Origin of the sequence: Pseudomonas sp. PH1b (assembly GCF_000633395.1) — a bacterium.
Taxonomy (GTDB): domain Bacteria; phylum Pseudomonadota; class Gammaproteobacteria; order Pseudomonadales; family Pseudomonadaceae; genus Aquipseudomonas.
Genome location: NZ_AYMU01000001.1, coordinates 56,391 through 171,733, shown reverse-complemented (window position 1 = coordinate 171,733; position 115,343 = coordinate 56,391). Strand labels below are relative to the sequence as shown.

82 protein-coding genes (2 of these 82 cut by a window edge) are annotated in these 115,343 nt (G+C 65.3%); 42 read left to right on the top strand and 40 right to left on the bottom strand.

Annotated features, from left to right (window positions below; genetic code table 11):
* From U873_RS0100670 to codA, 12 genes are all read left to right on the top strand, one after another.
* Window positions 1–717 carry the 3' portion of a MurR/RpiR family transcriptional regulator gene (locus U873_RS0100670; RefSeq protein WP_025126401.1) on the top strand. Its footprint begins 144 nt before the window's first position, so 717 of the gene's 861 nt are visible here — the last part of the coding sequence; the start codon falls outside the window, past its left edge; it ends in the stop codon at window positions 715–717.
* 32 nt (window positions 718–749) lie between these two features.
* Window positions 750–1,307: a D-alanyl-D-alanine dipeptidase gene (gene ddpX, locus U873_RS0100665; protein ID WP_025126400.1), complete on the top strand. Its 558-nt coding sequence runs from the start codon at window positions 750–752 to the stop codon at window positions 1,305–1,307.
* A 151-nt stretch (window positions 1,308–1,458) separates the two neighbouring features.
* Entirely contained in the window at window positions 1,459–3,033 is a 1,575-nt protein-coding gene (locus U873_RS0100660) for an ABC transporter substrate-binding protein (RefSeq protein ID WP_025126399.1), read from the top strand.
* A 118-nt stretch (window positions 3,034–3,151) separates the two neighbouring features.
* Window positions 3,152–4,168 (top strand): ABC transporter permease, encoded by a 1,017-nt coding sequence (locus U873_RS0100655; protein ID WP_025126398.1) that lies wholly within the window; start codon window positions 3,152–3,154, stop codon window positions 4,166–4,168.
* Window position 4,169: 1 nt separating this feature from the next.
* On the top strand, window positions 4,170–5,069 hold the full coding sequence (ddpC, locus tag U873_RS0100650; protein WP_025126397.1) for a D,D-dipeptide ABC transporter permease: 900 nt from the start codon (window positions 4,170–4,172) through the stop codon (window positions 5,067–5,069).
* Complete coding sequence (locus U873_RS0100645) at window positions 5,066–6,061, top strand: ABC transporter ATP-binding protein (protein ID WP_025126396.1); 996 nt, start codon at window positions 5,066–5,068, stop codon at window positions 6,059–6,061. The genes ddpC and U873_RS0100645 overlap by 4 nt, the downstream gene beginning before the upstream one ends.
* On the top strand, window positions 6,058–7,029 hold the full coding sequence (locus U873_RS0100640; RefSeq protein ID WP_025126395.1) for an oligopeptide/dipeptide ABC transporter ATP-binding protein: 972 nt from the start codon (window positions 6,058–6,060) through the stop codon (window positions 7,027–7,029). The genes U873_RS0100645 and U873_RS0100640 overlap by 4 nt, the downstream gene beginning before the upstream one ends.
* 101 nt (window positions 7,030–7,130) lie before the next feature.
* Window positions 7,131–7,754, top strand: coding sequence for an NUDIX hydrolase (locus U873_RS0100635; RefSeq protein WP_025126394.1), 624 nt, complete (start codon window positions 7,131–7,133; stop codon window positions 7,752–7,754).
* An 85-nt stretch (window positions 7,755–7,839) separates the two neighbouring features.
* Window positions 7,840–8,214, top strand: a complete 375-nt coding sequence (locus U873_RS0100630) for a hypothetical protein (RefSeq protein WP_025126393.1) — start codon at window positions 7,840–7,842, stop codon at window positions 8,212–8,214.
* A complete protein-coding gene (locus U873_RS0100625; RefSeq protein WP_025126392.1) occupies window positions 8,211–8,408 on the top strand; it encodes a helix-turn-helix transcriptional regulator in 198 nt (65 codons plus the stop codon). The genes U873_RS0100630 and U873_RS0100625 overlap by 4 nt, the downstream gene beginning before the upstream one ends.
* Window positions 8,409–8,590: 182 nt before the next feature.
* Complete coding sequence (gene codB / locus U873_RS0100620; RefSeq protein ID WP_025126391.1) at window positions 8,591–9,862, top strand: cytosine permease; 1,272 nt, start codon at window positions 8,591–8,593, stop codon at window positions 9,860–9,862.
* A gap of 171 nt (window positions 9,863–10,033) precedes the next feature.
* Entirely contained in the window at window positions 10,034–11,290 is a 1,257-nt protein-coding gene (codA, locus tag U873_RS0100615) for a cytosine deaminase (protein ID WP_025126390.1), read from the top strand.
* A gap of 78 nt (window positions 11,291–11,368) precedes the next feature.
* Here codA and U873_RS0100610 read toward each other — a convergent pair whose 3' ends face one another.
* The 4 genes from U873_RS0100610 to U873_RS0100595 all read right to left on the bottom strand — a co-directional run bounded on the left by U873_RS0100610 (window position 11,369) and on the right by U873_RS0100595 (window position 14,663).
* The gene (locus U873_RS0100610; RefSeq protein ID WP_029978019.1) at window positions 11,369–12,028 is read right to left on the bottom strand and encodes a hypothetical protein; all 660 of its coding nucleotides are present in this window, start codon (window positions 12,026–12,028) and stop codon (window positions 11,369–11,371) included.
* 110 nt (window positions 12,029–12,138) lie between these two features.
* Window positions 12,139–13,128, bottom strand: coding sequence for a DeoR family transcriptional regulator (locus U873_RS0100605; RefSeq protein WP_025126388.1), 990 nt, complete (start codon window positions 13,126–13,128; stop codon window positions 12,139–12,141).
* 75 nt (window positions 13,129–13,203) lie between these two features.
* Window positions 13,204–13,632, bottom strand: coding sequence for a RidA family protein (locus tag U873_RS0100600; protein ID WP_025126387.1), 429 nt, complete (start codon window positions 13,630–13,632; stop codon window positions 13,204–13,206).
* Window positions 13,633–13,664: 32 nt separating this feature from the next.
* Complete coding sequence (locus U873_RS0100595) at window positions 13,665–14,663, bottom strand: cyclase family protein (protein WP_025126386.1); 999 nt, start codon at window positions 14,661–14,663, stop codon at window positions 13,665–13,667.
* Between the two features lie 98 nt (window positions 14,664–14,761).
* Between U873_RS0100595 and U873_RS0100590 the strand changes: the two genes are divergently transcribed.
* A complete protein-coding gene (locus U873_RS0100590) occupies window positions 14,762–15,652 on the top strand; it encodes a LysR family transcriptional regulator (protein ID WP_025126385.1) in 891 nt (296 codons plus the stop codon).
* 3 nt (window positions 15,653–15,655) lie between these two features.
* On the opposite strand, the gene U873_RS0100585 is transcribed toward U873_RS0100590, so the two are convergent.
* Window positions 15,656–16,126, bottom strand: a complete 471-nt coding sequence (locus tag U873_RS0100585) for an Lrp/AsnC family transcriptional regulator (protein WP_025126384.1) — start codon at window positions 16,124–16,126, stop codon at window positions 15,656–15,658.
* Window positions 16,127–16,367: 241 nt separating this feature from the next.
* Between U873_RS0100585 and U873_RS0100580 the strand changes: the two genes are divergently transcribed.
* Window positions 16,368–17,519, top strand: coding sequence for an MFS transporter (locus U873_RS0100580; protein WP_025126383.1), 1,152 nt, complete (start codon window positions 16,368–16,370; stop codon window positions 17,517–17,519).
* Between the two features lie 550 nt (window positions 17,520–18,069).
* On the opposite strand, the gene U873_RS0100575 is transcribed toward U873_RS0100580, so the two are convergent.
* From U873_RS0100575 to U873_RS36860, 4 genes are all read right to left on the bottom strand, one after another.
* Complete coding sequence (locus U873_RS0100575) at window positions 18,070–20,514, bottom strand: TonB-dependent receptor (protein WP_025126382.1); 2,445 nt, start codon at window positions 20,512–20,514, stop codon at window positions 18,070–18,072.
* 97 nt (window positions 20,515–20,611) lie between these two features.
* Window positions 20,612–21,592: a FecR family protein gene (locus tag U873_RS0100570; RefSeq protein WP_029978015.1), complete on the bottom strand. Its 981-nt coding sequence runs from the start codon at window positions 21,590–21,592 to the stop codon at window positions 20,612–20,614.
* Between the two features lie 43 nt (window positions 21,593–21,635).
* On the bottom strand, window positions 21,636–22,136 hold the full coding sequence (locus U873_RS0100560; RefSeq protein ID WP_025126381.1) for an RNA polymerase sigma factor: 501 nt from the start codon (window positions 22,134–22,136) through the stop codon (window positions 21,636–21,638).
* Window positions 22,137–22,229: 93 nt separating this feature from the next.
* Window positions 22,230–22,382 (bottom strand): hypothetical protein, encoded by a 153-nt coding sequence (locus U873_RS36860; protein WP_172682011.1) that lies wholly within the window; start codon window positions 22,380–22,382, stop codon window positions 22,230–22,232.
* Window positions 22,383–22,506: 124 nt separating this feature from the next.
* Between U873_RS36860 and U873_RS0100550 the strand changes: the two genes are divergently transcribed.
* The 3 genes from U873_RS0100550 to U873_RS0100540 all read left to right on the top strand — a co-directional run bounded on the left by U873_RS0100550 (window position 22,507) and on the right by U873_RS0100540 (window position 24,087).
* Window positions 22,507–23,082, top strand: a complete 576-nt coding sequence (locus tag U873_RS0100550) for a helix-turn-helix domain-containing protein (RefSeq protein WP_025126380.1) — start codon at window positions 22,507–22,509, stop codon at window positions 23,080–23,082.
* A 69-nt stretch (window positions 23,083–23,151) separates the two neighbouring features.
* Window positions 23,152–23,598 (top strand): hypothetical protein, encoded by a 447-nt coding sequence (locus tag U873_RS0100545; RefSeq protein WP_025126379.1) that lies wholly within the window; start codon window positions 23,152–23,154, stop codon window positions 23,596–23,598.
* 42 nt (window positions 23,599–23,640) lie between these two features.
* Window positions 23,641–24,087, top strand: coding sequence for a GNAT family acetyltransferase (locus U873_RS0100540; RefSeq protein ID WP_025126378.1), 447 nt, complete (start codon window positions 23,641–23,643; stop codon window positions 24,085–24,087).
* A gap of 17 nt (window positions 24,088–24,104) precedes the next feature.
* On the opposite strand, the gene U873_RS0100535 is transcribed toward U873_RS0100540, so the two are convergent.
* The 3 genes from U873_RS0100535 to U873_RS36515 form a co-directional block, all read right to left on the bottom strand.
* The gene (locus U873_RS0100535) at window positions 24,105–24,521 is read right to left on the bottom strand and encodes a hypothetical protein (protein WP_025126377.1); all 417 of its coding nucleotides are present in this window, start codon (window positions 24,519–24,521) and stop codon (window positions 24,105–24,107) included.
* Between the two features lie 205 nt (window positions 24,522–24,726).
* Window positions 24,727–25,542 (bottom strand): helix-turn-helix domain-containing protein, encoded by an 816-nt coding sequence (locus U873_RS0100530; protein ID WP_025126376.1) that lies wholly within the window; start codon window positions 25,540–25,542, stop codon window positions 24,727–24,729.
* 335 nt (window positions 25,543–25,877) lie between these two features.
* On the bottom strand, window positions 25,878–26,084 hold the full coding sequence (locus tag U873_RS36515) for a hypothetical protein (RefSeq protein ID WP_157838042.1): 207 nt from the start codon (window positions 26,082–26,084) through the stop codon (window positions 25,878–25,880).
* Here U873_RS36515 and U873_RS0100520 point away from each other — a divergent pair.
* The 5 genes from U873_RS0100520 (at window position 26,083) to U873_RS0100500 (ending at window position 28,264) form a co-directional block, all read left to right on the top strand.
* Window positions 26,083–26,400 (top strand): YXWGXW repeat-containing protein, encoded by a 318-nt coding sequence (locus U873_RS0100520; RefSeq protein ID WP_025126375.1) that lies wholly within the window; start codon window positions 26,083–26,085, stop codon window positions 26,398–26,400. The two genes, U873_RS36515 and U873_RS0100520, sit on opposite strands and share 2 nt — an antisense overlap.
* Before the next feature lie 56 nt (window positions 26,401–26,456).
* Entirely contained in the window at window positions 26,457–27,044 is a 588-nt protein-coding gene (locus U873_RS0100515) for an RNA polymerase sigma factor (RefSeq protein ID WP_025126374.1), read from the top strand.
* On the top strand, window positions 27,041–27,481 hold the full coding sequence (locus U873_RS0100510) for a hypothetical protein (RefSeq protein WP_025126373.1): 441 nt from the start codon (window positions 27,041–27,043) through the stop codon (window positions 27,479–27,481). Before U873_RS0100515 ends, U873_RS0100510 begins: the two co-directional genes overlap by 4 nt.
* Window positions 27,478–27,957, top strand: coding sequence for a periplasmic heavy metal sensor (locus tag U873_RS0100505; RefSeq protein ID WP_025126372.1), 480 nt, complete (start codon window positions 27,478–27,480; stop codon window positions 27,955–27,957). The genes U873_RS0100510 and U873_RS0100505 overlap by 4 nt, the downstream gene beginning before the upstream one ends.
* 94 nt (window positions 27,958–28,051) lie before the next feature.
* Entirely contained in the window at window positions 28,052–28,264 is a 213-nt protein-coding gene (locus U873_RS0100500) for a YXWGXW repeat-containing protein (RefSeq protein WP_025126371.1), read from the top strand.
* Window positions 28,265–28,464: 200 nt separating this feature from the next.
* Here U873_RS0100500 and U873_RS0100495 read toward each other — a convergent pair whose 3' ends face one another.
* Entirely contained in the window at window positions 28,465–29,340 is an 876-nt protein-coding gene (locus U873_RS0100495) for a LysR substrate-binding domain-containing protein (RefSeq protein WP_025126370.1), read from the bottom strand.
* Between the two features lie 226 nt (window positions 29,341–29,566).
* On the opposite strand from U873_RS0100495, the gene ampC reads away from it, so the two are divergent.
* Entirely contained in the window at window positions 29,567–30,739 is a 1,173-nt protein-coding gene (ampC, locus tag U873_RS0100490) for a class C beta-lactamase (RefSeq protein ID WP_025126369.1), read from the top strand.
* A 534-nt stretch (window positions 30,740–31,273) separates the two neighbouring features.
* Complete coding sequence (gene pcsA, locus U873_RS0100485) at window positions 31,274–31,999, top strand: phosphatidylcholine synthase (protein WP_025126368.1); 726 nt, start codon at window positions 31,274–31,276, stop codon at window positions 31,997–31,999.
* 64 nt (window positions 32,000–32,063) lie between these two features.
* Here the strand turns inward: pcsA and U873_RS0100480 are convergent, their stop codons facing one another.
* Entirely contained in the window at window positions 32,064–34,496 is a 2,433-nt protein-coding gene (locus tag U873_RS0100480) for a PAS domain-containing sensor histidine kinase (RefSeq protein WP_025126367.1), read from the bottom strand.
* Between the two features lie 211 nt (window positions 34,497–34,707).
* Between U873_RS0100480 and U873_RS0100475 the strand changes: the two genes are divergently transcribed.
* Window positions 34,708–35,328, top strand: coding sequence for a LysE family translocator (locus U873_RS0100475; protein ID WP_025126366.1), 621 nt, complete (start codon window positions 34,708–34,710; stop codon window positions 35,326–35,328).
* Window positions 35,329–35,342: 14 nt separating this feature from the next.
* Here U873_RS0100475 and U873_RS0100470 read toward each other — a convergent pair whose 3' ends face one another.
* Window positions 35,343–36,125 carry a sulfite exporter TauE/SafE family protein gene (locus U873_RS0100470; RefSeq protein WP_025126365.1) on the bottom strand — a complete coding sequence of 261 codons (783 nt, stop codon included), beginning with the start codon at window positions 36,123–36,125 and terminating at the stop codon, window positions 35,343–35,345.
* Window positions 36,126–36,467: 342 nt separating this feature from the next.
* On the opposite strand from U873_RS0100470, the gene U873_RS0100465 reads away from it, so the two are divergent.
* Complete coding sequence (locus U873_RS0100465) at window positions 36,468–39,122, top strand: hypothetical protein (protein WP_025126364.1); 2,655 nt, start codon at window positions 36,468–36,470, stop codon at window positions 39,120–39,122.
* A 34-nt stretch (window positions 39,123–39,156) separates the two neighbouring features.
* On the opposite strand, the gene U873_RS0100460 is transcribed toward U873_RS0100465, so the two are convergent.
* The 5 genes from U873_RS0100460 to U873_RS0100440 all read right to left on the bottom strand — a co-directional run bounded on the left by U873_RS0100460 (window position 39,157) and on the right by U873_RS0100440 (window position 44,786).
* Window positions 39,157–39,687 (bottom strand): DUF3087 family protein, encoded by a 531-nt coding sequence (locus U873_RS0100460; protein WP_025126363.1) that lies wholly within the window; start codon window positions 39,685–39,687, stop codon window positions 39,157–39,159.
* Window positions 39,688–39,867: 180 nt separating this feature from the next.
* Window positions 39,868–41,352 carry a PepSY domain-containing protein gene (locus tag U873_RS0100455; protein WP_025126362.1) on the bottom strand — a complete coding sequence of 495 codons (1,485 nt, stop codon included), beginning with the start codon at window positions 41,350–41,352 and terminating at the stop codon, window positions 39,868–39,870.
* 52 nt (window positions 41,353–41,404) lie between these two features.
* On the bottom strand, window positions 41,405–43,573 hold the full coding sequence (locus U873_RS0100450) for a TonB-dependent siderophore receptor (protein ID WP_025126361.1): 2,169 nt from the start codon (window positions 43,571–43,573) through the stop codon (window positions 41,405–41,407).
* A 118-nt stretch (window positions 43,574–43,691) separates the two neighbouring features.
* The gene (locus tag U873_RS0100445; protein ID WP_025126360.1) at window positions 43,692–44,075 is read right to left on the bottom strand and encodes a DUF2946 family protein; all 384 of its coding nucleotides are present in this window, start codon (window positions 44,073–44,075) and stop codon (window positions 43,692–43,694) included.
* Window positions 44,076–44,402: 327 nt separating this feature from the next.
* Window positions 44,403–44,786, bottom strand: coding sequence for a hypothetical protein (locus U873_RS0100440; protein ID WP_025126359.1), 384 nt, complete (start codon window positions 44,784–44,786; stop codon window positions 44,403–44,405).
* Window positions 44,787–45,233: 447 nt separating this feature from the next.
* Between U873_RS0100440 and U873_RS37055 the strand changes: the two genes are divergently transcribed.
* Window positions 45,234–45,455, top strand: a complete 222-nt coding sequence (locus tag U873_RS37055; RefSeq protein ID WP_025126358.1) for a hypothetical protein — start codon at window positions 45,234–45,236, stop codon at window positions 45,453–45,455.
* A gap of 6 nt (window positions 45,456–45,461) precedes the next feature.
* Here U873_RS37055 and U873_RS0100430 read toward each other — a convergent pair whose 3' ends face one another.
* Window positions 45,462–45,701, bottom strand: a complete 240-nt coding sequence (locus U873_RS0100430) for a hypothetical protein (protein WP_025126357.1) — start codon at window positions 45,699–45,701, stop codon at window positions 45,462–45,464.
* A 184-nt stretch (window positions 45,702–45,885) separates the two neighbouring features.
* Between U873_RS0100430 and U873_RS0100425 the strand changes: the two genes are divergently transcribed.
* The gene (locus tag U873_RS0100425; RefSeq protein WP_025126356.1) at window positions 45,886–46,122 is read left to right on the top strand and encodes a hypothetical protein; all 237 of its coding nucleotides are present in this window, start codon (window positions 45,886–45,888) and stop codon (window positions 46,120–46,122) included.
* Between the two features lie 56 nt (window positions 46,123–46,178).
* On the opposite strand, the gene U873_RS0100420 is transcribed toward U873_RS0100425, so the two are convergent.
* The 3 genes from U873_RS0100420 to U873_RS0100410 all read right to left on the bottom strand — a co-directional run bounded on the left by U873_RS0100420 (window position 46,179) and on the right by U873_RS0100410 (window position 49,548).
* Window positions 46,179–47,090, bottom strand: a complete 912-nt coding sequence (locus U873_RS0100420) for a universal stress protein (RefSeq protein ID WP_025126355.1) — start codon at window positions 47,088–47,090, stop codon at window positions 46,179–46,181.
* Between the two features lie 89 nt (window positions 47,091–47,179).
* Complete coding sequence (locus U873_RS0100415; protein ID WP_025126354.1) at window positions 47,180–48,253, bottom strand: NAD(P)-dependent alcohol dehydrogenase; 1,074 nt, start codon at window positions 48,251–48,253, stop codon at window positions 47,180–47,182.
* Window positions 48,254–48,414: 161 nt separating this feature from the next.
* Window positions 48,415–49,548: an MFS transporter gene (locus tag U873_RS0100410; protein ID WP_025126353.1), complete on the bottom strand. Its 1,134-nt coding sequence runs from the start codon at window positions 49,546–49,548 to the stop codon at window positions 48,415–48,417.
* Between the two features lie 98 nt (window positions 49,549–49,646).
* Between U873_RS0100410 and U873_RS0100405 the strand changes: the two genes are divergently transcribed.
* Window positions 49,647–50,411 carry a helix-turn-helix transcriptional regulator gene (locus U873_RS0100405; RefSeq protein ID WP_025126352.1) on the top strand — a complete coding sequence of 255 codons (765 nt, stop codon included), beginning with the start codon at window positions 49,647–49,649 and terminating at the stop codon, window positions 50,409–50,411.
* A 229-nt stretch (window positions 50,412–50,640) separates the two neighbouring features.
* Here U873_RS0100405 and U873_RS0100400 read toward each other — a convergent pair whose 3' ends face one another.
* The 4 genes from U873_RS0100400 to U873_RS0100385 form a co-directional block, all read right to left on the bottom strand.
* The gene (locus U873_RS0100400; RefSeq protein ID WP_025126351.1) at window positions 50,641–51,081 is read right to left on the bottom strand and encodes a carboxymuconolactone decarboxylase family protein; all 441 of its coding nucleotides are present in this window, start codon (window positions 51,079–51,081) and stop codon (window positions 50,641–50,643) included.
* Between the two features lie 252 nt (window positions 51,082–51,333).
* Window positions 51,334–52,776, bottom strand: coding sequence for a mechanosensitive ion channel family protein (locus tag U873_RS0100395; RefSeq protein WP_025126350.1), 1,443 nt, complete (start codon window positions 52,774–52,776; stop codon window positions 51,334–51,336).
* 430 nt (window positions 52,777–53,206) lie between these two features.
* Window positions 53,207–53,833, bottom strand: coding sequence for an isochorismate family cysteine hydrolase YcaC (gene ycaC, locus U873_RS0100390; RefSeq protein ID WP_025126349.1), 627 nt, complete (start codon window positions 53,831–53,833; stop codon window positions 53,207–53,209).
* A 147-nt stretch (window positions 53,834–53,980) separates the two neighbouring features.
* Window positions 53,981–54,856 carry a pirin family protein gene (locus U873_RS0100385; RefSeq protein ID WP_025126348.1) on the bottom strand — a complete coding sequence of 292 codons (876 nt, stop codon included), beginning with the start codon at window positions 54,854–54,856 and terminating at the stop codon, window positions 53,981–53,983.
* A gap of 97 nt (window positions 54,857–54,953) precedes the next feature.
* Between U873_RS0100385 and U873_RS0100380 the strand changes: the two genes are divergently transcribed.
* Both U873_RS0100380 and dkgB read left to right on the top strand, forming a co-directional pair.
* Window positions 54,954–55,862, top strand: coding sequence for a LysR substrate-binding domain-containing protein (locus U873_RS0100380; protein WP_025126347.1), 909 nt, complete (start codon window positions 54,954–54,956; stop codon window positions 55,860–55,862).
* Window positions 55,863–56,099: 237 nt separating this feature from the next.
* Window positions 56,100–56,903 (top strand): 2,5-didehydrogluconate reductase DkgB, encoded by an 804-nt coding sequence (dkgB, locus tag U873_RS0100375; RefSeq protein WP_025126346.1) that lies wholly within the window; start codon window positions 56,100–56,102, stop codon window positions 56,901–56,903.
* Between the two features lie 72 nt (window positions 56,904–56,975).
* Here the strand turns inward: dkgB and U873_RS0100370 are convergent, their stop codons facing one another.
* The 5 genes from U873_RS0100370 to U873_RS0100345 form a co-directional block, all read right to left on the bottom strand.
* Entirely contained in the window at window positions 56,976–57,410 is a 435-nt protein-coding gene (locus tag U873_RS0100370) for a response regulator (RefSeq protein WP_025126345.1), read from the bottom strand.
* 313 nt (window positions 57,411–57,723) lie between these two features.
* Entirely contained in the window at window positions 57,724–58,440 is a 717-nt protein-coding gene (locus tag U873_RS0100365; protein ID WP_025126344.1) for an MgtC/SapB family protein, read from the bottom strand.
* A 548-nt stretch (window positions 58,441–58,988) separates the two neighbouring features.
* Window positions 58,989–61,754: a magnesium-translocating P-type ATPase gene (gene mgtA, locus U873_RS0100355; protein WP_025126342.1), complete on the bottom strand. Its 2,766-nt coding sequence runs from the start codon at window positions 61,752–61,754 to the stop codon at window positions 58,989–58,991.
* A gap of 687 nt (window positions 61,755–62,441) precedes the next feature.
* Entirely contained in the window at window positions 62,442–63,779 is a 1,338-nt protein-coding gene (locus tag U873_RS0100350) for a lysine N(6)-hydroxylase/L-ornithine N(5)-oxygenase family protein (protein WP_025126341.1), read from the bottom strand.
* A gap of 148 nt (window positions 63,780–63,927) precedes the next feature.
* On the bottom strand, window positions 63,928–64,410 hold the full coding sequence (locus U873_RS0100345) for a sigma-70 family RNA polymerase sigma factor (RefSeq protein ID WP_025126340.1): 483 nt from the start codon (window positions 64,408–64,410) through the stop codon (window positions 63,928–63,930).
* A 327-nt stretch (window positions 64,411–64,737) separates the two neighbouring features.
* Between U873_RS0100345 and U873_RS0100340 the strand changes: the two genes are divergently transcribed.
* From U873_RS0100340 to U873_RS0100320, 5 genes are all read left to right on the top strand, one after another.
* Window positions 64,738–65,910 carry an efflux RND transporter periplasmic adaptor subunit gene (locus U873_RS0100340; RefSeq protein ID WP_025126339.1) on the top strand — a complete coding sequence of 391 codons (1,173 nt, stop codon included), beginning with the start codon at window positions 64,738–64,740 and terminating at the stop codon, window positions 65,908–65,910.
* A complete protein-coding gene (locus U873_RS0100335) occupies window positions 65,911–67,884 on the top strand; it encodes a MacB family efflux pump subunit (protein WP_025126338.1) in 1,974 nt (657 codons plus the stop codon).
* Between the two features lie 7 nt (window positions 67,885–67,891).
* Window positions 67,892–69,283 carry an efflux transporter outer membrane subunit gene (locus tag U873_RS0100330; RefSeq protein ID WP_025126337.1) on the top strand — a complete coding sequence of 464 codons (1,392 nt, stop codon included), beginning with the start codon at window positions 67,892–67,894 and terminating at the stop codon, window positions 69,281–69,283.
* Between the two features lie 100 nt (window positions 69,284–69,383).
* Entirely contained in the window at window positions 69,384–69,683 is a 300-nt protein-coding gene (locus U873_RS0100325; RefSeq protein ID WP_025126336.1) for a DUF3349 domain-containing protein, read from the top strand.
* An 18-nt stretch (window positions 69,684–69,701) separates the two neighbouring features.
* Entirely contained in the window at window positions 69,702–70,139 is a 438-nt protein-coding gene (locus tag U873_RS0100320; RefSeq protein WP_025126335.1) for an SMI1/KNR4 family protein, read from the top strand.
* Between the two features lie 10 nt (window positions 70,140–70,149).
* Here U873_RS0100320 and U873_RS0100315 read toward each other — a convergent pair whose 3' ends face one another.
* Window positions 70,150–71,778 (bottom strand): twin-arginine translocation signal domain-containing protein, encoded by a 1,629-nt coding sequence (locus U873_RS0100315; protein ID WP_025126334.1) that lies wholly within the window; start codon window positions 71,776–71,778, stop codon window positions 70,150–70,152.
* Between the two features lie 207 nt (window positions 71,779–71,985).
* Here U873_RS0100315 and pvdM point away from each other — a divergent pair, with 207 nt between their 5' ends.
* The 3 genes from pvdM to U873_RS0100300 are packed head-to-tail and all read left to right on the top strand — an operon-like array spanning window position 71,986 to window position 75,620.
* On the top strand, window positions 71,986–73,359 hold the full coding sequence (gene pvdM / locus U873_RS0100310; protein WP_025126333.1) for a pyoverdine-tailoring dipeptidase-like protein PvdM: 1,374 nt from the start codon (window positions 71,986–71,988) through the stop codon (window positions 73,357–73,359).
* Window positions 73,360–73,380: 21 nt separating this feature from the next.
* Complete coding sequence (locus U873_RS0100305) at window positions 73,381–74,679, top strand: aminotransferase class V-fold PLP-dependent enzyme (protein WP_025126332.1); 1,299 nt, start codon at window positions 73,381–73,383, stop codon at window positions 74,677–74,679.
* 47 nt (window positions 74,680–74,726) lie between these two features.
* Window positions 74,727–75,620 carry a formylglycine-generating enzyme family protein gene (locus tag U873_RS0100300; RefSeq protein ID WP_025126331.1) on the top strand — a complete coding sequence of 298 codons (894 nt, stop codon included), beginning with the start codon at window positions 74,727–74,729 and terminating at the stop codon, window positions 75,618–75,620.
* 54 nt (window positions 75,621–75,674) lie between these two features.
* On the opposite strand, the gene U873_RS0100295 is transcribed toward U873_RS0100300, so the two are convergent.
* Window positions 75,675–76,538, bottom strand: coding sequence for a formyltransferase family protein (locus U873_RS0100295; RefSeq protein ID WP_025126330.1), 864 nt, complete (start codon window positions 76,536–76,538; stop codon window positions 75,675–75,677).
* A 209-nt stretch (window positions 76,539–76,747) separates the two neighbouring features.
* Here U873_RS0100295 and U873_RS0100290 point away from each other — a divergent pair, with 209 nt between their 5' ends.
* Window positions 76,748–78,400, top strand: a complete 1,653-nt coding sequence (locus U873_RS0100290) for a cyclic peptide export ABC transporter (protein ID WP_025126329.1) — start codon at window positions 76,748–76,750, stop codon at window positions 78,398–78,400.
* Between the two features lie 95 nt (window positions 78,401–78,495).
* Complete coding sequence (locus U873_RS0100285) at window positions 78,496–80,970, top strand: TonB-dependent siderophore receptor (protein WP_025126328.1); 2,475 nt, start codon at window positions 78,496–78,498, stop codon at window positions 80,968–80,970.
* 725 nt (window positions 80,971–81,695) lie between these two features.
* Here U873_RS0100285 and U873_RS0100280 read toward each other — a convergent pair.
* The 3 genes from U873_RS0100280 to U873_RS0100270 are packed head-to-tail and all read right to left on the bottom strand — an operon-like array spanning window position 81,696 to window position 112,675.
* Complete coding sequence (locus U873_RS0100280; RefSeq protein ID WP_025126327.1) at window positions 81,696–94,934, bottom strand: non-ribosomal peptide synthase/polyketide synthase; 13,239 nt, start codon at window positions 94,932–94,934, stop codon at window positions 81,696–81,698.
* A 12-nt stretch (window positions 94,935–94,946) separates the two neighbouring features.
* Complete coding sequence (locus U873_RS0100275; protein ID WP_025126326.1) at window positions 94,947–101,528, bottom strand: non-ribosomal peptide synthetase; 6,582 nt, start codon at window positions 101,526–101,528, stop codon at window positions 94,947–94,949.
* The gene (locus tag U873_RS0100270; protein ID WP_025126325.1) at window positions 101,528–112,675 is read right to left on the bottom strand and encodes a non-ribosomal peptide synthetase; all 11,148 of its coding nucleotides are present in this window, start codon (window positions 112,673–112,675) and stop codon (window positions 101,528–101,530) included. Before U873_RS0100270 ends, U873_RS0100275 begins: the two co-directional genes overlap by 1 nt.
* A 199-nt stretch (window positions 112,676–112,874) precedes the next feature.
* On the opposite strand from U873_RS0100270, the gene U873_RS0100265 reads away from it, so the two are divergent.
* Entirely contained in the window at window positions 112,875–113,843 is a 969-nt protein-coding gene (locus U873_RS0100265) for a siderophore-interacting protein (RefSeq protein WP_025126324.1), read from the top strand.
* A gap of 79 nt (window positions 113,844–113,922) precedes the next feature.
* On the opposite strand, the gene U873_RS0100260 is transcribed toward U873_RS0100265, so the two are convergent.
* Together U873_RS0100260 and U873_RS0100255 are read right to left on the bottom strand one after the other, a co-directional pair.
* The gene (locus tag U873_RS0100260; protein WP_025126323.1) at window positions 113,923–114,663 is read right to left on the bottom strand and encodes a thioesterase II family protein; all 741 of its coding nucleotides are present in this window, start codon (window positions 114,661–114,663) and stop codon (window positions 113,923–113,925) included.
* A gap of 54 nt (window positions 114,664–114,717) precedes the next feature.
* On the bottom strand, window positions 114,718–115,343 hold the 3' portion of the coding sequence (locus U873_RS0100255; RefSeq protein ID WP_025126322.1) for an MFS transporter. Its footprint extends 580 nt past the window's final position; the window shows 626 of its 1,206 coding nt (coding positions 581–1,206); its start codon lies beyond the right edge, outside the window; the stop codon is at window positions 114,718–114,720.

Here is a 115,343-nt window from a genome sequence, read left to right as displayed (position 1 = left end):
GCCGGCACCACAGGGATTTCCGTGGGGCGCTTCCTGCGCTCCTTGGGCTATCGCAACCTGGACGACGTCAAGCAAGGCCTGCGCGGCGATGCCCCGGCGTCCTGGCTGATCACCGACCGGCTCGGCGCGTTTCGCAGCGAGGCCCATCAGGACGACGCCCTGGAGCGCTCGATGCATCGCGAGATCGAGGCCATCCAGCACGTCTATGGCCTGGCCCGCAGCCAGGCGTTCGCCGATATCGTGCGGCAGATCGTCGAGGCCGACGCGGTGTTCATCATCGGCATCCAGTCGACCCGGGGCATCCTCAACGCCTTCCACAGCCACCTGGAATACATCCGCCCCAAGGTCTACTACGTCGACGGCCTGTCGGGCATCTACGCGGAAACCCTGAACTCCGGCTTCGCCAAGCCCTACGCGATCATTTCCGACTTTCGTGCCTACTCCGCCATCACCCAGACCTTCTGCGAAGTGGCCAACGCCAATGCCCTGCCCCTGGCCCTGGTCACCGACCTGCAATGCCCCTGGGCCCGGGACTACCCGCTGGACCTGCTGCAGCTGAAAACCGACGTCGGCCAGTTCTGGGACTCCCTGGCGCCCCTGACCTGCCTGTTCAACCTGATGGTGTCCGCCGTGGCCGAGGGCTATGGCGAGCGCCTGGACCAGCGCCTGGCGAAGAACCGCAAGCTGCAGGAAGCCTTCGGCCAGTTCGAATCCTGACCTTCAAGCGTTACCCAAGATGGAGTGAGTGAGTGAACAACAGCCCCCTTGTCGAAATCGACGCCCAGCGCCACCAACTGGAAATCGACCTGGTGTACGCCAGCGCCGACAACCTGGCCGGCCAGGTGATCTACCGCAACGCCCGCTGCCTGCTGCACAAGGACGCCGCCGCCTGCCTGTACAAGGCCAGCCAGCTGGCGCGCATGGCCGGCCTGGGCCTGCGCATCTACGACGCCTATCGCCCGGCCTACGCCCAGCAACTGCTGTGGCAGGCCCTGCCCAACCCGGACTACGTGCGCGACCCGCGCCTGGGCTCGCACCACACCCGGGGCGTGGCCGTGGACCTGACCCTGGTGGATGAAACCGGCCAGCCCCTGGACATGGGCACCGCCTTCGATGCCATGGAGCCCAAGTCGCACCAGTTCTACAGCGACCTGCCGCCCCAGGTGCAGCGCAATCGCCTGCTGCTGCTGGGGATCATGCTCAGCGCCGGCTTCGAGGCCATCCCCACCGAGTGGTGGCACTACGAGCTGCCCAACGCCGAGGACTTCCCGCTGATCCAGGAGCACGAGCAGCCCTTCGAACACTGATGTCCCGTTCCCCAGCCGGCCACAACAACAGGCAGCCCACTGCCCCAAGCCGGTCGTTACCCGCCACACCGCTTCAGCTCCAACTGCCCGGTTATAGCTTTTATAAAAAACCTGACGAACTTCCCATCATCGAATGATCAAGGAAACCGGCATGACCCCTAGCACCCGTAATCACCCTGATGTGCGCCTGTCCACCCGTGTCGCCCTGTCGCTGCTGTGCGCCGCCCTGAGCCTGGGCGCCTGGCAGGCGGCCAGCGCCGCCGCGCCCAAGGACACCCTGATGATCGGCAAGGCCGCCGATCCGCAAACCCTCGATCCGGCCGTGACCATCGACAACAACGACTGGGCCGTGACCTACCCGGCCTACCAGAAGCTGGTGACCTACAAGGTCGAGAACGGCAAGGGCAGCACCGAAGTCCAGGGCGACCTGGCCGAGAGCTGGAGCACCTCGGCCGACAACCTGACCTGGGATTTCAAGCTCAAGCCCGGCAACCAGTTCGATGACGGCAAGCCGGTGGACGCCGCCGCGGTGAAGTTCTCCTTCGAGCGCCTGATGCAGCTCAAGCAGGGTCCGTCCGGGGCCTTCCCGGATGACATGAGCGTGGCCGTGGTCGACCCGCTGACCGTGCGCTTCACCCTGAAGAAGCCCTACGCGCCCTTCCTCTACACCCTGGCCCACAACGGCGGCGGCATCATCAACCCGGACGTGGCCAGCAAGGGCGACGTCAACGCCTACCTGTCGACCCACACCGCCGGCTCCGGGGCCTTTCGCCTGAGCAACTGGCAGAAGGGCCAGTCCCTGACCCTGGAGCCCAACAGCTACTACGCCGGCCCCAAGCCGAGCCTGAACAAGGTGGTGATCAAGATCATCAGCGAGGCTTCAGTGCGCCGCCTGCAGCTGGAACGGGGTGACCTGGACATCATCGAAGACATGCCCGAAGACCAGCTCGGCACCCTGGCCGGCAAATCCGGAATCGTCGTCCAGACCTTCCCCTCGCTGCGGGTCAACTACCTGTACCTGAACAACCAGCGTGCGCCCCTGGACAACGTCGAGGCGCGCCAGGCCCTGGTCCAGGCCATCGACTACAAAGGCATTGTCGACGGCATCCTCAAGGGCCAGGCCAAGCTGATGAACGGGCCGATCCCTGACGGCATGTGGGCCCACGACCCGAGCCTGCCGCTGATGCAGCAGAACCTCGACGGCGCCAAGGCCGCCCTGGCCAAGGCGCCGCAGAAAATCAGCAACCTGACCTATCTCTACTCGGACAAGGACGCCAACTGGGAGTCCATCGGCCTGACCCTGCAGGCTGGCCTGGCGCCCCTGGGCATCAACCTGAAGATGGAGAAGCTGGCCAACGCCACCATGCGCGAACGCCTGGGCAAGGGTGACTTCGACGTGGCCATCGGCTCCTGGAGCCCGGACTTCGCCGACCCCTACATGTTCATGAACTTCTGGTTCGACTCCAGCCTCCAGGGCCTGCCGGGCAACCGCTCGTTCTACAGCAACCCCGAGGTCGACAGCCTGATCCGCGAAGCGGCGGCCACCCACGACACCGCCAAGCGCATCGAGCTGTACCAGAAGGCGCAGAAGATCGTCCTCAAGGACAACGTCTACGCCTACCTGTACCAGAAGAACTACAGCCTGCCGATGCGTGATTCGGTGAAGGGCTACGTGTTCCATCCGATGCTGGAACAGGTGTTCAACATCGCCGAAATCAGCAAGTAGGACCGGCCTTCAAACCCCCGGCGCCAGCCCCTGAAACGGAGTGGCGCCGGGTTGCCGTGTCCCCGGTGGGGCGCCGCTGTTGCCCCCGCCGTTCGTCAAGCGTTAACGAGGTTGCCTCATGGCCTTCCTGAATATGTTGCGTAAACGCCTGCTCGGCCTGTTGTTGGTCGTGGTCGGGGTTTCGCTGATTACCTTCACCATCTCGCACCTGATTCCCGGTGACCCGGCGCGGCTGATCGCCGGCGACCGGGCCAGCGACGCCATCGTCGAGAACATCCGCCATCAACTGGGCCTCGACCTGCCGCTGTACCAGCAATACGGGCGCTACATGCTCGACCTGCTGCACGGCGACCTGGGCACCTCGATCCGCACCAGCCGCCCGGTGCTGGAGGACCTGCAAGCATTCTTCCCGGCGACCCTGGAACTGGCCCTGGCCGCGCTGTTGCTGTCGGTGCTGGTGGGGGTGCCACTGGGGGTGTTGTCGGCGGTCTATCACAACCGTTTTATCGATCAGATCGCCCGCACCCTGGCGGTCACCGGGATTTCCACCCCGGCGTTCTGGCTGGGGTTGGGGCTGATCGTGCTGTTCTACGGCCACCTCGGCTGGCTGCCCGGCAGCGGGCGCCTGGACGAAGGCCTGGAGCCGCCGCCCACCATCACGGGCTTCTACCTGATCGACTCACTGCTGGCCGGGGATATCCCGCTGTTTCTCAATGCCCTGCAGCACCTGATCCTGCCGGCGCTGACCCTGGGCTTCGTCAACCTTGGCGTAGTGGCGCGGCAGATCCGCTCGGCCATGCTCGACCAGCTCGGCGAGGACTACATCCGCACCGCCCGGGCCTACGGCCTGTCACGCTGGTCGGTGATCCTGCGCCACGCCCTGCCCAACGCGCTGATCCCCTCGGTGACGGTGCTCGGCCTGACCCTGGGTGACCTGCTGTACGGCGCGGTGCTGACCGAAACCGTGTTCGCCTGGCCGGGCATGGGCGCCTATGTGGTGAAGTCGATCCAGGCCCTGGATTTCCCGGCGGTGATGGGCTTCGCAATTCTGGTGTCGTTCATTTATGTGCTGCTGAACATGGCGATCGACCTGCTGTACCGGGTGATCGATCCGCGCATTGGCGAGGTAAGTTGAGATGTCCGCTCCCTTGAACATTCCCCTGCCGCAACCCATGGCCCAGGCCGGCGGCTGGCGCCCACGCCTGGCCTACCTGGGCTACCGCGTGCGGCAAAGCCCGCTGACCATCGCCGGGCTGTGCATGACCCTGCTGGTGCTGTTGTGCATGGCCTTCGCCCCCTGGCTGTCGAGCCATGATCCCAATGCCCTGAACCTCGCCGAACGCCTGGCCGCCCCCAGCGCCAGCCACTGGTTCGGCACCGACGAAGTCGGCCGCGACCTGTTCAGCCGGGTGCTCCACGGCAGCCGCCAGTCGGTGGGCGTGGGCCTGTTCGTGGCCTTTGCCTCGTGCCTGGCCGGCGGCCTGTTGGGCTGCCTGTCGGGGATCATCGGCGGGCGCTTCGACAGCCTGGTCATGCGCCTGATGGACATCATGCTCTCGGTGCCGTCCCTGGTGCTGATCATGGCCCTGGCCGCGGCCCTGGGCCCGAGCCTGTTCAACGCCATGCTGGCGATCACCCTGGTGCGCATTCCGTTCTATGTGCGCCTGGCCCGGGGCCAGGCCCTGAGCATCCGCCAGATGGGCTACGTCAAAGCCGCCCAGACCTACGGCGCCGGGCGCTGGCACATCGTCAGCTGGCACGTGGGGCGCAACGCCATGCCGCCGCTGCTGGTGCAACTGAGCCTGGACATCGGCAGCGCCATCCTCATGGCCTCGGCCCTGGGCTTCATCGGCCTGGGGGCGCAGCAACCCACCGCCGAATGGGGCGCGATGGTCGCCACCGGGCGCAACTTCATCCTCGACAACTGGTGGTACTCGACCTTTCCCGGGCTGGCGATCCTGTTCACCGCCACCGGTTTCAACCTGCTGGGTGACGGCATCCGTGACCTGCTCGACCCACGGCAACAGGGGAAATGACCATGAGCTCATCCGCCGTTCTCAACATCGATAACCTGAGCCTGGAATTCCCCGCCTACCGCAGCAACGTGCAGGCCCTCAACGGCGTGTCACTGCACGTCAACCCGGGGGAGATCGTCGGCGTGGTCGGCGAATCCGGCTCGGGCAAGTCGGTGACCGCCATGCTCAGCCTGCGCCTGCTGCCCGAGCGCAGCTACCGCATCACCTCCGGCAGCCTGTCGCTGTTGGGCCGCGACATGCTCGCCACCGCGGAAAAACAGCTGCTGCAGATCCGTGGCCGCGACGCGGCGATGATCTTCCAGGAGCCGATGACCGCCCTCAACCCGACCCGGCGCATCGGCCGGCAGATGCTCGACGTGATCATCCATCACCAGCACCTGAGCCAGGAGCAGGCCCGGGCCAAGGCCATCGACCTGCTGCGGGGCATGCACATCGCCGACCCCGAGCAGGTGCTGCAGGCCTACCCCTTCGAGCTGTCCGGGGGCATGCGCCAGCGGGTGATGATCGCCCTGGCGTTTTCCTGCGACCCGCAGTTGCTGATCGCCGACGAACCAACCACCGCCCTGGACGTCACCGTGCAGCGCCAGGTGCTGCTGTTGCTGCGTGAGAAAGCCCGGCAACGGGGCACCGCGATCCTCCTGATCACCCACGACATGGCGGTGGTCTCGCAGTTCTGCGACCGGGTCTACGTGATGTACACCGGCGCAGTGGTGGAGCAAGGCAGCACCGCCCAGGTCATGCTCGACCCGCAGCATCCCTACACCCGCGGCCTGCTCAGCGGCCTGCCGGAACAAGTCACTCCCGGCGCGCCGCTGCTGACCATTCCCGGGCAGGTGCCGAACCTTGCCCACCTGCCCGGCGGCTGTACCTTCCGCGAGCGCTGCAGCCAGGCCATGGCGGTGTGTGCCCAACGGCCGCCGCTGCATTCGATCAACGCCAGCCAGCAGCACAAGAGTGCCTGCTGGCTGGCTGCCCCGGAGTCCGCCCAATGAATGCTTCGCAACCCCGGGCCGGCAGCGAGCCGCTGCTGCGCCTCAACGATGTACAGGTGCGCTTTCCCCTGAGCAACGACTGGCTGGGCCGGCCCCGGGCCTTCGCCCACGCCCTGAACGGCATCGACCTGGAACTGCGCCCCGGGGAAACCCTGGGCATCGTCGGCGAATCCGGCTGCGGCAAGAGCACCCTGGCGCAACTGCTGATGGGCCTGGTCAAGCCCAGCAGCGGCGACCTGCGCTGGGCCTACGCCAACGACCGCGAGCGCCACAGCCACGTGCAGATCGTGTTCCAGGACCCGCAATCGTCCCTCGACCCGCGCCTGCCGATCTGGAAGATCATCACCGAGCCGCTGTTCGCCCTGGGCAATACCCCGGCCGCGCAGATGCGCGAGATCGCCGCCAAGGTGGCGCAGCAGGTGGGCATCCGCGGCGAGTACCTGGAGCGCTACCCGCACCAGTTCTCCGGCGGCCAGCGCCAACGCATCGCCATTGCCCGGGCCCTGGCGTCGAACCCGGACATCATCGTCCTCGATGAACCGACCTCGGCCCTGGACATCTCGGTGCAGGCGCAGATCCTCAACCTGCTGGCGGACCTGCAGCGCAGCCGCGGCCTGACCTTCGTGCTGATCTCCCACAACGTCTCGGTGGTGCGGCACATGGCCGACCGAGTGGCAGTGATGTACCTGGGGCAGATCGTCGAGCTGGGCAGCGCCGAGCAGGTACTGGAGCGGCCGCGCCACCCCTACACCCAGCTGTTGCTGGATGCGGTGCCGCGCCTCGGTGCGCCCCTGGCGGACAGCCAGCTCTCGGCGCCCACCGAACTGCCGGGCAACCGCAAGCTGCCCAGCGGCTGTTTCTTCTTCGACCGCTGCAACCGCCGTGGCTCGGGCTGCGAGCTGCCGCAACAGCTGCTGGGGGATGCCACCCGGCAAGTGCGCTGCCACCGGCAAAGCGCCGGCGGCTGATATTCCGGCACCACGCCGTCGACCACGGCGTGGTGCTTGCTTGCGGGGCGCCAAGGGCTTAAAACAAGCGCCTTGTCTCTGACCTCCCAGGAACCTCTCTCATGGAAAGCCGCTGGCTGACCCACGCCAAACGCCTGCAAGCCATCGCCTCCACCGGCCTGCATTTTTGCCGCGACGTGCATGATCGCGAGCGCTACCAGGAAGTCGCCGATATCGCCCACGACATGCTCGCGCAACTGGGTAACGTGCCCCTGGAACGCATCAACGAACTGGTCTCGGACTTCGCCCAGCGCTACTCGACGCCGATGGTGGAAGTGCGCGGCGCACTGATCGAGAACGGCAAGATCCTGCTGGTACGCGAGCAGCACGACGGCCTCTGGGCCCTGCCTGGGGGCTACGCCGATGTCGGCCTGTCGGCGGCGCAGAACATCATCAAGGAAATCCACGAAGAAGCCGGGCTGCAGGTTTCGGTGCGCCAGCTGTACGGCCTGCGGCACAAGGCCAAGGGGCCCTACAAGCCCGATCACCGGGATTTCTACAAGCTCTACTTCCTCTGCGAACGGCAAGACGCCGAGGCCCCGATGGCCGGCAGCGAAACCAGCGACACGGGGTTCTTCGCCCCAGACCAGTTGCCGCCGCTGTCCCAGGGCCGCACCGTGGAACGGGATATCCAGGAAGCTTTCGAGTTCCACCAGGGCCGGCGCAGCCTGACCCTGTTCGACTGAGCAAGGTCGCCCCAATGTAAAGCACCCTTGACATGATAAACACGCCCACCTAATGTAAAGGACACTTTACTTCAGGAGATCGCCCATGGGCAGTAAACGCTATTACATCGAGTTCAGCCTGGCCTTGCTGGCCTACATCATCGCGGTGCTGCTGAGCAGCCAATGGCTGGCGGACCTGAGCCCCGGCCCGGGCAAGATCGCCCTGGCCCTGGTGCCGGTGATCCCCATGGTGGCCATGGCCCTGGCGGTGGTGCGGCAGTTGCGGCGCATGGACGAACTGGCCCGGCGCATCCAGCTCGAAGCCCTGGGCCTGTCCTTTGTCTGCACCGCGCTGATCACCTTCAGCTACGGCTTCCTGGAAACCGCCGGCCTGCCCCGGCTGTCGATGTTCTACGTGTGGCCGCTGATGGGCCTGGTCTGGGCCCTGGCCACGGTAGCCGGCACGCGGCGCTACCGGTGAACAATCAACTGCGCGAACTGCGCACCCTGAAGGGCTGGTCCCAGGCTGAACTGGCCACCCGGCTTGAGGTGTCCCGGCAGACGGTGAACGCCATCGAGACCGGGCGCTACGACCCCAGCCTGCCCCTGGCATTCAAGATTGCCCGGGCCTTCGAACTGCCCATCGAAAGCATCTTCTGCCCCGACCAGGACTGACCCGCGGCCGCCTGGCAGTGAGCCAATCTGGCTCGGCCATGCACCGCTTTTGCCCCGCCAGCGCCTGCTGCCAGGGCAGGCCCACGGGCATCGGCTATAACTGCTGGGGCGCCCGAGCCTGCCGTCGAGGATTGGCACGGTGCCTGCAACAGCGAGGCACCACTGCGACCAGGGACAGGCCCATGACCCAGCACGAACCCGGCAACGACTACCCCTTGAGCGAAGTTCCACAGCACGCCCGCAAGGGCCTGGCCTCCATGGCCATGGTGCTGCTGGGCTTCACCTTTTTCACCGCCACCATGTTCGCCGGCGGCAAGCTGGGGGTGGCTTTCGACTTCACCACCCTGCTGGCGGTGATCCTCGTCGGCAACCTGCTGCTGGGGATCTATGCCGCCAGCCTGGGCTACATCGCCTTCAAGAGCGGGCTGAACACGGTGCTGATGGGGCGCTTGTGCTTCGGTGAACGGGGCAGCAAGCTCAGCGACCTGATCCTCGGCTTCACCCAGATCGGCTGGTACGCCTGGGGCACCGCCACCGCTGCGGTGGTGCTGGGCAAGTATTTCCAGCTGGATCAGGGCGCGGTGCTGGGGCTGATGCTGCTGTTCGGCATGGCCTTCTGCGCTACGGCCTACATCGGCTATCGCGGCCTGGAAATCCTGTCGTGGATCGCGGTGCCGGCCATGGGCCTGCTGCTGATGCTGTCGATGTGGGTGGCCAGCCGGCAGATCGGCGGCCTGGACGGCCTGCTGCGGGTCACACCGAGTGCCAGCCTGGACCTCTCCAGCGCCATCACCCTGGTGTTCGGCACCTTCGTCAGCGGCGCCACCCAGGCCACCAACTGGACGCGTTTTTCCCGTTCGGCGCGGGTGGCGGTGAGCGCCAGCCTGATCGGCTTCTTCATCGGCAACGGCCTGATGGTGCTGATCGGGGCCTACGGCGCCATCGTCTACCAGCAGCCGGACGTGGTCGAAGTGCTGCTGCTCCAGGGCTTCGCCACGGCGGCCATGGCCATGCTGCTGTTGAACATCTGGAGCACCCAGGACAACACCATCTACAACTTCGCCGTGGCCGGCTGCAACCTGCTGCGCACCCAGCGGCGCAAGACCGTGACCCTGGTCGGCGCGCTGATCGGCACCCTGCTGGCGATGCTCGGCATGTACGACCTGCTGGTGCCCTACCTGATCCTGCTGGGCACGGTGATTCCGCCGATTGGCGGGGTGATCATGGCCGACTTCTTCTACCGCTGGCGCGGCCGCTACCCGCGCCTGGCCGAGAGCCAGCTGCCGGCCTGGAACTGGCCGGGCCTGATCGCCTACGGCCTGGGCACCCTGGCGGCCTTCTGCTCGCCCTGGGTCGCGCCCCTGGTGGGCATCGCCGTCGCCGGCCTGGGCTACATCCTGCTCAGCGCCTGGCTCGGCGCCCGTGCCAGCGCCACCGTCGACGCCCAGGCCTGAACCCGCACCTTGCCCTCCCGGCGCCTTCCGGGTCTATCATGGCCCGGCCCCCGAACACCCGCCTGCTTCGACCGCTGCCGGTTGCAGCACAGTCCAATGACCGTGGGACAAGGGCCGCCGCCCAGAGCCCACGGCTGAACCACTGATTGCCCGACCCGAGGAACCCTTCCGATGCTGATCACCAACGCCCGCCTGCGCCACCGTGAAGGCCTGCACCAACTGCACCTGGAACACGGCCGCATCGCCCGCATCATCCAGCAGGGCCCGGATGCCCCCACCGCCGCGCCGGCCTTCGGTCCCGAGCACCTGGATGCCGGCGGCAACCTGGTGGTACCGCCCTTCGTCGAACCGCACATTCACCTGGACGCCACCCTCACCGCCGGCGAGCCGCGCTGGAACATGAGCGGCACCCTGTTCGAAGGCATCGAGTGCTGGGGTGAACGCAAAGCCACCATCACCGCCGAAGACACCCGCACCCGCGCCCACAAGACCATCCGTGCCCTGGCCGCCCACGGCATCCAGCATGTGCGCACCCACGTCGATGTCACCGATCCGCACCTCACCGCCCTCAAGGCCATGCTCGAAGTGCGCGAACAGAGCGGGCACCTGATCGACCTGCAGATCGTCGCCTTCCCCCAAGAGGGCATCGAGTCGTTCCGCAACGGCCGCGAACTGATGGAAGAAGCCATCCGCCTGGGGGCCGATGTGGTGGGCGGCATTCCGCACTTCGAATACACCCGCGACCAGGGCGTGAGCTCGGTGAAATTCCTCATGGACCTGGCCGAGCGCACGGGTTGCCTGGTGGACGTGCACTGCGACGAAACCGACGACCCGCACTCGCGCTTTCTCGAAGTGCTGGCCGAAGAAGCCCGCAGCCGCGGCATGGGCTCGCGGGTCAGCGCCAGCCACACCACGGCCATGGGCTCTTATGACAACGCCTACTGCGCCAAGCTGTTCCGCCTGCTGGGGCACTCGGGCATCAGTTTTGTCTCCTGCCCCACCGAAAGCATCCACCTGCAGGGGCGCTTCGACAGCTTCCCGAAACGCCGCGGCGTGACCCGGGTCAAGGAACTGCTGGATGCCGGAATGAACGTCTGCTTCGGCCAGGATTCGATTGTCGATCCCTGGTACCCCCTGGGTAACGGCAACATCCTGCGAGTGCTCGAAGCCGGCCTGCACATCTGCCACATGCTCGGCTACAGCAACTTGCAGAGCGCCCTCGACCTGGTCACCGACAACAGCGCCAAGGCCCTGGCCCTGGGCGAGCGCTACGGCCTGGAAGAAGGTCGCCCGGCGAACCTGCTGATTCTCTCGGCCGACAGCGACTACGAAATGCTCCGCAGCCAGGGCTTGCCGCTGTACTCGATCCGCCACGGCCAGGTGCTGATGCAGCGGCAGATGACCCAGGTGCACCTGATCGGCGACTGACCCGTGGCCGCGCTCCCAGGCCCTGGGCAGAGTCGCAACGGCTCCGGGCCTGGCGAGCCGCTTTGGCGGCAACGGCCTCTACTTGACCTTGAACGGCTTGGCCGCCATCAATCCCAGCGGCAACAACGGCAGGGCGAGGATCATCAGTACACCGTCTGCGGTGACGGTAACCGGCGTCAGCAACACCTGGGTGACCTTGCTCTTCTCCCGGTAGGCCGAGAAGTGCAGGGTATAGGTACTGTTCAGCGGGTTGGCCTGGTAGGCCGTGATATCACGCTTGGAAGTGAAGCGGCTGCCGCGGATGGCGTAGCGATGCAGCAAGGCATTCTGCGACGGGGAAGCGACGAAACCCAGTGCCTTGGCCTCATCGATCTGGCCAGGCTCAAGCTGATCCAGCTGGGGAATCCTGAGGATGAATTCGCCCACCAGGTTTTGCCAGTAAGTGACGCTGATTGGCAGGAACTCGGCCTGCATCTTGCCATGCAAGCCTGAGCGAATGGCCTTCAGCAACTCGGGATCGACCTGCATGAAGTAGTGGTACTGCTTGCCGATAATGACAAAGCTCTGCTCGTCTGCCGTGATATAGAACTGGCCGACGGTTTCCGTATAGACCTCATCGCTGCCGCGCTCCTCATACAGCTGGCTGGTCAGGCAACCGCCAAGACTGCCGGCGACCACGGCGCCCAGGGCCACAACCGTGCCTTTGAGCAACCCTCGGCGAGGTATTCCTTTTTGCATATCAAGTCCTTTGCGTAACCTGTGGGCTGTATCGGCTGATGAGCCATTGCTGGCGACACGCTATAGAAAGGCCAGCCGTTTTGCACTCCGCCCGCGCAACCCCACCGCCCTTATTCAGCCAGCGCCCGCGCCGTGCCGAACAGGCTCACCCGGGTCAACACGCCATCAGTCTCTTGCAACATCAAGGGCGCGGTGCCGCCTGGCATCAGCACTTCGACCCGCCCGGCCTTGACCCAGCCCAGCCGCCAGGCCGCGCAAGCCACAGCGCTGGCGCTGGTGCCCGAGGACGCGGTCGGCCCCTCTCCTCGTTCGAACACCCGGGCAACGATGCGCTGCGCCGACTGCCGCGCCGCCCATTGCAGGTTGACCCCCGCCGGGCATGGCTCGCCGTGGCCCAGGGGCAGGGCAAAGGCGATGGCGGTCAACCCCTCGGCCAGGGGCGCCTGGAGCATCTGCGGGTTGTCCGGCAAGGCATCGGCGTCCTCCACCAGGGTCACGCAGTGAGGATTGCCGATGCGCACGAACTGGCTGTGCTCCCACAGCGGATTCAGCGCCTGCAAGGGCGCCACCCGGCTTAGCTCGCAGCCGTCGAGGGTCACCGCCTCGACCCCCATGGCCGCCACCGCCTCGGGGCCGAACGAGGGCTGGCCCAGGTCCAGCCAGAAGCCCGACTGCCCCGCCACTTGTGCCGGCTCCACCACCGTGGCCACTGGGGACGCGCCCTGGTCATGGTGCACCTGCAGGCGTGTCGATCCTTCAGGCGCCAGCAGCCCTTGCTCGGTCAGGGCCTGGGAAAAGATCGTCAGGCCATTGCCACTGCGCTCGGCCAGGGTGCCGTCGGTGTTGACGATCAGCAGATCGAAAGGCGCCGCGTCCTGGAACGGCCCCACCAGCAAACCATCGCTGCGGTGGGCCTTGGCCCCGGGCGGACGGGTGCCCGGGGCCCAGTCGCACAAGGCGGCGATGGCCTGTTCGGTCCACAGGCGCCGGTCCCGGGCCGCCTGGGCCGCGGTGGTGGGCAAGGCGACCCCCAGGCGGCGCAACGCCGCGGGAGCCACCACGCCATACAGATTGCCTCGTGCATCGTAGAACGCCGCCATCACACCGCCTCCAGAAAAAACCGAGCCGCTGACATTACGGAGAATGCAGCGGCTCGGCCAGAGGGCAATGCCGGTTCAGGGGGCCAGAGCGGCAATCGCCTCGATTTCGAACAGCATGCCGTCCAGGGCCAGCCGCGGCACCGGGATCAGGGTGCAGGCTGGGGTCGGTGCCGGCCCCCACAGTGCCTTCAACTGGTTGCCAAAGATCGCCAGGCGCTCATGGCTGTGGTCGACGATCAGCACCGTGAGCTTGGCCACCTGGCCGACCCCGGCACCGGCGCTGGCCAGGGCGACCTGCAGGTTGGCCAGGGCCTGGCGCACCTGGCTGGCAAAATCCGCCGACAACTGGCCGTCGGCGGTCTCGCCGCCCTGCCCGGCGACAAACACCAACCGTGCACCGGCGGCCACCTGGGCCACATGGGAGTAGCCATTGGTGCTGGGGTCATACAGCCCGGCCGGGTTGGACAGCGCCAGGACGGGGGTGGAAGAAGGTTGGGTGGACATGCTGAGCTCCTGAAGAAAACCCCTCCGCCAGGTCAGCGGATGGGCAAGGCCATGGGGCGGATCGGCGCCGCATCCGCGCCCCGCAGTTTGAGTGAAGCACCGATAAAAGCGAACTGGTAGACCTGGTCCCGGGCCAGCCCTTCCAGGTTCACCAGTTCCAGGATCGGCGCGCCCTGCATCGCCAGCAGGTAGGTGTGCAGCGGCAGGTAGTTGCCCTCCACCTCGGAGGGGAAGGTTTCAAAACTCAGGTTGTCGGCCCCCACCACCATGGCGCCGCCCTCCTCCACCAGGAACTTCGCTGCGTCCAGGCTCAGGCCCGGCGGGTTGGCCATGTAGCGCTGGGCATTGTCGTAGTCGCGCATGCGCCCGGTACGGATCAGCACCACATCGCCCTTCTCCAGGGCCACTTTCTGCCGGGCCAGGGCCTGCTGCAGGTCGGCGCGGGTGACTCGGTAGCTGTCCGCCAGTTGCTCCAGGCCCTTGGCCGCGGCGACGTCGATCAGCACCCCGCGGGCAATGATCGGCGGCAGTTTTTCCGCCCCCGTGACGTTCCAGCCGCGGTCTCCCAGGTGCTGGTCGGCGCGGTAGCCGTTCCAGATCTTGCCGTTGAGGCCGAAGTGGTTGAGGGCGTCGATATGGGTGCCCATGTGGGCGTACATCGACACCGCCGAACCGCTGTAGCTGACGTGCTGGTTCATCGGTTCGCCGACCTGCATCGGGTCGGCGATCACGTTGCCGTGGGGGGTGTGGGTCATCCACATCTGGTACGGCGGATCGCCTGCGGCCTGCCAGCTGGGCATGCCGACGAAATAGTCCACCGCCAGGTCGTAGGCCTGCTCGCCACTGACCCGGGCCATGATCGCCGCCCGCGACTGGGGGGTGATCAGGTTCAGGCGGCCGATCTCGTCCCTGGGCCCCCAGGGGCTGATACCCACCTCGGGCCGGGCCGCCGTGGCGGCGTGGCACAAGCCACTGAGCAGGGACAGGGCCAGCACCCCGGAAGCCATCTTCAACATTGCGCGATGAGCCATGACAACACTCCTGTGAAATGAAGTGGCCATGGTATTGAGTGGCAGATCAGAGATAATCAGCGATTTCGTGGACACATATTCAACCCAGGAGAAACAATATGGACGTGCTGATGGCCATGCGCACCTTTCGCCGGGTAGCGGAACGCGCCAGCTTCAGTCAGGCCGCCGCCGACCTCGGGCAATCCACGGCGGCGGTGAGCAAACAGGTACGCCAGCTGGAAGAACGCCTGGGCAGCCTGTTGATCCTGCGTACCACCCGGCGCATGAGCCTGTCGGAAGCCGGGCAGCGCTACTTCAGCGAATGCTGCCACCTGCTGGACGAACTGGACGCCCTGGAGCGTGCCACCCAGGCCGGCCTGCACGAACCCGGCGGGCGCCTGCGGGTGAATGCGCCGCTGTCTTTCGGGCTCAAAGTGCTGTCGCCGATCCTGGTGGCCTTCATGCAGCGCTACCCGCAGTTGCAGGTGGACCTGACCCTCAACGACCAGGTGCTGGACGTGGTGGGCGAAGGCTTCGACGTGTCACTGCGGATTCGCCGGCAACTGCAGGATTCGTCGCTGATCGCCCGCCAGCTGGGCCAGGTGGAACAGGTCATCTGCGCCGCGCCGGCCTACCTGCAGGCCGCGGGCACGCCGACCAGCATCGCCGACCTGCATCAGCATCGCTGCCTGGCCTACCGGCTGGCGGAACACCCGGGGCGCTGGCAGTTGCAAGGCCCGGAAGGCCAGACCCGGCTGGAGTTGCCGGTGCATTTCTCCGCGGACAACAGCCTGCTGCTGGCCGACATGCTGGTGGCCGGCCTGGGCATCGGCGCCCTGCCCGGCTTCCTCGCCCAGCCGTTGCTGGACAGCGGCCAACTGCTGCGGGTGCTGCCGGACCAGCACCTGCCCGGGCGCCAGATCTATGCGCTGTACCCCAGCCAGCGCCACCTGTCACAGAAGGTCCGAGTGTTCGTGGACTTCCTGGTGGAGGCGCTGCAGGCGCCCTGAGCCTCAGCCGGTCGTGGGCACTTCCAGGCCGACCTTGACCCGGTTCATCGCCACCAGGGTCTTGAAGCGCTTGACGTTGGGGTTGTCGAAGAACAGCTCGCGGGTCAGCTGGGTGTACTGGGCCATGCTGCGCACGCAGAAGATCAGCACGAAATCGCACTCGCCGGCCACGTAGTAGCACTGCTGGACCTGGGGGCAGGCCTGGAAACAGCGCTTGAGGGCATCGATCTGGTCGATGCGCTCACTCTCCACTTCCACCTCGACGATGATGCTCAGCTCGTGGCCCAGGGCATCCGGCGCGACGATGGCGCTGTAGCGCTCGATCACCCCCTCGTCGCAGAGGCGCTTGAGCCGCCGGTTGACCGCCGCGGTAGACAGGTTGACCCGCAACCCCAGCTCGCTTTGCGCGGTGCTGGCGTCACGTTGCAGCTCGGCGAGCAACTTCAGGTCATAGGCGTCGAGACTGGCGTTCATGGGCAGGAAAACTCCGGGGAGGGGCGGCACGCGCTGCAACGTTTTTGCGCAAAGCCGGCGAGTATGCGAAACAAACCGCTGGCCTGCGCAAATTTATTTCAGCCATGACCCACTGTGCAAACGCCGCGCTGCTGATTACTGCAACCTTCCATGGCTAGATTTGTCACAATCGCGACCCGGCCGCCATTACGCCATGGGGGCATCAGGTGGCCGGCAGCGAGTTCGATCGCCAAGGATTTTTATGACTGCCAGCAATACCCACTTCCAGGCCGCCCCCGGCCGCCTCGAACAGATGTCCACGCGCATCGCCTTTTTCATCGCCGGTTTCGGCATCGCCGCCTGGGCCCCGCTGGTGCCCTACGCCAAGGCCCGGGCCGGGCTCGACGAGGGCACCCTGGGCCTGTTGCTGCTGTGCCTGGGGGTGGGCTCGATCCTCGCGATGCCGATTGCCGGGGCCCTGGCCGGGCGCTTCGGCTGCCGTCGGGTGATGGCCGGCGGCACTCTGCTGATCTGCCTGGCCCTGCCCTTGCTGGCCACCCTGACCTCGATTCCGCTGCTGATGGTGGCGCTGTTCATGTTCGGCGCCGGCCTGGGCGGCGTGGATTCCACGGTCAACCTACAGGCGGTGATCGTCGAGCGGGCCAGCGGCAAGACCATGATGTCGGGCTTTCACGGGCTGTTCAGCCTGGGCGGGATCGTCGGTGCCGCGGGGGTCAGCGCCTTGCTCGGCCTGGGCCTGTCGCCCCTGGGCGCGACCCTGGTGGTGATCGTGCTGATGCTGCTGGCACTGCTCAAAGCCGCGCCGCACATGCTGCCCTACGGCAGCCAGAGCTCGGGCCCGGCCTTTGCTGTGCCCCATGGCGTGGTGCTGTTCATCGGCTGCCTGTGTTTCGTGGTGTTCCTCGCCGAAGGCGCGGTGCTGGACTGGAGCGCGGTATTTCTCACCGACGAGCGCAGCCTGGATGCGGCCTACGCCGGCCTGGGTTACGCCGCCTTCGCCCTGACCATGACCCTGGGCCGCCTGACCGGCGACGCCATCGTCCATCGCCTGGGCGCGCGCCGGGTGATCATCATCGGCGGCGCCACGGCCGCCACCGGCCTGTTGCTGGCGACTTTGGCCCCGGCCTGGGAAGCAGCGCTGGTGGGCTATGCCCTGGTGGGCGCGGGTTGCTCGAACATCGTGCCGGTGCTCTACACCGCCGTGGGCAAACAGAAGGTCATGCCGGAAAGCATCGCCGTGCCGGCCATCACCACCCTGGGTTATGCCGGCATCCTGGCCGGGCCGGCGGTGATCGGCTTCATTGCCCATGGCAGCAGCCTGAGCGCGGCCTTCGGCCTGATTGCCGTCCTGCTGCTGGCGGTGGCCGCCAGTGGCAAGGTGCTCAAGGTCTGAGCCACTGAAGCAGCCATGGGCCGAACTCTGCGTTGCTTCAGAGATTCGCCGGCAAGCCGGCTCCTACAGGCGCCATCGTCATGTAGGAGCTGGCTTGCCAGCGAAGGGGCCAGCCGCTGTGGACCATCATCCCAAACCGGCGCCGCTCTCGGGATTCGCCGGCAAGCCGGCTCCTACAGGCGCCATCGTCATGTAGGAGCTGGCTTGCCAGCGAAGGGGCCGGCCGCTGTGGCCCTTCATCCCGAACCGGCGCCGCTCCCGAGATTCGCCGGCAAGCCGGCTCCTACAGGCGCCACTGTCATGTAGGAGCTGGCTTGCCAGCGAAGGGGCCGGCCGCGGTGGACCATCATCCCGAACCCGCGTTGCTCTCGGGATTCGCCGGCAAGCCGGCTCCTACAGGCGCCACTGTCACGTAGGAGCTGGCTTGCCAGCGCAGGGGCCAGCCGCTGTGGACCATCATCCCGAACCCGCGCCGCTCTCGGGATTCGCCGGCAAGCCGGCTCCTACAGGCGCCACTGTCATGTAGGAGCTGGCTTGCCAGCGAAGGGGCTCAGAAGCCGACGCTGGCCTGGACGAAGAAGGTCCGGGGTGCGCCGACGTAGATCCCCGAGTTGTTGTCGCTGGAGCGGGTGAAGTACGGGCGGTCGAAGACGTTCTTCACCCCGGCACCCAGCTTCAGGTTCGACAGCTGCGGCCCGAAGTCATAACCACCACGGATGTTCCACAGCACATAGCCCGGCATGTCGCCGTACTGGCCGTCGGCGCTGCCCTCAGTGATGTAGTTGCCGTTGAAGCTGCCGTTGCTGTTCACCCCGGTGCCCGGCGAGTGCTGCCTGGACTGGGCGAAGGCGTCGAGGTTGTAGGTCCAGCGGTCGATGTCGTAACGCAAGCCGACCGTAGCCACCTGGCGCGAGTAGAACGGCAGGTCGCGGCCCTTGAAGCCGGGGATCTCGCCTTCGTAGCTGGCCCGGGTGTAGGTGAAGCCGGCGTTGGCGGTCAGGCCGTCGAGGCGTGGGTCCAGGGCCGCCAGGTCATAGTGCACCGAGGCCTCCAGGCCCTGGTGCTTGGTGGCCCCGAGGTTGGTCCAGCCCACGTCGTTGCTGATGTATTGCAGCTCGTCGTCGAAGTCGATGTAGAACAGCGTCACTTCACCGCCCCACACATCGTCGTTGTAGCGGGTGCCGAGCTCGTAGGTCTTGGCCTTTTCCGGGCTCAGGCCGTTGGCCGTCTGGTCGCCCTTGCCGCCCTGGCCCAGCTGGAAGTACTGCAGGCTGCCAAAGGAGGTCTCGTAGTTGGCGAACAGCTTCCAGGCGTCGGACAGGTGGTACATCACGCTCAGGGCCGGCAGCGCTTCGTTGCTGTCGATGCTGCGGCGCTTCTCCTGGACTCGCACACCATTGGTGCCCGCCACCGGCCGGTCGTGCCAGTTGGTGCTGATGTCCTCGAAGCGGATGCCCGGGGTGATGGTCCAGTTGCCGACATCGATCTTGTCATCGATGTAATAGGCGTTGGCCTCGGTGCCACCGGTACGGTCCTGGTAGACGTGGCCGTCGGAGTCGGCAGTCAGCACGGGCTGGTTGTTCACCAGGGCCACGCGGCTGGCCTGTTCATGCATGCCTTCCTTGAGGTAGCGATAACCCACGCTGACTTCCTGAGTGGTGGGCCCCAGGTCGAACACCCGGGACACCCGCGGCTCGATGCCGAAGGTGTAGTAGGTACGCGGGTAGGACACCAGGGTCTTCTGGTCGCGGGCGGCGATGTTGCTGCCGCGGAAGCTGTCGGAGTAGTAGGTCAGGACTTCGAATTGGGTGCGGTCGTCAACCTGGCGCAGGTACTTGAAGGACACATCCTTGCGCCGGCCGCTGAAGTTGTCCCAGTCGCGGTCGGAGTCGTAGGGCTTGGCGTCGTACTGCTTCTGGGTCAGGCCGCCGGGCATGTCGGCGGTGGCGTCGTAGTAATGCAGGTTGAACCAGAACTCGTCCTGCTCGGTGGGCGCCCAGTGGGTCTTGAGGATCACGTCGTCGATGTCGTTGCCGTTGTTGCGCTCGCGGTAGCCGTTGCCGTTGACCCCGGAATACAGCAGCGCCACCCCCAAGCCGTTGTCTGCGGTGCCGCCGAGAAACGCCGTGTCGATATGCTTCCAGCCGCCGCGCTGAGAGGTTTCCAGGGTGGTGCCGATTTCCCCGGTGGCCTGTTGCGGAATCGCCCGGGTCACGAAGTTGATCACCCCGCCGACGTTCTGCGGCCCGTAGCGCACGGAACCGGCACCGCGCACCACGTCGATGCTGTCCAGGTTGCCGGAGGAAATCGGCGCCATGGACAGCTGCGGCTGGCCATAGGGGGCGAACGCCGCCGGCACGCCGTCGATCAGCACCGTGGAGCGCGGCGACAGGCGCGAGGTCAGGCCGCGCACGCCGACGTTCAGGGAAATATCGCTGCCACCGGTGCCGTTGGCATCCTGGACCTGTACCCCAGGCACTCGCCGCAGCACGTCGCCGACGTTCATCGCGCCCTGCTCCACCATGGCCTCGCGGCGGATCACCGTGCGCGCCCCGGGGTGGTTCTGGACCTTTTGCGCATCGGCGTCACCGAGCCAGTCGCCCACCACGCTGATGCTGCTGGTGCCCAGTTCCAGGGCGCCGCTGCTGGCCGCCGGGGCCGGGCTCAGGGTCACCGAGCCGCCGTCGATCCGGTATTGCAGGCCGCTGCCCTGGAGCAACTGGCCCAGGGCCTGTTCCGGGGACAGGTTGCCGTCCACCGCCGGGGCCTGCTTGCCGGCCACCAGCTCGGGGCTGAAGAACACCTGCAGCGAAGTCTGCAGGCCCAACTGGCTCAGGGCCTGGCCCAGCGGCTGGGCCTGGATGTGAATGGCGCCGGCGGCTTGCCCGGCCTGGGCCTGGGGCAAGGCCGCACTGACCGCCAGGGCCAGGGCCAGGGGCAGCCAGCGGCGCGCGGGCAACGGGGATACGGTGGGAGAAACGGCTATTTTTTTCACGTCGGCGGCAGTCCTGTCGATCACACAAAGGTGCGTCTGTTAATGCAAACCAGTTGCAGTTGAACATGAAGACGATGAACTGAAAAAAAACCTGAATCTAACGGGAAAAAATTTCCTGGCTACCGTCGGCATGGGTCCGCACCTCCACCGGCAAGATGCTCGGCAGGGCCTTGAGCAGGGCCTGGGTGTCGTCGGACTTGAACACGCTGGTCAGGCGCAGTTCACCCACTGCAGCGCTGGCCAACCGCAGGGGCTGTTCGCGGTAGCGTGAGACTTCAGCCACCACGTCGGCCAGGCGGGCGTCGTTGAACACCTGCTTGCCGCTGCGCCAGGCCGTGAGTGCCTCGGGGTCCACCGCGTAGGCCGCAGCCACCTTGCCGTGCTCATCCACATGGGTGCCCTGGCCCGGGGTCAGGGTGATGAAATCATCTGCCGCGGCGTCCCGCCCCTGGACCTTGACCCGGCCCTGCTCCACCGCCACTCGGGTCTGCTGGGCATCGCGGCGCACATCGAAACGGGTGCCGGTGACCGTGACCTTGCCCACGCCCGCCGCCACCACGAAGGGCCGATCGGTGTCGTGCTCGACGCTGAACAGGGCTTCACCCTCAACCAGTTCGATCAGCCGCTGGTTCCTGGCATAACGCACCTGCAGGTGGCTGCGGCTGTTCAGGTCGATCTGCGAGCCATCGGGCAAGGCCACATGGCGGCGCTCACCCAGGGCGGTGGCGAACTCTGCGCTGTAGGAAACCGGCTGGTTGAGGCCACTGAACAGACCCAATCCCACCGCCAGCGCCGCGACCCCGGCGGCCAGGGCCACACGCAGCAGCGGACGGCGCCGGGCCTTGGCCGGGGCGTCACACAAGGCTTGCAAGCGTGCCCTGGGCACCAGGTCGGTGGCCGCCCACAGGGCTTCGAGCAGCTGGAATTCATACCGGTGCTGCGGATCCTCGGCCAGCCACTGCTGGAACTGCAGTTGCTGTTCCGAGCTCAGCTCGGGCTCCTGCAACCGCGTGAACCAGGCCGCGGCCTCGTCGCGAATCCTCGCCTGCGCGCTGGCGCAATCGCGGCTGTCCATCATGCAAATTCCTGTTTGGCAGAGGGTGAGAAATCGCCACGACCGATCATGGGGCCGACCCGTCCAGACGGTCGCGCAGATGCCGCAGGGTGCGGATCATATACTTTTCCACCATGTTTTTTGACAGCCCCAGGCGCTCGGCAATCTCGGCCTGGGTCAGGCCTTCGATCTTCTGCCAGACGAACACCTTGCGGCAGTTCACCGGCAATTCACCAAGCGCCCGCTCGATGGAGTCGGCCAGCTGGATCGCGTGCATGACATGCTCCGGGTCGCCGCTGGGCGACACGCTGAGGTGATCCCCTTGCTCTTCCAGGGCCCCGCGCCGATCTTCGCGACGGAAGGCATCCACGGCAATGTTGCGCGCAGTCTGATGCAGGTACGCCCGCGGCTGCAGCACCGTGCCGGCATCGGACTTCAGCACCCGGACAAAAGTGTCGTGGGCCAGGTCCTCGGCCTGCTGACGATTGCGCAGGCGCCGGGTCCAGGTGCCGATCAACTCTTCGTAGTGCTCGAAAAAGCCTGGTCTGCGGGGCGGCTTGGCTGTCATCGCGGTGCGCTGGGGAAGTGGGGCGTGAATAGTAATGCTTCGCATTAATGCCGGCAATGGATTCCCCGCTCACCACCCGCCCGGCGGTCGGCCCTAGCGGCTGTACCAGCGGGGCGACTCGACAAACAGGTGAGTCTGCCCCGCCACCAACCAGTCCCCCAGGCACTGTTGCAGGTGGGCCAGGCAATGCACGGCCAGGTAGATTTCGTGGTACGGAATGACCACCAGGCGCAGGCTCAGGCCCATGGGTCCGCCTTGTACAATCGGTTCATCTCGGCGCCCTTGTTTTATTTATACCGAACAATTGACCGATATAATGAACGTCGAAATTTATCTGCGTCAAGAGAATCAAGGATGATTTAATAGATATATGAACGATAAAACGAACGACCCAACCTCCCTGTCACCCATCGGCCTGCTGGCCATGGCCATCAAGCGCGAGCGCCTGAACGCTGGTTTCTCCGTTTCGGAACTGGCCAAGCGGGCTGCGGTGGCCAAGTCCACCCTGTCCCAGCTGGAAGCCGGGCTGGGCAACCCGAGCATCGAGACCTTATGGGCCCTGGCCCAGGCCATGGGCTTGCAGGTCACGCGGTTTTTCCAGCAACCGGCGCATCAACTGAAGGTCATCCGTGCCCACGAAGGCACCACCGCCCATGCCGAGGATGCCCACTACGCGGCGACCCTGCTCGATGACTGCCCGCCGGGGGCGCAGCGCGACCTGTACCGCCTGAAGGCGCAACCCGGCCAGGCGCGCCAGTCCAAGGCCCACCTGCCGGGCACCGTGGAACACCTGGTGATCTGCAGCGGGCGGGCCCTGGCCGGGCCTGCGGACAGCCCGGTGAGCCTGGAGGCCGGCGACTACATCCGCTACAGCGCCGACCTGCCCCACGTGTTCGAAGCCCTGGAGGCCGACACCACGGCGATCCTGGTCATCGAACATCACTAGAGCCCGGGCGTTTATCTGTCGGGCCAAGTCTGGAATCATGGCCCCCCGCCTCAACAGGAGTGAGCATCAATGCCGTATTTCTCCCGCCGTGCGCCCCTCCTCGGCCTGCTGCTGGCCAGCCTCGCCGCCCAGGCCACGCCCAAGCAGGACCAGGACCTTCACATCTACTACAGCATGGTGCCCGGCCAGTTCATGCTGATCGGCAAGGAGCCCGATGGCGGGCCGACCTACTCGGGCAGCGCGGTGATCCGCTACGAAAACCAGGGCCTGACCCTGGTCAAGACCATCGACGGCAAGACCACCACCGCCACCGGCAAAGTGGAGCGGGCCAGCATAGCCGAGGCCGATGTGCTGCGTTTCAGCTGGCCGGGGCACAACGCCACCTGCCTGGTGCGCGGCGACCTGGACAACTACTCACGCTTGAGCTGCTACTGGACCCGGGACGGGGTGGGCCACAAGGAACCGGGGCTGGAAGCCTATTTCCCCACCGAAACCTGGCCCGGCCATCAGGACTGAAACCCGCCCCTCTGTGCTCCCCCCACTTTAGCGAGCCACGCCATGATCCAGATCGTCGAATACAGCAACCTCCACCATCGCCAGACGGTGATCGACCTGTGGCACCGCAGCTTCGGCTACGACACGGCCCACAACACCCCGAGCCTGGCCATCGACCGCAAGCTCGCGGTGGATGACGGCCTGTTCTTCGTCGCCCTGGACCAAGGACAGGTCATAGGCACCCTGATGGCCGGCTATGACGGCCACCTTGGCTGGCTCTACGCCCTGGCGGTGGACCCGCAACAGCGCCGGCTCGGCACCGGCCGGGCCCTGGTGCGCCATGGCGAACAGGCCCTGCAGGGCCGCGGCTGCCTGAAGATCAACCTGCAGATCCTCAGCAGCAACGCCGCCGTGCAAAGCTTCTACCAGGCCCTGGGCTATCAGGCCGAACCACGGATCAGCATGGGCAAGGTGATCACCGCTAACGTCCCCGAACACCTGCGTGGCTAGGGGCCGCCGCGCCGCCCTCACCAGTTGTGCCGGTTGCTGCGCGGTGGCGCCAGCAGTTGCTGGGCCAGGCTGGCGGCCGCCAGCGCCGAGGCACTGTGCAACAGCGGATAACCCCAGAACTTTTCATAGGTATCGGCAAAGGCCTCGACCCCGGCCTGGGCCTCGGGCTCCGGGGCGATGACGATCATGGCCTTGATCCAGCGACGGATCGCCGCCTTGTTGCGTTTCATCCACAACGAACCCTGCTTGAGCAATGCCTTGCTCTGCTGGGAGTTGCGCTGCGCAGGATCGGGCATGGCATCGCTCATCAGGACAAAGGCCTGACCGCGCTGCATCAACGCCTCCAACTGCTGGAACGGCTCGACTCCCGGCTGCCCGGCGCCCTCGGCGGGACGCATCCAGACCAGGGGAAAATGCTGATGATCGAAGTACATGGGAACACCTCAAGAGAGCTGATAAACAAGAATGGTTATCATCTTCTCCTGCTGGCCTGTCCGCATCAGTCGAGATTGACAAGTTATTGATCAATCCGGCCAAACGACCGCAATGCTGGAAATGGCCGTGGCGATCTTCAAGGCGCTGGTGTTCGTCAGGCAAGGCCCTGCGGTCCTTTGCGCAGCCTCGCGGGCTCGGCAGCGGCTACAGGGGTTGGTCGTGTTCCAGGGCCTGACGGCGTTCGGCAAAGAAGCGCCCCGGCGGCTGGCCGACGGCTTTCTTGAACATGCGGATAAAGGCGCTGGCGCTGTCATAGCCCAGGGTCAGCGCGACCCGTTCCACCGAGTCGCCCCGGCCCAATTGCTTGAGCCCCAGAAGAATGTGCAACTGGCGTTGCCAGCGGCCGAAGCTCAGGCCGGTCTCGGCCACAATCAGACGGCTCAGGCTGCGTTCGCTGAGGCCGATCTGCTCGGCCCATTGCCCAAGGCTCAGGCGGCGTTCCGGCTGTTCAAGGATCTGCCCGGCCAGGCGCCGCAACTGTTCATGCCGGGGCATGGGCAGGTGGATCTGCTCCCGGGGAGCGGCCGCCAGCTCGTCCAGGGCCACGGCCATCAACCGCCCCTCGGCCCCCTGCTGGTCATAGAGAACGGGCAACTGCGCGCAGCGTTGCAGCAGTTCCTGCAATAGTGGCGACACTGCCAGGGTGCAGCAGGCCTGTGGCAGTGAGCGGGCATGCTCGGGTTCGACGAACAGGCAATAGCCCATGGCGTTCTCCAACCCCTGGACCCGATGTTCGGTGGCGCTGGGGATCCATACCGCGCATTGCGGCGGTGCCAGCCACAGGCCCTCGGCGCTCTCGCAACTGAGCACGCCGGCCAATGGAAACAGCAACTGGGCCTTGCGGTGGCTGTGCCACGGCCGCTCCCAGCGCTGTTCCTGAGTCGAGATGCGCAAGGCGCACACCGGGCGCGCAATCGCATCCGGATCCTGGGGCTGATCCTGTTCGTTCAAGACGGGCATCCACCTTCCTCCACGGCATCGGGCCATGCCCGCCATCAACCCGACGGCCAGGCAGGCCCTGCAAGGTCGAGGATTGTGCCGGGGCCCCGGGAGTTAGCCAAGAACCGTGGGGCACGCCGGTCTTCATCCCAGCGCCCTAGCGGTAGTAGCCATAGCGATAGCAGCAGCCGTGGTAGTGCCCGGGGTACACCACGCAACCGCCCAGGGAGAGCAGGGTGGCCATGACAATCAGCAGTGCAATACGACGGGACATGGTCAATTCCTCATGGGTTCAGTGATACGACCGGCAAGCGCCGCTGGCGACCATCGCCAGCCGTTGCTGCACGGTTACTGATTCAACGGCGCAGCGCGCAGACATCCGTCGCCGCCCCTGCACAAATATTTCCCGCCGCCTCTGCCAGCGCCCTGCCCGCGCCAGCTGAACCCGGGTTGAACCAGGCGCGGATAAAAATTTCAGTTGCCCGCGACGGATTCCCAGCCCATCTATCGTTGAACCCATCAGCTGCGTTCATCAGCGAACGCAGGCCTGAAGGAGTCATCATGAAGCTTGTCCGTTCCCTGCTGCGTCTGCGCACGTTGCTGCTGGTCCCCCTGGCACTTGGTGCGCTGGCAAGCACGCCCACTTATGCCGAAACCATCATCATCCAGCAGGCGCCACCGCCCATGCGCTATGAGCCGATGCCGCTGGCCCGCCCCGGCTACGCCTGGGACCGCGGCAACTGGCGCTGGCGCGGGCACGGCTACGTCTGGGTGCCCGGCCACTGGCAACCGGTGATGCAGCGCGGGCGCTGGATGCCCGGCCATTGGCAGGCCCACGGGCCGCGCTGGTACTGGGTCGAAGGCCGCTGGGTGCGCTGATGCCCTGATGCCCTGATGCCCTGGACTACCCCGTTAGCGGACCGAGACCTGCCCATTTGAACGAAACCGACCCGGATCTGGAGTTGCTCAAACGCATCGGCAACAACGACGCGCAGGCCGTGAAAGAAATGGTCACGCGCAAGCTGCCGCGCCTGCTGGCCCTGGCCAGCCGGCTGCTGGGGGATGCCGACGAAGCCCGGGACATCGCCCAGGAGAGCTTCCTGCGGATCTGGAAACAGGCCGCCAGCTGGCGCAGCGAACAGGCACGGTTCGACACCTGGTTGCACCGGGTGGCGCTGAACCTGTGCTACGACCGCCTGCGCCTGCGCCGGCGCAAGGAGCATGTGCCGGTCGATAGCGAGCACGCCTGCGAAGCGCTGGACACCCGCCCGGCGCCCGATGAACAACTGGAGGCCAGCGCGCAGAGCCGGCGCATGGCCCAGGCCCTGGACCAACTGCCGGAGCGCCAGCGCGAGGCGATCGTCCTGCAGTACTACCAGGAGTTGTCCAACACCGAGGCTGCGGCGCTGATGCAGATCAGCGTCGAGGCCCTGGAAAGCCTGCTGTCGCGGGCCCGGCGCAACCTGCGCAGCCACCTCGCCGAGGCCCCCGGCGCGGACATCTCAGGAAGGAGAACACCATGACCCCCGAACGCTTCGTGCACCTGGCCGAGGCCTATGGCGCGGACCTGCAACGCTGGCCCGCCGAGGAGCGCGCCAGCGCCCAGGCGCTGCTCAGTACCGGTAACGCCTGGGCCCAGGAGGCACTGCAACAGGCCATCTGGCTCGACCGCCAGCTGGACCGTTATCAGTTGCCCGAGCCGAGCCCGGCGCTGGTCCGGCAGATTCTCGCCACAGCGCCCGGCCGCCCGCCGCTGCCGTCCTTCTGGCGGCGCTACGCCAGTTGGCTGGCGTCCCTGGGCTGGGTCGGCGTGGGCCTGGCCGGGGTCGCCGCCGGCATGCTGGCGGTGACCCTGAGCCTGCCCCTGCCCAGCTCCTTTGCCGAAGCCCTGCCCAGTGTCTTCGACCAGAGCGACGCGGATTTCATCCTGAGCATCAATGCCGAGGAGGCCGAACAGTGAGCCAGTCCACCCGTGCGCTGAAAACCTTCCTGGTGCTGTCGCTGCTGCTCAATGTATTTCTCATCGGTGGCGTGGCCGGCGGCCTCTACCAGTGGCTCGGCCAGCCCAGACCCGTGCAGGCCCTGGCGGTGCCCCAGCATGGCCTGCGCCAGGCCATGGCTTTGATGCCGGAGGAGCATCGCCGGCAGTTGCGCCAGCTGCTGCGCCAGACCCGCAATGACAGCCAGGCGCTGATCAGCGCCGGGCGCGAAGCGCGCCAGGGAGTGGTCCGCGAACTGGCGGCCGATCAACTGGACCGCGGCGCCCTGGACGCCGAGCTGGGCAAATCCCGGGAAGCTGACAGTGCCCTGCGGGCCCGGGTCGACGAGGCCCTGGCGACCTTCGCCGCCAGCTTGTCGCTCAGCGAGCGTCAGCAACTGGTGGAGGCCATGTACCTGCGTGACGGCGGAAAAAACCGCGGGGCCAAGCGCAATTGACGACACCGGCGACGGATTGCCTGGCGAACCGCGTTCAATCAGCAACGGCCCCTCAGCGCAGTGGGCCTTCTGCCAACCTTCGGGAAACCTGACCATGCTCCGCGCCCTCCAAGCCTTCCTTATCGCCACACTGCTCGGCACCACCCTGGCCAGTTGCGTGGTCGCCCCGGCCCATCCGCGCCGGCCACCCCCGCCAATTGTCGAAGTGATACCGGTGGCGCCGGCTCCGGGTTACCACTGGGTGGCCGGGCACTACCGCTGGCGGGCCAACCAATGGGTCTGGATGCCCGGGCACTGGCGGTATTGAGGATCGCCCCATGACCTGCGCTTGCGCCCTGTAGTCGCCGGCCCGGGGGCGTGCGCATCATCGATGCGGCCAGGCGCCCAAGGGCAGGTTGCGCACCGAGCCGATTGCACGACGCCCACCGTACAGTCCGTCGCTCCAGGCCAGGTCGCAGCGGTGCCAGGTTGCGCCAGCAGGTCCCTGCCCCGGGCGCGGCCCTTGCCCTAGCCTTTGGCCGTCTCCAGCAGCCACGCCCTGAAGGCCCCCATGGCCGTCGTTTCGCCACGGGACTGCAAGCGGGTCAGCCAGTAACTGCCGGTGACGATGCCGAGATCGAACGGCTGCACCACCGCGCCGCTGGCCAGTTGCCGCTCGAACATCAGCGGTGGCGCCAGGGCCACGCCCATGCCCTGCAGCGCTGCTTCCAGCATGCCCAGGGAAGAATCGAAGACGATGCTCTGGGGCAACAGGCTGTTGCCGTCCAGTCCCGCCGCCTGGAACCACTGCGGCCATTCATCGGTGCGGTAGGAGCGCAGCAGGGTCTGCCCCAGCAGGTCCGCCGGGCTGTGCAACTGGCGAGCGATCTCCGGCACGCACAACACCGACAGCGGCGCCTGCAGCAGTCGCTCGGCGTCGATGCCATGCCAGGCCCCGCTGCCGAAACGGATGGCGTAGTCCAGGCCCTCGGCGGCCACGTCGACCCGGTTGTTGTTGGTGCTCAGGCGCAGGTCGATATAGGGATGGCGGGCCTGGAAATCCGCCAGGCGCGGCAGCAGCCAGCCCACGGCGAAGGTCCCTACCGCGCCCACGGTGAGCACCTCCCGGTAGTGGCCGCCGTCGAACCGCCCGAGGGTCTGGGCGATGCGGTCAAAGCATTCGCGCAGCACCGGCAACAGGGTCTCACCTTCACTGGTGAGCATCAGCCCGCGAGGCAGGCGCTTGAACAGGGTGACGTTGAGCTGGGCCTCCAGGCTCTTGACCTGATGGCTGACCGCAGCCTGGGTCACGCACAGCTCGATGGCCGCGCGGGTGAAGCTCAAATGACGTGCCGAGGCTTCGAAAGCCCGCAGCGCATTCAACGGCAGATGGGGACGCAGCATGCTCATTCCCTAGTTTTTCTAATGGCTCCTGCGAGATATCGTCGTTTGCCGATCCTCTGCAGACTGCCTACATTGGCCTGGCTCGCGCAGCGCTGGCCACGCTCTCCCCTGTCAGGAAGACCTCGCAAGCACGACGTCACCGGGCCTTCGGGCAGAACCCCGGGGGCGGAAAACCGCACGCAAGCGTGGGGTCAAAATTATCAGAACTCATGGAAAACAGCCGATCATGCAACAAAAAACCTTAGCCGGACTAGGCATCACCAGCGCCTGCGCGCTGCTCCTCGGCACCTCGGTCGCCCTGGCCGATACCCCTCAGGACCAGGCCCTGAAAACCACTGTCGATGCCACCATTCGCCCACTGATGCACCAGCAGGGCATCCCCGGCATGGCCGTGGCGGTCATCGTTGATGGCCAGCGACATTACTTTAACTACGGGGTCGCCTCCAAGGACAATCAGCATCCGGTGGACAACGACACCCTGTTTGAAGTCGGCTCGGTGAGCAAGACCTTTGCCGCGACCCTGGCCGGCTACGCCCAGGCCAGCGGCAAGCTGGCCCTCAAGGACAACGCCAGCCAGTACCTGCCGGCCCTGCGCGGCAGCGCCTTCGACGGCGTCAGCCTGCTGCAGCTGGGCACCTACACCGCCGGCGGCCTGCCGCTGCAGTTCCCCGACGCGGTCCAGACCCAGGAGCAGACCCTGGACTACTACAACACCTGGAAGCCGCGCTTCACCCCAGGCACCCAGCGCCAATATTCCAACCCCAGCCTCGGCCTGTTCGGCTACCTCAGCGCCCGCAGCCTGGGCCAGCCGTACGACCAGTTGCTGGAACAGACGCTGCTTCCCAAGCTCGGCCTCAAGCACAGCTACCTGCAGGTGCCAGCAGACCAGCAGAGCCATTACGCCCAGGGCTATGACAAGCAGAACCAGCCGATCCGGGTCAGCCCCGGGCCTCTGGACGCCGAGGCCTACGGGATCAAGACCAGCGCCGCGGACTTGCTGCAATACCTGGCCGGCAACCTGCAGCCGGGCCAGTTCGACGACACCCTGCACAAGGCCCTGCTGGCGACCCAGAGCGGCTACTACCAGGTGGGTGACATGACCCAGGGCCTGGGCTGGGAACGCTATGCCTACCCGGTCTCCCTGGCCCGGCTGGTGGCCGGCAACTCGACGCAAATGGCCCTCGAGCCGCACCCGGTGCAATGGCTGACCCCGCCCCAGCCGCCCAAGGCCGACGCCTTGTACAACAAGACCGGTTCCACCAGCGGCTTCGGCGCCTACCTGCTGTTCGTGCCCAGCCAGCAGATCGGCATTGTCTTGCTGGCCAACAAGAACTACCCCAACGACGAACGCATCAAGGCCGCCCACAAGATTCTCAGTGCCCTGGAAGCCACGAAGTAAGGACAACCACCAGGGGCAGCGGGCGCAGGCCCCCTGCTCGCGCGTCCAACCTTTCGTGAAAGCCACGTTGCCGGCAGCGCCAACGTGGCTTTTTTCTGCTCGCGGCAAACCCGACGCCTGGACGCAGGGGCCCCTGCACGGCGGTGACCCGGCCAGGCTGGCCATGGACTCCTGGGGTGGCGATAGCCACCCGCTGAGAGCCCATGCCGATCCACTGCCAACTTGTGGCAAGGGAGCTTGCTCCCGCTGGAGCGTAGCCCCCAAGGCCGGCCATCAAGCACAGGCCAGACCTGCACACTCAGGTTGACCGCCGCCAGGCTGCGTGGCGCCAAACCACCGGGCACAAGCTGGCCCCCTCCCCCCCTGTAAGCCCATGGTTGATTAACTGACCGACATCACCCGCAGAGGCTGATTTAAGGGTTTATGCTGAACCTTCTACCGGGCTTTCCGGTCGATACCTGCAACCTGGCCAGGGTGGCCGACGCACAAGCGCCGGTGCTCGCCAGGCCCCCCAGCCGCTGGAGAGACGCCCCCGTGATATCGACCCTGCAAATCGCCAGAATCAAAGCCTGGGGCGCCCATGGCTTCACCGCCACCGGGGTGGTCAGTGCACTGCTCGCGACCCTGGCGCTATTCGACAACCAGCCCAAGGCCTGCCTGCTGTGGCTGGGGGTGGCGCTGCTGGTGGACGGGGTCGACGGCTCCCTGGCACGCAAGGTCAAGACCAGCTCGGTGCTGCCGAACATCGACGGCTCGGTGCTCGACCTGGTGATCGACTACCTGACCTACGTGTTCATCCCGGCACTGTTCATCTACCGCTACATCCCGCTGCCGGAATACAGCGCACTGCTGGCCACTTCGCTGATCCTGCTGTCGTCGCTGCTGTGCTTCTGCAACGTCAACATGAAGAGCCACGACAACTACTTCCAGGGCTTTCCCGCCGCCTGGAACGTGGTTGCGCTGTGCTTCTACCTGCTGGACCCCGGCCCCTGGGCAAGCTTGCTGAGCATCTTCGCCCTGGCCCTGCTGACCGCCACCCGAGTGCAGTTCCTGCACCCGTTCCGGGTGCGCAAGTGGATGGCGCTGAACATCATCGTGACCTTTGTCTGGCTGTTCAGCGGCGCGCTGCTGGTGCTCAGCCACCCGGCCCGCAGCCCGTCGGTCATGGGCCTGTGGTTGGCGGCGTCGGCGTATTTCCTCGGCATCTGCCTATGGCGCTCGGCGCAGGAATGGAGGCGAGGCGGCGCCGGCAAGCGGTAAGACGCGCGGCAAGCATTAAGCGGCCAGTTCAGCGGCCTGCCGCTTGCCGCTTAAAACTTGTAGCTCAAAACTTGCAGCTTTGTATCGCTTGCGCGAGGGCCGCCACCGAGTAGGGTTTCTGCAGGAACACGAATTCGCGCGTCTGGCCCAGCGCCAGGGCCGGGCTGTAGCCGCTGGTAAGGATCACCGGCAGCCCGGGGTATTCACTGCGGATCTTCGTCGCCAGTTCGATACCGTTCATGCCGGGCATCACCACGTCGGAAAACACCGCCTGGAAACTCGCCCGTTCCTGGCTCAGGCGAGCCAGCGCCTCGGTGGCGCTGGTGGCCCATTCGACCTGGTAACCCAGTTCGTTCAGCGCCTGGGCCAACAACACGCCCACTTCGGGGTTGTCCTCCACCACCAGCAGGGTGAGGCCCTGGCCGTCGATCGGCACGGCGGCCGAACAGCGTGCGGGGGCCACATCCGCCAAGGCTTCGCAACGCGGCAGGTACAAGGTAAAACGTGTGCCCTGCCCCGGCTGGCTGTCGACTGCCAGGCCGCCACCGGACTGCTTGGCGAACCCGAACACCTGGGACAGGCCCAGGCCGGTGCCCTTGCCCACTTCCTTGGTGGTGAAGAACGGCTCGAAGATCCGCTCCAGCTGCTGCGGGTCGATGCCGGCACCAGTGTCGGTCAAGGAGATCGCGACAAAGTCCCCGGCCTGGGCGCCCTGGCTGGCGCTGGCGGCAATCTGTGTCACCCGCTCCACGGCGATCACCAGCAGGCCCTCGCCCTGCATCGCGTCCCGGGCGTTGACCGCCATGTTGATCAGCGCCGTGTCGAGCTGGCCGGCGTCGGCATGGATGTAGCAAGGCTGTTCCGGCAGTTCGATGCGCAGCTCGATGCAGGCACCGATCAGCGGATTGATCATTTGTGCCACCAGCTGCACGCTGGCGCCGACATCGAAGGTCTCCGGCCGCAGGTTCTGCTGGCGAGCGTAGGCCAGAAGCTGGCCGGTGAGCTTGCTGGCACGGTCGACGGTGTCGGAAATGGCATTGATGTAGAGTTGCCGCCGCTTCTCGTCGAGGGTGCGCCGCAGCAGGTCGGTGGAGGAGCGGATCACCGTCAGCAGATTGTTGAAATCATGGGCCACGCCCCCGGTAAGCTGCCCCACCGCCTCCATCTTCTGCGCCTGGCGCAGGATGTCCTCGGTCTTGCGCAGGGCCTGCGCGGCCTCGCGTTCGGCCTGGATGTCGCGGCCCACGGCGTGCACGTGCTGCGGGTCCGGTACGGCACTCCAGGACACCCAGCGATAGCTGCCGTCCTTGTGCCGAAAACGGTTCTCGACCCGGGAAAAGCTCTGGCCGCTGGTCAGGTCGGCACTGGCAGTGGCGGCTGCCACACTGTCCTGGGGATGAATGAAATCGTAGACGCTGCTGCCTTCCAGTTCGTGGCGCTGCCAGCCCAGGAGCCGGGTCCAGGCCGGATTGACGGCAATGATGCGGCCGTTGAAATCCGCCACCAGCATCAGCTCGGTGGACAACTGCCAGATCCGGTCGCGCTCCTGGGTGCGGGCCTGGACCCGCTGCTCCAGGGACTCATTGAGGCGCCGCAGCGCCTCTTCGGCCTCGCGGGTGGCGCTGATGTCCCGGGAGATGCAGAGGATCTTCTCCGGCAGGCCCGCCGCATCGAGCATCGGCGTGACCTGCACGTCCCACCATTTGCAGGTTCCGGCCAGGGTCTGGGCGGCGCCCTGGAAACGCGCGGCCTGGCCAGCCCGAGCAGCGGCGATCGCCGCCTGGGCGTCGAGGCGGCCCTGGTCCTGCCAGAACTCCGGCCAGGGGCAACCGGCGATCGCGTTGAAGTCGCTGACCTCCATCACCCGCAGGCCGCCTTCGCTCATGAACGACAGTTGGCCATTCAAGTCCAGGACCTTGATGCAGTCATTGCTGCTGGCCAGCACCCGGGTATTGAGCTCGCGGGTTTCCCGCAGGCGCGCCTCGGTCTGCCGCGCATGCTCGGCCAGGAGCACGCGATCGGTGGTTTCCACCGTATGGCACAGCACCCCGACCACCTGCTCGTCCTGTTCGTCATACACCGGGCTCATGGAGAACGACCACCAGGTCAGCGCCTCACCAGGGTAGCGATGCATGTTCACCGGCAGGTCCACATGGCGACAGCTGTGGCCGAGAAAGGCCTGCTCCACCATGAACTGGACATCGGGCCAGGCATCCGCCCACAGGGTCTCGATGGTCTGCCCCAGGGCCGTGTCCAGGCGCGGGCCCAGTACCGGTCGATAGGCATCATTGAAGAAAAACAGTTTCTGCGGCCCCCACAGCAGGTACAGGCTCTCGGGGGACTCAAGCACCAGGCTCAAGGTGCTGCGCAGCAGGCTGGGCCAGTGTTCCCGAGGGCCCACCGAGGTCTGCGACCAATCGTACCGACGGATCGCGGCACCCGTCTCGCCGCCACGGGACGTCGGAGAAGCTGCATCGCCAGAAGAGGAAATAGTCATGGACCGCATCACAGAAGAAAAAAGGGGCTGCGCTGCCAGCCGGTGGCCAGCGCAGGATAACTGACCCCTGGAATCCACGGAAGTTGAACGCCTCCGGCACATATTCCGCCCTTGAGCGCCAGGAGCCCTGCAAAGGTCTTTAAAGCCGGGGGCATTTTGGGCATGCTCGCTCAACGCCGATTCCCCCACTTGCCGACGAGAACGCGCTGCAATGAACACCACGACCCTGCTGCTGTACACCTCGAGCTGCTTTATCGGCGCGCTGATTCCAGGCCCCACCTCGCTGCTGGCAATGGCCAACGGGACTTCGCGCAATCGCCGGTTGGTGGCGGTGGGCATGGCCGGCGCGGCGCTCTCCGACGTCCTGATCATCGCCGCCGTGGGCCTTGGCCTGGGGGCGATGCTGATGGCCTCGCAGCAGCTGTTCATGGTCTTGAAGTGGGTCGGCGTGTGCTACCTGGCCTGGCTCGGCCTGCAGCTCTGGCGCAGTACGCCCCAGGCCCTCGGGGCCCAGCAGGTGCGCGCCGGCTCACGCCATGGCGAGGTGTTCCGGCGCAGTTTCTCGGTGACCCTGACCAACCCCAAGGTGCTGCTGTTCTTCACCGCCTTCCTGCCGCAGTTCGTCGATCCCGGGCAACCGATCTTCGCCCAGTACGCCACCCTGGCGCTGGTCACGGCGGTGGTCGAGGTGCTGGTCATGGGGCTGTATGCCGCCGGCGGGGTGCAGGCGGCGAAGTTCCTCACCGCAACCGGCATGCGCCGGCTCAATCAGTGCTGCGGCGCGACAATGCTGGCGCTGGCCGGCTTTCTCGCCCTGTACCGGCGCAACTGAGGCGGCGCCGGGTCTCAGAACGCCAGTTTGTAGCCGATGGAGAACAGCATCACCGCCAGGCACGGCCGCAAGACCTCGTCGGAGATGCGACCGGTCATGTGGCTGCCGATCCAGATCCCCGGCAACGAGCCCATCAGCAGGTAGCCCAGCAGGTGCCAGTCCATGTTGCCCATGCTGGCGTGGCCCAGGCCGGCCACTAGGGTCAGGGGCACGGCGTGGGCGATCTCGGTGCCCACCAGGCGCTTGGTGGCCAGGAACGGATAGAGGATGAACAGCGCCACGGTGCCCAGGGCGCCGGCGCCGATGGAGGTCAGGGCAACCATGGTGCCGAGGATCAGCCCGGTGACCACGGTCAGGCCGTTGAGGCCGCCGGGGCTTGGCTGGTAGTCGCCGCCATGGCGCTGGGCAAAGGCCATGAGCTTCTTCTTGAAGACAATGGCCAGGGCCGTCAGCAGCAGGACGAAACCCAATGCCTGCTTGATCACCGCGTTCAAGGCCTGGGGATCGGTGTCGAGGTTCTTCAGGAACCACAGGGTCACCACCACCGCCGGCACGCTGCCCAGGGTCAGCCAGCCGGTGATGCGCCAATCGATGTTGCGGTTCTTCTGGTGCACCAGCACCCCACCGGACTTGGTGATCGCGGCGTACAGCAGGTCGGTGCCCACGGCGGTGGCCGGGTTGATGCCGAACCACAGGAGAATCGGGGTCATCAGCGAACCGCCGCCGACCCCGGTCATGCCAACGATGAACCCGACCACCAAGCCTGCAATCACAAAACCGAAATTACCCACATCCATCAATAAAAGCCCTACAGGTCGTACGTGGTCAGGTCAAAAACTGGCGGCAGCATAGCGGCTAAAGCTTATGTCCATTTATATGAATAAAATCTAACGTTATAACCAGGCTCTTTTAAACCATGCACTCTGCGCATGGATACCCCCAGCCACTTGCGCCTCTCACACGCCCAAAGCCACCTGGCCGCCTGCTGGCTCGAGGCCTGAAACCGGGGCCCGGCCCCAGCTACGCGGTGCGTCTAGAGCGCACACTTGGGCCAGCTCATCCGGTATTCTGCTGGGCGCTTGCCGGCGCACCCGGCCCCTCATCCCCCGGCCCGTGCCCCACCGTCCCAAGGAAGGCCCATGACACCCGACGAGACCCCGTATCAGATCGAGCAGCAACGCATCCGCTTCCGACGCCTGAGCCTGCACCAGGAAGCCCCCGGGCAAAGCCTTCCCGAGCGTGGCAACTGGGGGTTGGCGCTGTCCGGCGGGGGCATCCGCAGCGCGACCTTCTGCCTGGGGGTTCTCCAGGCCATGGCCCGGGCACCGGCGCCCAGCATGAGTCCGCCACCGGCATCGCCCGCCACGGAAACGGAAACGGAAACGGAAACGGAAACGGAAACGGAAACGGAAACGGAAAACAGCCTGCTGTCACGCTTCGACTACCTGTCCACGGTCAGCGGCGGCGGCTACATCGGCAGCTTTTTTTCCAGCCTGTTCCTGCCCGGGCGCCTGCGCGCCCCCGATCCCCGGGACCCCGTGGGCCACGCTGCGCGCAACGCCTACCAGGCGCTGCGCTTCGAGCCACCGGGGCGCATCAGCACCGGCGTCGACTATGCCGAGCAGCCCGTGGGCCAGGGCCCCGGTGCCTGGCTGCGGGAAAACGGCCGCTACCTGACCCCCACCGGCGCCGGCGACATGCTCTATGCCCTGGCCATGACCTGGCGCAACTGGCTGTCGCTGCACCTGATGATCGGCCTGCCGATTCTCCTGGTGCTCAGCCTGCTGACCCTGTTCCAGGTGCTGAGCCACGCCAGCCTGCTGCTGTGGCCACTGATGGCCGCGCTGTTGTTCGCCCTGCCCTGCGCCGTGGCGTACTGGCTGGTCATCCCCCGGGGCGATCTGGATCAACCCCCCACCCTGGGCAACGCGGCGTTTCGCAGCACGCTGGCGATTGTCGCCGGTCTGTGGATCTGCGGCGCCCTGGCCTACGGCATGGCCCAGTGGCAGGCCGTGGGAGCGCTGACTCTGGCCGCCGCCCTGGTCGGCAGCAACGCCCTGCTGATCACCTCTCAGCTGGTACGCCGGCTCGCCGACAACCGCGACCCGGCCAGGAGCAGTGCCTGCAACAACTGTGTGCGCAACTACCGGGTGCAGATCACCCGCGCCTTGAGCCGGGCCATGGTCGCCGTCGCCGTGCTGGGCTTCTTCGCCCTGCTGGTGAGCGGTGCCGAACGCCTGTACCGCTACCTGCTGGATTACCAGGCCCTGGGCACTCCGGTACTGCTGGCGCTGCTGGTGTGGCTGATCCGCCGCCTGGTGCTGTTGAAGGACGAAAAACCCCTGCCCGGCTGGATGCGCAAACTGCCGCTGGACGTCCTGGCCCTGATTGCCGGAGGCCTGCTGCTGACCCTGCTGTGCCTGTGCTGGGCACTGCTGGTGCAGTGGATCGCCCATGACGCCGGCGCCGTGTCCAACAGCAGCGCCGCGGCCTGGCGCCTGCTGGCCCTGAGCCTGCTGGCGGCCTTGCTGGTGTGCGTCAGCGGGCGCTTCATCAGCTTCCTCAACACCTCGTCGCTGCAGGCGTTCTATAGCGCAAGGCTGATCCGCGCCTACCTGGGGGCTTCCAACGGCATGCGTTTCAATGGCCCGGCGCACCAGCGCCGCACCTACCTCAGCGTGGCCGAGCCCATGTCCAGCGATGACCTGTCGCTGCAGCAGTACTACGCCAGCCCCAGCGCCGGGCCGGTGCACCTGATCAACGTCACCATGAACCTCACCGTGGACCCCGCCGAACAGCTGGTACAACGTGACCGCAAGGGCAAGCCGCTGTGCATCGCGCCGAACTGGGCACCCGCTCTTGGCGGTGAGATGCCTGGGAACAACGGCCCGGCGGAGCGCTACACCCTGGACGGCAAGCACTACCCGCGGGACCTGAGCCAGGGCCCGGCGGCGGAGATCATGCAACCCCTGTCCCTGGGCCAGTGGATCGGCGTTTCCGGCGCCGCCTTCAGCACCGGCCTGGGGCGCGCCAGTTGCCTGGGCATGTCACTGATCCTGGGGCTGGCCAACGTGCGCCTGGGAATCTGGTGGCCCAGCCACTTCCTCGATCCCGGCCAGTCGCGCTGGGTGCCCCGGGACCGGAAACCCTGGAGCTACTACAGCACCCAGAGCTACCTGTTCTACGAACTGACCGCGCACTTTCACGGGCACCGTCGCGACTACCAGTACCTCTCCGACGGCGGGCATTTCGAAAACACCGCCACCTACGAGCTGCTGCGCGAGGGGCGCGGCTTGGAACTGATCGTCACCTGCGATGCTGGCTGCGACCCCGACTACCGCTTTGACGACCTGGCCAACCTGGTGCGCCTGGCCCGCATCGACCAGGCCCTGGAAATCCGCGAGGACCCGGGGGTGCTGGCCCACCCGCAACTCAAGGCGCTGTTCGCCAGCCTGGAAGAGTTTCGCCAACCCGCCAGCGCCGACAACCGCAAGTGCGCGCTGCTGCTCAATGTGCATGCCCACACCCCGGGCGCCGAAGCTGAGCTTGCGGCCACGCCGCACTGCCGGATCCTGGTGCTCAAGCCGCGGCTGATTGCCGGGTTGAGCCCGGACGTCCTCAACTACGCCCGGACCAATCCGGCGTTTCCCAACCAGAGCACCGTGGACCAGTTCTTCGACGAAGCGCAGTTCGAAAGCTACCGCCAGCTGGGCCTGAACATCGGCCAGCAACTGTTTGGCCGCGCCGGGCAATCCGACGAGATCGCCGAGGCCCTGTGGCGCTACCTGCAATGATCCTGGCCATTCACCGCCGGACGGCGCCAGGCACTCAGCGCGGCTGGTGGGCCTTGACCGCCTCCAGCCAGCGCGCATCAAGGCGCTCCTGCTGCGGGTCGATGCCTTGCTCGGCCAGCAGCGCCAGGTGACGTTCCACCTCGCCGAGCATCTGCCCCTGGGCGCTGGAATTGGCGTCCAGCTGGTGCATCTGGATCAGGCCCAGGTGATAGAAGCGCAGCAGCTTGAGAGCCGCCGGATCACCGGCCGCCACCCCGGCGGTGACCTGGTGCATGACGTTGGTCACGCGCATCAGGCTGCGCTTGAGGCGCCAGCCGTAAACCGCCGAGGCCATCCACGGCTGCGTCCAGAACACTGTGCGCAGCAAGGCCGCGCTGATCAGCAGAGCGCTGAACACGCCGGCCGCATTCCATAGCAGATTGTCGCCGCCAGGTTGGCCGAACAGCGCCACTGCGGCACTGGAAAGCAGCATGGCCAGGACCATGAACACCAGGGCGATGACCAGGGTGCTGCGACGGGTCTGGCGACGATAGGTCTCGGGATCCTGCGGGGTGATGACGAACATGGGCGCGACGGGCTCCGGTGGCTGAAAGAGAGTGGGCTGGCGTGCATTATCACCGCGAAGGCCCGGGCCGGTGGCTTAAATTGATCCTGCCTGCGCAAAAGCATGATCTCGGTCATTGCCCGGGGCCCTGCCCCGATGCAGCAGCTCTGGCGGCCTGGTCCATGGATCGCCGGCCTGTGCTCAACGCCGGCGCGAACGCAAGGTGCGCCCCAGGCGCCGCCAGCCCAACACCACGCCACTGATGCTGATCAACAAGCCACCGGCGCTGAACAGCAGCATCCATAGATCCCACAACGGCCGATGGGCCAGCAGCGGCAGCCAGTCCCAGCTGTGCAGCAGGGCGAACAGCCAGCGCGAAGCCCGCCGCGGCTGGTCCAGTTGCCCGACGATGGCGCCGGTGTAGAGGTCCAGGTGCAACCAGGTCTGGGCCGGGTCGTCGAAACCCACCCGCAATACCGGCAGGCGCTGCTGCATGTGCCCCAGCATGCTGTGGGGTTCACGGGCGTAGTAATAGAAGTCGTAGGCCTGCAGCAGCTGGACGGTCATCGGCCGCTGGGGGCGAATGGCCCAGGCGGCCTGTTGCAGGGTGTCCGGGTTGAACTGGCGCAATACCTGCTGCCCGGCCATGGACAGGATCCGCGTGCGCCCGCCCCCGTCGTGACCAATGATGTAGCCGTTGCCACCGATCATCCGCCACTCCAGCTCCCGGGCCCGCAGGCCGTCATCGGCGAAGCGCTGCAGGGCCTGGGCGGCGCTCAGGGGAAAGGCCGCGGCGTCGAGCATTGCGCCCTGGTAGGCCGCCACCGACAAGGGCTGGGCACTGCGAAACAGGTTCCACGGGTTCATCGACATCAGGCCACTGAAGATCCAGGTCATGGCCAGCACCCCAAACACCATGCCTCCCAGGTGATGCCAGCGGGCAACCCCCTGGTAGGGCGAGTGCGAGCCGTTGCGATAGGGCCGCCCGAAGCGCCAGCGCAACAGGCCCAACGTCAGGCCGAGGGCAGTCATCAGGGTCGCGGCCAGGGCCAGGTAGGTGACGATCGTCCCCCAGGCACCATCGATGCCGATGCCCCGCAGCGGGTACAGCCAGTGCAGCCAGGCACCGATCCAGTTCCAGCCGCGTTCGGTAGCGGTGGCGTCGCGCACCACCTCGCCGGTGGTCCCGGAGACATACAGCAGGCGCCGTTCGGCATCGTCGATGGCCACCCGGTGCAAGGGCCGATCGGCATCCAGCCCGCGGGACAGGCTCCACAGGTCCTGGTCCACCGCGCCACGATCCTGCGCCGCCACCCCCGGGGCAAACTGCCAGGCCGCGGCCAGGGCTTCGGCGCTGTCGGTGGGCAGCGCCAGCAAGCCGCTGCGCAGCTCGACCGCGACTTTGCGCGCTCCCGGGTACTCGAGGATGTAACGCGGTTCGCCGGCCACCGTGGTCAGGCGGATGCTCGACGGTGCTTGCAGGGGATCGGCGGCTTGCAGCACCTGGGCCAGCTCGGCGCCCTTGGCATCCAGGGCCAGGGGCGGCAGGTGGGCCAGGTGCTCGGCCGGGGTCAGCTTGGGGTAGCCGACATACAGCATCACCACCCCGGAGATGAACCACAGGGCCATGAACAGGCAGGCAAGGATGCCCAGCCAACGGTGCCAGAGATACAGGTAACGCTTCATTGCAGGCATCTCGCAGATGCGCGGGACGCCATCGGGCGCCCCGCGGTCTCGGTTAAAAGCGCGTTTGCAGCGCCAGCTCGAAAGTCCGTGGTGCGCCCAGGTACAGCTGGGTCGGCGCGGTGGTGCGGGCGTAGACCTGGTCAGTCAGGTTGCGCACCCGGCCGGTAATCCGTGTGTCGCGGTCCAGCTGATAGCCCACGAAAGCGCCGAAGATCGTGTAGGCCGGCGCATAGCGGGTGTTGGCCGCGTTGGCATACATCGACGACACGTAGCGCGCATCGCTGCCCACCTGCCAGGACGGCGCCAGGTCGTAGGTCAGCCACAGGTTGCCGACCTTGTCCGGGGTGTTGGTCGGGCTGTTGCCCTTGCGCGACACCGGACGGCCGCCGACGTTTTCATAGAACTCGTCGTACTGGGCGTCGACATAGGCGAAGTTGCCTTCGGCCAGCAGCTTGGGGGTTACCCGCAACGAACCGGCCAGCTCCACGCCCCGGGACGATTGCTGGCCCACCGGCTGGCTTGTGCCGGGATTGCTCGGGTCGGCGGTGGACAGGTTCTTGCGTTCGATGCGGTAGGCGGCCAGGGTTGCCGAGCCGCGGCCATCGAGAAAATCGAACTTGCTGCCGACTTCCCACTGATTGCCGGTGCTGAGGTCAAAGTCGCGTACCTGACCGTAGCTGGCGGTGGTCAGGATCCCCGCCGGCGGATCGGCGGCGGTGCTGTATTGCACGTAGACGTTGGCCGCTGGGGTCAGTTCGTAGACCAGCCCCAGGCGCCCGGTGGTGGGCCGGTATTTGCGCTGGAAGAACGCCGGATTGGCCTCGGTGACGGCGCGGTAGTTGGTCACTTGCAGGTCGATCTGGTCGTGGCGCAGGCCGCTGAGCAGGGACAGGCGCTCGGTCAGTTGCAGGCGGTTTTCCAGGAACATGGCCCAGGTGTCCACCTGGTTGCGGCGGTTCTTTTCAAAACCGCGCTGCATGCCCGGCAAGTCCCAGAAGCTGCCCGGGTCGAAGTCGTCCGGGTCGACACTGCCAGCCGAGGCCGACAGGGAGCGCGGGTAGTTGCTCATGACGTTGTGACTGTAGTCGACGCCCATCGACCACTGGCTGTCCAGGCCGAACAGGCTGTTGTGATGCAACAGCTCGAAGCGATTGCCATTGAGTTCCTGGGCGTGGCGCTGGAGCAGGATGCCGGAGCGGTTCACCTGGGTGTTGTCGCTGTTGTAGGCGTAGGTTTCCAGGTTGCGGTATTCGCGGTCGGCGTTGTAGTGGTACAGGGTGTTGCGCAGGGAGGTACGGTCATTGACCTGGTAATCGATGATCGAGCGCAGCCATTGCACTCGCTGCTCGTAGCGGCCGTCACGCACGTTGTAGTTCTCGAAGCGCCGGCTCTTGTCCACTTCCATCTTGCCGCCCAGGGGGTTGAGCGCCGGAGTGCCCCAGTAGGGGCTGTCGACGCTTTCGTCCTGGTACTCGTAGGCCAGGGTGTGGGACAGCTGGTCGTTGAAATCCGTCAGCAGGGAAAACGCCGTGGTCCAGGCATCGCGCTGCTCGCGGTCGACGTAACCGTTGCTGGTGGTGTGGCTGACGTCGAAGCGCGCGTAGTGCCGCGGCCCTGCCCCCTGGTTCAGCGCGTGGTTGAAACCAAAAGAGGTTTCAGTGCTGTCGTAGGAGCCGTAGCTGACCCGCCCTTCGTTGAACGACTCAGTGCGCGAAGGCAGCTTGGTGATGTAGTTGATCGAGCCGCCCACGGCGCCGGCGCCATAGAGAAAGCTCGACGGCCCGCCCACGGCCTCGACCCGATCGTAGATCCAGCTGTCCACCGGACGCGCGGCAATCGAGTCGTACTGCACGCTGATGCCGTTGAACAGCTGGGTGATCTGCGCGCCGGAAAAGCCTCGATAGGAGACGAAGCCCGGCACCCCGGGGGATGAGGCGGCGTTCATCCCCGGCACGCCGGCGAGGATGTCCTGAGTGTTGGCGGCGCCGCGGCGCTCGATCTGCTGGCGGTTGACCACACTGACCGACGCCGGGGTTTCCCGCGGGGTCAGGCCCAGGCGCGAGCCGGTGCTGCTCTGGGTATCGAGCTGCAGGCCGACGCTGGGTTCTTCGTCGGCGCTGATGCGCATCTGCGGCAACTCCAGCGGCGATTCGGCCAGGGCATTGAACGACAGGGCGCAGCACAGCGCCGCGCAACGGGGGGAGCGATAGAGGAACTTCATGGACTCGGACTCGAAAAAAAATCATCGAACAGCGTCCGGCAGCCGTCGCCACAGCGACCGCGCAGCTATTGCCGGAGGACGAGAAAGCGCGACCGCCTGCTGCGGTCGCCAAGGCGAGTCAGCCCAGAGGAGGTGCCCGGGGGTTGAGCGCAGGCCAGGAACAACGCGGTGGCGCCTTGCTGCGCTGCTCGCCCCCCAGCCGTGGCGGGCGTTGGCGGCGCAGCATCCAGCCCAGGCAAAACAGCAGCGCGATGCCCAGGCTCACGGCCGAGCACAAGGGGCACATGAAGGTGCTCAGCCCACCGGCGGCGGCCTGATCGCTGAAGTCGGCGTTCAGCGCCGGGCCCGGGTTGCCCATGGCGGAACAGAACTGCCCGCCGACGCCATTGAGCTCCAGCCCGGCCATCTGCCCATGGCCCAGACCGCAGACGAACACGTTGAACAGCACGCAGAAATACAGCGTCCAGGCAATGTGGGGGCGGTGTGAGGAGGCACGGGTCATGGCGGCAAGATTAACAGCGAAAAAAGCGGTGGAGAATCACCTTTGCAGGTCAGGCGAAGTATTGGGCCAGACGTGGTTGGGGTGGGTTGTGGCGGGCTTTATAGCCTGGGGGCGGCGGCCTGGGGATCGGACCGGAACTAAAGTGGGGTGGCCGGGCTTTATACCGTGGTTTTTTGGGGGGCATATCCGTTGCTGCGGGGCGGCCTGAAGATGGAATGGGATGTTCCCTCCCCCGTAGGAGCTGGCTTGCCAGCGAAGACGTCCGCAAGATCACCGCCCCATCCATGGGCCTCTTCGCCGGCAAGCCGGCTCCTACAACATTTGCTGCTACCGCGCCGACACTCCGTGCCCCAAAGCGCCCCGCGGGCTGCCGTCAAGCAACGCCTCCACCACTGCCCTGGCCATTTCCACCGAATGCACCATGGACCAGATCAACCCCCGCTCGAGGCCGCTGCCCTGCTGGGTGATTTCATCGCAGACCTCTTCGGCACATTTGAGCAGTAGCACCACATGCACCAGGGCTTCTTCACCGCCGATGCCTGCGCGCACGCTGAACAGCGAGTCGGGGGCAACGCTCTTGGCTTGGGTCTTGAGCTGGAACAGCGCGGGGTCCAGCGGCTGCTGGGCCAGGGCCACGCACAGGGTCGCGTTGGCGGCCTTGAGTTCAGGGTCGCGATAAGACGTGGGGGGATCGGGGACTATCTTTTTCATGGTCAAACTCCTGGTAATGACAAGGAGCCGACACCGTTCGCTTGCACACGAATAAGGTGGCAGCCATACGCGGGTGTGCAAGACCGAGTTACCAGAACCCCGGCAGATCCGAAGATCTCCCGCGCACGGCCGCCATAACACGGCGAACATGAAAACGCTCAGGCATGACTGAGCGTTTATGCGTCTGGTAACCATCGGACTTGCACATCCGAGCCATCGATTTGGCGATGACCCAGGCACCCTAGCCCGCCCACCAGGCGCATTCAAGCGGCTGGCAGTTTCTCGGATTTGCCTTACAAAAGAAAGCGAATCGCCCCACCTTCAAAGCACTTCTCTGCCCATACGAATCCTGCGGTCGCAGGCTCGGCAGCGGCTACAGAAGCGTTTCCTGATCCTCTGGCCGACCAAAAGATCCACAAGAACCGCCTGGGTGCGCGACGAAACCGCATGATTGCTGCCGTACCTGCCGGCCGCGCCCCGCGGCTAGCGATGACGCGCAGCCGGCTCCTGAGTGTTCATGCCGGCGCAGCTGGGTTGATCGGGATCATCCTCACAGCTTTTCTGATAGCTGAAATACTGACAACCGGAAAACAGCAGCACACAGGTGATGACGAGAAGGTATTTCATAGAGGGTCCTTGAATGGCGCAATGCAGATTGAAGAGGGCTGAGCGCCCTTAACCCTGTTTCACGTGCTCCAGTGCCTTGCTGGCCTGGTCCGCGCACTTTTTGTAGTCCCCCGCGTCCCGGGCTTCCTTGGCCTGCTGGTGCTCATGGTGGCCAGTGCCGGTGAAGTCCTTTTCCGTTGCCCAACTGAGCCTCTCCAGGGCGGCCTCGCATTCACGACGGTCTTCCTTGGCCAGCGCCATGGAAGACATCAGCAACCCGCACAGCCCCAATGCCATCAGTGTTTTCATCGCCCGCTCCCTGGTTGGTTTTTCAACAGCCTAGTCCATGGGCATGAGTCTTCCAGGCCACCCCAAGGTCCGGCAGCAGATCGGCATGCGGCCAGCCCGCGACTGGCGACGCACTTTCTTCATGACTAATGTATGACAGGCGCCGGTCCATGAGGGACAGGCCTTCACCACAGGGAAACCCGACATGCGCGTAATCAAATCGATGTTTTTCTGCAGCCTGCTGGCTGCCGGGCTGCTGGCCCATACTGGCCTGGCGGTTGCCGAAGGCGATATCGCCAAGGACGTGCGCAATGACAACCGCGACCTGGACAAGGATGCCAAGCGCGACAGCAAGGAAGTGGACAAGGAAGCCAAGCACCTGGACAAGGAGCGGCACAAGGGTGACCGCCACGTGGACAAGGAAGTGAAAAAGGACCTGTAACCCCCCCCCCGGCGAAACCCGGTGCAACACCGGGTTTCAGGCCGTTGAAACGTGACTCACTCGCCGCCCGAGGCCTTCACCGCCAGGATGCTCCCCGGCATCGAGTACAGCGCCCGCTCGGTGGTGCTGCCGATCAGCCGGCCAAAGCCGGTACGGTGCACAGTGCCCATCACCACCACGTCCACCAGGTACTCGTCGACGAACTGGGCAATGCCCGGCACCGGCGGGCCCATGATGAAGTGGCGGAATTCCTGGGGCACCTGGTGTTCATCGCCAAGGCGTTCGAACTCCTTGTGCAGGGAGTCGCGCAGCTCATCCAGGCAGTTGACGCTCCAGGCGGTGGACGCCACCGGCGCCACGCCGTCGAGCATCGGCGTCAGGTCGTAGGCGTACAGCAGGTGCAACTGGGCGTCGCATTGCAGGGCCAGGGCGTGGGCCGTGCGGATGATCTGTGCGTTGAGCCCGCTGATCTGGGTGTCGGACTGGGCCGGGTCCACCGCCGCGACAACCCGCCGGGGCAGTTTGTGCGGGGCGTCGTTGACCAGGTGCACCGGCACCGGCGCGTCACGCAGCAGGTGGCAATCCAGAGGGGTGACGAAGACCCGCTTCAACGCCGATTCCAGGGTCACGTCCTTGATCAGCAGGTCAGGCCGGAATTCGCCGATGTAGTCCAGCATGTCCTTGAGCACCTGGGTGCTCCAGATCACCTGGGTGGTGACGTCCACGCCCTCCTCGCGCATCCATTGGGCTTCCACCTGCAACCAGCGCTCATGGCGTTGCAGGTAGGCCTGGCGCTCGCTGTCCTCCAGGTGTTCTTCCCACAGGTAGGTGCGCGCCGGCGGTTCGACGAACACCAGGGCATGCAGGGCCGCGCCGCTGGCCTTGGCCAGGGCGGCAGCGCGGCGCGCCGCGGGGGACTGGTGCTGCTGGGGATCGGCAATCAGCAACAGACGCTGGTACTGGCTCATGGTTGACCTCCTTGGACGGTAATGGCCTGAGTGTCGAGGCAGACGGGCCCGGGCGCCTTGATATGCATCAAGGCCACCCGGGGCAGCGCTCAAGGGGTGATGGCGATCTTCATCACGCCGTCGCGCTGGCTGGCGAACAGCTCGTAGGCGGCCTCGATGTCATCGAGCTTGAAGCGGTGGGTCACCAGCGGCTTGAGGTCCACCTGGCCGCTGGCCACCACCTCCATCAGCCGGCGCATGCGCTCCTTGCCACCGGGGCACAGGGTGCTGAGGATGCTCAGGTCGCCCAGGCCTGCGGCGTAGGCATCCAGGGGAATGCGCAGGTCGCTGGAGTAGACCCCGAGGCTCGACAGCTTGCCCCCCGGACGCAGCACCCGCAGCGCCGATTCGAAGGTGCCCTGGGTGCCCAGGGCCTCGATCGAAACATCCACCCCGCGCCCGTCGGTCAGCTCCATGATCTGCTTGACCACGTCGCCCTGCTTGAAGTCCACCACATGGGTGGCCCCCAATCCCCGGGCCACGCTCATGCGCGCGGCCACGGTGTCGACGCCGATGATGGTGGTGGCGCCCTTGAGCCGGGCCCCGGCCACCGCGCACAGGCCGATGGGCCCCAGGGCGAACACCGCGACACTGTCGCCGATGTTCACTTCAGCGCGCTCGGCGCCGGAGAAGCCAGTGGACATGATGTCCGGGCACATCAGCACTTGCTCATCGCTCAACCCATCGGGGATTGCGCAGAGGTTGGCCAGGGCGTCCGGCACCCGCACGTATTCAGCCTGGCAGCCATCGATGGTATTGCCGAACTTCCAGCCGCCGCTGGCCTTGAAGCCGTGACGGGTGTCGGGGCCGTCCTGGGAGCCGCAGCCACACAGGCAGGCAAAGCTCTGGCCGCTGGGGGTGATGGCCCCAGCGATGACCCGCTGGCCTTCATGAAAACCCCGCACCTGGGAACCCAGCCGCTCGATGATGCCCACCGGCTCGTGACCGATGGTCAGGCCCTTGGCCACCGGGTACTCACCGCGCAGGATATGCACGTCGGTGCCACAGATGGTGGTGGTGGTGATGCGTACCAGGGCATCCAGCGGACCGATTTCAGGGATGTCTTTGTCGTCCAGCACGATGCGGTTCTTTTCGACGAAAATCGCCGCTTTCATCTTTGCCATGATCAAGATCTCCGTTGCCAAGGGGGCCTGCACTGCTCCACAGGTCTGCTGACAGGCTGCGCGGATGCGTCCGGCCAGGGCTTGATCATGGTCAAACAATGGGACCTTGAGGGGCACTGACCGACAACCGGTCACACAAGCCGAAGGCTCTGGCACAGGCTTCAGCAGCGTTTTGCGGCCTGGGCCAGGGCCAACCCCAGCGCCGCGACACCGCACAGCATCAGGCTCGGGCCCAGGGCCTGGCCCCAGCCCACCAGCAGCAGGCCGGCACCGATCAGCAAGTAATAGAACAGGCCGAACAGGGCCCCGGCACTGCCCAGGCGCCCGCTGTAGGCCACCAGGGCCGAACCGAGGATATTCGGGATCGCCAGGCCAAACCCCAGGACCACGGCGAACATCGGCGCCACCAGCCAAAGGCTATGGCGCAACCCCTGAACCCCCAGCCCCCCGAGCACCACCGCCAGGGCCGCCAGCACCAGCAACTGCTCGCTGCGCCAGCCCCGGCCCAGCAGGCGCCGGTTGAGCCAGGCCCCCAGACCCGAGCCCAGGGCCAGCAGGGCGCCGCTGTAGCCGAACCAGGTATCGCCCTGCCCCAGGTGGCGAAACAGAAAAGGGCCCAGGCTGTAGTAACTGAGCAGGGCAATGTTGAACAGTGCCACCAGCAGCGCCGAGCGCCAGATGCCCAGGTCCCCCAGCATCTGTTTCAGGGTGGCGCCCAGGGGCGCCGGCAGTTGCGCCGCCGGACGGGTCTCCGGCAAGGCCCGCAGGCACCAGCCCAGCAACACCAAGGCCAGCACCAGCAACCCGGCCAATGCCCCCTGATACCCCCAGGCGCGGCTCAGGCCGGCGCCAGCGAACAGGCCTATGGCCGGGCTGGCGGCCAGGACCATGCCCACCTGGGAAAACACCCGGATCAGTGCCTGGCCCGAGTACAGGTCGCGCAGCAGGGTCTGGGTCACCACCGATGCCGCTGCGACGCCGAGCGCGGCCAGGGCCTGGGCCAGCAACAGGGCGCCAAAACTGCCCGCGAACATGCCCAGCAGTGTCGCCAGGGCATACAGCGCCAAGCCCCCGAGCAAGGCCGGGCGCCGGCCCCAGCGGTCGCCCAGCCAGCCCCACAGCACCACCCCGGGGGCGAAGCCGAAGACCATCACCGACAGACTCTGGGCAGCCTGCTCCGCGCTCACCCCGAACGCCCGGCCAACGTCCACCAGGGCCGGGCTGTAGAGGGTCTGGGCGATCTGCACAAACATCAGCAGGGCCATGGCCAGGATCAACAACGGAAGGGATTTCATCAGGCGCGCACTCGGCAAAAACGATGCCGGCGATTCTAGGCAGCCCCGGTTGGCGTATTATCGCAATCCTGCCAACTAACAGTGAAAATCGGACAACCATGGCATGGCTCGACGCCCAGGCACGCTTTGACCCCGACACCTTCCAGGCGCCGGTGATCGGCATTGCCGCCACCCTCGGCGACCACGACTCGGGGTTGCATCAGCACCGCCGCGGGCAACTGCTCTACACCCGCCAGGGCTGCACCCGGATCACCCTGGCCGATCGCCTGTGCCTGCTGCCGCCATCCCGCGCCGCGTGGATTCCGTCCCAGGTCCGGCACCGTGCGCAGATGCAACAGAGCGTGGACTACCGCTCGCTGTACTTCAGCGCCGCCTTGTCGGCGCACCTGCCGCAACAGGTGGCGGTGATCGAAGTCAGCCCACTGCTGCGGGCCGTGCTGGAGCCCATGGCCCAGGCGCCGTTCGACAGCGACTGGAGCCTGGGCCGCTACCCGCACCTGCTGGGCCTGTGCCTGGAAGAGATCCGCGAGGCCGCGCAACACCCGCTGTCCCTGCCCCTGCCCCGGGACAAGCGCCTGCTCCCGTTGCTCGACGACCTGCAGCAGTTGCCCCCGGAACTGCAGGTACTGGCGACCCGGGTCGGCGCCAGCAGCCGCACCATCGGCCGGATCTTCCAGCGTGAAACCGGCCTCGGCTACCAGCAGTGGCGCCAGCAATGGCGCCTGATGCGCGCCATCGAGCTACTGGCCACCGGTCGCAGCATCGGCTACACCGCCTTCGAGCTGGGGTTTGCCAGCGACAGCATCTTCATCGCCTTCTTCAAGACCATGACCGGCACCACGCCCCGGGCGTATTTCAAGTAAGGCGCTCCAAGCGGCCCCACTGGCAAACCCCCGGGTCACGCTCGGAGGTTCTTGGGCGGTGGGCGACAACCAGCGGCGCGGCTGCTCCAGGCCAGCGCTCAGAAACAGGATCGGCGCTGCAAGCCACTATGGGGCTGGGTCTGCTTGAGAATCACGAGCCTTGCCGAGTCCGAATGGACGATGCGCCGCAAGCGCATCGGTGATCAGCCATCTCCGTCTCGGCGGCCTGTCAGGCCTCGGGCAGTTTGCGAAAGCCCACCGCCAGGCGGTTCCAGCTGTTGATGGTGGAAATCGCCACACTCAGGTCGACGCATTCGGCGGGGCTGAACTGGCTGGTCAGCAGTTGGTAGTCGCCATCCGGGGCATGGGTCTCGCTGAGCCGGGTCAGGGCCTCGGTCCAGGCCAGGGCGGCACGTTCGCGCGGGGTGAAGCAAGGGCTCTCGCGCCAGACCGAGACCGCGAACAGGCGACGCTGGGTTTCGCCGTGCTTCAGGGCATCCTGGCTGTGCAGGTCGACGCAAAAGGCACAGCCGTTGATCTGCGAAGCCCGCAGCTTGACCAGCTCGATCAGCGACTGTTCCAGGGGCAGCTGGCTGACGGCGGCCTCAAGGGCCAGCATGGCTTTCATGGCGTTCGGCGAAGCCGTGTAGAAATCGATACGAGGTTGCATGGTCGGGCTCCTGGCTCGGTGATTGATCCACCGCCACGTTACGTCCCTCGCGGCGCCCACCCAATATCCAATTGCGCCCAAGAGCAGGAGACCAATATCCTCGCCCTGGCATTGGCACCCGCAGGTGCCGCAACGCTTGCTCAGTGGCGCGCCCCGGATCAATAACCCATGCAGGCATCAACGACGGCAGCCGCGCTGGGCGTGTCCAGCTTGCCGCTCGATCCCGGCGTCGACGGGGCCACCCCGGCGCTCTCAGGTGCGGCTGCGCAACCACTGCATGAAGCCCTTTCTGACCACCGGCTTGGGGGCATCCTGGGTCAGGGTCTGGGCCATGTGGCGGCGGAAATCCAGGAGGTTCTTCATCGCCTCAGCGATGTCGTGGCGGGCATCCAGGCACGGCTTGATGAACTCATTGTCGATGCGATAGAGGCTGCAGAACGTCTTGGCCGAGAACGCCGCCATGGCCGCTTCGTCCAGTACCACACCAGCCTCGCCGATGACTTCACCCGGGCCCATGCGCCCAGCTTCGAACGGCTTGCCGTCGCGCAGCATCGACACCGAGACCACCCCCGACTCGATGATGAACAAATGGTCGCTGATCTCCCCCGCCGGCAATATCACTTCACCGGCGCGAAAGGTCTGCAGGTGCATGTTCTGGCTGAAGCTGTCTTTCTCTTCCTGGCGCAGGGTGGAGAAGATGCTCGATCCATCCAGCAAGGCCCGGGGCCGCGACAGGCCGGCCGATTGCGCAGCCTCCCCCGTGGACAGCAGGCTGATGCCACTGGCGCGCAAATGACGGAAGGCCAGGTCGAACAGTTGGTTGCGCACTTCGCGCTTTTGTCCCATCTGCGCGACAAACCCGCTGATCTCGTACTCCGCGCCGCTGCTGCCGGAGGTTTTCAGGGCCACGCTGGGGGCCGGCGTGCTCAGCAGGAAGCGGCAGCCGAGCATGGCCCGCTCCAGGGCCTCGATGACTTTCTGCGGGCGCGCGTGGGGGCTGACCTGCAGGCTCACGGCAATCCCGTAGAGGTCGCTGGGCCGGCTGAAGTTGGTGATCTTGGCCTTGGACGCCAGGGAATTGGGGATCACCACCATGCTGCCCTGGGAGGTCTGCAGGCGGGTGGCGCGCCAGTCGATGTCCACCACCTTGCCTTCAGTGCCGTCGATGGCGATCCAGTCATCGATCTGATAGGGCTTGGTGGTGTTGAGCACGATGCCCGAGAACAGGTCGCTGGGGGTGCTTTGCAAGGCCAGGCCGACGATGATCGCCAGGGCCCCGGAGGTGGCCAGCACGCCCTTGACCGGCAGGTCCAGGACATAGGCCAGGGCGGCGATGATGGCAATCAGGAAGATCAGCGCCCCCAGCAGGTCCTGCAGCAGCCGGCCGGTGTGTCCTACCTGCTGCATCATCAGGGTGCCCAGCAGCACCGTCAGGGTCCGCGCGCCGAACAGCCACCAGCCGATCTGCAGGCCGGTGGCGGCCAGGTGCAGCGGTACGTCTTCCGGCCAGGGCGCGGTCTGCATGGGGTTCATGCCCTGGTTGAACAGCATCAGGCTGTAGAGGGAGAAAATCACTACCCGCACCGCCAGCTTCCAGTAATTGCCACGGCTGCCGATCAGGCGCCAGAGCACGATATCCAGGAACAACAGGAACAGCGCGGCCAACAGCGGATGATTGGCGAACAGGGCGAACATCAAGTAGCTCCGGCAAGACGAGGGCAGCAAGATCGCACAGAAGATGCAGAAGCAGGTATAGCTGGAAAAGACAAAAAACGGCGCGCGGCGTCATGCCGATCAGGCCTGCACCTGGGGAGTGGCAAGTCAGCGGTGGCGGTTGGACTGCCAGCCCTTGGACGGGGTGGGCGGATCAACCCGAGGGGTGCCTGAAAACCGGCCTGCAGCGCAAGCAAGCTCCCTCGCCACACATGGCCTGGTGGGCCTGGGACCGGGCGGGGCATCAGCGCTGTCCGCTGTCACCTGAACAGGCATCGGCGCGCTGCGGCTGCCAGTTGCCCTCAGGGGTGGCTGAACCAGTCTAGGGCGTTGCATGCGCTGGCCGATGGCGTCTGCGGCGGGACGCAGCGCCGGCAAAGAGAGGCGGCGCCGGGTGGCGCCGCCGCGGGGGTCACTTGCCCTGGGTCAGGGTGTTGTAGCTGGTCATCAGGTTGCGATAGTCGGGGATGTGGTTGGAGAACAGCGTGCCCAGGCCTTCGATGTCGTTGCGCCAGTCGCGGTGCAACTCGCAGGCCAGGCCGAACCAGGTCATCAGCTGGGCACCGGCATTGGACATGCGGTTCCAGGCCGAGTCGCGGGTCAGTTCGTTGAAGGTGCCGGACGCGTCGGTGACCACGAACACCTCAAAGCCTTCTTCCAGGGCCGAAAGCGCCGGGAACGCGACGCACACTTCGGTGACCACGCCGGCAATGATCAATTGCTTCTTGCCGGTGGCCTTGATCGCCTTGACGAAGTCCTCGTTGTCCCAGGCATTGATCTGGCCCGGACGGGCAATGTATGGCGCGTCCGGGAACAGTGCCTTGAGTTCCGGCACCAGCGGGCCGTTGGGGCCGGTTTCGAAACTGGTGGTGAGGATGGTCGGCAGCTTGAAGTACTTGGCCAGGTCGGCCAGGGCCAGGACGTTGTTCTTGAAGCGATCGGGCTCGATGTCCCGCACCAGCGACAGCAGGCCGGCCTGATGGTCTACCAGCAGAACGGCAGCGTTGTCCTTGTCGAGACGTTTGTAGGCAGTAGTCATGGTGAAGTCCTCGCTAATGATCGATGCCGGATGACCCGGCTTGAGTGAAACCCGTTGCACGCGCTGCCGGGGTGACGGCAGGCGCCTGGGTGTAGCGCACGACCCGCACAGACTAGTTGCCCGTGCGCACCGCGCAAGCGCTGGCGGTCAGTGACCGCCGGCGTCCATCTGGCCGAAGCGTCCCGATTGGAAATCGACAAAGGCCTGATGAATCTCCTCTTCGCTGTTCATCACGAACGGGCCGTGGCCGACGATGGGTTCGTCGATCGGCTCGCCGCTGAGCAACAGCACAATCGCGTCGTTGTTGGCTTCCAGGCTGATACGCTCACCGTCCCTGGCCAGCAACGCCAGCTGGCCTTCACGCACCGGTTCCAGGCCATTGACCTGTACCGTGCCACGCAACACTACCAACGCGGTGTTACGCCCCGACTGCAGTTCCAGGTCCAGGTGCTTGCCGGCCTGCAGGCGGATGTCCCAGACGTCGATCGGGGTGAAGGTGCGGGCCGGGCCGGTATGTCCGCCGAACGAGCCGGCGATCAGACGCAGGCTGCCAGCGTTGCCCGGCAACGGCAGCTGTGGAATGTCCGCCGCGAGCAGGGTCTGGTAGCCAGGGGCCGCCAGTTTGTCCCGGGCCGGCAGGTTGACCCACAGCTGGACCATTTCCAGATTGCCGCCACGCTTGGCGAACTCCGCGGAATGAAACTCCTCGTGGAGAATCCCCGAGGCCGCGGTCATCCACTGCACGTCGCCCGGGCCGATCTTGCCGCCGCTGCCGGTGGAATCGCGGTGCTCCACTTCACCGTCGTAGACGATGGTCACGGTCTCGAAGCCGCGATGAGGGTGCTGGCCCACCCCGCGCCGGGCGCTGGTGGGGCTGAACTGCGTGGGGCCGGCGTGATCCAGGAGCAGGAACGGGCTGATGTGCTGGCCCAGGTTGTCGTAGGAAAACAGGGTACGGACCGGGAAGCCGTCGCCCACCCAATGGGCCCGTGGACTGGTGTAGATGCCGATGATGTCTTTCATGTCGTCCTCCAGAACTTTCTGATGGACACACCTTAAAACCCAGACCTTTGCCGCGCTAGACTGCAAAAATCGCCCTTAGCGTTCTATTTGGAGAACGATCTTGGAAGACCTGAACACCCTCTACTACTTCACCCAGGTGGTGGAACACCGAGGATTCGCCGCCGCCGGACGGGCCCTGGACATGCCCAAGTCCAAGCTCAGCCGGCGGATTTCCCAGCTCGAGGAGCGCCTGGGGGTGCGCCTGATCCACCGCACCAGCCGCCACTGTTCACTGACCGAAATCGGTCAGGAGTACTACCAGCGCTGCCTGGCCATGCGCATCGAGGCCGAAAGCGCAGCGGAGGTCATCGAGCGCAATCGCTCCGAACCCCAAGGGCTGGTGCGCATTGCCTGCCCCACGGCCCTGCTCAACTCCTGGGTCGGGCCGATGCTCACCCGCTTCATGCTCAAGTACCCCTTGGTGGAGCTGTTCATCGAGAGCACCAACCGCCGGGTCGACCTGATCCACGAAGGCTTCGACCTTGCCTTGCGAGTGCGCTTCCCGCCCCTGGAAAACACCGACCTGGTGATGAAGGTGCTGGGCAACAGCACCCAGTGCCTGGTGGGGCATCCGGACTTTCTCCAGCGCCTGTCGCGCCCCGCGTCGCCGGCCGACCTCAGCGGCCTGCCGAGCCTGCACTGGGGCGCCGCGCAGCGCGATTACCAGTGGCAACTGCTGGGCCCCGATGACGCCGAGGCGCAGATCCGCCATCACCCGCGGATGGTCACTGACGACCTGCTGGCCCTGCGTTGCGCGGTGCTGGCAGGGATCGGCATCGCCCACCTGCCCAAGGTGGTGGTGCGCGAAGACCTGGACGCCGGACGCCTGCACGAACTGGTGCCCGGCTGGGCACCGCGCTGCGGAATCGTCCACGCCATCTTCCCCTCGCGTCGAGGCTTGCTGCCCTCGGTGCGCAGCCTGATCGACTTTCTCGGCGAGGAATTCAGCCACAGCGACATGGCCTGACGGCTGAGTTTCGCGGCCCCACAGCACCGGGCCCTGGGCCGCACCTGCTTGCCGGAGGGGTGCAGGGCCCGTCCACAGCTGGGCCGCCAGGCGATAGCGCAGCAACCCGGGCAACCCCACCGCGCCCTCGGGGATTCGTGACCGGCGGGCAATATTCCTTTGTCCACCTGGCGGTTTTTCTCCAGGGCCCGGATGCGGATACTCGCGGCCAATCCCACTGCATCCTCGGAGTTGACCATGCCTGTACCCGCTTTTGGCCTCGGCACTTTTCGCCTGCAGGGCCAGGTGCTCATCGATTCCCTGAGCACCGCCCTGGAGCTGGGCTATCGCGCCATCGACACGGCGCAGATCTACGACAACGAAGCCGAGGTCGGCGAGACTGTCGCCGCCAGCGGCATTCCCCGTGACGAGCTGTTCATCACCAGCAAGGTCTGGATCGCCAACCTGTCCCGGGAGCGCTTGATCCCCAGCCTCAAGGACAGCCTGCGCAAGCTGCGCACCGACTACCTGGACCTGGCCCTGATCCATTGGCCGTCACCGGACAAGCAAGTGCCGGTGGCAGAGTTCATGGAAGCCCTGCTGGAGGCCAAGACCCAAGGCCTGACCCGGCAGATCGGGGTGTCGAACTTCAATAATGGGCTGCTGCAGGAAGCCATCGAAGTGGTCGGCGCCGGGCAGATCGCCACCCATCAAGTGGAGCTGCACCCCTATCTGCAAAACCGCAAGGTGGTGGAGTTCGCCCGGAGCCAGGGTATCCACATCACCTCCTACATGACCCTGGCCTACGGCGAGGTGCTCAATGATCCGCTGATCAAGGCCATCGCCCACGCCCACCAGGCCACCGCGGCGCAGGTGGTACTGGCCTGGGCCATGCAATCGAAGTATGCGGTGATTCCGTCCTCGACCCGTCGCGCCAACTTGCAGGGCAACCTGCTGGCCTGTGACCTCAACCTGAGTGCCAGCGAGTTGCAGTCCATCGCCGGCCTCGAGCGCGGCCAGCGCCTGACCAGTCCGGCGGGCATCGCCCCGCAGTGGGACTGAAGGGTCGTTGCCGGTGGCAGAACGCACAACGGCATCCCAGGGGATGCCGTTGTGCGTGCAGGGCCGGATCGATCAATTGGTACTGGCACTCCAGCCGCCCGGCTGCAGGTCCGGCCGGGGCGCTTGGAACAGCGGTGGATCGACGAAGAGCATCAGGCGCTTGATCACTTCGCGGTCGGGAAACTCGGCACGACAGGCCTGGATCTTGTGCCGCCGACTGCTGGGAATGGCTGAAAACTGCTGGCTGTCGTAGATCAGCGTGTAGTCGATCTGCGGGTTGTCCACACAGAATGCCAACAGGTCAAAACCGCTTGGCGTGGCCAAGGTGCCGTTGATGATCAGCAGGTCGAACGGGTCGCAGCCGTAATCCACCAGCGTCAGCAGTTCATCGAGTCGATGCACCGGCGCAATGCGGTAGTAGTTCAGTTGGTTCAGTGCTCGCTCGATCTGCATTCGATGAAAATGCTGATCATCGGCAATCAATATTCGCAGCGCTCTGTTGGACATATCTCTGATCCTGCTCATGGCACTCGACCCGTGAATACAGGCCTGGGTGCCTGGATCGGTAAAGCCTAAGGAAGTGTCTGGAGGTTTTCTCCAGGATTGCTCTGAAACCACTTCAAGGGTGGTCTCGAAGCCATCTTTGGGTACACATCAACAGGCCACGCCGACAGGCCTGTGAAGCTTTTTGCAGACTGCACACTACGATAATCGTCACCCGTTTTTTTTGCAGCGCGACAAGGGAGTGAATGTTCTCGTTGTCTTGTAAGGTCTTTCCCAGGCAAACCAAGGTGTATCTCATGCCCGCCTGCTGCGGTGCTCATTCAGTGGTGCTCGGGCTCCAGAAGGCCTGCTGCACCAGTGGCGAGGTGGACAGCCGCGCCACCAGGGCATCCAGTTCGTCACCGTCCACCGAGGTGGTGGCCAGGGTCGCCTCGATCTCCACCTCGTCATTGCCAAAGGCGTGCACGTCGACGTCGCTGGCGGGGTAGTTGCTGTGCTCCAGCTCTGCCTCCAGCAAGGCGAATACGGCTTTCTGTTTCGAGCGGTGGGCAATCACATAGACGATGTTGGTGACCTCGGCGGAGACCACATCCAGAGGCTGGCGGTTGATGTTGTTGACGATGGGCCGCAGCAGGGTGTTGGCCGCCAGCACGAACAGGGTGCCCAGCAGCGCCTCGAGGATCAGGTCGGCCCCCGCGCAGGCGCCCACCGCCGCCGAAGCCCAAAGCGTGGCAGCGGTGTTCAAGCCACGGACATTGCCCTCCTCACGCATGATCACCCCGGCACCGAGAAAGCCGATGCCCGAGACCACGTAGGCCACCACCCGCACCGCGCCCTCGGCCCCGCCCAGGCGGTTGGCCATGTCGACGAAGATCGCCGCCCCCACCGCCACCAGCACGTTGGTGCGCAGGCCCGCGGTGCGTTGGCGGTACTGGCGCTCGAAGCCGATCAGGCCGCCGAGGATAAAGGCCGCGCTGAGGCTGACCAGGGTATCGATCAGCGAATCCAGGTTGATGTTGTGCAGGGCTTGCATGGCGAAGATCCTTGAGCGGGGCGATATAGATGACACCCAGGGACTTTAGCAGCGGTCTGTGAAGGTCTCATGGCCTGCTGCGGGCCAAAGACCCGCTGTAGGAGCCTAATGCTGTTCACTTAACAAAAAACGGCGCTTCCACGAGATAAGGATGCGCCGTTTTTCTTGGGCTTCGCTGCCGACCCGAGCGAGAAACTCTTCGTTCAGCAGCTTAAGAGAACAGCATTACGCCGTAGGAGCCGGCTTGCCGGCGAAGGGGCCGGTGAGGATCCATTCGCCAGGAGGGTGATGTTGGCTGGCAGGGAAGCGCTCGCCTGTGGGGCAGTTTTTGCTGGCGAAAAACTTTTGTCTGCTAGGTCGCTGTTGCTGGAGAAAAACTTTGTCTGCTAGGTCTCTGTTGCTGGAGAAAAACTTTGTCTGCTAGGTCTCTGTTGCTGGAGAAAAACTTTGTCTGCTAGGTCTCTGTTGCTGGCGAAAAACTTTGTCTGCTAGGTAGAGGTTGTTGGCAGAAAAGCTTCGCCAGCAAGCTGGCTCCTACAGGGGCAGCATTACTGCCAACCAAAACGCCGTACGTAGTAACCCTTGACTGCCTGGGTCAGGGCCATGTAGGCCAGCAGGATCAACGGCAGGAACACGAAGTACAGCGACGGCAGCGCCTGCAGCTTGAAGTAGTGCGCCAGCGGGCCCATCGGCAGGAAGATCCCCACCGCCATGATGATTGCGGTCATCACCATCAGCGGCATGGCCGCGCGGCTCTGCAGGAAGGGAATCTTCGGCGTGCGGATCATGTGCACGATCAGGGTCTGGGTCAGCAATCCCACCACGAACCAGCCGGACTGGAACAGGGTCTGGTGGTCCGGGGTATTGGCGTCGAACACGTACCACATCAGGGCAAAGGTGGTGATGTCGAAGATCGAGCTGATGGGCCCGAAGAACAGCATGAAACGTCCTACATCCGCCGGCTGCCAGCGCTGGGGCTTTTTCAGCATCTCCTCGTCGACGTTATCGAAGGGAATGGCGATCTGGGAAATGTCGTACAGCAGGTTCTGCACCAGCAGGTGCATCGGCAGCATCGGCAGGAACGGAATGAAAGCACTGGCCACCAGCACCGAGAACACGTTGCCGAAGTTCGAGCTGGCGGTCATCTTGATGTACTTGAGCATGTTGGCGAAGGTCCGGCGCCCTTCCAGCACGCCCTCCTCCAGCACCATCAGGCTCTTTTCCAGGAGGATGATGTCCGCCGCTTCCTTGGCGATGTCCACCGCGCTGTCCACGGAAATGCCGATGTCGGCGGTGCGCAGCGCCGGGGCATCGTTGATGCCGTCGCCCATGAAGCCCACCACATGGCCGTTGGCCTTGAGCAGGCGCACGATGCGCTCCTTGTGGGTCGGGGTCAGCTTGGCGAAGACATTGGTGGTCTCCACGGCCTTGGCCAGCTGTGTGTCGCTCATGCGCTCGATGTCGTTGCCCATCAGCAGGCCCTGTTGCTCCAGGCCCACCTCGCGGCAGATCTTCGCCGTCACCAGTTCGTTGTCGCCGGTCAGCACCTTGACCGCCACCCCGTGTTCGGCCAGGGCCCGGAGGGCCGGTGCGGTGCTTTCCTTGGGCGGATCGAGGAACGCCACGTAACCGATCAGGGTCAGCTCGCGCTCATCCGCCAGGCTGTAGGTGTCACGCCCTTCGATCATCGGCCGCGCGGCCACCGCCACCACCCGCAGGCCTTCTTCGTTGAGGTCGGCCGTGACCTGGCGAATCCGCGCCAGCAAAGGTTCGGTCAGGGTTTCCTCGGCCTCGCCATGGCGCACGTTGCGGCACACCGCCAGCACTTCTTCCACCGCGCCCTTGCAGATCAGCAGGTGCGGCCGGTCCTGTTCCGCCACCACCACCGACATGCGCCGGCGGGTGAAATCGAACGGAATTTCATCGACCTTCTGGAACGCGGTGCCGACCTTGAGTTCGCGGTGCACCTCGACGTGTTCCAGCACCGCCACGTCCAGCAGGTTCTTCAGTCCGGTCTGGTAGTAGCTGTTGAGGTAGGCCATCTCCAGCACGTCATCGGAATCCTCGCCCCAGACGTCCACGTGCCGCGCCAGGAAGATCTTGTCCTGGGTCAGGGTGCCGGTCTTGTCGGTGCACAGCACGTCCATGGCGCCGAAGTTCTGGATCGCGTCCAGGCGCTTGACGATGACCTTCTTGCGCGACAGGAACACCGCGCCCTTGGCCAGGGTCGAGGTGACGATCATCGGCAGCATTTCCGGGGTCAGGCCGACGGCGATCGACAGCGCGAACAGCAGCGCCTCCATCCAGTCGCCCTTGGTGAAGCCGTTGATGAACAGCACCAGCGGGGCCATGACGAACATGAAGCGGATCAGCAGCCAGCTGACCTTGTTGACCCCGCTCTGGAACGAGGTCGGCGCACGATCGGTGGCGCTGACCCGTTGCGCCAGGGCGCCAAAGTAGGTGCTGTTGCCGGTGGTCAGGATCACCGCCGTGGCAGAGCCGGACACCACGTTGGTGCCCATGAACAGGATGTTGTCCAGGTCCAGGGGGTTGCTGGTGTCGGCGTCCTGCTGGCGGGGGAATTTCTCCACCGGCATCGACTCACCGGTCATCGCCGCCTGGCTGACGAACAGGTCCTTGGCGCTCAGTACCCGGCAGTCGGCGGGAATCATGTCGCCGGCCGAGAGCACGATCAGGTCGCCGGGCACCAGTTGCTTGATCGGCAACTCGATGCGCTGGGCGCCCCGGGCCTCGGCAGCCGCCCCTAGCAAGCGGCCGAGCATGGGCGCCGCCTGGGCCGGAGAGCCCGGACGCATCACCGTCGCGGTGTTGCTGACCATGGCCTTGAGGGCGTCGGCGGCCTTGTTCGACTTGGCCTCCTGCCAGAAACGCAGCAGGGTCGAGAGCACCACCATGGAGAAGATCACGGTGGCGGCCTTCATGTCCTCGGTCAGCCAGGAGATCACCGCCAGCAGGGTCAGCAGCAGATTGAAGGGGTTCTTGTAGCAGTGCCACAGGTGGGTCCACCAGGGCAGGGCCTGTTCGTGCTCGACCTCGTTGAGGCCATGCCGCTCACGCAGGGTCTGGGCTTCCTGGTCGCTCAGGCCATCGGTGTGGCTGCCGAGCTGGTCCAGCAACTGGCTGGCATCGCTGTTGGCGGCGGCCACCAGGGTTTGCGCCAGGGTCGGCGGCACGTCGCGATTGACGCTGGCGTCATTGAAGCTTTCCAGCAGGGCCAGGCGACGGAAGTGCCGGGCGAAGTGCCGGGTCCGCAGGAAACCGGCAAAGAACTCTTTGAGCAGGGTGAGCTTCATGGTGATGACTCCTACACAACCGGCCTGTGCCATGGCACATGGGGCGAGCGTGTTGAAACGAAACAGTCAGGGTAGTTGTACAGCAGGAGCGTGCAGGGCTTGCGCCCGAAGCAATCGCACCGTCAGTGAGGGACGGTGTTGTGGGCGATGGTGACGCTGGCTGATGTATCCCATGGCTGTTCCCCGGACGGACGGCGTTGGCAATCCCGCAGGCAGGTACGGCCGGACGTCGCGTGAAGGTCATGAACCCTCACGCAGGCCAGGCCCGCCGGTCCCAGGGACCGGCGCGTCGGAGCCGCCACGATGCGCCACAAGGGCCGGATCGGGCAGAAATCAGAGTCAAGAGAAGTGACGTCGGAAGGCGAGCCACCCAGGCCCGCGATCGGGATGCCGCATCTCGCTGGTCGGCGAGACAACGGCAGGAAAAGGCTGCGCGTTATCTTGCCGGGACGGCGCCGGTCATGAGAACCGGCTGACTCCTGTCACTCGAACAAGTACCCACAACGGGCCTCCACTGATTGAAAACGGGCGCAGCTTACGCCGCACTATTTGCAGAGTAAACCGGGGAAAAACCTTGGCCTGGGGAATTGAAAAGTTCTTCAGCCAAGGTTCAGGAAGGGGCTAGAACATGACACTTTCATGGCATTGGCCGCCGCTGCCGCAGGCGTCTGCGGCAGCGGCGGGTGATCAACTGGCAGTGGCCAGCAGCACGTCGCGCACTGAGCGGCTGTGGCCGCGAGTCTTGCCGTGTTCGTAGAGCGACGCGGCAATCTCCTCGGCCCGGATCGGCAGCACCGACAGCAGGGTATCGCTCAGGCCGTGGCTGGCCTGGCTGAAGCCCTGCAGGTAGATGCCCGCTTTGCAGCGATCATCAGTCAACAGGCGATAATTGCGGTCAACCTCAAAGTCGCCCAGGTAGGTTTCCAGCGGTGCCAGCAGCTCACGGTGCAGGTTGCGTTCGTAACCGGTGGCCAGGACCACAGCGTCGTAGTGGCGTACTTCGCGCTCGCCGCTGGCGCTGTTGCGCAGGATCAGCTCGATCCCCAGGTCGGTGGCGGTGGCCTTTTCCACGGTGGTCATGGTGCGGAAGGTGTGACGGGCGATGCCCGAGACTTTCTGTCGGTAGAAAATACCGTAGATGCGTTCGATCAGGTCGATATCCACCACCGAGTAATTGGTGTTCTGGTACTCGCTGACCAGACGCTCACGCTCCCCGCCGTTCTGCTGGAACACCAGGTCAGTGAAGGCTGGAGAAAACACTTCATTGACGAAAGGGCTGTCGTCGGCTGGCTTGAGAGCCGAGCCACGCATGATGATGTCAGCCTGCACCGACGGGTAGCTGTCGTTAAGGTCGATGAAGGCCTCCGCCGCACTTTGCCCACCGCCGATGATAGCGATGTTCATCGGCTTGCCGTTGGCACATGCCTGCTGGGTCATGCGCTCCAGGTACTGGGAATGATGGAACACCCGCGGATCGTTCCTCAGCCCCTTGAATGTCTCAGGCACTCGTGGCGTGCCGCCGGCGCTGACCACTACCGAACGAGCGGTGCGCACGAACTCGGTGCCCTGGGTATCCCGGGAGGTCACACGCAACGCTTCGACCTGCTGGTTGTGCAGCACCGGCTCGATGCTCAGCACTTCTTCGCCATAACGGCTGTGCTCCTGGAAATGCCCGGCCACCCAGCGCAAGTAGTCGTTGAACTCCATGCGGCACGGATAGAAGGTACCCAGGTTGATGAAATCCACCAGGCGCCCGTGGTGCTTGAGATAGTTGACGAAGGAATAGGGGCTGGTGGGATTGCGCAGGGTCACCAGGTCCTTGAGGAAGGAAATCTGCAACTCGCTCTGGGCCACCAGAGTGTTGCCGTGCCATCGATAATCCGCCTGTTTGTCGAGAAACAGCGCGTCCAGTGGACCGTGCTCCTGCCCGCGCTCTTCCAGCGCAATGGCCAGCGCCAGGTTCGAGGGGCCGAAACCGATACCGATCAAATCGTGAACGTTGGCCGATGCAATTGCCTGTGTCATTTCCAGTGTCCTCTGGATAAGCCGCCTCAACGCGGGGAAAAAGTGTCACGGTGACCCGACTGGCCAATGCAGGACAGCAAGTCGTCTGTTGAGTAGGGACGAGGACAATGAAAAAAAATTTAACTAAATAAGTCTCAGTACCAGGGCTTCAGTGCCCATCCCACTGACGCAGGCGGACCCGGCAATGCTTCATCGCATTGACGATGTGTTTCTCCACCAGGCTGCGGGAAATCCCCAGTTGCTCGGCGATCTGCGGGTGGGACAGGCCTTCGAGCTTGCGCAGCAAAAAGCTCTCGCGGCACAACCGTGGCAACTCCGCCAGGGCCCGCTGCAGCATGTCCAGGCGCTGGCGGTGATCCAGGCTGGTTTGCGGCGAGGGATTGAAATAGCGCTCTTCGCTGTCCAGCACCTCGAGGGGCTCGGACTGGCGCAGGGCATTGCGCCGATGGCCATCGATCACCAGGTTCAGCGCCGTGCGATAGAGAAATGCCCGCGGCTGCTCGATGGGGGTGTCGCTGGAACGCTCCAGAACCCGCACGTAAGCATCGTGCACCACGTCCTCGGCCACCTGGCGATTGCCCAGCTTGGCATTGAGGAAGCACATCAGCTCGCGATAGTAACTTTCCAACATGGCTCCCGATCGCCGAAGGGAGGCGATTCTGTCCTTGAGCAAGACCGACGGCTGCCGGTTGGGCCCGGTAAATCAATGATGGCAGTTTAGAAGTGGCGTAATTTATAGTAATTCTCATATAGATTTAAAGTACCGCAGTGTCGCGGTGGGTTTATTTTCAGTCTTGCGACAGCTGTTACGCCATGTGTCGACCGTTAAATTCACCCTGCGGCATCTCGTTTACCTGACAGCTCCCCGTCTATGCCGTTCCTGCGGCAGCTCCATGCCTCGTCGCCTTGCGCGCGCCGGCTGCAGCGACGGGCCGATATCTCCTGGCCGGAACCCTGCATGAAACGTCCTCGAACAACCCGACGCGCCCTGCTTGGCGCCTTATGTCTGATCCCTGTTGTGGCCATCACGGCCTGGAAATTCATCCCCGCCGGTCGCGATCAATTCGCCACGGTGCAGGTCAGCCGGGGCGATATAGAGAGCAGCGTCACGGCCCTGGGCACCTTGCAACCGCGGCGTTATGTGGATGTCGGCGCCCAGGCGTCCGGGCAGATCCGCAAGATCCATGTGGAAGCCGGCGACACCGTAAAGGAAGGCCAGTTGCTGGTGGAGATCGACCCCGCCACCCAGCAGGCGAAGCTCGACGCCAGCCGCTTCTCCATCGAGAACCTGCAGGCCCAGTTGCAGGAGCAGTACGCGCAGAACCAGTTGGCCCGGCAGAAATACCAGCGCCAGCAGAACCTTGCCGCCGGCGGCGCCACCCGCGAGGAAGACGTGCAGACCGCCCAGGCGGAACTCAAGGCCACCCAGGCGCGGATCGACATGTACAAGGCGCAGATCCGCCAGGCCCAGGCCAGCCTGCGCAGCGACCAGGCGGAGCTGGGCTACACCCGCATCTACGCGCCGATGAGCGGCACCGTAGTGGCCGTCGACGCCCGCGAAGGCCAGACCCTCAATGCCCAGCAGCAGACCCCGCTGATCCTGCGGATCGCCAAACTGTCGCCGATGACCGTGTGGGCCGAGGTCTCGGAAGCCGACATCGGTCACGTCAAGCCCGGCATGACCGCCTACTTCACCACCCTGAGCGGCGGCAACCGGCGCTGGACCAGTACCGTGCGCCAGATCCTGCCGATCCCGCCCAAGCCCCTCAATGAAACCAGCCAGGGTGGCGGCAGCCCCGCCAGCACCAGCAAGAGCGGCAGCGGCCGAGTGGTGCTCTACACCGTGCTGCTGGATGTGGACAATGCCGACAACGCCCTGATGGCGGAAATGACCACCCAGGTGTTCTTCGTCGCCAGCCAGGCGAAGAACGTTCTCACCGCGCCCATCGCCGCCCTGCAAGGCAGCAGTGCACCGGATCGGCAGACCGCCCGGGTAGTGGCCAAGAACGGCTCGATCGATGAGCGCGAAGTGCGGGTCGGCATCAGCGACCGCCTGCGCATCCAGGTAATGGACGGGTTGAACGAAGGCGATCACTTGCTGATCGGCCCCGCCAACAGCAGCGGGGGCTGAATGCAGACTCCGCTGATCGACCTCAGGAACATCCGCAAATCCTATGGCGGTGGCGACACCCCGCAAGTCGACGTCCTGCGGGGCATCGACCTGTCGATCCATGCCGGGGAATTCGTCGCCATCGTCGGCGCCTCGGGGTCCGGCAAGTCGACCCTGATGAACATCCTCGGCTGCCTCGACCGCCCCACTTCGGGCGAGTACCTGTTCGCCGGGGAGAACGTCGCCCACCTGGACAGCGACGAGTTGGCCTGGCTGCGCCGCGAGGCCTTCGGCTTCGTGTTCCAGGGCTACCACCTGATCCCTTCCGGCTCGGCCCAGGAAAACGTCGAAATGCCGGCCATCTACGCCGGCACCCCGGCCGCCGAACGCCACGCCCGCGCCGCCGCCCTGCTGGACCGCCTGGGCCTGGCCAGCCGCAGCGGCAACCGCCCGCATCAACTGTCCGGCGGTCAGCAGCAGCGGGTGTCCATTGCCCGCGCCCTGATGAACGGCGGCCATATCATCCTCGCCGACGAACCCACCGGCGCCCTGGACAGCCACAGCGGCGCCGAAGTCATGGCCCTGCTGGACGAACTGGCCAGCCAGGGCCACGTGGTGATCCTCATCACCCACGACCGAGAAGTCGCGGCCCGCGCCAAGCGCATCATCGAGATCCGCGACGGCGAGATCATCAGCGACACCGCCGACAGTGATCCCTCGGTGCAACTGAGTGCCAATGCCGGCGCCCTGCAAGCCGTGGACTTGCGCCAGCGCCTGGCCGACGGCAGCGAAGCCACCGGGGCCTGGAAAGGCGAGTTGCTGGAAGCGATCCAGGCCGCCTGGCGGGTGATGTGGATCAACCGTTTCCGCACCGCCCTGACCCTCCTGGGCATCGTCATCGGCGTGGCCTCGGTGGTGGTAATGCTGGCAGTGGGCGAAGGCAGCAAGCGCCAGGTGATGGCGCAGATGGGGGCGTTTGGTTCGAACATCATTTACCTGAGCGGCTATTCACCCAACCCGCGCACCCCAGAAGGCATTGTCACCCTCGACGACGTCGCCGCCCTGGCCAACCTGCCCCAGGTGAAACGCATCATGGCGGTCAACGGCGCCAAGGCCGGGGTGCGTTTCGGCAACGCCGACTACATGAGCTACGTGGGCGGCAACGACACCAACTTCCCGGAGATCTTCAACTGGCCCGTGGCCCAGGGCAGCTATTTCAGCGAAGCCGACGAACGCACGGCAGCAGCAGTGGCGGTGATCGGCCACAAGGTCCGGGAAAAGCTCCTCAAGGACGTGGCCGACCCCATCGGCCAGTACATCCTCATCGAAAACGTGCCATTCCAGGTGGTCGGCGTGCTCTCGGAAAAAGGCGCCAGTTCCGGCGACAGCGACAGTGACGACCGCATCGCCGTGCCCTACTCCGCCGCCAGCATCCGCCTGTTCGGCGACCACAACCCGCAGTACGTGGCGATCGCCGCCGCCGATGCCAGCCGGGTCAAGCAGACCGAACAGGAGATTGATGAGCTGATGCTGCGCATGCACGGCGGCAAGCGCGATTTCGAACTGACCAACAACGCCGCGATGATCCAGGCCGAGGCTCGCACCCAGAACACCCTGTCGCTGATGCTCGGCGCCATCGCCGCGATCTCACTGCTGGTAGGTGGCATCGGGGTCATGAACATCATGCTCATGACCGTGCGCGAGCGGACCCGGGAAATCGGTATCCGCATGGCTACCGGCGCCCGCCAGCGTGACATCCTGCGTCAGTTCCTCACCGAAGCAGTGATGCTTTCGGTGGTTGGCGGCCTGGCTGGCATCGGCGTGGCCCTGATCATCGGCGGCATCCTGATCCTCAGCGAAGTGGCGGTGGCCTTCTCCCTGGCGGCAGTGCTCGGCGCCTTCGGCTGCGCCCTGGTCACCGGCGTCATCTTCGGCTTCATGCCGGCCCGCAAAGCTGCCCGGCTCGACCCGGTCACGGCCCTTACCAGTGAATGATCGATCTATGAAAGTGCACCTGACCCTCCTGGCCGCCAGCGTCTTGCTGGCAGCCTGCAGCAGCCCTGCGCCACGCCCGAAAAGTGGCCTGCAAGCACCGGCGGCCTGGCACTCTCCCGCCAGCCAAGGCACCCGGCAGCAGGACCTGCGCTGGTGGACCCGTTTCGGCAGCCCGGAGCTGGACCAACTGATTGCCGAAGCCCGGGCCGGCAGCCACGATCTGGCCGCCGCCATGGCCCGGGTCCGCCAGGCCCAGGCCAGCGCCATCGTGGCCGGGGCGCCGCTGCTGCCCAACGTCAATGGCACCTTCAACGCCAGCCGCAGAAAACAGTTGCGCGGCAACAACTCCAGCCAGCTCGATTCCAGCAGCAACAGCAAGGTCACAAACTCGTTCGACGCAGGCCTGAGCGCCACCTATGAAGTCGACTTCTGGGGCGGCCGCCACGCTGCCTACGACAGCGCCCTGCTAGGCGTCCAGGCCAGCGAGTTCGACCAGGCCACCGTTGAGCTGACCCTGCTCAGCGGCGTGGCCAACAGCTATGCCCAGGTCCTGTCCCTGCGTGAACAGTTGCGTATCGCCGAACTCAACCTGGCCAATGCACAGAACGTGCTGCAACTGGTGCAGACCCGCTACGACTCCGGCTCGGCCACCGCCCTGGAACTGGCCCAGCAGAAAAGCCTGGTGGCCGCTCAGCAGCGCCAGGTGCCGCTGGTGCAACAGCAGGCCGAAGAGGCACAGATCACCCTGGCCACCCTGCTCGGCCGGCCAGTGCAAAGCCTGACCCTGAGCAACCAGCCCTTTGCCCAATTGAACTGGCCGACCATCGATGCCGGGGTACCCAGCGAGCTGCTGGCCCGGCGCCCCGATATCGCTGGCGCCGAGGCCCGGCTGGCCGCAGCACAAGCTGACGTCAAAGTGGCGCGAGCGGCGATGCTGCCGACCCTGACCCTGACCGCCAACCTGGGCTCGGGCGCCGACAAGCTGGGCGACGTCTTGCGCAACCCCTTCTACAACCTCGCCTCCGGCCTGGTGGCGCCGATCTTCAACAACGGACGTCTAGGGGCTGAACGGGACAGGGCCACGGCGCGCCAGCAAGAGCTGCTGGAGACTTATCGCGGGACGATCATCAATGGTTTTGCCGATGTCGAGAAAGCCCTCAACAGCATTCGCGGCCTGGACCAGCAGCGCCAGTGGCAGGGCGAAGAGCTGAACCAGGCGCAGCGTGCCTTCGAAATCGCCCAGAGCCGCTATCAGGCCGGCGCCGAAGACCTGCTGACCGTCCTGGAAACCCAGCGCACCCTGTACACCGCCCAGGACCAGAACGTGCAACTGCGGCTGTCGCGCCTGCAGTCGAGCATTGCCCTGTACAAGGCCCTGGGGGGCGGCTGGAGCCACTGACACGGCGGGAGTGGCCGGCCCGGTCACTCCCGCACCCGGCGCAGCGGTCGAGCATGAAATCGCTTAGAATCCCCTCCTGCCCCACCGCCAACAGAACCCCATGCCCCTCGAAAATGCGCCGCACGACCCACTGACAGAGCTCCTGGCCCTGCTGCGCAAGGTCTACCCCGACGGGCTCGACAAACGTGACTACAAGTGCCTTCTGGTGCTGCTGTACCCGCACTTGTGCGACCGCAATCTGGCGCAGCTGATAGCGCAGCTCACCCACAGGGACGCGGACCTCATTCTCAACGACCTCTACGCTGCCGTGACCGGCCAGCCGCCGCCCGCCGCAGAGCTGGAAGCGTTGCAGGCACTACTGGAGCGGCACGGCGCCCGGACCATCCTGACGGACGACTGACTGCGCAAGGAGCAAACAATGAACATCGAGGACTTCAAGCAACTGCTGGAGGCGCGCAAGCGCAGCCATCCGATCTGGTTCGAACTGCCGTCGGACCGCCTTGCCAGCCAGGCCCAGGTCATGGAGGCGCAGCAGGCCTTGGGGCTGCAACTGCCAGCCGATTACACCTGGTTCCTCAAGGAGTGCGGCGGCGGCTACTTTGCCCTGGCCATGCTCTACTCACTGGACAGCAGCAGTGATTTCCACCTGGTGGAGATCAACCGGGCCCACCCGGCCATCACCGGCCGTCACCTGCTGTTTTCAGAGAACGGTTGTGGTGACTTCTACGGGTTCAGGATCGAGAACCGGCACTGCCTGGCACCGGTCGAGTTTTTCGACCACAGCTGCGGGCAATGGCAAACCAGCCGATACAACGGGCTCTTGAGCTTTCTCGCCGAAGTGGCCCTGAGTAACTGAATCCCCCGCCTTACAGCTTCAAGTGCTGGGCATACCAGGGCCGCCGCGGTGCCCGCTTGAGCAGGTCCGGCACCTCTTCGTCGCGGCTCAGGGCGATGCGCAAGGCCAGCTTCATGACCTCCTGATCCATCTCCAGGGACATTTCTCCCGGGGCATTGCCCAGGGGGCCGCAGCCATGGGTCGAAGCCCCCAACCACGGGTCGTCGATCTCGACCCAGCGCCCGGGGGCGAACCAGGGCACGCCATTGACCTCGCGGTGCAACACTTCACCTGGGTGGTAGCGCTCATGGGCACGGAACCAGTCGTCGATACGGTCGTCGATCCAGCCATGGAATTTCCAGAACATCGGATGCACATGGGACGAGAAGGGATCGCCGAGAAAGTCATTCTGCGGCTGGTACCAGCGCCCGGCGAAGTCCGAGGACAGGCGCGCCTCCATCACCGGCATGCCGTTGGAGGGATCGCGGGCGACATCGGCCCAGCGCATGTGCAGCCAGTCGTGCAGGCCCAGCTCGACCTCCGACCCGAACTGGCCCAGGGTCAGGCGGCTGAGGTACTCGGGGTCCTGGTACTGCGATTCCCAGACCTGGAAGTTGCCATAGAACGCCGCATCGCTTTTCAGCCCGTGCAGCCATTGGGTGAACTCTTCATCGTCGTCGGCCACCCAGGCCGGCGGCACCGAACAGCCGTCATGGTTTTCGTAATAGCGGATAAAGGCCTGCCGGTCTTGCTCAAGACGGGCGCAGGGCAACGGCAGTTGGTGCCAGGACACCAGGTCCGGCTGCAGTGAGCGGGCATGCAGCAGCATGTGCCGGTGCATGAACAGAAAGTCGATGCCCGAGGCATTGCGATGCTTGCGTCGCCCACGGGCATCACGCTCGTGCTTGACCGGGCCCGGCTGCCAGCCGAGCCCCCGCAGGCTGTTGCGCTTGTCCTTGGGCAGGGAATGCCAACGGTCCCGCGAGGCATGCCAGAGCTGGTGGAACAGGCGGTGCTGGGGCGATACCAGCCACGCCAGCAAGGCAGGGCTCAGCCCGCTCTGGTCCCGGGCGGCTGGAAAGGTCCGCTTGCGCGCCACGAAACGTGCCGCGGATACCGGCGCCAGCGGCGACGCCTGCAATGAATACAGGCTGCCACTGAGGGTGCCGCTGCCGGCATTGCCCCAACTGGCCCAGACCTCATCAAGCACCACCTGGCATTCATGACTGGGGGCGCCGGCGATCCGGCCACCGGCAAACAGGCGCCAACGCAGCTTGGCGGCGTCCACCGACGCCAGGTCGCCCTGCACCAGGAACTCCACCGGGCCGTCGCCGCGCAGACTCTGCGCACGCCCCAGCACGCCACGCAAGCCGCGCCCCGTGGGGCCGGCATCCAGCAGCAGTTCACACCCTTTACGAGGCAAGGACTGCGGTCCGTTGGCGTCCAGGAACTCGATATCCCAGATGCCTCGCAGGTGATCGGCAAGGCGTACACCAGGGTCCAGGGCCACCTCCAGCTTGGCTTCCCCGGGGGTGATCTCCTGCTCTTCCTTGCGCCGAACATCCTGACGCAGCAACTCCTTCTGGGTGTAGAACGCCACAGGGATAGCCGCTCCCGTCACCGCCAGACCGGTCAAAAATCCTCTTCTCGAAAACCTCATCGCTCTACCTTTATCCAGTGGCGCGTCACGCATCTAGCTAGAACGTTGGATTTGCAGGGAAATTTACCGGCCAGCGATTCCCGGAACGCTAAATTTGCTCTCGGCCAGCTCGTTTATCGCGGATAGATGTGCACAAAAGGTCGGACCCGGCAGCACTGAACCCCAGGGCCCGACCCCGTCATCAGCCCGCCTGCGACTGGGATAGCAATGATCAAAATATCTGGTAAGAAAACCCTCTATCTGAGCCTGCTGATACTTATCGTCGCCGCCCTCGGTGTCGGTGCCGGCGCAGCCTGGCACTACTACTGGAAGGACCGGGTGTCCTATCCCAACGAGATCGTCAAGCACGCCAACGACCTGCAAGAGCGCATCATTTCCTTCGACAGCCACATTACCGTGCCCCTGGATTTCGGCACCGAAGGCAGCGAAGCGGACAAGGACACCTCGCGCCAGTTCGACCTGGTCAAGGCCGGGCGCGGGCGCATGTCCGGCGCCGCCCTGAGCATTCTGGCCTGGCCGGAAATGTGGAACGGCGCCAACGCGCCGCACCGCCCCACCGCCGGCTTCGTCGAGGAATCGCGCCATCAACGCGAGACCCGTTACCGGATCATCCAGGGCATGGTGCGTGACTTCCCCAACCAGGTCGCGATTGCCTACACCCCCGCCGACCTGCGCCGCATTGCCTCCGAAGGCAAGGTGGCGGTGGTCATCAGCCTGCTCAATGCCTACGCCATGGGCGACGACCTGGACCAGCTGGACCAGTGGGCCGCACGGGGCATGCGCCTGTTCGGCTTCAGCTATGTCGGCAACAACGACTGGGCCGACTCGTCGCGCCCGCTGCCCTTCTTCAACGACACCCGTGACGCCCTCGGCGGTCTTTCGCCCATCGGCAAGCAGGCGGTGCAGCGGCTCAACGACCTGGGGGTGGTGATCGACGTCTCGCAGATGTCGAGCAAGGCCCTGGACGATGTTGCGAGCCTGACCCGGGCGCCAGTGGTGGCTTCCCACTCCGCCCCCAGGGCGCTGGTGGATATCCCGCGCAATCTCAGCGACCAGGAAATGCAACAGATCAAGGCCACCGGCGGGGTGATCCAGGTCGTAGGCTTCTCCACCTACCTGCGCCCCCTCAGCCAGCCGACCCTGGACAAGCTCAATGCCTTGCGCAAGCGCTTCGACCTCGGGCCGCTGCAAGGCCTGGAGAACGCACTGATGCCCGGCGACGCGGTGATCACCATCTGGCCGGAACAGCGCTTTGGCGAATACGCCAGCTCCCTGTACGGCATCCTCGATGAAGAGCCCAAGGCCAGCCTCAAGGACTTTGTCGACGCCATCGACTACACGGTGAAGAAGGTCGGCATCGACCACGTCGGCATCAGCTCGGACTTCAACGAGGGCGGTGGCGTCAACGGCTGGATGAGCGTGGCGGACAACCGCAACGTCACCGCCGAGCTGATCCAGCGTGGCTACAGCGACATCGAGATCGCCAAGCTCTGGGGCGAGAACTATTTACGCGTCTGGGAACAGGTGCAAAAACTGGCCAAGCCTGCCAAACCCGCCCCTCAACCTGCCGTAGCGGGCTAACCCATGACCATGAGCCTTCCTGTGACCAATCGCCGGACCTTCCTCAAACAAGCAGGCCTGTTGGCCGCCGCTCTGCCCCTGAGCAATCTGGCCATCAGCCAGGCCCAGGCCGGCAGCACCACGACCACCAGCACCTCGCAATGGACGCAGTTGCGCCAATTGTTCGACCTGGACCCGGACTACGTGCACCTGGCCAACTTCCTGATCACCTCGCACCCGAGGCCGGTGCGCGAGGCCATCGAGAAGTACCGGGCGGTGCTCGATCGCAACCCGGCCATGGCCATGGACTATGACACCCAGTACACCTGGCAGCGCGAGGCCCAGGTGCGCGAAAGCGTCGGTCGCTACCTGCAGATCAAACCCGCCCAGGTGGCGTTGACCGGCAGCACCACCGAAGGCCTGGCCCTGATGTATGGCGGTATTCACGTGCGCCCCGGGCAGGAGATCCTGACCACGGTTCACGAGCACTATTCGACCCGCAACGCGCTGAAGTACCGCACCCAGCGCGACGGCACCCAGGTGCGCACCATCGAACTGTTCAAGTCGCCCCACCGGGTGTCCACCGACGAAGTGCTGGGCAACATCGACCGCAGCATCCGCGCCAACACCCGGGTACTGGGCATGACCTGGGTGCAGTCGGGCAGCGGCGTGAAGCTGCCGATCGGCGAGATCGGCAAGCTGGTGGACCAGCACAACCGCAATCGCGATGAAAAGGAGCGGATTCTCTACTGTGTCGATGGCGTGCACGGGCTGGGGGTGGAAGACATCACCTTCGCCGATCTGAACTGCGACTTCTTCGTCGCCGGCACCCACAAATGGATGTTCGGCCCCAGGGGTACCGGGATCTTCTGCTCGCGCTCGGAACAACTCGAACACCTGACGCCGATGGTGGCGACCTTCTCCGAAAACCAGAACTTCGCCACCACCATGACCCCCGGCGGCTACCACAGCTTCGAGCACCGCTGGGCCGTGGACCAGGCCTTCGACCTGCACATGCAGCTGGGCAAGGCCAACGTCCAGTCGCGCATCCACGAACTCAACAGCTACCTCAAGCAGCGCCTGCAGGAACACCCGGGCATCGAACTGGTCACGCCCCTGAGCCCGGAGCATTCCGCCGGCTTCACCTTCTTCCGCGGCCAGAACCTGGACACCGACGCCACCGCCGCCTGGCTGATCGAGAACCGCATCCTGGTGGACGCGGTGGACCGCGATGCCGGGCCGGTGGTGCGCATGGCCCCCGGCCTGCTCAACAGCGAGGCGGATATCGACCGGACCATGGACCTGCTGGGCAAGCGCCTGCGCAGCAGCAAGACCGCCTGAACCGTTGCCACGCCCCCAGATCTCACATTGCACAAGGCTATTGACTGATGAAACCCGTCGCCTATTCCTCCCTGGCCGCCCTGGCCGGTTGCCTGATCAGCCTCAACGCCCACGCGGTAGAACCGCCCAAGCCCGGCAGCGTGTTCAAGGACTGCAAGAATTGCCCGGAAATGGTAGTCCTGCCTGCCGGCAGTTTTGTCATGGGCACCCCGGAAGACGAAGTAGGCCGCGAGCCTGATGAAGGCCCGCAGCACACAGTGACCTTCCAGAAAGCCTTCGCCATGAGCCGCTTCCATGTCACCGCCGCCGAGCTGGATGCCTACATCCGCGAAACCGGCACCGTGATCAAGGACGGCGACGACCGCCCCGGCCGCCTGTGCCAGGCCAGCAAGCCTCGCTATGAACAGGGGCCGCGCCAGCCGGCGGTCTGCGTCGACTACGCCGATGTGCAGGCCTATACCCAGTGGCTGTCGAAGAAGACCGGCAAGCACTACCGCATGGTCAGCGAGGCGGAACGCGAATATGCCGCACGCGCCGGCAGCACCGGCTCCTTCCCCTTCCCTTTCGATGAAGAAGGCCAGTACCAGATCACTAAGCACGCCAATACCTACGGCCCCAAGGATGGCTTCAGCTTCACCGCCCCGGTGGGCAGCTATCCAGCCAACGCCTTCGGCATGTATGACATGCACGGCAACGTCTATGAGTGGGTCGCCGACTGCTGGCACCCGGACTACGTAGGCGCTCCGGCCGATGGCAGTGCCTGGATGGAAGAGTCGGAAGGGGTATGCCTGGACGCCCAGATCCGTGGCAACGACTGGGGCGAGGCCCCGGTATTCTCGCGTTCGGGCAACCGCAACAGCCGCAAGCGCGAAGTACGCGGAGACTGGTTGAGCTTTCGGGTCGTGCGCGAGCTGGAACAGCCTGGCGCCAGCCACAAGTAAACACCCCGATGAACAGCGGCCCGGCGCCACAAACGCACCGGGCCACTGGCAGTATCAGGCGACGTCCCGGGCTTTTCCGGCCTGAGCCTGGCGAAGGTTCTCCAGCATCAGCCACAGGCCCTGGCGCAAGGCCGGGAACAGGCTGTTGTTGAAGTTGTTCCAACGCAGTTCGAGGATGGTGTCCTCGGGGCCGATTTCGGTGTTGAGCACATCATGCAGCACCTCGCCGGAGTCGATACCGTTGTCCACGTAGTGGAACGAGGCACCGGTCAGGTATAGCGGAGCGGTCGGCACGGTTTCCTTCGTCGCCCAATCCACTACTTTCTGCCCACGAGCACCGTACAGGGCATTCCAGGTGGCATAGGCTCCGCGACGCTCATAGGGCGATTCGATGCGGGTGATGCCCGGATGGATGTTCATGATCCGCCGGGCGAAAGGCGCTCCCGGGCGCACCAGTTCATCGAGGATCACCAGCAGGCCGTCGAGCACCACGATATCGGCTTTGAGCTCCACTAGAGTGTCGTGCAGGCGGCGTTCGAAATCCTGCTTGCCGGCGACGTGCTCGGCACTGCCGCGGGGATGGCGGCGATAGGTGGACGGCACGCTCAGCAGCAAGTCGTTGACCCGCTTGCCCTGCACTTCCAGGTCCGCCGGGTACAGCCACTGGCGGCCCGGCTGGTAGGCAAAGCCGTAGTCGCTTACCAACTGCTGGTCCCGTGGCGACTGCTCGTCATCGTCGTAGACCACGCCCACCAGTTCGTAGGCCTCGCCCAAGGGCGTCTGATTCAGCGTCTGAACCAGAAACTCCAGCACCGATTTCATATAGCGCTCGTGGTCCTTGTAGGCCACCGGCTGCCCGGCCTTGTCGGCGGCGGCATTTCGCAGGGACCAGACATACACCAGATTCTTCTTTGTCATTTGCTCGCTCTCGCTCATTGGTTCAGGCACTGCGTCGATACACGTGCGCCCACAAAACAAGAACGAAGCAGGGGGCAGCCGATTTATCACCATGGCGCATTGATCATCGAGACATGGCAGGCGGCGCTAAATACTCGCTTCAGCGTTTCGTTTGTCATGGGTAAGGGTCTGTGTGCCACGACCCCCTATTCACTTTCCGGGAAGTATCTATGACCGACCCCAAGCGCGGTGCATTTCGCGAACTGCTCGCATTACTCAAGCCCTTTCGCACCATCGTGATTGTCTCGGTAACCCTGGGCATGGCCGGCGGCCTGGCCATTACCCTGTTGCTGGCCACTATCAACAACGCGCTGCACTCACAGACTGGCATGACCCAGGGAGTAGTCCTGACATTCGCCGCCCTGTGCCTGCTGGCTCTGACCAGCGCGATCGTTTCGGATATCGGTACCAACTACGTGGGTCAAAGGATCATTGCCGCTCTGCGCAAGGACCTCGGCGCCAAGGTGCTCTCGGCCCCCATCACACAGATCGAACGCTATCGCTCCCACCGCCTGATCCCGGTGCTGACCCACGACGTCGACACCATCAGCGACTTCTCCTTCGCCTTCACTCCTCTAGCCATCGCCACCACCGTAACCCTGGGCTGCCTGGGTTACCTGGCGTACCTGTCGGTACCGATGTTCCTGATGATGGTGGTGGCAATCATCATCGGCACCAGCGTGCAGCTGGTGGCCGGCGGCAAGGGTATCAGGGGCTTCGACGAGGCCCGTGACCATGAAGACGAACTGCAGCGCTACTACAACGCCATCGCCTCCGGCGCGAAGGAACTGCGAATCCATCGGCCCCGGCGTTTCCGGATGAATACCCAGCGCATTCAGGAAACCGCGGACCGCATCAGTGACATCCAGGTGCGCTCGGTGAACACCTACATCCTGGCCAAGAGCTTCGGTTCAATGCTGTTCTTCGTGGTCATCGGCCTGGCCCTGGCCATGCAGGCCTACTACCCGAACCCGGACCCCGCAGTGATCACTGGCTTCGTGCTAGTGCTGCTGTACATGAAAGGCCCCCTGGAACACGTGGTTGGCTACCTGCCGATCATCGGCAAGGCAAAGATCGCCTTCGCCCGCATCAGCGAACTGTCTGAACGCTTCTCCTCTCCCGAGCCGCATCTGTTGATGGACGACAGCGAAGCGCCGCAGATGACAGTGCACAGCCTGGAGTTAAAAGGTGTGAGCTATAGCCCTCCGGCGGTTGAGGGCAGCGAACCGTTTCACCTGGGCCCGATCAACCTGAGTATCAAGCAAGGCGATATCGTCTTCATCGTTGGCGAGAACGGCTGCGGCAAGACCACCCTGATCAAGCTGCTGCTGGGCCTGTATCAACCCCAATCGGGGGAAATCCGTCTCAATGGCGAAACCGTGACCGACCGGGTTCGCGACGATTATCGACAACTGTTCACCACAGTGTTCGCCGACTACTACCTGTTCGATGACCTGGTCCAGGGCAGTGCCGGCAAGTCACTCGATGTCGCTGCCCAGTACCTCGACCGCCTGGAGATCGCCCATAAGGTCAGCGTCAAGGATGGCGCCTTCACCACCACTGACCTGTCCACTGGTCAGCGCAAGCGCCTGGCGCTGGTCAATGCCTGGCTTGAAGAGCGCCCGGTGTTGGTATTTGACGAGTGGGCGGCGGATCAAGACCCGGCCTTCCGGCGAATTTTCTATACCGAACTGCTGCCGGACCTCAAACGCTTGGGCAAGACCATCATCGTCATCAGCCACGACGATCGTTATTTCGACATCGCCGACCAACTGGTACGCCTGCGCGCTGGCAAGGTCGTGCAGGAGATGGAACCGGCGTAAATATTTCCGGTTTATGGCAACTGGTGCGTCATACAGATAGAACTGAGAATTAATACCATTAACAGTCACTACATTTGCCGGATCTATAAGAGCACATGAGCATGCCCGCACAACACCGACTGACCCCTCTGACGAAAGCACTGCTTCGCCAGGCGTTCTCGCCAAAAATGGCTTCCCGCACCCTGGGCCTGGCCCTGACCCTGCCCTTGATGGCTCAGGTCCAGGCCCAGGAGATCCATTTCAACATCGTCTCGCAGTCCATGTCTGCGGCCCTGCAGGAGTTCGGGCGCCAGGCCAATATGCAGGTGCTCTACAACCCTGACGATGTGCAAGGCAAGCGCAGCAACGCTCTCAGCGGCAGCTATTCGCCGGAGCGGGCCATCGCGGCCATGCTCAATGGCACGGGGGTGGCCTACACCCTCAAGGACAACTCGGTCACTATCCGCAACCATGGTGGCAACGGCTCGCTGGAACTGGGGACCAGCACCATCAGCGGCCAGGGCCTGGGCACCACCACCGAGGACACAGGTTCCTACACCACCGGGGCCATGCAGACCGCCAGCAAGCTGTCGCTGACGGCCCGGGAAACCCCGCAGTCGGTCACGGTCATCACCCGCCAGCGCATGGATGACCAGAACATGAGGTCCCTGGAGGATGTGCTCAAGGCCACCCCCGGCATTTCCATCACCAAGGACGGTCCGCAGCGGCCGACCTTCTACTCCCGTGGTTTTGCCGTCGAAAACCTGATGACCGACGGCTTGCCCAACGATTTGACCCACTACCTGAGCCGGGACATGAACTCCTCGGCTGACATGGCGATCTTCGACCATGTGGAAGTGGTGCGTGGCGCCACCGGGATGATGCAGGGCGCAGGTAACCCGTCGGCAGCGATCAACATGGTGCGCAAGCGCCCCACCGCCACACCGCGGGTCACCGTCACCGGCAGCGCCGGCAGCTGGGACGACTACCGCACCGAGATCGACGCCTCCAACGCCCTCAACGACAGCGGCACCCTGCGCGGCCGGGTGGTCGCCGCCTATCAGAGCAAGGGCAGCTTCCAGGACTTCGTCAGCAGTGAACGCAACGTGTTCTACGGCATCACCGAGGCCGACCTGAACGAAGACACCACCTTCACTTTTGGCGTCTCCAACCAGAGCGGCAGAAACAACACTTCCTGGGGTGGCCTGCCGGTTGCAGCCGACGGCAGCGACCTGCACCTCAAGCGCTCGACCTACCTGGGCAGCAAGTGGGAGTACTGGGATCAGAACAACACCACGGCGTTCAGCCGCCTGGAGTATCGCTTCGCCAACAGCTGGAAAATGCTCCTGTCCGCCAGCAAGAGCTGGTCGGACCTGAACATGCTCGGCTCCATTCCGGAACGCATGGGCGCCAACTACGATGAGTTCGGCCAGAACATCGGCCGCTACGACTACGAAGACCAGCAAAACAGCTACGACGGTTACGTCACCGGCCCCTTCTCGCTGTTCGGGCGCACCCATGAACTGGTGGTGGGCGCCAGCCGGCGCGACTTGACGTTCAAGGGCAAGGGCCTGCCCATCGACCTCGAGACCCATACCAACATCTACAAGCCCAGCGGCATTCCCAAACCGGACATGAGTGCCAACCCCTGGACACAGCGCCGTACCAGCCAGCTGGAAGGCACCTACGTCACCACCCGTCTGAGCATCACCGATGACCTGAAGCTGATCCTTGGCGGACGCCTGGACTGGTACGACTACGACGTGACCACCACCTGGAACGGCAAAGCCTCCGCCTCCAGCCTGCCCAACAAAGTGACACGACACCTGACCCGCTATGCCGGCGCCATCTATGACCTGGACCAGAACCACTCGGTCTATGTCAGCTACACCGATATCTTCAAGCCACAGACCGAACTCGACACCTCCAACGGCGCGCTCAAGCCCATCGAAGGCAAGAACTACGAACTGGGCATCAAGGGCGAGTACTTCGACGGCAAACTCAATGCCAGTGCGGCGATCTTCCGCATCGACCAGGAAAACCGCGCCAAGGTACTCAACCCCAACCAGTGCAACCCGGTGGGAAGCACCTGCTACGAAGCCGCGGGCCAGGTGCGCAGCGAAGGTATCGAACTGGAAATCAACGGCACCCTGGCCCCGGGCTGGGAACTGGGGGCGGGTTACACCTATGCCTCGGTCAAGTACACCAAGGACTCCAACGAAGCCAACGTCGGCCGCCTGTTCGACACCGATATCCCGCGCAGTGTGTTCAAGGCCTTCACCACCTACCAACTGCCTGGCGACCTGAACCGCTGGACCATTGGTGGCGGGATCTATGGCCAGAACACCATCTACAACAAAGGCACTAACGACTACCTGAGCACCTTCGACTACCGCATCGAACAGAAGTCCTACGCCCTGGTGGACCTGATGACCAGCTACAAGGCCTCGGAGAATGTGAACATCCGCCTCAACGTGAACAACCTCTTCGACAAGCGCTACTACCAGAGCATCGGCACCAACACCGACTACGGCACCAGCCTCTATGGCGACCCGCGCAATGCCATGGTCACGGTCAGTTGGTCTCTGTGAAACACCCCCTCCTGTAGGAGCCGGCTTGCCGGCGAAGGCGCCCTTGAGACTCGTGCGCATTCGCTGGCAAGCCAAATCCTGCAACGCGATGAATTCCCCTCCCCTCCCACATGCCCTTCCGTAGGAGCCGGCTTGCCGACGAAGGCGCCCGCAAGTCATGCAGCGCCCCGGGTGACGTCTTCGCTGGCAAGCCAGCTCCTACAGCAGTCAGATACACGGTGCAGATCCCCGTAGGAGCCGGCTTGCCGGCGAAGAGGCCCGCAAGTCATGCAGCGCCCCGGGTGACGTCTTCGCTGGCAAGCCAGCTCCTACAGCAGTCAGATAGACCGTGCAGATCCCCGTAGGAGCCGGCTTGCCGGCGAAGGCACCCGCAAGTCATGCAGCGCCTGGGCCGACGCCTTCGCTGGCAAGCCAGCTCCTACAGCAGGCAGATAGACCGTGCAGATCCCCGTAGGAGCCGGCTTGCCGGCGAAAGGGCCCGCAAGTCATGCAGCGCCCAGGGTGACGCCTTCGCTGGCAAGCCAGCTCCTACAGCAGTCGGATACACGGTGCAGATCCCCGTAGGAGCCGGCTTGCCGGCGAAGAGGCCCGCAAGTCATGCAGCGCCCCGGGTGACGCCTTCGCTGGCAAGCCAGCTCCTACAGAGCGAGGGCGAGCCGTTGATTTGCTTATGACGAAAACGACAAAGGCCTGGACCGTTGCCGGTCCAGGCCTTTGTCGGTGTCTCAGTTCAAGCAGGTCAGCAACTGCTCTGTGAAGCTCTCCAGCAAGGCTCGGCTGTCCACCATGGCTTCATGGCGGGCTTCGATAGGGTATGAAGCGGCTATCTCGCCACCCTGCACCTCGCGACCCATGGCCTGCTCCATGACCTGGATCCGCTCCCGGGCATAATCGCTGGACCACCACAGCCGCGGCGCAACCTGCAACGGACGGTAGGCATAGGCCGCAGACAAGGCACTCAAGTCATTGAACACGGCGCTGACCAGCGAGGCGTCAAACTCGGCCTTGAACAGCCCCACCACCCGATCCAGCTCGCCGGGAGCCAGGGGGATATTGCCAGCCACCCAGCCATGGATGCTCTGCCAGTCGAGCTCGGCTTCGCGCCTCAAGCGGCTCTCGATCATCTGCGCACTGCCCGGGAACTGCTGGCAGAGCTTGTCGATGATCGCCCGCCACTCGGACTCGGCCGTCACAGTGACGGGCATCTCCTGCGTCTGGACCTGATCGTCCCCGGCGCCCTGAGGCGGTGTCGGGTCGAGCAGGCCGAGGAAACGCACCATCTCTCCCGCCGCCTCCAGTTCGCTGGCCACGTCCATGGCAATGGACCCGCCCAGGGACCAGCCTGCCAGGTAGTAAGGACCTGTCGGCTGCACCTGGCGGATGCTGGCGACATAGCGCTGAATCATGGCCAGCCATGAAACCTCGCTCCAGTCGGCTTGCAGGTAGGCCTGATGCAGCACGCCATACACCGTGCAATGGTCGCGCAACTGCGCCGCCAACGGCAGGTAGCCATATACGCTGCCCCCCGCCGGGTGGAAGCAGAACAGCGGTTGACCGGCGCCGCCCAGGGCGACGACGTTCTGCGCGCTGTCAGCCTGGCCAACGGCGATCGCACCAGCCAGTTGCCCCACAGTCGGCGCCGCGAACAGGGCATTGATGCTCAGTTGCACAGCCAGTGCCTGGTTGATGGCGCCGATCAGGCGCAAGGCATCCAGGGAGTGGCCGCCCAGTTCGAAGAAGTTGTCGTCCAGGCCCACCTGTTCGATGTCCAGCACCTGGCTCCAGAGGGCGGCGACCTGCTGTTCCAGTTCGCTCTGCGGAGCGTTGTAGGCTTGCTGCAACTGACTCGCGTCGGCTTTAGGCAGGGCCTTGCGGTCCAGCTTGCCGTTGGGGCTCAACGGCAGCGCTTCGAGGAACAGCAGGTGCGCCGGCAGCATGTAGTCCGGCAGCACCTCCTTGAGAGCCCCCTTCAATTGCTCGCGCAATTGCGCCTGGGCCTCGGGCGTATCGGCCGCCACCTGCGCGGCTGGCACGACGTAAGCCACCAGTTGCGGCCCGCTCGCACCGTCCTGGGCCAGCACAATTGCCTCGCGTACTTGAGCCAGCTCCAGCAGCCGCGCTTCGATCTCGCCCATTTCGATGCGGAAACCGCGGATCTTCACCTGGTGGTCGATGCGCCCGGCGTACTCGATCACGCCTTCGGCGTCATAACGGGCCAGGTCGCCGGTGCGGTACAGACGACCGCCATCGGTGTTGAACGGATCGGGAATGAAACGCTCGGCGGTCAGGCCTGGGCGGTCGTGGTAACCCCGGGCCAGCAGGTCGCCGCCAATCATCAGCTCGCCGATCACACCGTTGAGCGGCAGGTTGCCGCTGTTGTCCAGCAAGTAGATGGAGCGGCCCGGCAGGGCCTTGCCCAGTGGAATCACCGCCGGCATCGGCTGAGCACCATTCAGGTAGGCGCCGCAATCATGGGTCGTGGCACTCACGGTGGCTTCGGTAGGCCCGTAGGTGTTGAGCAGGCAGACCTGATCCAGGCCGGCCTGTTTCCAAGCCGCCACGCCTTCCGCCGGCATAGCCTCGCCCCCCAGGTTGAGCTGACGCAGGCGGCCAAAGTCCCGTGGCCCCTTGGCGGCGAAGTCCTTGCCCAGCATGAACCAGTAGGCGGTGCTCAAGTCGACGATGCTGATGCCCTGCTCGATCAGCTCGCGGTAGAAGGTTTCGCTGTCCCACAGCGCCTTGCCGCGGATCACCACCGACGCACCACAGATCAGCGCCGGGTACAGCTGTTCGACAAAGGCGTCGAAGTTGAAGGTAGAGAACTGCAAGCCACGGTCGGCAGCCGTCATGTTGAAATGGCTGGCGGTGGCCCGTGCGTGCTGGCTCAGGGCATTGTGGGTGATGCCTACGCCCTTGGGCCGGCCGGTGGAACCGGAGGTGTACATCACGTAGGCCAGGTTTTCTGCACTGCTACGTTCAGGCGGGTTGCCCTGCGCCATACCGGCCAGCCAGACGGGAGCCTGGTCCAGGCACAGGTACGGCACCGCGAGGCCATCCTGCAAACGCTCCAGCAGCGGCGACTGGGTCAGCAGCAACTGGATGCCGCTGTCCTGCATCATGTAGTGCAGGCGCTCCTGAGGGTATTCAGGGTCCAGCGGCACGTAGGCGCCGCCAGCCTTGAGCACCGCCAGCAGGCCAACAATCATGTCCAGCCCACGCTCCACGGCAATGCCGACCCGCACATCCGGGCCTACGCCCTGCTCGATCAACTTGTGGGCCAATTGGTTGGCCCGCTGGTTGAACTGGCCGTAGCTCAGTTGCTCACCGGCACACAATAGCGCCACGGCATCCGGCGTGCGTGCGGCCTGGGCTTCGATCAACTGGTGGATATTCAGGTCCCGACCCACTTGCCCGGCCGCCCGGCGGGATGCTTGTTCAACGGCCATCCGTTGCCCATCGCTGAGCAGCGAGAGGTCCCCCAGGCACTGCCGGGGGTTGCCGATCATGGCCAGCAGCAGCTGTTGCAGGCCCTCGGCCAACTGCTGGATCGCGGCGGTACTGAAGTGCTGGCACGAATAGCTGTAGTCGAACGACAGGCGCTCAGCGACGAACACCGACAGGGTCAGCGGGTAGTTGGTCTGCTCATGATTGCCTACCGCGCCAAATTGCAGCTGTGCCGGCGAGCCTTTTTCCAGGGCTTCGGACACCGGGTAGTTCTCGAACACCAGGATGTTGTCGAACAGCGCCTCGCCCCCCAGGCCGGCCCAACGCTGCACGTCGTACAGCGGCGTGTGTTCGAAGTCACGCAGGGCCAGGTTGCGTTCCTGCACCGCCTGCAACCAGTCGCTGACCGACATCTGCGGACGTGGCGCGGCCACCACCGGCAAGGTGTTGATGAACAGCCCGATCTGCTGCTCCACCCCCTTGAGTTCTGCCGGCCGGCCAGACACGGTGGCGCCGAACACCACAGTGTCCTGCCCGGTGCAGCGTTGCAGCAGCAACAGCCAGGCGGCTTGCACCAGGGTGTTGACCGTAACTTTCTGCTGTCGGGCAAACTCGCCCAGGCTGCGGGTCTGAGCCTCGTCGAGGGTGCTGCCGTGGCTACCATGGCCCTCCTCCAGCGGCGCGCGTGCACCGCCAGCAATGGCCTGGGCCAGACGGGTCGGCTCATCCAACCCCTGCAGTTGCTGTTTCCAGAAATGTTCACTGAGGGTGGCGTCCTGGCGTTGCAGCCAGGCGATGTAGTCGCGGTAGCGCCCGGTCAGGTGCTGCGGCAATTGACCGGCATAACGTTGCAGTACTTCACCGAGCAACTGCGAGTTGCTCCAGCCGTCCATCAGGATGTGGTGGTTGGTGTAGATCAGGTGGTAGCGCTGCTCGCCAGTGCGCACCAGGGTCAGGCGCAGCAGGGGCGCAGCGGCCAGATCGAAGCCCCGTTGACGCTCGGCCGCAGCCAGGGCGTCCAGGGCTTGCGGGGTCTGCTCTGGCGAGCGCCAGTCGTGCTCGGCACACTCCAGGCTGACCTGCTTGTACACCACCTGGATCGGCGCCGGCAGTTCGCCCTGCCAGAGGAAACCGCTGCGCAGGATGTCATGGCGCTCGATGGTTGCCTGCCAGGCCTGGCGGAAGCGCTCGGGATCGAGCCCGTCCACATCTACCCGCAGCTGGTTGATGTAGTCGCCGCCCTCCTCTTGATACAGGGTGTGGAACAGCATGCCTTGCTGCATCGGCGACAGCGGGTAAAGGTCTTCGACCTGGGCCAGGGCCAGCGGCAAGCGGTCCAACTGCTGCTGGTTCAAGCCCGCCAGCGGGAAGTCCGACGGGGTGGCGCCACGGTGCTCGGACTGGCTGCAGTGTTCGATCAGGGCCTGGAGCTCCTGGGCATACTCGTCTGCCAGGCGCTGGATGGTGGCGGTATCGAACATCGCCCGGCTGAAATTCCAGCCCAGGCTCAGCTCACCGCCATAGACCTGACCGTTGAGGGTCAGCCAGTTGCCCAGGGGGGCGTGCAGGCTCTGGTCGTCGCCCTTGGCCTCATTGGCCGGGGCAAACCATGCCTGCTGGTCATCGAAGCTGCCGTCGAACTGCCCCAGGTAGTTGAAGGTGATGCGTGGTACGGCCAGTGCGGCGAGGGCTGCCTGGGCTTGAGCATCCCCCAGGTAGCGCAGGGCACCGAAGCCGATGCCCTTGTCGGGCACGGCACGCAGCTGTTCCTTGATGAACTTGATCGAGTCGGCCAGGGCCGGCTGCGGCGTCAGCTTCACCGGGAACACGCTGGTGAACCAGCCCACGGTGCGGCTCAGGTCGATGCTGTCGAACAGCTCTTCGCGGCCGTGGCCTTCCAGTTGCACCAGGGCGCTGCTGTCGCCGGTCCAGCGGGTGATGACTCGGGCCAGGGCGGTCAGCAGCAGGTCGTTGATCTGGGTGCGATAGGCCGCCGGCGCGTCCTGCAACAGGCGCTGGGTATCACCCTTGCTCAGCCGGGTTTCGACACTGGTCGCGTGCTGGTTCTGCAATCCGTCATGATCGTGGTCGCAGGGCAGGTTCGACTCGACACCCTGCAACTGCGCCTGCCAGTAACCCAGCTCCTGCTGCAGCGCTGTGCTGCTGGCATAGGCTTGCAGCTGCCCGGCCCAGGCCTGGGTCGAGCTGGACTTGGCCGGCAGTGCCTGATTGCCCAACAGGGCTTGCAGATCCTCCAGGAGAATCCGCCAGGACACCCCATCCACCACCAGGTGATGAACGATCAGCAACAGGCGTTGGCTCTGGTCGGCCAGGGTGAACAACACGGCCCGCAGCAACGGCCCCTCTTGCAGGTTGAGACTGCGCTGGGCCTGCTCGGCAAACTGTTGCAACGCCTGGGCGTCGGCGACATTGGCCTGCCACAGCAGTTGCACCGGCTCATCGGCATCGGCAAAGGCTGCGCTCCACGTGCCCTGATGTTCGGTAAAGCGCAGGCGCAGGGCATCGTGCTGCACCGTCAGGGCCTGCAAGGCGCTTTCCAGGGTCTGGGCTTGCAGCACCTGTAGCGGTTTGAGCAGCACCGACTGGTTCCAGTGATGACGCTCCGGCACCGGGGTGTCGAAGAACCACTGCTGGATCGGCAGCAGCGGCATTTGCCCACGCACCGGGCCCTGGTCGATCTGCAAACCGCCCTCGCCCTGCTCCGCCACCGTGGCCAGCCCCTGCACCGTCTGGTGCTGGAACAGGTCCTTGGGGGTGAAGCGGATACCGGCCTGCCGCGCCCGGCTGACCACCTGGATCGAGATGATCGAGTCGCCACCCAGCTCGAAGAAGTTGTCGGTGACGCCCACCTGCTCAAGCTTCAGCACATCGGCCCAGATCGCCGCGATCTGTTGTTCCAGTTCGTTCTGCGGCGCCACATAAGTCTGCTGCATCAGCTGCGCATCGACTTTCGGCAGCGACTTGCGGTCCAGCTTGCCGTTCGGCGTCAGCGGCAGCGCTTCGAGGAACAGCAGGTAGGTCGGCACCATGTAGTCCGGCAGGTTTTCCCGCAGGCGCGCCTTGATGCTCTCGCGCAGTTGCGCCTGGCGCTCGTTGCTCAACGCCACTTCGGCGTCCACCGGCACGATATAACCCACCAGTTGCTGGCCGCTGGGCCCGGGCTGGGCGATCACCGCCACTTCCAGCACCGGGTCCTGTTCCAGCAGCCGAGCTTCGATCTCGCCCAGCTCGATACGGAAGCCCCGCACCTTCACTTGATGGTCAACACGACCCACATACTCCACCAGACCGTCGGTGCGGTAGCGGGTCAGGTCGCCGCTGCGGTACAGCCGGGCGCCGGTGGTGCTGTAGGGGTCAGGGATAAAACGCTCGGCCGTCAGGCCCGGACGGTCCAGATAGCCCCGGGCCACGCCCAGGCCACCCAGGTACAGCTCGCCCGCCACGCCCACCGGCAACAGGTTGAGGTTGGCATCCGCCACGTAGGCACTGCGGTTGCCAACGATATTGCCGATAGGCGCGTAGGCCGCATCGCACGGATCGCCCGCCTTGGCCTTCCAGATCAAAGGAGTGACCACGGTTTCGGTCGGGCCGTAGCCGTTGAAGATGTACTTGGGCCGCAGCACCCGCCACGCCAGATCGTAACTGGCCTGGGGCACTGCATCGCCACCGAAGCAATACACCCGCACCGCTGGCGGATTGCCGTCGCGCTCGGCGTGCACCGCCAGTTGCTGCAGGTACACCGGCGGGAACACCCCCACGGTGACGCCATAGCGGTGCATCTGTTCGTAGGTAAACTCCGGCGACCACAAGCTATCGTCGCGGATCAGCACGCTGGCGCCGTAGATCAGTGGGTGCATCCAGCCTTCGTGGGAGCCGTCGAAGGCGAAGGACATGAAGTGCAGCTCGCAATCCGCCGGGCTCATTTCATAACGCTCGCCGGTGGCCAGGCTGTGCATGGCCAGCGGGCCATGGGACACCGCCACGCCCTTGGGCAAGCCGGTGGAACCGGAGGTGTAGATCACGTAGGCGAGGTTTTCCTCGGCCAAGTCCACTTGGGGGGCGCTGGCCGGGTAGCCGGCAAAATCTGCGGCCCGTTCCACCGACAAGGTCGGCAGGCCATCGGGGATCGGCAAGCGATCCAGCAGATGACTCTGAGTCAGCAACAACCATGCACCACTGTCCTGCATCATGTAGCGCAGGCGGTCCTGGGGATATTCGATATCCAGCGGCACATAGACCCCACCGGCCTTGAGCACGGCCAGGAAGGCCACCATGATTTCCGCACAGCGCGGCATGGCGATGGCCACCCGCACCTCCGGGCCAACGCCCAGTTCGATCAGCTTGTGCGCCAGTTGGTTGGCTTGCGTATCCAGCTCGCGGTAGCTCAGGCGCTGCTCGGCGAAGAACACTGCCGGCGCATCCGGGGCCTTGGCCGCCTGATCGGCAAACAGCTGGTGGACAAAACGGTGGGTCGGGTAGACCACATCGGTGTGGTCCCACTCCTGACGAATGCGCCGCTGCTCGTCCCGAGTCAGCAATGGCAACTCACCCAGGCCGGTTTGCGCATGCTCCATCAGGCTCAGCAACAGGCCCTGCAAGTGCCCGCCCAACTGCACCATCGAAGGTTCAGAGAAGGATTCACGGGCATAAATGAACTCGAACGACAGGCTCGCCCCCAAGTTGACCGCAACCGTCAGTGGGTAGTTGGTCTGCTCGTGGTTGCCCACCGCGCCAAAGCGCAGTTGCGCCGGGGCGCCTTTTTCCAGGGCCTCTGACACCGGGTAGTTCTCGAACACCAGGATGTTGTCGAACAGCGCGTCCCCGCCCAGCCCGGCCCAGCGCTGCACTTCGTACAGCGGCGTGTATTCATAGTCACGCAGCGCCAGGTTGCGGTTCTGTACCGCCTGCAGCCACTGGCTCACGGTCATGTCCGGGCGTGGCGTGGCCACCACCGGCAAGGTGTTGATGAACAGGCCTACCTGCTGCTCGATGCCCTTGAGCTCAGCGGGGCGCCCCGCCACCGTGGCGCCGAACACCACGCTTTCCTGCCCGGTGCAACGTTGCAGCAACAGCAGCCACGCCGCCTGCACCAGGGTATTGACCGTGACTTTCTGCTGCCGGGCAAATTCGCCAAGGCGTGCCGTCTGTGCCAGGTCCAGCTCGCGATGATGCTTGCCGTGGCCGGTGCCAGCCGGAATCTCCGCGACCCGGGACAGCGCCTGGGTCAGGCGGGTCGGTTCATCCAGCGTCTGCAGCTGTTCTTTCCAGAAGCTTTCACAGGCCTGGGCATCCTGGCGTTGCAGCCAGGCGATGTAGTCCCGGTAACGGCCCGGCGCGTGGCTCGGCAGTTGACCGGCATAGCGCTGCAGCACCTCACCGAGCAGCTGCGAGTTGCTCCAGCCGTCCATCAGGATGTGATGGTTGGTGTAGATCAGGTGGTAGCGCTGCTCGTCGATACGCACCAGGGTCAGGCGCAACAAGGGCACCGCATCCAGCTCGAAGCCACGCTGGCGCTCGGCGGTGGCCAGGGTGTTCAGGGCCTCCTGCTGCTGTGGCTGGCTGCGCCAGTCATGCAGGGTGCAATCCAGGGCAATGTGCTTGTGCACCACTTGCAGCGGCGTCGACACCTCGCCCTGCCAGATAAAGCCGGTGCGCAGGATGTCATGCCGATCGATGGCCGCCTGCCAGGCCTGCTGGAAGCGCAGCGGATCGAGGCCGTCCACGTCCACCCGCAGTTGATTGATGTAGTCGCCCGCCGCCTGCTCATAGAGGGTATGGAACAGCATGCCCTGCTGCATGGGCGACAGGGGGTAGAGGTCTTCGACCGAGGCCATCGACACCGGCAGACGATCCAGTTGCTGCTGGTTCAGGCCCGCCAGCGGGAAGTCCGACGGGGTCGCGCCCGCCTGCTGCGGTGCGCAGCAATGCGCCACCAGCGCCTTGAGCTCCTCGGTATAGTCGTCGGCCAGCCGCTGCACGGTGGCGCTGTCGAACATCTGCTGGCTGAAGGTCCAGTTCAGGCTCAACTCGCCGCCATAGACCTGGCCATCCAGGCTCAGCCAGTTGCTCAGCGGGGCCAGTGGGCTCTGGTCGTCGCCCTTGGCTTCACCGCTGGGTTTGAACAGGGAATCCTGCTCGTCGAAACTGCCGTCGAACTGGCCCAGGTAGTTGAAGGTAATACGCGGCACGGCCAGGGCTGCCAGGGCCTGCTGCGCCTGAGCATCCCCCAGGTAACGCAGGGCGCCAAAGCCGATGCCCTTGTTCGGCACCGCCCGCAGTTGTTCCTTGATGAACTTGATCGAGTCGGCCAGGGACGCCTGGGGCGTGAGCTTCACCGGGAACATGCTGGTGAACCAACCCACGGTGCGGGTCAGGTCGATGCTGTCGAACAGGTCTTCGCGGCCGTGGCCTTCCAGTTGCACCAGGGCACTGGCTTCGCCGGTCCAGCGGGTGATGACCCGGGCCAGGGCGGTCAGCAGCAAATCGTTGATCTGGGTGCGGTAGGCCGCCGGGGCGTCCTGCAGCAGGCGCTGGGTATGGGCCTTGTCCAGGCGTGAGCTCAGGTTGCTGGCGTGCTGGTTCTGCAACTCGGTGACCGGGCGATCCTGCGGCAGGTTCGACTCGACGCCCTGCAACTGGGCCTGCCAATACTTGAGTTCTTCCTGCAGCGCTGCACCTTGGGCATAGGCCTGCATCTGTTCGGCCCAGGCCTGGGTCGAGCTGGTCTTGGCCGGCAACGCCAGGGGCTGGCCGGCGCTGAGTTGAGTGTGGGCCAGTTGCAGATCCTCCAGCAGGATCCGCCAGGACACGCCGTCCACCACCAGGTGGTGGATCACCAGCAACAGACGCTGGCTGCCGTCCTCCAGACTGAACAGCACGGCCCGCAGCAGCGGCCCGTCCTGCAGGTTCAGGCTGCGCTGCGCCTCGATCGCCGACTGCTCCATGGCCTGGGCGCTATCCACCGCAACCTGCCAGAGCAGCTCCGGCCGCTGGCTGGCATCGGCAAAACGCGCCGACCAGCCATCAGCCTCCTGGCGGAACTGCAACCGCAAGGCGTCATGCTGCACCCGCAGCGCCTGCAAGGCGCTCTCTACCACTTCGGCACACAGCGGCTGGGACGGTTTGAGCAGCACTGACTGGTTCCAGTGATGACGCTCGCTCATGGGCAGCTCGAAGAACCACTGCTGCACCGCCTGCAGGGCCGTCGCACCGCGCACCGGGCCCTGATCGATCTGCACCCCGCCCGCGCCCTGCTCGGCCACCGAAGCCAGCCCTTGCACCGTCTGGTACTGGAACAGGTCCCGGGGGGTGAAGCGGATGCCCGCCTGCCGCGCCCGGCTGACCACCTGGATCGAGATGATCGAGTCGCCACCCAGCTCGAAGAAGTTGTCGGTCGCCCCCACCTGCTCCAGCTTGAGCACATCGGCCCAGATCGCCGCGATCTGCTGTTCCAGCTCGCTCTGCGGCGCCACATAGACCTGCTGCATCTGCTGGGCATCGACCTTGGGCAGGGCCTTGCGGTCGAGCTTGCCGTTGGGGGTCAGGGGCAATGCTTCGAGGAATAGCAAGTACGCCGGCACCATGTAGTCCGGCACATGTTCCTTGAGTGCACTCTTGATGTTCTCGCGCAGGGTGGCCTGGGCATCCCCGGCGACGGCCATTGCCGCGTCGCTCGGCACAATGTAGGCCACCAGTTGCTGGCCGTTGTCACCCTCGTGGGCCAGGACGAAAGCCTCGCGCACGGCTGCTTGCTGCACCAGCCGCGCTTCGATTTCCCCCAGCTCGATACGGAAGCCGCGGATCTTCACCTGATGGTCGATGCGACCGATGTATTCGATCACCCCATCGGCGCGGTAACGGGTCAGGTCGCCGCTGCGATACACCCGGCCGCCGTCGCTGGAGAACGGATTGGGCACGAACTTCTCGGCGGTCAACGCCGGGCGTGCCAGGTAGCCACGGGTGACCCCGGCACCGGCCAGGTACAGCTCACCGGCACTGCCCACCGGCACCGGTTGCAGGTCCGGGCTGAGGATGTAGCTCTGGGTGTTGCTGATGGCCCGGCCGATATTCGCCTGCCCTCCCGCCTCGCGCCGGGTGTAGGTCGAGTAGGTGGTGTCTTCCGATGGGCCGTACAGGTCGTAGACATGCACCAGCCCCGGCTGTTGGTAGAGGCTGTCCACCAGGGCCTGTTTCAGCGGCTCACCCGCCAGGTTGATGATCCGTACGCTGGGCGGAATCTGCCCGCTGCGCTGCAGTGCAGCTATCGCCGAGGGCACAGTGTTGATCAGGCGCACCCGGTCGCGATCCACCAGCTCCGGCAGCTCCAGGGCATTGCGGGCCAGGACGATGGAACCGCCGCTGGACAAGGTGACGAACAGCTCCCACACCGACAGGTCGAAGCAGATCGAGGTGGAGGCCAGCACCCCTTGCAGGTCTTCAGTGCTGTACACCCGGCTCGACCAATCGATCAATGCCAGCACGTTGCGATGGGCAATCGCCACGCCCTTGGGCAGGCCGGTGGAACCGGAGGTGTAGATCACATAGGCCAGATTGTCCGGAGTCGCGCGTGGCGCCGGGTCGTCTGTCGAGTAGCCATCCAGCCAGCCCGGCTGGGCATCCAGTTGCAGGGTCTGCAGGGATTCCACGGCCGGCAGCAGCGACAGCAAGGCGCTTTCGGTCAGCAGGATCTGCGCCTGACTGTCGCGCAGCATGTGCTCTAGGCGATCCTGTGGATAGTCCGGGTCCAGGGGCACATAGGCGCCACCGGCCTTGAGCACCGCCAGCAGCGCCACGACCATTTCCGGGGTGCGCTGCAAGGCCACGCCGACCCGCACTTCAGGCCCCACGCCCAGCTCGATCAGCTTGTGCGCCAGGCGGTTGGCCCGGGCATTGAGCTCCCGGTAGCTCAGGCGCTGGCCGGCGAACAGCAGGGCTTCGGCGTCCGGGGTTTTCAGTGCTTGTGCTTCCACCAACTGCTGCACGCAACCATCGCTGGGGAACTCACCGGTGGCCGGGGTCCACTCGTGCAGCAACTGGTGCTGCTCGGCAGCGCCCAGCAGCGGCAGGTCTCCCAGGCGCTGGCGCGGCTGCTGGACGATGCCCTGCAGCAACTGCACCCAGGACTGGGCCAGACGCTCGATGGTGGCGGCCTCGAACAGGTCGGTGGCGTAGGTCAGGGAGGCCCAGAGACCATCCTCGGATTCGAAGGTATCCAGGGTCAGGTCGAACTGCGCGGCACGCCCCTGCCAACTCAGGGTCTCGATGCTGAGGTCGTCCAGACGCTGGCTCTGCCCACCTTTCTTGACCGCGGTCTGGTGGTTGAACATCGCCTGGAACAGCGGGCTGTGGCTCAGGCTGCGCTCGGGGCGCAGGGCTTCCACCAACTGTTCGAAAGGCAAGTCCTGGTGGGACTGAGCCATCAGCGCGGTCTGCTTGACCTGCTGCAGGAAATCATTGAAGCCCAGCTGCCCGTCGACCTCGGCCTTGAACACCTGGGTATTGACGAAGAAGCCGATCAGGCGCTCGGTCTCCACCCGGTTGCGGTTGGCGGTCGGCACGCCGACGCGGATGTCCGCCTGGCCGCTGTAACGGTGCAACAGCACCTGGAACGAGGCCAGCAGCAACATGAACAGGGTTGCCCCTTCACGCTGGGCCAATTGCTTGAGGCCCAGGCGCAGCTCTTCCGGCAAGGGAATATCCAACAGCGCCCCCCGATAGCTCTGGATCGCCGGGCGCGAGTGGTCCAGCGGCAGCATCAGCAAGGGTTGCTCCCCGGCCAGTTGCTCCAGCCAATAGCCCAGTTGCCGCTCACGCTCGCCGGCATCCATCCACTGGCGCTGCCAGTTGGCATAGTCGGCGTATTGAATCGGCAAGTCCGGCAGGTTGACCGTGCGTCCCAGGCGGTAGCCGGCATAGAGCTGGATCAGCTCGTCGACCATCACCCCCATCGACCAGCCATCGGAAACGATGTGGTGCTGGGTCAGGACCAGCACATGCTCGTCTGCTGCCACCCGCAGCAATTTGGCCCGCAGCAGCGGGCCATTGCGCAGATCGAAGGGCGGCTGGCTCTTGCTGTCGGTCAGGGCATGGACCTGGGCCTCATAGGACAGGCCGCCGGCGTGCAGTTCGATGACCTCGATGTCCAGCGGCGCCGGTGGATGGACCACCTGCACCGCCGTGCCATCTTCTTCGGAAAAGGTAGTGCGCAGGGTTTCATGCCGAGCAATCAGGGTATCGAATGCATGGCGCAGCGCGTCGAGGTCCAGTTCTCCGGTCAAGCGCAGCGCCGTGGTGATGTGGTAGGCGGTGCTGTCGGGTTCCAGTTGCCAAAGGAACCACTGGCTTTCCTGGGTATAGGAGAGAACCGGCGCCTCGTCGGCGCCGCGGCTGCAGATAGGAGCGATACCAAAGAGGTTGATGCCCTTTTCTTTAAGCAAAATCGCCAGGGCTCTTCTTTCCTTGGAAGAAAGCGTGCCTACCGAGTCGATTAAAGCTTGCATGTACTACCTCGCCTAAGAAATTATTTTTTCAAGATCATCGGGAGATAAACGTTTGAGGGCCTCCAAAGATTTAGCCAATTCGTCCTGCAGCGAAGAAGTTGTCTGCCGCAGGGCCTGAACCTTCTCGACAAAGGCCGCGAGGCTCTCCGCGCCGAACAGCGACTTGATGGGAATATCCACGCCGAACTGCTGCTTGACCCGGGTCACCACCTGAGCCACCAGCAGGGAGTGGCCGCCCAGCTCGAAGAAGTTGTCGCTCATGCCCACCCGATCCAGCTTCAGCACATCGGCCCAGATCGCCGCGACCTGCTGCTCCAGCTCGCTCTGCGGTGCCACATAGACCTGCTGCATCTGCTGGGCGTCGACCTTGGGCAGGGCCTTGCGATCGAGCTTGCCATTCGGGGTCAGCGGCAACGCTTCGAGGAACAGCAGGTAGGCCGGCACCATGTAGTCCGGCAGGTGTTCCTTGAGTGCAGTCTTGAGACTGTCACGCAGGGCGGCCTGGGCCTCGACGGTCGGGGTGGCCTCGCTCGGCACGATATAGGCCACCAATTGCTGGCCGTTCTCGCCGTCATGGGCCAGGACGAAGGCTTCACGCACCGCCGCTTGCTGCACCAGCCGCGCTTCGATTTCCCCCAGCTCGATACGGAAACCGCGGACCTTCACCTGATGGTCGATACGGCCGATGTACTCGATCACCCCATCGGCGCGGTAACGGGTCAGGTCGCCGGTGCGATACACCCGGCCGCCGTCGCTGGAGAACGGATTGGGCACGAACTTCTCGGCGGTCAACGCCGGGCGTGCCAGGTAGCCACGGGTGACCCCGGCACCGGCCAGGTACAGCTCACCGGCACTGCCCACCGGTACCGGTTGCAGGTCCGGGCTGAGGATGTAGCTCTGGGTATTGCTGATGGCCCGGCCGATATTGGCCTGCCCTCCCGCCTCGCGCCGGGTGTAGGTCGAGTAGGTGGTGTCTTCCGATGGGCCGTACAGGTCGTAGACATGCACCAGCCCCGGCTGTTGGTAGAGGCTGTCCACCAGGGCCTGTTTCAGCGGCTCACCCGCCAGGTTGATGATCCGTACGCTAGGCGGAATCTGCCCGCTGCGCTGCAGCGCGGCAATCGCCGAGGGCACGGTATTGATCAAGCGCACCCGGTCGCGGTCTGCCAGCTCCGGCAGCTCAAGGGCGTTGCGGGCCAGGACGATGGAGCCGCCGCTGGACAGGGTGACAAACAGCTCCCACACCGACAGGTCGAAGCAGATCGAAGTCGAGGCCAGCACCCCTTGCAGGTCTTCAGTGCTGTACACCCGATTCGACCAGTCGATCAGCGCCAGCACGTTGCGATGGGCAATCGCCACGCCCTTGGGCAGGCCGGTGGAACCGGAGGTGTAGATCACATAGGCCAGATTGTCCGGAGTCGCGCGTGGCGCCGGGTCGTCTGTCGAGTAGCCATCCAGCCAGCCCGGCTGGGCATCCAGTTGCAGGGTCTGCAGGGATTCCACGGACGGCAGCAGTGACAGCAAGGCGCTTTCGGTCAGCAGGATCTGCGCCTGACTGTCGCGCAGCATGTGCTCTAGGCGATCCTGTGGATAGTCCGGGTCCAGGGGCACATAGGCGCCACCGGCCTTGAGCACCGCCAGCAGCGCCACGACCATTTCCGGGGTGCGCTGCAAGGCCACGCCAACCCGCACTTCGGGGCCTACGCCCAGCTCGATCAGCTTGTGCGCCAGACGGTTGGCTCGGGCATTGAGCTCTCCGTAGCTCAGGCTCTGGCCGGCAAATAGCAGGGCTTCGGCGTCGGGAGTTTTCTGTACCTGGGCTTGCACCCACTGGTGTACAGAGTGCTCGCCGACAAACTCGCCGGTGGCCGGGGTCCACTCGTGCAGCAGCCGGTTCTGCTCGGCAGCCCCCAGCAACGGCAAGTCCCCCAGGCGCTGCCCGGGTTGCTGGACAATGCCCTGCAGCAACTGCAGCCAGGACTGGGCCAGACGCTCGATGGTGGAGGCTTCGAACAGGTCAGTGGCATAGGTCAGGGAGGCCCAGAGGCGATCCTCGGACTCGAAGGTGTCCAGACTCAAGTCGAACTGGGTCGTGCCGTCCTCGCCACTGAGCATCTGCACCTGCAACCCTGGAACCTCCAGGACTGCCGCGCCTTGGCGGGCGGCGGCCTGATGGTTGAACATCACCTGGAACAGCGGGCTGTAGCTCAGGCTGCGCTCGGGCTTGAGGGCTTCCACCAGTTGTTCGAAGGGCAGGTCCTGATGCTCCTGGGCATCCAGGGCGCAGCCTTTGACCTGACGCAGAAAGTCGCTAAAGCTCAGTTGCCCGTCGACCTCGGCCTTGAGCACCTGAGTATTGACGAAGAAGCCGATCAGACGCTCGGTCTCGACGCGGTTGCGGTTGGCAGTCGGCACCCCGACGCGGATGTCCGCCTGACCACTGTAGCGATGCAGCAGTACCTGGAACGAGGCCAGCAACAGCATGAACAGCGTGACCCCTTCGCGCTGGGCCAGCTGTTTCAGGGCACCCGGCAAGGCGCCCTCCAGGCTGATGCCATGGCGCGCGCCCTTGTGGCTTTGCTGCAACGGCCGCGGATGATCCAGGGGCAGGTCCAGGACCTGGGCGCCGCCTTCCAGTTGCTGCAACCAGTAATCCAGCTGCCGCTCGCGCTCACCGGCCTCCATCCATTGCCGTTGCCAGGCCGCGTAGTCCGCGTACTGCACCGCCAGCGCCGGCAACTCGGCCTGCTGCCCCTGGCTATGGGCGCCATAGAGCCGGATCAGTTCCTCCACCATCAACTGCATCGACCAGCCATCGGAAACGATGTGGTGCTGGACCAGCACCAGTACATGCTCGTCCGGTGCCAGGCGCACCAGGGTGGCCCGCAGCAACGGTCCCTGGCGCAGGTCGAACGGCTGACGTACCTGGGTGTCGATGACCTGCTTGATCAAGTCATCGGTGTTGCCGGCCTCCACTAGCAGGGACAAGTCCTGCTGGCTGATGGGCAAGCGGGCCTGGGCCGCGATCACCTGGGTCAGGCCCTGGGCGCTCTCGACAAAGTGCGTGCGCAAGCTTTCATGGCGGGCGATCAAGGCATCGAAACTGCTTTGCAGGGCCTGGCTATCCAGCGCGCCACGCAGGCGCAGGACCATGGGGATGTGATAGGCGCTGCTGTCGGAATCCAGCTGCCAGAGGAACCACTGGCGTTCCTGGGCATAGGACACCGCCAGCGGCTGTTGCCGGTCTACCAGGGGAATCGGCTGCAGTGACTGGGTGGTTTCCGGCCCCAGCAGGCGGACGAAATCTTCCAGCGACTCGCCTTCGAACAACAGCTTGAGGGGGGCATCGATGCCCAGCTCCTGACGGATGCGCGACATCACCTGGGTGGCCAGCAGCGAATGGCCACCAAGCTCGAAGAAGTTATCGGTCAAGCCGACCTTTTCCAGTTTCAATACCTGGGCCCAGATCCCGGCCACTTGCTGTTCGCGCTCGCTGCGCGGGGCCACATGGGCCTGCTGCAACAGGCTACCGTCGATGGCCGGCAAGGCCGCGCGATTGAGCTTGCCGTTGGCGGTCAGGGGTAGCGCCTGGAGGAACAGCACATGGGCCGGAACCATGTAGCCCGGCAGGTGCTCGCGCAGCCCGGCCTTGATGCCGTCGCGCAGTGGCAGTTGCTCGGCAACCGGGTCCTGGCTGTTCCAGTCCAGGCCGTCGGGCACCACGTAGGCCACCAGCTGCGGGCCGTCGGGGCCCTCCGGGGCCAGCACCACCGCCTCGCGCACCGCAGGCAACTCCAGCAGCCGAGTCTCGATCTCGCCCAGCTCGATGCGGAAGCCGCGGATCTTCACCTGGTGGTCGATACGGCCGATATAGCCGATTGAACCGTCGGCCTGATAACGCGCCAGATCGCCGGTGCGGTACAGACGCCCACCGGCCTCGCCAAACGGGTCCGGGACAAACCGCGCCGCGCTCAAGTCACCGCGGTTCAGGTAGCCCCAGGCCAGCCCGGCACGCCCGACATACAGCTCACCGATGCAGCCCTTGGGCACCGGTTGCAGGTTGCCGTCCAGCAAATACCAGGACATGTCGGGAATCAGCTCGCCAATCGGGCTGGCCCCCGTCAGGCTCAGATCCGCCACGGACAAGGGACGATAGGTCACGTGCACCGTGGTTTCGGTGATGCCGTACATGTTCACCAGCCGCGGCCGCTGATCGCCGAAACGCTGGAACCAGGGTTGCAGGGTATTGACCTCCAGGGCCTCGCCACCGAACACGATGTAGCGCAGCCGATGCGCAGGCTCGGCGCTGCAGGCCACGTGCATCAACTGGCGGAACGCCGAGGGCGTCTGGTTGAGTACCGTCACGCCCTCGCTGCACAGCAGCGGGTAGAAGTCCTGGGCCGAGCGCGCCACCTCCTGGGGCACGATCAGCAGCCGCCCGCCATACAGCAGGGCACCGAAGATTTCCCACACCGAGAAGTCGAACGCATAGGAGTGGAACAAGCTCCAGACATCCTCGGCGCCGAACTGGAACCACTGCTGGGTGGCTGCGAACAGACGCAGGACGTTGTGGTGCGGCTGCAAGGTGCCCTTGGGCTTGCCGGTGGAGCCGGAGGTGTAGATCACGTAGGCCAGGTCTTCGGGCGTCACCCCGACCTCCGGGTTGTCGATCCGGTAGCCGTCCAGGGACTGCTCCAGCAACCAGGTGCTGCCGGCAAACGCCGGCAAGCCCTGCTGCAGATGCCCCTGGGTCAGCAGCAGCGCGATGGCGCTGTCCTGCATCATGTGCTGCAGGCGGTCCTGGGGATAGGCCGGGTCCAGCGGCACATAGGCACCGCCGGCCTTGAGGATCGCCAGCAGGCCGATGACCATCTCCAGGCTGCGCTCCACCGCCAGCCCCACCAGGACATTGGGCCCCACGCCCTGTTCGATGAGCTTGTGCGCCAGGCGGTTGGCCCGCTGGTTGAGCTGCTGGTAGTCCAGGTTCTGTCCGCCGAAGGTCAGGGCAATGGCCTGAGGCGTCTTGGCGGCCTGGGCCTCGATGAGCTGATGAACGCAGGCCCGGGAAGGGAATGCCTGCTGCAGCCGGTTCCACTGACCAAGGATCTGCGCCTGCTCATCGGCCTCAAGCAAGGGCAACAGGCCGATGCGCTGCTGTGGCTGGCTGGCCACGCTTTGCAGCAACTGGCGCCAATGGGCGGCCAGGCGCTCGATGGTGGCGGCGTCGAACACATCGGTGGCATAGACCAGGGACGCGGCGATCCGGCCCTGGGTTTCCACGGTGTCCAGGGTCAGGTCGAACTGCGCCGACTGCCCTTGGGAGTCCAGGGCCTCGATGCTCAGGCCCGGCAGGTTCAGGGGTTTGCCTGTGCCTGCCGCTTCCACCTGGTGGTTGAACATCACCTGGAACAGCGGGTTGTGGCTCAGGCTGCGCTCCGGTTGCAAGGCCTCCACCAACTGCTCGAACGGCAGGTCCTGGTGCGCCTGCGCCGCCAGGGCGGTCTGGCGTACCTGCTGCAGCAACTGGCTGAAGGACATCTGCCCGTCGATCTCGGCCTTGAGCACCTGGGTGTTGACGAAGAAGCCGATCAGGCGCTCGGTCTCGACCCGGTTGCGGTTGGCAATGGGCACACCGACGCGGATGTCGGCCTGGCCGCTGTAGCGGTGCAGCAGGGTCTGAAAAGAGGCCAGCAACAGCATGAACAGGGTCACCCCTTCCCGCTGGGCCAGGCTGCCCAGGGTTTCACTCAAGGGCTGCTCCAGGGTCAGCTCCAGGCGCCCGCCCCTATGGCTCTGCACCGCAGGGCGCGGGCGATCCAGAGGCAGTTCGAGCAAGGGTTGCTCGCCGCCCAGTTGCGCCGTCCAGTAGGCCAGTTGCCGGTCCTTTTCACCGGCTTCCATCCAGTGGCGCTGCCAGAGGGCGTAGTCGGCATACTGGATCGGCAGCGCCGGCAACGACGCCGTCTGCCCTTGGCAGAAACCGAGGTAGAGCGCGATCAGTTCATCCACCATGACCTGCATCGACCAGCCATCGGAGACGATGTGGTGCTGGGTCAGGACCAGCACATGGTCATCCTCGGCCACCTGCAACAGGCCAACCCTGAGCAGCGGCCCGGCCAGCAAATCGAACAGTTGCCGGGTCTGGGCCTGGACGAAGTCCTGCACGGCCGCCTGGATCTGCTGTTCGCTCGCCTGGGCCGGCAGTGCCTGGCGCAGCAGTTCCAGGCGCGCCTCGGGGGCGACCACCTGCAGCGCCGTGTCGGCCTCCTCGACAAAATGCGTGCGCAGGCTTTCATGGCGGGCGATCAGGCTGTCGAAGCTGCGCTGCAAGGCCTCGACGTTCAGCTTCCCGCGCAGGCGCAGGGCCTTGGGAATGTGATAGGCGGTGCTCTCGGGCGCCAGTTGCCAGAGGAACCACTGGCGTTGCTGGGCATAGGACAGCGGCAGGCGCTCCTGGCTCAGGCGCACCTCGGGAATCGGCAGGTTGGCCGGGGAGATGCCCTGTTCGAGCATCTTCTGCAGGTAGACCTTGCGCTTCTCCAGGGGCAGCAGGATGAAGCCTTTGACAATTTTCAGCGCGGTGGTGTTGTCCATTACACAGCCTCCATTTCGTCGAGCAACAGTTCCAGCGCACTCAGGTCGGCGCCTTGCACCTGCCCGGGCGTCTGTTGCAACTGGCTGACGAACAGCCCCAGGGTTGGAAATTCAAACGCCATCTGCACACTGACCTGGCGCCCAAGCTTGAGCTGGACTCGAGAGACCATCGCGGTTACCAACAAGGAATGCCCACCTAGTTCAAAGAAGTTATCGTTCATGCCCACTTGCTCGACCTCCAGCACCTGGGCCCAGATCGCCGCGACCTGCTGTTCCAGTTCGCTCTGTGGGGCGATGTAGGCCTGCTGCAACAGGCTGGCGTCGGCCTTGGGCAGGGCCTTGCGGTCCAGCTTGCCGTTGGGGCTCAGCGGCAGGGCCTCAAGGAACAGCAGGTGCGCCGGCAGCATGTAGTCCGGCAACACCTCCTTGAGGGCCGCTTTGAGTTGCTCGCGCACCTGTGCCTGCTGTTCCGGGCTCTCTGCCGCCACGCCCGCGGCCGCCACCACGTAGGCCACCAGCTGTGGACCACCGGCCGCCTCCTGGGCCAGCACCACGGCTTCGCGCACCAGTGGCAGCTCCAGCAGCCGCGCCTCGATCTCGCCCATTTCGATGCGGAAACCGCGGATCTTCACCTGGTGGTCGATGCGCCCGGCGTACTCGATCACGCCCTCGGCGTCATAGCGGGCCAGATCGCCGGAGCGATACAAGCGACCGCCATCACTGCTGAACGGATCGGGAATGAAACGCTCGGCAGTCAAGCCTGGGCGGTCGTGGTAACCCCGGGCCAGCAGCTCGCCGCCGATCATCAGCTCGCCGGTGGCGCCGCTGAGGGTCAGGTGGCCGCTGTTGTCCAGCAGGTAGATGGAACGGCCCGGCAAGCCCTTGCCCAGCGGCATCTGGCTCGGCAGGGTTTCACCGTCCTGTAGGTAGGGGCTGCAGTCATGGGCGGTCACGCTCACCGTGGCTTCGGTCGGCCCGTAGGTGTTGAGCAGGCAGGCGTGTTTCAGGCCGGCCTTCTTCCACGCCGCCACGCCTTCTGCCGGCATGGCTTCGCCCCCCAGGTTGAGTTGGCGCAGGCGGCCGAAGTCGCGGGGTTCGCGGCTGGCGAAATCCTTGCCCAGCATGAACCAGTAGGCGGTGCTCAAGTCGACGATGCTGATGCCCTGCTCGATCAGCTCGCGGTAGAAGGTTTCGCTGTCCCACAGCGCCTTGCCGCGGATCACCACCGAGGCACCACAGATCAACGCCGGGTACAGCTGTTCGACAAAGGCATCGAAGTTGAAGGTGGAGAACTGCAGGCCACGGTCCGCAGCCGTCATGTTGAAATAATCCCGGGAAATCTGCGCATGCTGGGTCAAGGCGCTGTGGCTGATATCCACACCCTTGGGCCGGCCGGTGGAACCGGAGGTGTACATCACGTACGCCAGGTTGGCGCCGTGCGCCCGCGGTTGCGGGTTGCTCCGGGCATAGCCGTCCAGGCCCTGCTGATCCAGGCACAGGTGGGGCACAGCCACTCCGTCGCGAAGGCGCTCCAGCAGCGGCGACTGGGTCAGCAGCAGCTGGATGCCGCTGTCCTGCATCATGTAGTGCAGGCGGTCCTGGGGGTACTCGGGGTCCAGCGGCACGTAGGCGCCACCGGCCTTGAGCACCGCCAGCAGGCCGACAATCATGTCCAGCCCGCGCTCCACGGCAATGCCCACCCGCACATCCGGGCCCACGCCCTGCTCGATCAACGCATGGGCCAACTGGTTGGCCCGCTGGTTGAACTGGCCATAGCTCAGTTGCTCACCGGCGCACAGCAGCGCCACGGCATCCGGAGTGCGCGCGGCCTGGGCCTCGATCAACTGCTGGACGCAGAGCGGCGACAGGTCTCGCACCGAAGTACGGCTGCGTTGCTCCTCGATCAAGCGGCGCTCGGTAGCGCCAGTCAACGCCAACTCGCCGATGCTCGACTGCGCCTGCTCCACCAGCGCCATGAGCACCTGTTCCAGGTAGGCCGCCAGTTGCCGGATGTTCGCCTCGGCGAAATGCTCCAGGGCATAGCTGTAGTCGAACGCCAGGGTCTGCCCCAGGTACACCGACAGGGTCAGCGGGTAGTTGGTCTGCTCATGGTTGGCCGCCATGCCGAAGCTCAACTGCGCCGGGGCGCCTTGGGCCAGGGCCTCGGACACCGGATAGTTCTCGAACACCAGGATGTTGTCGAACAGTGCCTCGCCCCCCAGGCCGGCCCAGCGCTGCACGTCGTACAGCGGCGTGTGTTCGAAATCGCGCAGGGCCAGGTTGCGTTCCTGCACCAGCTGCAGCCAGTCACTGACCGGCATGTCCGGACGCGGCGCAGCCACGACCGGCAGCGTGTTGATGAACAGGCCGATCTGTTGCTCCACGCCCTTGAGCTCCGCCGGACGGCCGGAGACCGTGGCGCCGAACACCACGCTGTCCTGCCCGGTATAACGCTGCAGCAACAGCAGCCAGGCAGCCTGCACCAGAGTGTTGACCGTGACCTTCTGCTGCCGGGCGAACTCGCTCAAGCGTTGCGTCTGTTGCAGGTCCAGGTGCTGTTGATGGGCGGCGTAGCCCTTGCCGGCCGGAGCCTGGCTGCCGCGGCTGATGGCCTGGGCCAGACGGGTTGGCTCATCCAAAGTTGCCAGCTGCTGTTTCCAGAAGGTCTCGCTGAGCTGGGCGTCCTGGCGTTGCAGCCAGGCGATGTAGTCGCGGTAGCGCCCGGGTGCCTGGCTGGCGAACTGCCCCGCATAGCGCTGCAGCACTTCACCCAGCAGCCGCGAGTTGCTCCAGCCGTCCATCAGGATGTGATGGTTGGTGTAGATCAGGTGGTAACGCTGTTCGCCGGTGCGCACCAGGGTCAGGCGTAGCAGTGGCGCGGCCAGTAGGTCGAAACCACGCAGGCGCTCCTCCTCGGCCAAACCATCCAGGGCGCTCGGCACGGCCTCGTTCGCCCGCCAGTCATGCTCGACAAAGTCCAGGCGGATACGCTTGTGCACCACCTGAATCGGCGCCGGCAGTTCGCCCTGCCAGAGGAAACCACTGCGCAGGATGTCATGGCTGTCGATGGCCGCCTGCCAGGCCTGGCGGAAGCGCTCGGGATCAAGCCCGTCCACATCCACTCGCAGTTGGTTGATGTAGTCGCCCGCGCCCTGCTCGTAGAGGGTGTGGAACAGCATGCCCTGTTGCATCGGCGACAGCGGATAGAGGTCCTCGACCTCGGCCAGGGCCAGTGGCAACTGATCCAGTTGCTGTTGGTTCAGGCCGGCCAGCGGGAAGTCCGACGGCGTCGCGCCACGGTGCTCGGGCTGGCTGCAATGTTCGATCAGCGCCTTGAGTTCCTTGGCATACTCGTCTGCCAGGTGCTGGATGGTGGCGGTATCGAACATCGCCTGGCTGAAGGTCCAGCCCAGCTTCAATTGGCCGCCATAGACCTGGCCATTGATGCTCAACCAGTTGCCCAGCGGAGCCTGGGCGCCTTGATCGGCACCCTTGGCTTCGGCGCTGGGGGCAAACCAGGCATCCGGCTCATCGAAGCTGCCATCGAACTGGCCCAGGTAGTTGAAGGTAATGCGCGGTACGGCCAAGGCCGCCAGAGCCTCCTGCGCATCGGCATCCCCCAGGTAGCGCAGGGCCCCGAAGCCGATACCCTTGTTGGGCACGGCACGCAGCTGTTCCTTGATGAGCTTGATCGAGTCGGCCAGGGCCGGCTGCGGCGTCAGCTTCACCGGGAACACGCTGGTGAACCAGCCCACGGTGCGGCTCAGGTCGATGCTGTCGAACAGCTCTTCGCGGCCGTGGCCTTCCAGTTGCACCAGGGCGCTGCTGTCGCCGGTCCAGCGGGTGATGACCCGGGCCAGGGCGGTGAGCAGCAGATCGTTGATCTGGGTGCGATAGGCTGCCGGCGCATCCTGCAACAGGCGCTGGGTATAGCTAGGGTCCAGCTCGGTGCTGACACTCAGGGCATCCTTGATCACCACCTGATCCGTTGTCCGGTCGCAGGGCAGGCCCGAATCGACACCCTGCAGCTGCGCCTGCCAGTAACCCAGCTCCTGCTGCAGCGCCGCGCTGCGGGCATAGGCTTGCAACTGGCCGGCCCAGGCCTGGGAAGAGCTGGTCTTGGCCGGCAGCTTGATGGCTTGCCCGGCGGCCTGCTGTACCAGGGCCTGATGCAGGTCCTCCAGCAGCACCCGCCAGGACACCCCGTCCACCACCAGGTGATGGATGGCCAGCAGCAGGCGCTGGGTGCCATCACGCAACGTGAAGAGCACGGCACGCAGCAAAGGCCCCTGTTGCAGATCGAGGCTGCGTTGCGCGGTATCGCACAGGGCTTGCAACGAATCTTCAGTGGCGTCGTCCGCCAGCCACAGCAGTGCATCGGCCTGCGTCGCCGCCAACGGTGCCGCAGTCACCTGCCCCTGCGGGGCATAAGTCGCGACCCAGGCTGCGTCTTCTTCGGCAAACTTCAGGCGCAGGCCGTCGTGGTGTTCGAGCAAGGCTTGCAAGCCCTGCTGCAGTGCCTCGGCACTCAGAGGCTTCAGCGGCTTGAGCAGCACCGACTGGTTCCAGTGATGACGCTCCGGCACCGGTGTATCGAAGAACCACTGCTGGATCGGCAGCAGCGGCATTTGCCCACGCACCGGGCCCTGGTCGATCTGCAAACCGCCCTCGCCCTGCTCCGCCACCGTGGCCAGCCCCTGCACCGTCTGGTGCTGGAACAGGTCCTTGGGGGTGAAGCGGATACCGGCCTGCCGCGCCCGGCTGACCACCTGGATCGAGATGATCGAGTCGCCGCCCAGTTCAAAGAAGTTGTCGGTGACGCCCACCTGCTCAAGCTTCAGCACATCGGCCCAGATCGCCGCGATCTGTTGTTCCAGTTCGTTCTGCGGCGCCACATAAGTCTGCTGCATCAGCTGCGCATCGACTTTCGGCAGCGACTTGCGGTCCAGCTTGCCGTTCGGCGTCAGCGGCAGCGCTTCGAGGAACAGCAGGTAGGTCGGCACCATGTAGTCCGGCAGGTTTTCCCGCAAGCGCGCCTTGATGCTCTCGCGCAACTGCGCCTGGCGCTCGTTGCTCGACGCCACCTCGGCGTCCACCGGCACGATGTAGCCCACCAGTTGCTGGCCGCTCGGCCCTGGCTGGGCGATCACCGCCACTTCCAGCACCGGGTCCTGCTCCAGCAGGCGCGCTTCGATCTCGCCCAGCTCGATACGGAAGCCCCGTACCTTGACCTGATGGTCGACACGGCCGACGTACTCCACCAGGCCGTCGGTGCGGTAGCGGGTCAGGTCGCCGCTGCGATACAGCCGGGCACCGGTGGTGCTGTAGGGGTCAGGGATAAAACGCTCGGCCGTCAGGCCAGGACGGTCCAGATAGCCCCGGGCCACGCCCAGGCCACCCAGGTACAGCTCGCCCGCCACGCCCACCGGCAACAGGTTGAGGTTGGCATCGGCCACATAGGCGCTGCGGTTGCCAACGATATTGCCGATAGGCGCGTAGGCCGCATCGCACGGATCGCCCGCCTTGGCCTTCCAGATCAAAGGAGTGACCACGGTTTCGGTCGGGCCGTAGCCGTTGAAGATGTACTTCGGCCGCAGCACCCGCCACGCCAGATCGTAACTGGCCTGGGGCACCGCATCGCCACCGAAGCAATACACCCGTACCGCCGGCGGATTGCCGTCGCGCTCGGCGTGCACCGCCAGTTGTTGCAGGTAAACAGGCGGGAACACCCCTACGGTTACGCCATAACGGTGCATCTGTTCGTAGGTGAACTCCGGCGACCACAAGCTATCGTCGCGGATCAGCACGCTGGCGCCGTAGATCAGTGGGTGCATCCAGCCTTCGTGGGAGCCGTCGAAGGCGAAGGACATGAAGTGCAGCTCGCAATCCGCCGGGCTCATTTCATAGCGCTCGCCGGTGGCCAGGCTGTGCATCGCCAGCGGGCCATGGGACACCGCCACGCCCTTGGGCAGCCCGGTGGAGCCAGAGGTGTAGATCACATAGGCGAGGTTTTCCTCGGCCAGGGCTACCTCCGGGCTGGTCACCGGATAGGCTGCAAAATCCGCCGCGCCTTCGACGCTGAGGGTCGGCAAACCGTCCGGGATCGGCAAGCGGTGCAGCAGATGGTTCTGGGTCAACAGCAGCCAGGCGCCGCTGTCCTGCATCATGTAGCGCAGGCGGTCCTGGGGGTATTCGATATCCAGCGGCACATAGACCCCACCGGCCTTGAGCACGGCCAGGAAGGCCACCATGATTTCCGCGCAGCGCGGCATGGCGATGGCCACCCGTACTTCCGGGCCGACCCCCAGCTCGATCAGCTTGTGCGCCAGTTGGTTGGCTTGCGTATCCAGCTCGCGGTAGCTCAGGCGCTGCTCGGCGAAGAACACTGCCGGCGCCTCCGGGGCCTTGGCCGCCTGATCGGCGAACAGCTGGTGGACAAAACGGTGGGTCGGGTAGACCACATCGGTGTGGTCCCAATCCTGGCGAATGCGCCGCTGCTCGTCCTGGCCCAGCATCGGCAGCTCGCCCAAGGCCTGCTGCGGTTCAAGCATGCCTTGCAGCAGGTTGCGCCAGTGCTCGGCAAGGCTCTGGACGGTGGAGACCTCGAACAGTTCGCCGGCATAGATGAACGAAGCGTTGATCCCGGCGTCGGTCTCCAGGGTTTCCAGGGTCAGGTCAAATTGCGCAGTACCGCCCTGCAGGACCATTTCTTCGGCTTGCAGGCCCGGCAGGCTGGCGCCGTCGGTGCTTTCCCCGGCAATGCTCAGGTGGTTGTACATCACCTGGAACAACGGGTTCTGGTCCAGCGCACGCTGGGGCTTGAGAGCATCCACCAGACGATCGAACGGCAGGTCCTGATGGGCCTGGGCGGCCAGGGCCGTAGCCTTGACCTGACGCAGCAACTGCCCTACCGGCAGGCTCGGCACCAGCTCGACGCGCATCACCAGGGTGTTGACGAAGAAGCCCATTACCCCTTCCATTTCCTGGTGGCGACGATTGCTCACCGGCACCCCGATGCGGATATCCGGCTGGTCAGAGTAACGGTGCAGGAGCAACGCGAACGACCCCAGGAACAGCTGGAACAGGGTCATGTCATGTTCCCGTGCCACGCGCCGCAGCCCTTGCTCCAGGTCCGCCGGCAGGCGCAGGCCCAGGCGTTCCTGGCGATGGCTCACCAGCGCCTGGCGCGGGTGATCCAGAGGCAGCTCCAGCACCGGATGCTCCAGCCCCAGTTGCTGGCGCCAGTAATCCAGCTGGCGCTGTTGCTCGCCCTGCTCCAACCAGCTGCGGTGCCAGTTGGCGTAGTCGGCGTACTGCACGCTCAACGGCTCGAACTGCGGTGCCTGCCCCTGGATCAAGCCGCGGTACAGCGCGACGAATTCCCGGGCCAGCACACTCATGGAGGCGCCATCGGAAATGATGTGGTGCAAGGTCACCACCAGCAGGCAGTCCTGCTCGGCGACCTGCAGCACCCGGGCCCGGCACAGCGGGCCGCGCTCCAGGTCGAACAGCTGCTGGGTCTCCTCCAGGGCGCGGGCCTGGACGGCTTCGCGGGGCAAGCCCGGCGTCAAGCGCTCCCAGGCCACGCTGATCGCGCCCTGTGCATGCACCACCTGGCACAGGCGCTCCTGATGCTGGGTGAAGGTGGTACGGAACGCCTCATGGCGCTGGGCCAGGGCATCGAAGGTCTGCTGCAAGGCAGCCTGGTCCAGCCGCCCCTGCAACCGGACCACGATCGGCGTGTGGTAGGCGGTGCTCTGCGGATGCATCTGCCAGAACAGCCATTGCCGCTGCTGGGCATGGGAAGCCGGCAAGGGCCCGTCACGCTCCAGCGCCTCGATCTGTGGCAGCGCTGCGGCGCCGGCGCAGGCCTGTACCTGTTCGACGAACTCGTCCAGGCGCGCGGTTTCGAACAGCACCCGCAGCGGCACGTCCGCCCCCAGCAGGCGACGCACCCGGGAGATGATCTGGGTCGCCAGCAGTGAATGGCCGCCCAGGGCGAAGAAGTTGTCGCCCAGGCCCACCCGCTCGACCTTGAGCACCGCCTGCCAGATGGCTGCGATGCCCTGCTGCAGCTCGCTGACCGGCGCCACAAAGGCCTCCACCGGCGCCTGCGGCTGCAACGGCGGCAAGGCCCGCAGATCGAGCTTGCCGTTGGGGGTCAAAGGCATGCCGTCCAACGCCAGGAAATGCATCGGCAGCATGTAGTCGGGCAACGCCACCGCCAGTTGCCGGCGAATCTCCTGCCACGCCGCCTCCGGCTCCTGAGCCTTGGCCAGTACCACATAAGCCGCCACTTGCGACTCGCCTGCCACACTGACCACTTGCGCCACGGCGTCCTCGACCTGAGGCAACTGCTTGAGGGCCGCGGTGATTTCCCCCAGCTCGATACGGTAGCCGCGGATCTTCACCTGATGGTCGATGCGACCCAGGTAGTCGATAGCCCCGCCGTCCAGATAGCGCGCCAGGTCACCGGTGCGGTACAGACGCTGCCCATCGCCGCTGAAGGGGTCCGGCACGAAGCGTTCGGCGGTCAAGGCCGCGCGCTGGTGGTAACCCCGAGCCAGGCCGGCGCCCCCCAGGTACAGCTCGGCCGGGGTGCCGGGCGCCACCGGTTGCAAGGATGCATCCAGCACCCGCGCACGGACGTTGGCCAGGGGCTGCCCCAGGGGCACCACCGCCAGCTCGTCCGCCAGTGCAGCCGCGGCCATGGTCAAGGCGCCGACCGTGGTTTCCGTGGGGCCGTAGTGGTTGAATACCGCGCACTCCGGCGCCAGGGTCGCGATCCTGCGGACCAGCGCCGCCGGGCAGGCCTCGCCGCCCAGCACCAGGCACTGGCGCGGCAGGCAACGGGCTGGCTCTTCGCCGCTCATCAGCGCCTGCAAATGCGAGGGGACTATCTTCAACACATCGATGCGGTGGCTGTGCAGGTAGGCGCCGAAAGCGTCGGCGTCCAGCCCGGTATCCAGGTCGATCACGTGCAGGCAGCTGCCGGAGCACAAGGCGCCGAACAGCGTGGTGTGGCCAAGATCCGCGGCAATGGTCGAGACCACGGCCATGCTGCGTGCGCCCCCCAGCGGCAGGCGCTGGATGATCGCCTGCACATAGTTGGCCAGGGCCCCGTGGGTGATGCCCACGCCTTTGGCGGCACCGGTGGAACCGGAGGTGTAGATCGAATAGGCCAAGTTCCCGGCAGCAATCCCGGGCAAGGGTGCCAGCGGGTCACTGGCCGACTCCCAGGCCTCTGCCTGATCCAGCAACAACACCTCGACCCGGGCCGCCAGCGGCAGCCGCGGCTGCACCGCCGCCTCGCTCAGCAACAGGCGCACGCCACTGTCTTCAAGCATGTAGCTCAAGCGCTGTTCGGGGTATTGCGGATCCAGCGGCACGTAGGCGCCGCCGGCCTTGAGCACTGCCAACAGGCCCACCACCATCTCCAGGGAACGCTCCACGGCGATACCCACCGGCACCTCCGGGCCCACGCCGCGCGCCACCAGCGCCGCGGCCAGACGGCTGGCACGCTGGTCCAGCTCGCGGTAGCTCAGGCCTTGCCCGGCGAATACCAGGGCCGGCGCCTCAGGCTGCGCGGCGACCTGGCGGGCAAAGAGCTCAAGGACCGATTCGGCACTGAACACCTCCGAGGCGCCAACCCCCTGGGCCAGGATGCCCTGGTGTTGCTGGGCACTGAGCAGCGGCAGTTCGGCAAGCGCCGACTGCGGCTCGCGCACCATTGCCCACAGCAGGTTCTGCCAGTGGCCGGCCATGCGCTCGATGGTCTGCGCTTCGAACAGCTGGCAGTCGTAGGTGAACGCGGCCTGCAACTGGCCGCCACGCTCGAAGGTGTCCAGGGTCAAATCGAACTGCACCGTGCGCTCGTTGCGCGGCAAGGCCTGCACTTCCAGGCCGGAGCGGCTGCGCAGGGTGGTCAGTTCGGTGACCTGGGGCTGGTGGTTGTACAGCACCTGGAACAGCGGGCTGTGGTTCAGGCTGCGCTCCAGGTGCAGGGCTTCCACCAGGCGCTCGAAGGGCAGGTCCTGATGGGCCTGGGCGCCCAGGGTGGTCTCGCGGATATCGGCCAGCAGTTGCTGCACCGTCAATTGCGGGCTCAGCTCGGTGCGCAGCACCTGAGTGTTGACGAAGAAGCCGATCAGCCCCTCGGCTTCCTGGCGCGTGCGGTTGGCGATGGGCACGCCGACCCGGATGTCCTGCTGGCCGCTGTAGCGCGATAGCAGCAGCTTGAAGCCGGCCAACAGCACGGCAAACAGGGTCACCCCTTGCTGGCGCGCCAGGGCGCCCAGTTGCTGGGCCAGGGGCTGCTCCAGTGCGAAATCCAGGCGCCGTCCCTGGCGGCTGGAATGGGCCGGCCGCGGATAATCGGTGGGCAGTTTCAGCGGCGGATGCTCGTCCCCCAGCTTGGCCCGCCAGTAGTCCAGTTGCCGCTCCTGCTCACCCGCCTCCAGCCAGCTGCGCTGCCACAGGGCGTAGTCGCGGTACTGGATCGGCAACGCCGGGACATTCGGCGCCTCACCCTGAAGCAAGCTGTCGTAAGCGTGCAGGAACTCCTCGATCAAGACTCCCATCGACCAACCGTCCGCGACGATATGGTGCAGGGTCAGCAGCATCACATGCTCCTGCTCGCCCAGGTCCAGCAAGCAGACCCGCAGCAGCGGCCCCTGCTGCAGATCGAAGGGCCGGCGCGCCTCGGCGTCGGCCTGCTGTTGCACCCGGGCTTCACGCTGCTCCGGGTCGAGGTCGCAGAGATCCCGATAATCGATGTCGACCCGCGCGTCCCGGATCACCTGCCGAGGTTCATCGTCCTCCAGGGCAAAGACCGTGCGCAGGCTCTCATGCCGCTCCAGCAGCCAGTTGAACGCCTGCGCCAGCAACACCTTGTCCAACGGCCCACTCAGACGGACCGCGTTGGGCAGGTTGTAGGCCGCGCTCTGCGGGTCCAGTTGCCAGAGAAACCACATGCGCTGCTGCGCGTAGGACAGGGCCTGGCGATCAGGCACCGTAACCCCCGCAGGAATCGGCAGCAGAGAGAAGTCGACGCCTTCCTTGTCCAGAGCCTTCAAGAACAGCCGGCGCTTTTCCAGCGGCAGTTCAATGAATCTGCGGGCGAGCTTCAAGGAGTCTTCTGCATTCATCGGGGTTCATCCGTACTGACTTGTTGGGTATCGAGCATTGGCTCGGTCATCCCTACGGAACGGATGAAGGCTTCGAAAAATTAACCCCTCGCACCACTGGAGCAACCAACCCCAGGGCAGTCGGCAAGCGGCTCTCGCGGTAAATCAAGCATTCGATACTTCGTTACTTCCTTATCCCTTCTTGCAGCAGGTAACGCCCATGTCCTCCGCACAATCGCTGACCGACATCCTCACTCAAGGCTTGCGCAAACTGACCGGCATCGACAGACCCAAGCCCAAGGGCTACCGGGTGATCAACGTCGAACTCAAGCAACGCATCGACCTCAGCCCCTCCCTGGTCCGCCTGGTGTTCGGCGGCGACGACATTGCCCAGGCCCGCTGCCTGGCCCCGGACCAGCGCATCAAGCTGCTGTTCCCCGGCGCCGACGGCACGCCCTCGCAATTGCCGGTCGAAGGCGATTGGCACGCCGCCCGGCGCAAACTGCCGGCCGCCCAGCAGCCGCCGATGCGCACCTACACCATCCGCGCCCTGCGCATGCAGCCGGCGGAGCTGGACGTGGACTTCGTGCTGCACGGGGTCAACGGCCCCGCCTCGGCCTGGGCCACCCAGGCGCAACCCGGCGACCGGCTGCAGATGGTGGTGCCGAACAAGGCCTTCAGCGGCGACCCGGGCGGCTATGAATGGCAGCCGCCGGCGGGTATCCGCAAGGTGCTGCTGATCGGCGACGAAACCGCCCTGCCGGCCATCGCCGGGATTCTCGAAGAGTTGATGGAGTACCCGGCCTACCCCGACGTCCAGGTGTTTATCGAGGTGCCCTACGAAAGCGACTGCGTGACCTTGCGCTGCCACCCCCACACTCGCCTCAACTGGCTGCCCCGGGACGTACTCGGCGCCCAGCATGGCGAGACCCTGATCCACGCGGCGCAGGAGCTGGCCGAACTGCCACCGCCCGACAGCGAGCGGCGCCCGATCAAGGTCTCCCAGCGAGGCGAGGAACTGCGCCCCTGGGACTCGGCCCAGCCGGCCGACAACAGTTTTTATGCCTGGGTGGCCGGGGAGTCGGGCACGGTGATGAAGATCCGCCGCTTCCTGATCAACGAGCGCGGCCAGGAGCGCCGCAACCTCACGCTGATGGGCTACTGGCGCCAAGGCACCTCCCTGGGCTGAGGGGGATTGCAGCCGAAAGCGCCCCAGAAGGGGCGCCGCACTTTCAAGCCCGGCGATTGATCCCGGGCCGACCCGCCTCTCAGGAAACCGCTGCCACCGGTTGCTGCTGGCGACGCCGATGAACCGCCAGGTGCCCCTTCATCAGGCTCAGCACCTTGGCCTCGTGTTCATGGATGAAGAAATGCCCGCCAGCCAGCATGTCCACGGAGAAGCTGCCCTGGGTCTCGCGGCTCCAGCCGATCAACTGCTCGGCGGTGGCGCGATCGTCCTTGCCGCCGAACACGTGCACCGGGCAGTTCAGCAAGGGCCGCTGCACTGGGGTGAAGCGCCCGCACAACAGGAAGTCGGCACGCAGCACCGGCAGGGTCAGGCTCATCAGTTCGCGGTTGGCCAGCACTTCTTCACTGGTGCCGTTGAGGGTGCGCAACTGCTCGATCAGTTGACCATCGGTCTTGGGCTCGGCGAATCCCCGGTCGTATTCGGCGCGCAAGGTTGGCGCCGCGGTCCCCGAGGCAAACAGTGCCACCGGCTCGGGACACCCCAGGGAACGCAGGGCATGGGCCATCTCGCAGGCCAGCAAGGCGCCCAGGCTATGGCCGAACAATACATAGGGCGCACGCAGGGTGGGCAGCGCCTCGCGGGCCAGTTGCAGGGCCAGGGTGCGCATGTCGGTGTGCAGCGGCTCGCCAAAACGCGCACCGCGCCCGGGCAACTCCACCGGCAGCAACTGCAGCCATTCCGGCAGCTTGCGCCGCCAGCGGCTGTAGACCATGGCACTGGCCCCCGAATACGGCAGGCACAGCAATGTCAGCTTGGTCACGGCACTCCCCTCAACAAATGAACTGTTAAGAGAACGCATGAGCGGCCACGGAAATTAGCCGGCCAGGGAACCCGGTGACGAGCGCCCCGGTGTCAGTTGCCGGTAGCTCTGCAACGCCGCAGCCAACACCACCGCGCCACCGGCCAGGGCCAGCCAGAAACCGCTGCGGGCACCGAAGTGGTCCACCAGGAAGCCCGAGCCGGCAGCCCCCAGCGCCACACCGATGCTCAGGCCGGTGACCAGCCAGGTCAGGCCTTCGGTGAGCTTGGCCGGCGGCACGATGCTTTCCACCAGGGCCATGGCGACGATCAGGGTCGGGGCGAAGAACAGCCCGGCGACGAACACCGCCAGGGACAGGCCGAGGATGTTGCTCGCCAGCAACAGCGGCAACGTGGTGACCGCGGTGGCGATGCCGCCGTACATGAACAGGCGCGGCAAGGGCATGGAGAATTTCAGCGCGCCAAACGCGATGCCCGCCAGGCAGGAACCGCCGGCATACACCGACAGCACGATGCTCGCCGCCGCCGGCTGCCCCTGCTGCTGGGCGAAGGCCACGCTGACCACATCGACCACCCCGACAATGGTGCCCATGGCTATCATCAACAGCACCAGCAGGCGGATCTCCAGCGAACGGATGATCGAGCCGCCCTGCCCTTCTGCATGAGGGTGCACCGGCGGCT

Bases quoted from the DNA above. Each gene is read 5' to 3' on its own strand.
- U873_RS0100660 (WP_025126399.1), top strand. From the start codon at position 1,459: ATGACCCCTAGCACCCGTAATCACCCTGATGTGCGCCTGTCCACCCGT.
- U873_RS0100655 (WP_025126398.1), top strand. From the start codon at position 3,152: ATGGCCTTCCTGAATATGTTGCGTAAACGCCTGCTCGGCCTGTTGTTG.
- ddpC (WP_025126397.1), top strand. From the start codon at position 4,170: ATGTCCGCTCCCTTGAACATTCCCCTGCCGCAACCCATGGCCCAGGCC.
- U873_RS0100645 (WP_025126396.1), top strand. From the start codon at position 5,066: ATGACCATGAGCTCATCCGCCGTTCTCAACATCGATAACCTGAGCCTG.
- U873_RS0100640 (WP_025126395.1), top strand. From the start codon at position 6,058: ATGAATGCTTCGCAACCCCGGGCCGGCAGCGAGCCGCTGCTGCGCCTC.
- U873_RS0100635 (WP_025126394.1), top strand. From the start codon at position 7,131: ATGGAAAGCCGCTGGCTGACCCACGCCAAACGCCTGCAAGCCATCGCC.
- U873_RS0100630 (WP_025126393.1), top strand. From the start codon at position 7,840: ATGGGCAGTAAACGCTATTACATCGAGTTCAGCCTGGCCTTGCTGGCC.
- codB (WP_025126391.1), top strand. From the start codon at position 8,591: ATGACCCAGCACGAACCCGGCAACGACTACCCCTTGAGCGAAGTTCCA.
- codA (WP_025126390.1), top strand. From the start codon at position 10,034: ATGCTGATCACCAACGCCCGCCTGCGCCACCGTGAAGGCCTGCACCAA.
- U873_RS0100610 (WP_029978019.1), bottom strand. From the start codon at position 12,028: ATGCAAAAAGGAATACCTCGCCGAGGGTTGCTCAAAGGCACGGTTGTG.
- U873_RS0100605 (WP_025126388.1), bottom strand. From the start codon at position 13,128: ATGGCGGCGTTCTACGATGCACGAGGCAATCTGTATGGCGTGGTGGCT.
- U873_RS0100600 (WP_025126387.1), bottom strand. From the start codon at position 13,632: ATGTCCACCCAACCTTCTTCCACCCCCGTCCTGGCGCTGTCCAACCCG.
- U873_RS0100595 (WP_025126386.1), bottom strand. From the start codon at position 14,663: ATGGCTCATCGCGCAATGTTGAAGATGGCTTCCGGGGTGCTGGCCCTG.
- U873_RS0100590 (WP_025126385.1), top strand. From the start codon at position 14,762: ATGGACGTGCTGATGGCCATGCGCACCTTTCGCCGGGTAGCGGAACGC.
- U873_RS0100585 (WP_025126384.1), bottom strand. From the start codon at position 16,126: ATGAACGCCAGTCTCGACGCCTATGACCTGAAGTTGCTCGCCGAGCTG.
- U873_RS0100580 (WP_025126383.1), top strand. From the start codon at position 16,368: ATGACTGCCAGCAATACCCACTTCCAGGCCGCCCCCGGCCGCCTCGAA.
- U873_RS0100570 (WP_029978015.1), bottom strand. From the start codon at position 21,592: ATGATGGACAGCCGCGATTGCGCCAGCGCGCAGGCGAGGATTCGCGAC.
- U873_RS0100560 (WP_025126381.1), bottom strand. From the start codon at position 22,136: ATGACAGCCAAGCCGCCCCGCAGACCAGGCTTTTTCGAGCACTACGAA.
- U873_RS36860 (WP_172682011.1), bottom strand. From the start codon at position 22,382: ATGGGCCTGAGCCTGCGCCTGGTGGTCATTCCGTACCACGAAATCTAC.
- U873_RS0100550 (WP_025126380.1), top strand. From the start codon at position 22,507: ATGAACGATAAAACGAACGACCCAACCTCCCTGTCACCCATCGGCCTG.
- U873_RS0100545 (WP_025126379.1), top strand. From the start codon at position 23,152: ATGCCGTATTTCTCCCGCCGTGCGCCCCTCCTCGGCCTGCTGCTGGCC.
- U873_RS0100540 (WP_025126378.1), top strand. From the start codon at position 23,641: ATGATCCAGATCGTCGAATACAGCAACCTCCACCATCGCCAGACGGTG.
- U873_RS0100535 (WP_025126377.1), bottom strand. From the start codon at position 24,521: ATGTACTTCGATCATCAGCATTTTCCCCTGGTCTGGATGCGTCCCGCC.
- U873_RS0100530 (WP_025126376.1), bottom strand. From the start codon at position 25,542: ATGCCCGTCTTGAACGAACAGGATCAGCCCCAGGATCCGGATGCGATT.
- U873_RS0100520 (WP_025126375.1), top strand. From the start codon at position 26,083: ATGAAGCTTGTCCGTTCCCTGCTGCGTCTGCGCACGTTGCTGCTGGTC.
- U873_RS36515 (WP_157838042.1), bottom strand. From the start codon at position 26,084: ATGATGACTCCTTCAGGCCTGCGTTCGCTGATGAACGCAGCTGATGGG.
- U873_RS0100510 (WP_025126373.1), top strand. From the start codon at position 27,041: ATGACCCCCGAACGCTTCGTGCACCTGGCCGAGGCCTATGGCGCGGAC.
- U873_RS0100500 (WP_025126371.1), top strand. From the start codon at position 28,052: ATGCTCCGCGCCCTCCAAGCCTTCCTTATCGCCACACTGCTCGGCACC.
- U873_RS0100495 (WP_025126370.1), bottom strand. From the start codon at position 29,340: ATGCTGCGTCCCCATCTGCCGTTGAATGCGCTGCGGGCTTTCGAAGCC.
- ampC (WP_025126369.1), top strand. From the start codon at position 29,567: ATGCAACAAAAAACCTTAGCCGGACTAGGCATCACCAGCGCCTGCGCG.
- U873_RS0100480 (WP_025126367.1), bottom strand. From the start codon at position 34,496: ATGACTATTTCCTCTTCTGGCGATGCAGCTTCTCCGACGTCCCGTGGC.
- U873_RS0100475 (WP_025126366.1), top strand. From the start codon at position 34,708: ATGAACACCACGACCCTGCTGCTGTACACCTCGAGCTGCTTTATCGGC.
- U873_RS0100470 (WP_025126365.1), bottom strand. From the start codon at position 36,125: ATGGATGTGGGTAATTTCGGTTTTGTGATTGCAGGCTTGGTGGTCGGG.
- U873_RS0100465 (WP_025126364.1), top strand. From the start codon at position 36,468: ATGACACCCGACGAGACCCCGTATCAGATCGAGCAGCAACGCATCCGC.
- U873_RS0100460 (WP_025126363.1), bottom strand. From the start codon at position 39,687: ATGTTCGTCATCACCCCGCAGGATCCCGAGACCTATCGTCGCCAGACC.
- U873_RS0100455 (WP_025126362.1), bottom strand. From the start codon at position 41,352: ATGAAGCGTTACCTGTATCTCTGGCACCGTTGGCTGGGCATCCTTGCC.
- U873_RS0100450 (WP_025126361.1), bottom strand. From the start codon at position 43,573: ATGAAGTTCCTCTATCGCTCCCCCCGTTGCGCGGCGCTGTGCTGCGCC.
- U873_RS0100445 (WP_025126360.1), bottom strand. From the start codon at position 44,075: ATGACCCGTGCCTCCTCACACCGCCCCCACATTGCCTGGACGCTGTAT.
- U873_RS0100440 (WP_025126359.1), bottom strand. From the start codon at position 44,786: ATGAAAAAGATAGTCCCCGATCCCCCCACGTCTTATCGCGACCCTGAA.
- U873_RS37055 (WP_025126358.1), top strand. From the start codon at position 45,234: ATGATTGCTGCCGTACCTGCCGGCCGCGCCCCGCGGCTAGCGATGACG.
- U873_RS0100430 (WP_025126357.1), bottom strand. From the start codon at position 45,701: ATGAAAACACTGATGGCATTGGGGCTGTGCGGGTTGCTGATGTCTTCC.
- U873_RS0100425 (WP_025126356.1), top strand. From the start codon at position 45,886: ATGCGCGTAATCAAATCGATGTTTTTCTGCAGCCTGCTGGCTGCCGGG.
- U873_RS0100420 (WP_025126355.1), bottom strand. From the start codon at position 47,090: ATGAGCCAGTACCAGCGTCTGTTGCTGATTGCCGATCCCCAGCAGCAC.
- U873_RS0100415 (WP_025126354.1), bottom strand. From the start codon at position 48,253: ATGGCAAAGATGAAAGCGGCGATTTTCGTCGAAAAGAACCGCATCGTG.
- U873_RS0100410 (WP_025126353.1), bottom strand. From the start codon at position 49,548: ATGAAATCCCTTCCGTTGTTGATCCTGGCCATGGCCCTGCTGATGTTT.
- U873_RS0100405 (WP_025126352.1), top strand. From the start codon at position 49,647: ATGGCATGGCTCGACGCCCAGGCACGCTTTGACCCCGACACCTTCCAG.
- U873_RS0100400 (WP_025126351.1), bottom strand. From the start codon at position 51,081: ATGCAACCTCGTATCGATTTCTACACGGCTTCGCCGAACGCCATGAAA.
- U873_RS0100395 (WP_025126350.1), bottom strand. From the start codon at position 52,776: ATGTTCGCCCTGTTCGCCAATCATCCGCTGTTGGCCGCGCTGTTCCTG.
- ycaC (WP_025126349.1), bottom strand. From the start codon at position 53,833: ATGACTACTGCCTACAAACGTCTCGACAAGGACAACGCTGCCGTTCTG.
- U873_RS0100385 (WP_025126348.1), bottom strand. From the start codon at position 54,856: ATGAAAGACATCATCGGCATCTACACCAGTCCACGGGCCCATTGGGTG.
- dkgB (WP_025126346.1), top strand. From the start codon at position 56,100: ATGCCTGTACCCGCTTTTGGCCTCGGCACTTTTCGCCTGCAGGGCCAG.
- U873_RS0100370 (WP_025126345.1), bottom strand. From the start codon at position 57,410: ATGTCCAACAGAGCGCTGCGAATATTGATTGCCGATGATCAGCATTTT.
- U873_RS0100365 (WP_025126344.1), bottom strand. From the start codon at position 58,440: ATGCAAGCCCTGCACAACATCAACCTGGATTCGCTGATCGATACCCTG.
- mgtA (WP_025126342.1), bottom strand. From the start codon at position 61,754: ATGAAGCTCACCCTGCTCAAAGAGTTCTTTGCCGGTTTCCTGCGGACC.
- U873_RS0100350 (WP_025126341.1), bottom strand. From the start codon at position 63,779: ATGACACAGGCAATTGCATCGGCCAACGTTCACGATTTGATCGGTATC.
- U873_RS0100345 (WP_025126340.1), bottom strand. From the start codon at position 64,410: ATGTTGGAAAGTTACTATCGCGAGCTGATGTGCTTCCTCAATGCCAAG.
- U873_RS0100340 (WP_025126339.1), top strand. From the start codon at position 64,738: ATGAAACGTCCTCGAACAACCCGACGCGCCCTGCTTGGCGCCTTATGT.
- U873_RS0100335 (WP_025126338.1), top strand. From the start codon at position 65,911: ATGCAGACTCCGCTGATCGACCTCAGGAACATCCGCAAATCCTATGGC.
- U873_RS0100330 (WP_025126337.1), top strand. From the start codon at position 67,892: ATGAAAGTGCACCTGACCCTCCTGGCCGCCAGCGTCTTGCTGGCAGCC.
- U873_RS0100325 (WP_025126336.1), top strand. From the start codon at position 69,384: ATGCCCCTCGAAAATGCGCCGCACGACCCACTGACAGAGCTCCTGGCC.
- U873_RS0100320 (WP_025126335.1), top strand. From the start codon at position 69,702: ATGAACATCGAGGACTTCAAGCAACTGCTGGAGGCGCGCAAGCGCAGC.
- U873_RS0100315 (WP_025126334.1), bottom strand. From the start codon at position 71,778: ATGAGGTTTTCGAGAAGAGGATTTTTGACCGGTCTGGCGGTGACGGGA.
- pvdM (WP_025126333.1), top strand. From the start codon at position 71,986: ATGATCAAAATATCTGGTAAGAAAACCCTCTATCTGAGCCTGCTGATA.
- U873_RS0100300 (WP_025126331.1), top strand. From the start codon at position 74,727: ATGAAACCCGTCGCCTATTCCTCCCTGGCCGCCCTGGCCGGTTGCCTG.
- U873_RS0100295 (WP_025126330.1), bottom strand. From the start codon at position 76,538: ATGACAAAGAAGAATCTGGTGTATGTCTGGTCCCTGCGAAATGCCGCC.
- U873_RS0100290 (WP_025126329.1), top strand. From the start codon at position 76,748: ATGACCGACCCCAAGCGCGGTGCATTTCGCGAACTGCTCGCATTACTC.
- U873_RS0100285 (WP_025126328.1), top strand. From the start codon at position 78,496: ATGAGCATGCCCGCACAACACCGACTGACCCCTCTGACGAAAGCACTG.
- U873_RS0100280 (WP_025126327.1), bottom strand. From the start codon at position 94,934: ATGCAAGCTTTAATCGACTCGGTAGGCACGCTTTCTTCCAAGGAAAGA.
- U873_RS0100275 (WP_025126326.1), bottom strand. From the start codon at position 101,528: ATGGACAACACCACCGCGCTGAAAATTGTCAAAGGCTTCATCCTGCTG.
- U873_RS0100270 (WP_025126325.1), bottom strand. From the start codon at position 112,675: ATGAATGCAGAAGACTCCTTGAAGCTCGCCCGCAGATTCATTGAACTG.
- U873_RS0100265 (WP_025126324.1), top strand. From the start codon at position 112,875: ATGTCCTCCGCACAATCGCTGACCGACATCCTCACTCAAGGCTTGCGC.